The organism is Brevundimonas sp., assembly GCF_035935935.1.
Classification (GTDB): domain Bacteria; phylum Pseudomonadota; class Alphaproteobacteria; order Caulobacterales; family Caulobacteraceae; genus Brevundimonas.
The window spans coordinates 54,793-151,305 of record NZ_DASYWO010000008.1 but is presented as its reverse complement, the minus strand read 5'-3'; the positions used below and the strand labels follow the sequence as shown (position 1 = coordinate 151,305).

Below are 96,513 nucleotides of genomic sequence, written 5' to 3'. Positions count from 1 at the left end.
GTACTTCTTCGCCGTCGCGCCGCCCGACTTCGCCAGCGTCATCGTGATCGCCGCCGTCAGCGTCGTCTTGCCGTGATCCACGTGACCGATCGTGCCGATGTTGCAGTGCGGCTTCGTGCGTTCGAACTTTTCCTTGGCCATGGCCAAAACTCCTGCGGCCCGGAAGGTGGGCGGTTGTCAGCGTTCAAAATCTGGAGCGGGTAGACGGGATCGAACCGACATCCTCAGCTTGGAAGGCTGCTGCACTACCATTGTGCTATACCCGCATTCGCTTCGGAGCGCCTCCAGACGGGTTTCGCGACGCGCGTGGTGGGGGAAGCAGGACTCGAACCTGCGAAGCTTACGCAGGGGATTTACAGTCCCCCCCCTTTGCCGCTCGGGACATTCCCCCAGCGCGCGTCATGAAACCTCATCGGGCGCCCGGCGCTTGTTCGGCGTCGGACGAAAGGCCTCGGCATCCCGCGACGCCTGGTTTAGAGGGGCGCCGGACCCGGAAAACCCTAGGGGCCCCAAATCGGAGCGCGTCTTATAGTGTCGTCGAAACGCGAACGCAACGACCGGAAAAGGGCCTTTTCAGGCCGGCCGAAAGGCCCGCCGCACGGACCTCAGAAGGCCGCCGCCACGGGCCCGGACGCGGGCAGGACGCGCCGCGCGGACGGCGACAGGGCGGCGCGGGGCAGGGTCGATCCCGACCATTTGCTGTGGGGTCGGCATCCGGTTCTGGCGGCGCTGGCGAATCCGGCGCGCAGGGGGATGGGCCGGCTGATCGCGACGCCGGAACGCGCCGCCGAGATCGAGGACGGTGGTCTGGCACCGCACGGCCACCGCGCCGAGGTGATGGACGGCGCCGAGATCGCGCGGATGCTGCCGCCGGGCGCGGTGCACCAGGGATTCGTCTTCAAGGTCGCGCCGCTGGAGGGCGTGCCGCTGTCCGAGCTGGCCGATCCGGCCCAGGGCGTGATCGTCATGCTGGACCAGATCACCGACCCCCAGAACGTCGGCGCGATCTTCCGCTCGGCGCTGGCCTTCGGCGCGCGCGGCGTCGTGGTGCAGGACCGGCATTCGCCGGCGCTGGCGGGCGCGCTGGCCAAGGCCGCCGTGGGCGCCACGGAGCGGTTGCTCCATGCCCGGGTGACCAACCTCAGCCGGGCGCTGGAGACCCTGGCCGAAGCCGGCTGGCGCGCCGTGGGGCTGGACGGGTCGACGGACGTGGATCTGGCCGACGCGCTGGACGGAGGTCCGACGGTGCTGATCATGGGATCCGAAGGCGACGGCATCCGCCGGCTGGTGGCCGAGCACTGCGACGTGCTGGCGCGCATTCCGATGCCTGGCGGGTTCGAGAGTCTGAACGTGTCGAACGCCGCGGCGGTGGCGCTGTATGAGGCGACCCGTCCTCGCCGCGGAACCTGACGCGGCGCCACGGCTTGCCTGACTGCCCTCCCCTGCCCTAGAGGCCGCCCATGGAATTCGCCGAGCTCTTCACCCCCGCCGCCCTGACCGCGCTCGGTCAGGTGCTGATGATCGATCTCGTCCTGGCCGGCGACAACGCCGTGGCCGTGGGGCTGGCCGCCGCGGCCCTGCCGGCGGAGCAGCGCCGCAAGGCCATCCTGATCGGTCTGGCCGCAGCGGTGGTCATGCGCATCGGCTTCGCCCTGATCACCGTGCAGCTGCTGGCGATCGTCGGCCTGCTGCTGGCGGGGGGCTTCCTGCTGCTCTGGGTGTGCTGGAAGATGTGGCGCGAGCTGCGGGAGCAGGCCACGCACGATCAGGCCGAGGCCGAGCACGAGCTGGAGCTGGCCATGCAGATCGAGCACGGCAAGGGCCCGTCGCCCGAGGAGCTGGGCCTGAAGCGCAAGAGCTTCGGCGCCGCGCTGCTGCAGATCATGATCGCCGACGTGACGATGAGTCTGGACAACGTGCTGGCCGTGGCCGGCGCGGCGCATGCGCATCCCTGGATCATGGTCTTCGGCCTGATCCTGTCGATCGCCCTGATGGGCGTGGCGGCGACCTTCATCGCCAAGATGCTGAACCGCCATCGCTGGATCGCTTACGTCGGTCTGGTCATCGTCCTGTACGTCGCCCTGCACATGATCTGGGACGGCTACCGTTCGGTGGTGGTCCGGACGGGCAACCTCGAGGCCTACAACGCCTCGGCGCCCGGCTTCCTCGAGATTCCCGAAAAGGAGGTGGCCAAGCACCTGAAGGGGATGCGCAGCGAGGACAGCGCGCTGCCCGGACCGCCGACGCCGACCCGACCGGGCGACGCGCCGCCGCCGGTCGAGGTCCCGGCGCAGTGATCGAAGGGGGCCCGGAGCGATCCGGGCCCTTTTCCCTATGCGGCGCCGCCGAAGCGGGCGGACCACTCCGCGACCTGGGCGTCCTCGATCTTGGCGAACAGCACGCCCTGATGCGCGACCGGTCGGCCGGCGGGCACGGCGGTCAGCCACGCCTCGTCCGCGGCGGGCCAGGTGAGGTCGGTCGCGCCCACGGAGGTCGCGATCCTCTCCGCCGCGAACGGCAGGATCGGCGCGGCCAGGCGGGCGAACAGGGCGACCAGGTTCAGGCCGGTGCGAACGCCGACGGCGGCGGCGTCGCGGTCGGTCTTCAGCGCGGTCCACGGGGCCGCGACCTGCAGGTACTCGTTGCCGAGAACCCAGGCGGCGCGGACGGCGGCGGCGGCCTTGCGGAACTCCATGGCCTCGAACTGCTCCGTCGCCTCGGCGATCGCGGCGCGCAGGTCAGTCTCGAGCTGCGCCTCGACGGGGCCCGGCTCACCGCCGTCGGGCACCACGCCGTCGAACTTCGACTCCGTGAACTTGACGATGCGGTTGACGAAATTGCCCAGCACGTCGGCCAGATCCTTGTTCACGGCGGCCTGGAACTGCTCCCAGGTGAAGGCGGTGTCGGAGTGCTCGGGACCATAGGCGGTCAGATGCCAGCGCCAGTAGTCCGCCGGCAGCAGTTCCAGCGCCTGGTCCATGAAGACGCCGCGTTTCTGGCTGGTCGAGAACTTGCCGCCATACCAGTTCAGCCAGTTGAAGGCCTTGAGCTGGTCGACCGTCTTCCACGGCTCGCCAGAGCCCAGAATGGTGGCCGGGAAACTGACGGTGTGGAAGGCGACGTTGTCCTTGCCCATGAACTGGACGTAGCGGACGTCGTCCGCGCCCGCGTCCAGCCGCCACCAGGATTTCCAGTCGCCGCCGGTGGCGTCGGCCCACTCCTCGGTGGCGCCCACGTATTCGATGGGGGCGTCGAACCAGACGTAGAACACCTTCCCTTCCATGCCGGGGCGCGGGGCGCCGTCGTGGCCGACCACGGGGACGCCCCACTTCAGGTCGCGGGTGATGCCGCGGTCGATCAGGCCCTCGTCGAGGTGCTTCAGCGCGATGGACTTCGCCAGCGTCTGCCAGCCCGACTTGGAGCCGATCCAGTCGCGGATGGCGCCCTCCAGCTTCGTCTGCAGCAGATAGAGGTGGCGGGTGTCGCGGACCTCGAGATTCCGGCTGCCGGACACCGCCGAATAGGGGTCGATCAGGTCAGTCGGGTCCAGCAGGCGGCCGCAGTTGTCGCACTGGTCCCCGCGGGCCCCCACGTGGCCGCAATGGGGACAGGTCCCCTCGACGTAGCGGTCGGGCAGGAAGCGGGCGTCGTCGACGGAGTAGATCATCCGGTCGACGCGTTCCTCTATGTAGCCGTTGGCCTCCAGAATGTTCGCGAAGTGCTGGGTCAGGCGGCGGTTGGGCGCGTTGGAGCTGCGGCCGAACCAGTCGTAGCTGAGCCCGAAGGCCTCGCCCGCCCGCTTCTGGATCTCGTGCTGCTCGTCGCAGTAGGTCCGCACGTCCTGGCCGGCGGCGGCGGCGGCCAGTTCGGCGGGCGTGCCGTGCTCGTCGGTGGCGCAGATGTAGAGGACGTCGTGCCCCTGCGCCCGCTTGAACCGGCTCCAGACGTCGGCGGGCAGCATCGAGCCCGCCAGGTTCCCCAGATGCTTGATGCCGTTGATGTAGGGCAGCGCCGAGGTGACGAGGATGCGGGCCATGACGTCCGGGGAGATTGGGGGAAGGTGTGGCATATAGAGGGGTGAGGCCAAGCCGTCACCCGCCCCGCCTCAGGAGGTCGAAGATGGCCATCATCCCCACCGTGAAATGCGCGCGGATCGCGACGTCCGTGAAGTTCTACACCGAGATCCTGGACTTTCGGGTCCGGGAGGAATGGTCGGTTCTGACAGACCCCGGGTTCGCCTGGCTGGAGCGGGAGGGGCACGTGATCAATCTTTCCAGTCATGCGGGGGACGGCGTTCCGGGCCAGGCGGTGGTGGTCGAAGTCGCGGACGTCGACGCCCTGTTCGCGGGCTTCCGTGCTCGGGGGCTCGACCCCTCGGGCAAGCCGGATTCGCCGGTGCACCAAGGGCCCTTGAACCAGACCTGGGGGACCCGCGAATTCTACGCCGACGATCCCGACGGCAATGTGCTGCGCTTCACCCAACGCTAGGCCAGCCGCCGGGCGATGCGGACGAAGCGGCCGGTCAGCAGGCTGGCGGAGATCAGACTGGCGACGATCACGGCCCAGACTAGACCGTCGACGCCGAGGCGCGGCGCCAGCCACCAGCCCAGGGGCATCATGATCGCGCCGTAGGCGGTGAAGTGCATGATGGTGGGCCACCAGACGTCGCCGGCGGCGCGGTTGGCCGAGGCGGCCACGACCTGGATGCCGTCGGCCACGAAGAACAGGGTGGCGAGGATCAGGGCCGGGACGGCGATGGCCAGCAGCGCCGGGTCCCGACCGTAGGCCCCGACGACCAGACCGGCGCCGGGCCAGACGATAAGGGCGATCATCAGGGTCACGGCGGAGACCACGCCGACGCCCACCAGCCCCGCCCGCATCACGCCGCGGCCGTCGGAGGCGCCGTACGCGCGTCCCACCAGCACGGCGGTGGCCGAGGACAGGCCCATCGGCACCATGAAGACGATGGCCGAGACGTTGATGACGACGGCCCAGGCGGCGGTCTCGTCGGCGCCGAGCCGGCCGGCGAACAGGGTCATGGCGGCGAAGGCCGACACCTCGATGAAGTAGCTGGAGCCCGCGCCGGCGCCGATCTTCAGCTGATCGCGCGCGGCGGCCGGATCGGGGCGGGGCTTCGAGAATATGCCCAGTGCCTGCGCCTCCGGCAGGCGCAGGATGTAGATCAGGAGGAAGGCGGCCAGCGCCGCGCGGGCGCCGAAGGTGGCCCAGGCGGAGGCGACCGCGCCGTCGACGCCCAGCCCCATCAGGTCCGGCACCAGCAGCAGGTTCAGCGCGAGGTTTACGACATTGGCGACCCAGATGGCGGCCATGCTCATCTTCGGCTTGCCCAGCGCCTCGATGAACAGCTGGGCCGTGGCCGAGAGCAGGTAGAAGGGCAGCGACAGCGAGAACACGATCAGGGCCGGCGAGGCGCCCTCCGCCAGACCGGCCTCCAGCCCCGCGGCGCGCAGGCCGATCGGGCCCAGCAGGATCAGCAGCAGGGCCGAGCCGAGGCCGATCTGCAGGGCGAACACGATCCCCCGGCGCAGCACCGCGCCGACGTCGTGAGGCCGGCCCTCGCCCAGCATGCGGGCGGCCATGACCTGCACGCCCATCATCAGACCGACGGCGGTGGTCAGGACGACGGAGGTCGGGGCCCAGGCCAGCGAATGGAAGGCCAGTTCGCGGCTGGCGAAGTTGCCGACGACGATGGCGTCGGTCAGGCCCATGGTCATGACGCCGAGGCGCGCCATGACGACCGGCCAGGCCAGCCGGGCCAGATCGCGCGTCGCCGTGCGGGTTTCGGGGCTGAGGCCGGTCATGCGCTCACCACGCCCCCAGATCGCGCAGCTCGCGCACCAGATCGTCGGGCAGGTCGGTGACGCCGGCCGAGGTCAGGTCGGCGGGGGCGTCGCGCGGGTCGAGGTAGCGCCAGCCCTGGAAGGGGCGGCGGCCCAGCGGCGCGGTGCGGATCACCTGCGGCTCCAGCAGGATCTCGCAGCGCGACGCCTTGCCCTCGCCGCGTGTGACGATCTCGCGGATGGGCTGGCGACAGGCGACCGTGCCCTTGATCACCCAGTAAAGGGAGCCGCCCTCCTCGACCTCCTGGGCGCGCTTGGGCGTCATGCGGGTGTGCACCACGAGAGGCGCGCCGCCGGCGGCGCGGCGCTCCAGCCAGTCGACGTCGGAGACGCCGACGCACAGTTTGATGAGGTGGAGGGACGACATGGGAGGGCGCATCTGGCCCCGATTTCCTCCGGCGCCAAGGGGCCGGATGCGCTATCGTGCGCCGATGACGGGCAGGCGCGGATTTCTGGCGGGGGCGGCGGGCCTGGCGGTCCTCGGACTGGCCCCGCCGGCGCGCGCGGAGGGCACGATGTACGGACTGATCGGCAAGATGACGGCCCATGCGGGCAGACGGGACGAGCTGACCGCCGTCCTTCTGGAAGGACTGGGCCGCATGCCCGGCTGTCTGAGCTACGTCGTCGCGCACGACCCGGAGGACGCGGACGCCATCTGGGTGACCGAGGTCTGGACCGACGCGGCGTCGCATCAGGCCTCGCTGCAGACGCCGGAGGTCAGGGCGGCGATCCAGAAGGGCCGGCCGCTGATCGCCGACTTCTCCGACGCGGTGACGACGACGCCCGTCGGCGGCGTGGGACTGGGCGCGCCCGCCGGGCACGGCTGAGCGCCCCGCCGCGAGACGGCGAGGTTGGAGGGCGGGCGGAGCGCCGGGCGCGAAGCCCGGAGAAGATAAGTTTTACCGTTTCGGCTTCGCGTGACGCTCCGCGCGCATGGTTTTCCGGAAGCCCGCGTCGGGTGGCGCTGTTCACGCCTTACCGCGGTCGCCTCCGGCGGGCGGCGACGTCCTGCGACGTCTGCCGGATCGGTCCGAGTATCCCCCTCGACCCTTGCCGGATCTCATCTCTTGGTGAGACCCGTCGGCCCCGCCGCCCGAAGGCGGCGAGCCCCGCTCCACACGCTCCCGCCGCCGCAAGGTCGCAGGCCTCACGAGCCCTCCGGTGCGACGGGACGAAAGGAGGGTGGGTCAGGTCCGGAGCGACGTCGACGCCGACGTCGAAGTTTTCGAGGGGGCGCTGATCCCGCTGGAGAAAACGGTGTGGGTCATCGCAGTTCGGCGGCGCCGGCCGACGGAATCCGTCTCTCCTTGCAAGAGAAGGATCAGTCCTTCGCCTTCACCACCGCCAGCACGGCGTCGGCGGCGACCTGGTCGCCTGCGGTCACGTTGATGGCCTCGACCGTGCCGTCGAAGGGGGCGGTCAGGGCGTGTTCCATCTTCATGGCCTCGAGCGCCACGACGGGCTGACCCTTGGTCACCGCGTCGCCGGCCTTGATCGGGACGGAGACGATCTTGCCCGGCATGGGGGCGCGCAGGGCGCCGTCGGAGGCGGCGGCGGAGCCGCTCGCCCCGGAGACCTGGGGCGGCGTGATGCGTACGGCCTGCCCCCGATCGAACAGCACCAGATCGTCGCCGACCATGTTCTGGCCGAACGTGCGGTCGCCGACGAAGACGGAGCCGTGGCCCCAGTTCCCACAGTCGTAGCGGACGGGGACGCGCTTGCCGTTCACTTGGACCAGCCAGGTCGAGTCGTGGGACTGAGCCGAAATAGCGTCGCGCTCGACGCGCTCGCCGTCCATCTCTAGAACCCACAGGCCGCGCGGCTCAGCGTTGAGACGAAACCCGAGCGCTCCGGTGGTCGCGTCCCACGCTCCGTAGTCATTGTGGCGCGGCTCGGAACCCGGTTCGTAATGCTTCTCAGCATAGAGCCCGACAGCCGCGAGCGCGCGTTCCGGGCTGCTTGTCGGCATAAGCCCCTCCCCCTCCGCCGCGATGAAGCCGGTGTCGACGTCGCCGGAGACGAAGCGGGGGTGTTCCAGGCACCGCACGAGGAAGCCGGCGTTGGTGCGGACGGGCCAGACCTCGACCTGGGCGCAGGCGTCGGCGAGGGCCTGGGCCGCGGCCTCGCGGGTGTCCTCATGCACGATCAGCTTGGCGATCATGGGGTCGTAGAATTGGCTGACCTCGCCGCCCTCATAGGCGCCGGTGTCGACGCGGACGGAGCGCGTAGCCGCCCCCTCCACCGCTTCGCGGTCCCCCTCCCCCGCTGCGCGGGGGAGGATGAAATGCTCCAGCTTGCCGATGCTGGGCAGGAAGCCGGTCGCGGGGTCTTCGGCGTAGAGGCGGGCCTCCATGGCCCAGCCTTTGATCGACAGTTCCTCCTGCTTCAGCGGGATCGGTTCGCCCGCGGCGACGCGGAACTGCCATTCGACCAGGTCGACGCCGGTGATGGCTTCGGTGACCGGGTGTTCGACCTGCAGGCGGGTGTTCATCTCCATGAACCAGATGCGGTCGGCGCGCAGGCCGTCGGAAGCGTCGGCGATGAACTCGATGGTGCCGGCGCCGCGGTAGTCGACGGCCTTGGCCGCGCGGACGGCGGCGGCGGTGACGGCGTCGCGCGTCGCGGCGTCCATGCCGGGGGCCGGGGCCTCCTCGATCACCTTCTGGTGGCGGCGTTGCAGGGAGCAGTCGCGTTCGAACAGGTGGACGACCTCGCCCCTGCCGTCGCCGAAGACCTGCACCTCGATGTGGCGCGGGCGGGTGATGTAGCTCTCGATCAGGACGCGCGGGTCGCCGAAGGAGGACTGGCCCTCGCGCTGGGCGGAGGCCAGGCCGTCGGCGAAATCCTCGGCGCGTTCGACCAGCTTCATGCCCTTGCCGCCGCCGCCGGCGACCGCCTTGATCAGGACGGGGAAGCCGATGCGCTGCGCCTCAGCCGTCAGGGTTTCTATGGACTGATCCTCGCCCTGATAGCCGGGGGTGACGGGCACGCCGGCCTCGATCATCAGCTTCTTGGCCGCGTCCTTCAGGCCCATGGCGCGGATGGAGTGGGGCTTGGGGCCGATCCAGATCAGGCCCGCTGCCTCGACCGCCTCTGCGAAGTCGGCGTTTTCCGACAGGAAGCCGTAGCCGGGGTGGATGGCCTCGGCGCCGGTGTCTTTCGCCGCCTGCAGCACCTTGACGGCGTCCAGATAGCTGTCGCGCGCCGGGGCCGGACCGATCAGGACGGCCTGATCCGCCTCGCCCACGTGCAGGGCGTCGGCGTCGGCCTCCGAGTGGACCGCGATGGTGCGGAGGCCCATGCGGCGGGCGGTGCGGAAGACGCGGCAGGCGATCTCGCCGCGGTTGGCGACCAGGACGGACTTGAACATGTCGCGTTCCTAGCGTGGCCGCCGGGAACGCGCCACCGTCACTCCGCCCAGTGGGGCTTGCGCTTGTCGAGGAAGGCGCGGACGCCTTCCTGACCCTCGTCGGAGACGCGGGCGCGGGCGATGCGGCGGGCCGTGTCGTCCATCAGGGAGGAGTCGACATGCTTGCCGGCCACGTGGTGGACCAGACGCTTCGACTCGCCCATCGCGCCGGGCGCGTTGGCGCGCAGGGAGTCGCTCAGCGTGCCGATCATGCCGTCCAGCGCGGCGGCGTCGGGCAGGACCATGTCGATCAGGCCGATGTGGGCCGCGTAGTCGGCGTCGAACACATTGGCGGTGAGGAACAGCTGGCGCGCCTTGCGGGGCCCGACGGCCTCGACGACGTAGGGCGCGATGGTGGCGGGGATCAGGCCCAGCCTGACCTCGCTGAAGGCGAACTTCGCGCCCTTGACCGCCACGGCCATGTCGCAGGCGGCGACCAGGCCCGCGCCCCCGCCCATGGCCGCGCCCTCGACCAGGGCCACGGTCAGGGCCGGGACGTCGTGCAGCGCCTTGAGCATCTTCGCCAGACCCATGGCATCGTCGCGGTTGTCGCCCTCGGACCAGTCCACCGCGTCGCGCATCCATTCGAGGTCTGCGCCGGCGCAGAAGGTTCCGCCCGCGCCGCGCAGGAAGACCACGCGGATTCCGTCGGACCCGTGCAGGGTGACGAAGGCCTCGTGCAGGGCGGCGATGGTGGCGGCGTCGAAGGCGTTCCTCTTCTGCGGCCGGTTGATCGTGACGAAGACGGTCCCGTCGGCGCCGGCGTCGATGCGGACCAGGTCGTCGTTCGCGTCGGGCGCGGCGTCCAGCACCAGCGGATGGGCGATGGCATTGTCGGCGGCGTCTTCGGTGGGGTGGACCATGTTCGTCTCCTGCGGTGCGTCGCCTATAACGCGCGGAGGGCCGAAGGGGACAGGGAAGCTTCGCCATGGCGACGAAGGCCGAGGAACGCGTCCGCAGGACCAGCGTGGCCAGCGTGCACGTGCATTACGTGAACAAGGCCGCGAAGGCGGGGCGCGGGCGGGCGGAGGTGGATCAGGTGATCCGCTGGCTGACGGGCTATTCGCAGGCGCAGCTGGACGCCCTGCTGGCCGACGGGACGACGTTTCAGGATTTCTTCGACCGCGCGCCGGCGATGAACCCGAACCGGGTGCTGATCACCGGCGTGATCTGCGGCCATCGGGTCGAGGAGATCGAAGACCCGTTCATGCAGGAGCTGCGGCGCCTGGACAAACTGGTCGACGAGGTCGGCAAGGGGAAGGCGATGGAGAAGGTGCTGCGGGTGGGGTGATGAGCGGGACGGCGCCATTGTTGCGCCAGGCCAACGACCTTGTCGCTTAGCGAGGACCGGGATGCTCTCGGAGGGCCTCCAGCAGCCGCTCAGCGTCGCGCACGCGCAACTGCAGCACCGCTGGGCGACTGCCGCTGATCACCAGCCGCACGTTGCTGCCATTCCAATCCTGATGCGGCTCGGCTGATACGTACTTGAGCGCCACACGATGTGCGAAGCCCGCAATCGGCACCGGCGCAATCATGAGGAAGGGGAACGTCAGCGTCACGCACAGTTCGCTGCGTGTGACCGCCACAATGAGGCACCTCGAGGCGGGAAGCCACTTGCCGCGCTCCGTGCCGGAGGCGGCTTTGTCCACGTAACGAGCGTCCGCGGGCGCGCGAGGAAGCAAGGGGAATCCCGCTTTCTGCCGACTCAGGATTGCCCACGCGATCCAAGGCGGCCACGTCAGCAGCAAGCCGACGCCCCAGACAATCAAGAATACTCGTTCAGCCGACATGGTCAGTCTCAGGCGGTGGATGCATGCTGTTCATGCCCGTCCTGCCACTGTGCTTCACATCCGGAACACGCCGAAGTCCGTCTCCGGGATGGGCGCATTGAGGCTCGCCGAGATCGCCAGGCCCAGCACGTCGCGCGTCTGGACGGGGTCGATGACGCCGTCGTCCCAGAGGCGGGCGGTGGCGTAGTAGGGGTTTCCCTCGTCCTCGTACTTCTGGCGGATCGGGGACTTGAAGGCCTCGGCGTCCTCGGCCGACCAGGTCTCGGCGTCGCGGTGCACCGTCGCCAGCACCGAGGCGGCCTGTTCGCCGCCCATGACGCTGATGCGGCTGTTGGGCCAGGTGAAGAGGAAGCGAGGAGAATAGGCGCGGCCGCACATGCCGTAGTTGCCGGCGCCGAAGCTGCCGCCGATCAGGACGGTGAACTTCGGCACCTCGGCCGAGGCGACGGCGGTGACCAGCTTGGCGCCGTTCTTGGCGATGCCCTCGGCCTCGTACTTTCCGCCGACCATGAAGCCGGAGATGTTCTGCAGGAAGACCAGCGGGATCTTCCGCTTGCAGGCCAGCTGGATGAAGTGGGCGCCCTTCAGCGCGCTTTCGGAGAACAGCACGCCGTTGTTGGCCAGGATGGCGACCGGATAACCCCAGATGCGGGCGAAGCCGCAGACCAGCGTCGTGCCGTAGTCGCGCTTGAACTCGTCGAAGTCGGAGCCGTCGACGGTGCGGGCGATGACCTCGCGCACGTCATAGGGGGCGCGGACGTCGTCGGGGATGATGCCGTACAGGTCCTCGGCCGACAGGGCCGGCGGGCGCGGCTCGCGCACGTCCAGCGGCACGTCCTTGACCGTGTTCAGATTGGCGACGATCGCCCGCACGATCTCCAGCGCGTGCTCGTCGTTCTCGGCCACGTGGTCGACGACGCCCGAGCGGCGGCCGTGGGTCTCGGCGCCGCCCAGCTCCTCGGCCGAGATGACCTCGCCGGTGGCCGCCTTCACCAGCGGCGGGCCGGCCAGGAAGATGGTGCCCTGGTTGCGGACGATGACCGTCTCGTCGGACATGGCCGGGACGTAGGCGCCGCCGGCGGTGCAGGACCCCATCACGCAGGCGATCTGGGGGATGTCGCGGGCCGACATGCGGGCCTGGTTGAAGAAGATGCGGCCGAAGTGGTCGCGGTCGGGGAAGACCTCGGCCTGGTGCGGCAGGTTGGCGCCGCCGGAGTCGACCAGATAGACGCAGGGCAGACGGTTCTGTTCGGCGATCTCCTGGGCGCGCAGGTGCTTCTTGACCGTCATGGGGAAGTAGGCGCCGCCCTTCACCGTCGGATCGTTGGCGACGATCATGACCTCGCGGCCCGAGACGCGACCGATGCCGCAGATCATGCCGGCGCCGGGGGCCTCGTCCGCATACATGCCGAAGGCGGCCAGCTGGCCAATCTCCAGGAAGGGCGAGCCGGGGTCCAGCAGGCGCTCGACCCGGTCGCGGGGGAGCAGCTTGCCGCGCGAGGTGTGGCGATCCCGCGCCTTGTCCGAGCCGCCGCGGGCGGCCGTGGCCACGCGGGCGCGCAATTCGTCGCGCAGGGCGCGGTTGTGGGCGTCAAGCGCCCTGAAGGCGGGAGAGGACGTGTCGACGGACGAGGTCAGCCTGGGCATGGACCGGGTTTAGGCGGGGCCGCGTCGCCCGCCAAGCCTAGCGCACGAACTCGTAGGTGCAGACGGGGCGGTCGACGATCAGGCTGCCGTCGGGATTGACGACGAACTGGCCAGTCGCGGGGTCGACGCGCGGTTCGAGGTTCCGCTCGTTGCGGTCGCCGAGATAGACGCCCTCCAGAATCAGGCGGCGGTCGCCGTCCAGCCGGGCCGTGCCTTCCACGTCCAGCAGGGGCGGAACGAAGTTGCCGCCCGTCGGCGTCAGGGTGACGGCGCCTGTGCCCGGATCGAAGGCAATCGAGCCCCAGTAGTCGACGTAGCTTTCGAAGGGCTGCCAGGTCGCGCCGAATTTGCCGTCGTCGGTGAACTTCAGTTCCGCCAGCGGCTGGCCGGGGACGTGGCCGGGATCGCATTTTACGCGGTCCTGCCGCCATGTGCCGGTCAGGACGACCTCGTCGCGGCCGACGACGCGAAAGCGGACGCTGCCCGTGTCCTGACGATAGCGGCCAGTCAGGGTGACTTCCGTGCCCGGCGCGGCGTCGGGGGAGATGGTGACCGCGTCCCGGCCCGGCGCGATCGACACGACGGCGGCGGGGGAGGCCTCCAGCGACGACAGGCAGTGCGAGGGCAAAGTCTCCGACGACCACGGCGCGGGCGAGACGGCGGCCCCGACCGTGAGGGGCGCGCCCTGCCGGGCGAGCGCCGGGCTGACCGTGAGCACGAGATAGCCCTGGGTCTGCGTGCACCCGTCGTCGGCGGCCATGGGCATGACGGGCGGCTGCGGAGCCGGCGTGGCGCAGGCCGACAGGGCCACGGCGCCCGTGGCGACGATGCCGATGAACCGCATGGCTTTCCCTCCGTTGTCCTGCGCACCCTACACGCATCGATCCCGGCGCAAGCCTGACCGTTCGTGACCGGGCCGAGGAATCTGCAATAGTGAGGCGCATGAGCCCCGCTCGCCGCGACACGCTGGACGCCGCCCTGCACGACCTGTTCGCGCGCGAGGCGGAGAGCCGGGCCAGCTGGTTCGCCCTGACCGGCGGCGAACGGCTGTTCGGCGAGGGCGACCCGGCGGACACCCTGTATCTGCTGCGCGCCGGGCGACTGGGCGTCTTCGGCGGCGACGGAGAGACGCCGCAGTTCCTGGGCGTGGTTCGGCCCGGAGAGCCGGTGGGCGAGATGGCCATGCTGGCCGGCACCGCCCATACGGCCGAGGTCGTGGCCCTGCGGGATTCCGAAATCCTGGCCCTGCCCCGCGACGCCTTCTTCGACACCGCCCGCAGCCATCCGGACCTGATGGTCGAGCTGTCGCGCCTGATGATCCGCCGGGCGCGGGACCAGAAGAGCGCGGTGGCCGAGCCCAGCGTGTTCGGCTTCATCTCGGCCCGCCCCCGGCCGATCCGGGCCTTCGTCGAGCGTCTGTGCGCCGCGATCGAGATGATGGGCTTCAGCTGCAAGGTCGTGGATCACTCCGCCCTGTCGAGCGTGGCCGAGTGGTTCACGCGGGTGGAGGACGCGCACGACTACGTCCTGTACGTAGCCGAGGCGGACGAGCCGGCGTGGGCGGGCCTGTGCGCGCGGCAGGTGGATCGCCTGTTCGTCGTCGGCGATCCGTTGATGGCGCCGGACGTGTCGAAGATCCCGCATAATCCGCAGCTGGAGGCGCGGCGCCGGACCGACCTGCTGCTGCTGCGCGACGCGCGCATGCCGCGGCCCGCCAACACGCCGGTCTGGCTGAAGGCGGTGAATCCCGGACGCTGGTTCCACGCCCAGGACGGGGACGCCAACGACGCAGAGCGGCTGGCGCGGGTGGTGACGGCGACCTCGGTCGGCCTGGTGCTCTCCGGCGGCGGGGCGCGAGCCTATGCCCACGTCGGCGCGATCGACGCCCTGCGGAAGGCGGGCGTGCCGTTCGACTTCGTCGGCGGCGCCTCGATGGGCGCCATCGTGGCGGCGGGGCCGGCGCTGGGCTGGAGCCAGGCGGAGCTGGAGGCGCGGCTGAAGAAGGCCTTCGTGGACTCCGACCCGCTGTCGGACATCACCTTCCCGATCGTGGCCATGACGCGGTCGCGGAAGGTCGAGCGGCTGCTGGAGGAGGCCTATGGCGACGTCGAGATGTCGAACATGCCCCTGCCCTTCTTCGCGGTGTCGACGAACCTGACGCGCGGCGGGATCGAGGTGCACCGGCAGGGGTCGCTGAAGCGCGCCATGCGGGCCACGATCAGCATTCCCGGGGTGATGCCGCCGGTCGTGCAGGACGGTCAGGTGCTGGTCGACGGCGCGGTGATCGACAACTTCCCCACGGCCGTGATGCGCCAGTTCAACGCCGGGCCGATCGTCGGCGTGGACATGAGCCAGGCCCGCGGCGTCGATCCGCAGGGGCTGAAGAACCCCCCGTCGTGGTGGAAATGGGTGACCACGGGCGCCTGGAAGCGCGGGCCGCCGATCGTCGGCGTCCTGATGCGGGCGGCGACCCTGACCACGGACGCCGAGCTGGAGCACGCGCGGGCGCGGGCCGACCTGCTGATCCAGCCGGAGCCTGAAGGCATGGACATCCGCGACTGGAAGGCGTTCGACGTGGCCGTGAAGGCGGGGCGGCAGGCCACCGAGCAGGTGCTGGCGGAACTGGAGGGGCCGGTCACCCATCTGCGCCGCCCGCGGGTCAGCCCCGACGCGCCACCAGGAACAGACGCGGGAACGGCAGCAGCACCGCGCCGGAGGCTCGTGCCGGGAAGGCGTCGGAAAGCGCCGCGCGCAACCGCGACAGGAAGCCCCGGCTGAGGTCCGGATCGTCGGCCAGCGCCGCGAGATGCGGCCGCAGTCCGGCGCCCATCAGCCACTGGAGAATGGGGTCGGCGCCGTGCAGCACATGCAGATAGGTCGTCGACCAGAGGTCGATCTCGCCGCACGCGGGGGACAGGAGGTCGTGATACGCCTCGGGCGCCAGCATCGGACGGGGTGCGCGGGCCAGGTTTGAGAGACGTGGCGCCCATGGACCGTCGGCGGCGACGTCGGCGACCACCTGATGATGACGCGTGCCGGACTGGATGGGCATCTGCACGGCCAGCACGCCACCTTCGGACAGGAAGCCCGCAAGACGGGGGAACAGGGCCGCGTGGTCGGCCGCCCAGTGCAGCGAGGCGTTGGCGAAGATCAGATCGACGCGACCTTCGGGCGCCCACGTCGAGACGTCGCCCTGCTCCCACATCACGGCTTCGGGCCGGGCGCGGCACACGTCCAGCATCGCGAGATCTCGGTCGAGGCCGTGGACCTGCGCCTCCGACCAGCGGCGCTTCAGCAGGGCGGCGTGACGCCCCGTGCCGCAGCCGAGGTCGTGGATCGTGCGCGGTTCGAAACCGGCAGGCAGTCGGACGAGCAGATCAAGCGCGGCGCGGTCGCGCTCGGCTTCGAAGCGGTCGTACCGGGCGGGATCCCACGGCGGACCTTCGGGGGCGGCGGTCATGCGCTGGTCCCCCGGGGAGGATGGTACCGCCTCTCAGGCTTGAACTGAGGACCTCCGGCTCCACAAACCGGCGCTCTAACCAACTGAGCTAAGGCGGCGCGACATCGCGAGGGGGCGGATGTAGCGGCCTTCCCCCCCGCGATCAAGCGACGATCGTCAGGCGTAGCCGCGCTCGCGGATGTAGGCTTCCAGCTCCGCGATGCGGGTGGAGTCAGACGGGTGGGTGGAGGCGAACTCCGGCGTGGCGGTCTGGCGCTGGGCCGCCATCAGACGCCACAGGGCGACCGATTCCGAGGCGCGGTAACCGGCGCGGACCATGTAGTCGACGCCGAGACGATCGGCCTCCAGCTCGTCGCGGCGCGAGAAGGGCAGCAGCACGCCCAGCTGGGCCCCGAAGCCGCCCAGCGCGCCGACCGCCTGGCCGTAGTCGCCGGCCACGCCCTGCGCGGCCTGGATGCCGATGGAGGTCAGGGCGGTGGAGGAATAGCGCTCGGCCGCGTGCTGGGCGACGACGTGACCGACCTCATGGCCGAGCACGGCGGCCAGCTGGTCGTCGTTGCGGACCAGCGACAGAAGGGAGGTGGTGACGCCGATCTTGCCGGACGGCAGGACGAAGGCGTTGGGCTTGTCCGACACGAAGACGGCGTATTCCCAGCCGCGGCCGGTCAGACCGGCGGCCTGAACGATCTTGCCGCCGACGTTGCGGACGCGGGCGTTCAGCGCGGCGTCGCGGGACACGGGCTGTGTGCGCAGCGTCTGGGCCCAGGCGGCGTCGGCCTGCTGCTGAAGGGCCGAGTCGTCGACGATCAGCAGCTGGTTGCGGCCCAGCGCCTCATTGTAGGCGCAGGCGCCCACGGACAGGGCGGCGGCGCAGGCCGCGAGGGCCATCGGAACGGGACGGAACAGGCGGCGCATGGCGGCTCTCCCAGTGGATTCTGAACCCGGGAGAAACGCGGAACGGCGAAGGTGGTTCGCGCGGACGGCGGGCAAAGAAAAACGCCCCGCGGCGCGAACCGCGGGGCGTTCATCGACGTCAGTCGGATCGGGTCACTGCTCCGCGATGCGGAACGGCACATTGACCACGATCGAGGCGTTCTCCGCTGCGCCGTCGACGGTCCGCGGCGACAGCTGGCCGCGTTCCACGATGCGGACGGCGGCGCGTCCGAAGCCGTATCCCGACGGGCTTTCCGACACGACCTGGCAGTTGGTCGGACGCCCGCTGCTCGGAACCGTGCAGCGAACCGAAGCCTGGCCGCTGGTGCCCGACTGGAGGGCGCGGTCCGGAATGTCCCGCTCGGTCGGGGTCGGACGACGCGACCACTGCGGGTTGGTGATCACCGACGGGCGGGCCGGAGCCGGCGGGGCCGGCGGCGGCGGCGGACCGGGAACGATGACCGGCGGCGCGGTGTATTCGACGCGGTCTTCCTTCTTGGTCGGCTCGATGTTGATCGTCACCGGCGGCGGCGGGGCCTGGGTGTTGAGCACCGGCTCGCGGATCTGCAGCTTCGGCGGCGGAGGCGTGTCCGGCGGCGGAGGCGGCGGAGGCGGCGGCGGAGGCGGCGGAGGAACCGGCTCGATGAGCTCCACCTCGACGGACTCGTCGACGTAGTTGAACTCCTTGAGCTTGAACTTCTGCGCCGCCAGCCAGGCGAACATCAGAGCGTGGAGCGCCAGGATGAAGATGCCGATGCCGATCAGGACCGGCAGGGGCACGCCCAGGAAGCCCTTGGACTTCGGCGGATCCAGCAGCGGATTGCGGCGTGGCGTGACGGGAGTGTCGGTCATGGTGCTGTCCTTGCTCCCCTCACTGCTCGTTCGCGTCTTCGCCCACCAGGGCCACGGAGTAGAATCCGTTGTCCTGCAGCGCGTTCATGACCTGCATGAAGTCGCCGTAGCGGGTCTGCTGGTCGGCGCGGATGAAGATCCGCTCGTCCGCCGGGTTCCGGTTCGGGAGCTGCGTCTGCAGCTCCGTGCCCAGTTCGCCGACGCTGGTCCGGAAGTCGCCGATGTAGACGTTCCCGTTCTCCTGGATGGAGATGTAGACCGGCTTCGGCGGGTTCTGGGCAGGCTTGGCGACGGCCTTGGGCAGCGCGACCTCCACCGACACGGTGGCGAGCGGAGCCGCCACCATGAAGATGATCAGCAGCACCAGCATGATGTCGACGAACGGCGTGACGTTGATCTCGCTGTTCTGTTCGATCTGGTACTTGCCGCCCCCACCGCCTGAAAGTTTGGCGGCCATGCCGATTACGCCCCCTTGTCGAGCTGACGCGAGATGGCGTTCAGCAGTTCAGCCTGGAAGCCGTCCGAGCGGGTGCCGTACGAAGCGATGCGGGTGTTGAAGTAGTTGTAGAAGATAACCGCCGGGATGGCCGCGAACAGACCGATGCCAGTGGCCAGCAGGGCCTCGGCGATGCCGGGGGCGACGACGGCCAGGTTGGTCGTGTTGGTGTTCGCGATGCCGATGAACGAGTTCATGATCCCGTACACGGTGCCGAACAGACCGATGAACGGACCGGTCGAGCCGACCGAGGCGAGGAACTGCTGACCGCCCGACAGGCGCTTCGACAGACCCGACTGGACGGCGGCCACGGCGGCCGAGGCGCGCGTCAGGGCCGAGTCGCGGTGGTCGCCGGCGACGCTGAGGCCGGCCGAACGCGACAGCTCGATCTCCTCGGTTGCCGCGGCGGCCATGTCGGCGAAGGGGTTGCCCTCGAACTCGTCCGAGGTGGCGATGCGGCGCATGTCGGCGATGGTGCGGGCGCCGCGGAACGCTTCGAGGAAGCGGTCGGTCTTGGAGTTCAGCGCGCCGAACTCGAACAGCTTGATAAGCAGCAGGGCCCACGAGAAGACCGAGGCCAGCAGCAGGCCGATCATCACGACCTTAACGACGATGTCGGCTTCCATGAACATGCCGACGACGGTCAGCTTGCCATGTTGTTCGCCGCCGACGGCGCCCGGCTCGGCCGGATCTTCCGCGGTGGTGGTGGCGGCGGCGTCGGTCGCCGGAGCCGTGGTCGGCGGAGCGGCCGGCGTGGCGGTCGCGGCGGCGCCCGTGGCCGGAGCCGGAGCGGCGGGGTCCTGGGCCAGCGCGGGCGTGGCCGCCATGAGGGCGGCGGCGCCGGCCATGGCGAGGAGGATGTTCGTCTTCTTGCTATCGAGCATTTTTCGCCAGTTCCTGCGTTGGTCTGACCCGTGAAAACCAATGAAACCCCGGAAATCCGGCGTTCCGTGAAACCTGAGCGTCGTTCCCCTCGCCTTCGGCCAAGGTTGCAACGCGTCCGACCGTAACCGGTTGCCGTCCGAGCGGGGCTCGATCCGGGCCGGTCAGGGCCAAGCTGCTTTGACGAAGCCATAACAGCCCGTCAAGACCGCGTTCCCGCTTTTCTCCCGGCACGGGAGGACGGCGGTTCAGGCCGAACGGTGGTCGCAGAAAGCGACAATTTCGTGATGGTGAACGGAACCGCGGAGGCGACGACGGGAGGGGTGGTGCCTGGGGGCGGATTCGAACCACCGACACGCGGATTTTCAATCCGCTGCTCTACCAACTGAGCTACCCAGGCCCGGGCGATCCGCGCGGGGAGCGGGGTCTGTAGCGAGGCCCGGCGGGCTTGTCCAGCGCGTGATTTCAGTCCTCCGGCGACTCCGTCGGGGCGGCCTCTTCCACGGGCTCGCCGGGGACGGCGTAGACCCCGCCCAGCCAACGCTGCAGGTCCACGTCGGCGCACCGGCGCGAGCAGAAGGGGCGGTATTTCGGGTCCGCCGGCGCGCGGCGGCAGATGGGGCAGTCGCTCATGATCGGTCCTCGGCGACCATATGGGCGCCGGGGGCGCGGTCCGCATCCGGGCGCAGGACGGCGCGAGGTCCGAGCCGCGCCACCAGCGGAGCCGCGACGGACGCCTCTTCCGGAGACAGGTGCAGCTCCAGCCGCGGGGCGGCCCGGTCCTGGAGAAGGGCGAGTCGAAGCGCCCGCACGCCCGCCAGCGCGCCGCGCAGGGCGGGTCCGTCGCGCCGCAGCGCCTCCTCCACCGGCGTCCGGGACCATGGCAGACTGAGCTGCAGCAGGCCGAACCGGCTGAGGGGCCCGAAGGCGACCTGCGGACCGTCGAAGGCCGCGCGCGCGGCGGCCATGATCCTTTCGCCGTCCTGGGCCCCGCCGATCAGGTCGACGACGACCAGACCGGCCCACCCTTTCAGTCCGATGAGACGGGCGGCCTCGGCCAGTCCCCGGCGATTCGCGCGGTCGCGCGCGGCGCGGGGCGCGTCGGCGGACAGATCCAGATCGACGGCGATCAGGGCGCGGGTGCGCTGAACGACGAGGTCGAGCCCGAGGTCGCCCACCACGACGCGGTCAGACAGGGCCTCCTGCTCGGCCTCCATGACGGCGTGGATCGCGTCCGCCCCTTCGACCGGCGCGACGCCGGGCGCCGCGGCCGCGAGCAGGTCGCGGACGGTCGGGCCGGGCGCCAGAAGGCGCGGAGCCCCCTCCCCCGCGCCCAGGCGACGGAGGGTCGGACCCTTGGCCTCGCGCGGCTCGGCGACCACCTCGAGCTCCAGCCGTTCGCCGACGGCGCCGGCCTTGCCGGGAAGGAAGCCGTGAGGTCCGTCGCAGCCGAGGTCGACGAAGGCGGCGTCAAGGCCGCGTGCGCGCTCGATGACCCGCCCGACGACACGGGCGCCGAGGCGATGCTGCGGCGGCGTGCCCTCGCGGTCGATCAGCAGGTGGATGAAACGGCCTTCGCGGGCGACGCAGCCGCGAGTCTCGCCCGGCGTCTCGTCCAGCCAGGCCTCGACGTCGCTCACGGGCGCGTCCAGCCGACGCCGGTCAGAAGTTGCATCGTCTCATACAGGGGCAGGCCCATCACGGCCGGGTGGCTGCCGACGATGCGACGGACGAAGGCGCCCGCGGGCCCCTGGATGGCATAGCCGCCGGCCTTGCCGCGCCAGTCGCCGGTGGCGAGGTAGCGGACGATCTCGCCGTCGCTCAGCGGCTTGAGGGACACGCGCGTCTCGACCACGCGGGTCGACAGGCGCTCGCCGCGCGCCACGGCGACGCCGGTGAAGACGCGGTGATTGCGGCCCGAAAGCAGACGCAGAAACCGTTCGGCTTCCGCCGCGTCGGCAGGCTTTTCCAGCAGACGGCGACCGACGGCCACCACGGTGTCGGCGGCCAGGACGACGGCCTCGGGCGCGCGGTCGGCGACCACGCGCGCCTTGGAACGCGCCAGCCGTTCGGCCAGTCGGGGCGGCGTCTCTGATTTCTGCGGAGTCTCGTCGACGTCGGCGGGATCGACGCGATCGGGCACGACGCCGATCTGGGCCAGCAGCTCCAGCCGGCGCGGGCTGGCCGAAGCGAGGACCAGCAGGGGGCGCAAGGGCGTGACCCTTACTTGAAGCGGTAGGTGATGCGGCCCTTGGTCAGGTCGTAGGGCGTCATCTCGACCAGCACCTTGTCCCCGGCCAGCACGCGAATGCGGTTCTTGCGCATCTTGCCCGCCGTGTGGGCGATGATCTCGTGGTCATTCCCCTCGAGCAGCACGCGGAACGTGGCATTGGGCAGCAGTTCGCTGACCACGCCGGGAAACTCGAGCAGTTCTTCCTTAGCCATGCGGCCTCTCTCGCCCGGGGTACATGCGGCGCGTCGGGCGGACCGCGCTTCAAGGCGCGGGCGTATGCACGATTACGGCGGGAAAGTCGAGGCGCGGCCCGCGCCTCACGCCCGGCGGAACAGGGCGCACACGAGAGTGAACAGGCGCCGCGCCGTTTCGTGGTCGATCTCGATCTTGCCGTCGAGACGGGCCTTGAGCGCTTCGGCGCCCTCGTTATGCAGACCCCGGCGGCCCATGTCGACGGCCTCGATCTGCTGGGGCGAGGTGCCGCGCAGCGCCTCGTAATAACTGTCGCAGATGCGGGCGTAGTCGCGGATGACCCCTTTCAGCGGGGTCAGGGAAAGGCCGTGGGCGCGGGCGTAGTCCGGCCCCGACACGTCGAGCACCAGCCGGCCGTCCAGGGTCGAAAGCTTCAGGGCGTAGGGTCCGCCGGAGGCCCCGGCCGGGACGAAGTGGTTCTTTTCCACCAGATCGAAGATGGCGACACGACGCTCATGCTCCATTTCGGCGGTGGCCGGCCCGAGGCTGTCGGCGTCGAGATCCACGGAGGCCAGACGGTGATCGGTCACGGCCGGGGCTCCGGCCCTTCGGCGGCGTCGTCCGCCGCCGGATGGGCCGGCAGGGCCTGGGCCTTCCAGCGGGGCGTCAGATCGGCGACGACGGCGTCGAGACACTCGACCTGGACCGACAGGTCGCCTCCGCCCGCGAACATCAGCAGGACCTGTCCGCCCGGCGCCTCGCCGGGCACGAAATGGAGGGCCAGCAGTTCCAGCGCGGCGTCCGGGCCGCGGGGGAGCTGTCGGCTGCGCACCGCCTGCACGTCGCCGAGCTGCAGGGCCGACAGGACCCGCGTGCCGCCGCATTCCCAGCAGAAGCGACTGAGCGTCACCGTCAGTCGGCGGGCGGCTTTTTCCCACACGACGTCGCGTGGCCGCAGGATGGCGTCCTGGAGGGCCGCGGAAATGATCTGCAGGTCATCCTCGTCGTGGGCCAGAAGGCGCAGCGGTTCGGGCGCGGGCGCTTCGGTCATTCGCCCTCCTTCAACCGGGTGATCGTCGCGCCGCAGGCGGTGAGCTTCTCTTCCAGCCGCTCGAAGCCGCGATCCAGATGATAGACGCGGTCGACCACCGTCCTGCCCTCGGCCGCCAGTCCGGCGATCACGAGACTGACGGAGGCGCGCAGGTCGGTGGCCATGACCGGCGCGCCGATCAGATGATCGACGCCCTTCACCACCGCCTCGCCGGCGTGGACGTGGATGTCGGCGCCCAGGCGACTGAGCTCCGGGGCGTGCATGAAGCGGTTCTCGAAGATGGTCTCACGGATGCGGCTTTCGCCCTCGGCCAGGGTCATCAGCGTCATGAACTGGGCCTGCAGGTCGGTGGCGAAGCCGGGATAGACCTCGGTCTCGACGTCCACGGCGCGCAGCCGGACGGCCGGATCGCGCCGGACCCGCACGCCGTCGTCGGTGGGCGTGACCTCGACCCCGGCCTGGATCATCTTGTCCGACAGGGCCGTCATCAGGTCGGCGCGGGCGCGCGTCAGGCGCACGTCGCCGCCCGCCATGGCCGCCGCGACGGCGAAGCTGCCCATCTCGATGCGGTCGGGGATGACCGGCCAGTCCGCGCCGCCCAGCGACGTCACGCCGGTGATGGTCAGGACGTCCGTGTCGACGCCCTCGATCTTCGCGCCCATGGCCGTCAGGCAGCGGGCCAGATCGCCGATCTCGGGCTCCATGGCCGCGCGACGGAGCACCGTCGTGCCCTGCGCCATCACCGCCGCGAGCATGGCGTGCTCCGTGGCCCCGACGGAGACGAACGGAAACTCGATCTCGGCGCCCCGCAGGCCGCCGGGGGCGACGGCGGAGACGTACCCCTCCTCCAGCTGGATGGCCGCGCCCAGACGGCTGAGCGCGTCCAGATGGAGATCGACGGGACGCGCGCCGATGGTGCAGCCGCCCGGCAGCGAGACGCGGGCGTGGCCGGTGCGCGCCAGCAGCGGGCCCAGCACGTTGAAGCTGGCCCGCATCTGGCGGACCAGATCATACGGCGCGAAGGTCGAGGTGATCTCGCGCGCGTGGAACAGGGTCTGCTGGTCCGCGCCGTCGCCGCTCTCGGTGACCTCGACGCCCAGCGCCTGCAGCAGGCGGCCGAGGAATTTGGTGTCGGCCAGACGGGGCATGTTCGTCAGGCGCAGCGGCTGGTCGGTCAGGATCGACGCGGCCATCAGCTTGAGCGCGGAGTTCTTGGCGCCGCTGACCGGAATGCTTCCGTTCAGCCGGGCGCCGCCCTGGATGGCGATGCGGTCCATGTCGATCCTGTCGCGCCGGGATCACGCCCGGCCGGTCGGTCTCTCTAGCGCGAGCGTGGTGCGCCGCGAAAGGGCGGCGGGCGGCCGATCAGGATGAACTTCCGTTGCCGTCGCTTTCAGGCGCCGACCCCGCCGAGACCTTGCGGCGACGAAGGTTGGCGCGCAGGGCCTGGGCGAGGCGGGCTTCGCGCTCCGTGAGGACGGGTTTCGGCGGCGTGGGCGCGGCGCGCGCGTCATCCTGAGACATGGTCGCCAGCCTCGCCGATTACGGATCGCAAATCGACCCAATTGAGGGCTTCCCCCCGCCCGGCCGCTTCGCTATACGGCCGCTTCCTCAGGTTTCCGCCGCCGTAGCTCAGTGGTAGAGCGCATCCTTGGTAAGGCTGAGGTCGGCAGTTCAATCCTGCCCGGCGGCACCACTCTCGAGCCGGCGATCGGACCCGCGCAGGGGCCGGTCGTCGGCGCTGAGCCCTCCTCCCCAATAGGTCGGGTCGTAGCCGCGGCCGTAGTCGTACGGACTGCGACGCTCGCCCTCCGAGTCCATGTAATGCAGCGTCAGGCGGCCGCCGCGGCCCACCGGCGTGGACAGGGAGCCGCCCCAGGACCGGTAGCCGCCGGTTCCCACCGCCACCGAAACCTCGCCGAACGTGCGGCTCTCGTCCCAGACCGGACCGGGCGCGGCGTCGCCGCGGGAAGGACTGCGATCGAGCCACGCCTGGATCTGCGGGTCGATGCGGACCACGGGATCGGGGGGCGGCGGCGGATCCTGGGGACGTCCGGTCGGGTCCAGCAGCAGGGCCAGGGCGGCGATCAGCATCGGGGCGTCTCCGGTTCGCCGGCCAGACTAGCCTCGATTGCGGCCAAGGTCAGGCGACGCCGTCGCCGCGGCCCAAGGGGTCCGGCAGCGGCTGTCCCTCGGGCACGAACGTCAGCGCCACCGAGTTGATGCAGTAGCGGAGGCCGGTGGGAGGCGGGCCGTCGGGGAAGACGTGCCCCTGATGCGAATCGCAGCGGGCGCAGCGGGTCTCGACCCGCACCATGCCGTAGCTGCGGTCCTCGACGGCGCGCACGTGGGCCTCGTCGACCGGCTGGGTGAAGCTGGGCCAGCCGGTGCCGCTTTCAAACTTCGTGCCCGCGCGGAACAGCGGCAGGCCGCATTCGCGGCAGCAGAAGACGCCCGGGCGCTTCTCCCCCAGCAGGACGCCGCAGAAGGGCGCCTCGGTGCCGTGGGCCAGCAGGACGCGCTTCTCCTCGCCGGACAGGTCGGCTTCCAGCGCCACGCGCTGGCCGTCGGAGGGCGGGGTGAGGTCGAAGCCGGAGGCGGACGTGGTCATGACCCTGAAATGGGAAGGGCCGGAAGAGGTTTCACCCCCTCCCGGCCCCGCCGGCGACGCCCGTCGCTCAGGAAAGGCTTAAAACAGCGAGGCGACCCAGGCCTTGACCGCGGCCTCGTCGGCCGGGTTGCCGGTGTAGGCGACGGTCGGCGTGACGGGCTGCAGGTGGCCCCGCGAGCGTCCGGTCCACGCCTTGTGACCGTATTCCAGGTCCGCGTAGTTCGACGGCAGGCGCAGGGTGGTCGGCTCCACGAAGATGGAACCGCCCGAGGTCGGCGTGCCGACGATGCGGACGTTCGGCAGCTGCACCAGGAGGTCCAGCAAATCCAGGCAGGCGCCGGCGCAGCCCTGGTCGACCAGGACGACGACCGGACCCTGAACCGGGTTGGCGGCGCCGGTGTCGGCCGGGGCCGGACGGCCCTGCAGGCTGAAGGTGTCCTGACCGGCCGCCAGGGCGGCGTCGAAGGCGGCCACGACGGCGCGCGTCTCCTCGATCACGGTGGGGTTTTCCGCGGCGAAGGCGGCGTCGCCTTCCATCCGGCCGAGCGTGTCGGCGAACCAGGCGCGGTTGTCGGCGGTGGCGCGGTAGGTGATCGATTCGGCGGCCGGCTGGCGGCTGACGGTGTATTCAGGCGACCAGATGCGGTTGGCGACGCCGTAGGCGCGACGCAGCGAGGTGTATTCGTCTTGGCTGGCGGCGCGCAGATCCAGCACGAAGCCGGTGGGGCCGCGCAGGCTTTCGACCGCGCCCTCGAGCTGGGCGTTGAAGGTGCGCCAGTCGGCCTCGTCGGCCAGGGTGTTGACGCGGATCCAGGGGCGGCCGCCGGCGTCCTCGACGGCCAGGGGCTGGGCGCCCGGCATGAAGACGGTGGCGCGATAGGCGGCCTCCATCGCCGGCGGGCTGACCGGCTGAATCTCGAGCGTGACGTCCCGCGGACGGCCGCGGCCCTGCTGGAACTTGCAGGTCTGGGGCACGCCGCGCGTGAACGGATTGTTGCGGTTCCACAGCAGGTACGGCGCGGAGTAGACGCGGCCGGCCTCGGTGTTCAGGTCGCCTTCCCACAGGTCCAGCTTCTGCTTGGCGAATTCCTCGATCGGAATGCCGTTGCACTCGGTGACGACCGAGCCGACCTGCGGCGCGCGGCGGGTTCCCGGCTGGACGTGGGTGACGACGTACTTGCCGTCGCGCCAGCCGGTGGTCACGCCCGCCCACGAGGTGGCGAAGTAGGGCCCCAGCAGGTCGAAGGTCGGGTCGATGCGGACGCTGGGGTCGCGGAAGCCGTTGGCGTAGTAGCGCATCAGGTAGGCGTGGCTGTCGCCGGAGTTGACGCGGCCGGTGAAGCCCTGGGCCTGGGCCAGACCCCCGTCCAGCCAGGCGCGGAAGGCGTCGCTGGCGACGCCGGGCGTGGTGAGGGCCGGATGGTTCTGGCGGATTTCCTCCTCGGCCCTGGCCAGATCCTGCTGGGCCAGAGCGCGGAAGTCCTGCGCGTGGGCCGCGGCGGCGCTCAGGGTCATGACGAGGGCGGACGCGGCGGTCAGCAGGCGAAGGGACATCGGGAACTCCGGGAAACCGTTCAAGCCGGGGGAAGAAGCGCGGGCGACGTTAAAGCGTCAGCGATCGGGCTTGCCAAGCCCGGACGCCGCTCGGGCGAGCCCGATCCGGTTTACTCGCAGCCGCTCGCGGCCTAATCGGGGCCGGACGATCACAATCATTTCAGCCCAGCGACCGGCGTTTTCAGCCCATGTTCAAGAAGATCCTGATCGCCAACCGCGGCGAGATCGCGGTGCGCATCATCAAGACCTGCCGGAAGATGGGCATCGCGACCGTGCAGGTTTACTCGGAGGCGGACGCCGGCTCGCTGGCGGTGGAGATGGCCGACGAGGCGGTGCTGATCGGGCCGGCGCCGGCGGCGCAGTCCTATCTGCTCGCGGACCGGATCATCGAGGCGGTCAGGGCGACGGGCGCCGAGGCGGTGCATCCCGGCTTCGGCTTCCTGAGCGAGAACGCCGGCTTCGCGCGCCGGCTGCGTGACGAAGGCATCGCCTTCATCGGCCCGAACCCCGAGGCCATCGAGGCCATGGGCGACAAGATCACGTCGAAGAAGTTCGCCGCCGAAGCGGGCGTGTCGACGGTGCCGGGACACATGGGTCTGATCGAGACGCCGGAAGAGGCGGTGAAGATCGCCCGTGAGATCGGCTATCCGGTGATGATCAAGGCGTCGGCCGGCGGGGGCGGCAAGGGCATCCGCGTGGCCGAGGGCGACGCCGACATGGCCGAGGGCTTCGCCGCCGTGAAGGCGGAGGCGATGGCGGCCTTCGGCGACGACCGCGTGTTCCTGGAGAAGTTCATCGTCGATCCGCGGCACATCGAGATCCAGGTGCTGGGCGACAAGCACGGCAACGTCGTCCACCTGTTCGAGCGCGAGTGCTCGATCCAGCGGCGGAACCAGAAGGTGATCGAGGAGGCCCCCTCGCCCCTGCTGGACGACGCCACCCGGATGGCCATGGGGGCGCAGGCCGTGGCCTTGGCAAGGGCCGTGAACTACGACAGCGCGGGCACGGTCGAGTTCGTCGCCGGGCAGGACAAGTCTTTTTATTTCCTCGAGATGAACACGCGTCTTCAGGTCGAACATCCGGTGACGGAGCTGATCACCGGGGTCGATCTGGTGGAGCAGATGATCCGGTCGGCATGGGGCGAGAAACTGGCCTTCGCGCAGAAGGACCTGAGGATCGACGGCTGGGCCATCGAGAGCCGCATCTATGCCGAGGACCCCTATCGCGGCTTCCTGCCGTCGATCGGGCGGCTGGTCCGGTACGAGCAGCCCGAGGAAGGCGAGCGCGACGGTTACGTGGTCCGCAACGATTCCGGCGTCCGGGAGGGCGACGAGATCAGCATGTTCTACGACCCCATGATCGCCAAGCTGTGCGCCTGGGCCCCCACGCGCGAGGGCGCCATCGACGGCATGGCGCGGGCGCTGGAGGACACGCATCTGGCGGGGCTGGGCCACAACGTGCCCTTCCTCGCCGCGGTCATGGAGCAGGAGCGGTTCCGGTCGGGCCAGCTGTCGACCAGCTACATCAAGGACGAGTTCCCGGACGGCTTCCACGGCCTGGCCCCCGACCGCGGCCGCCGGGACGTGATGATCGCCGCCGCCACAGCGATGAACGAGATCCTGGCCGAACAGGCCGGCGATCCGTCCGACCGCACCGACTGGATCGTGCTGATCGACCGCGAAGCGCACGGCGTCTCGCTGGGATACGACGACGAGGAGGCCCTGACGCTGGAGCTGGCGGGCGAGGACCGGTCGCTGCGGCTGTCGGACATCGACTGGCGGCCGGGACTGGGCCAGTTCCGGGCTGTGCTGGACGACGTGCCCTTTACCGCCGAGGTGGCCCGCGTGCCTGACGGCTTCTCGATCCGCTCGGGCGCCGCGCGGGCCCGGGTGCGGGTCCTGACCCCGCGCGTTGCGGAGCTTTACGCCCGCCTGCCGGAGAAGCAGGCGGCGGACACGTCGAAGCTGGTGCTGAGCCCCATGCCGGGTCTGGTCGTCGCGGTGCCCGTCGCCGTCGGTCAGGAGGTCAAGGCCGGCGAGACCGTGGCCATCATCGAGGCCATGAAGATGCAGAACATCCTCAAGGCCGAGCGCGACGGGACCGTGAAGGCGGTCTCGGCCAGGGCCGGCGACCCCGTGGCGGCGGACGACGTGCTGGTGGAGTTCGCCTGACGGGCTTCCCCTTCCCCGCCTTGTCGTGCTGACTGGCGGCGAAGCCTGAAGGAGTCCTCATGCGCCGCATACTCGCCGTCTCCGCCGCCGCCCTGTCGCTGGCGGCCCTGTCCTCGCCCGTGCTGGCGCAGACCGCCGACCGGGGCGCGCGCTGGATGGAGCGGATCGCGGTCATCTCCGGCGACGGGATGGAGGGGCGCGAGGTGGGGACGCCGGGGTATGACCGCGCTGCCGCCTACGTGGTCTCCGAAATGGAGGCGCTTGGGCTGAAGCCCGCGGGGGTGGACGGGACCTGGTACCAGCCGGTCCGGTTCATCGAGCAGACGCTGGACGCGGGCGCCACGAGCCTGAGCCTGACGACGGGAAGTGCGACGAGGACTCTGGCCCTGCCGACGGACGCCGTGGTCTGGCCGGACGGTCCGCTGCCGGCGACGATCGACGCGGAGCTGGTGTTCGTGGGCTATGGCCTTCACATGCCGTCGTCCGGCTACAGCGACCTCGACGGGGTCGATCTGACGGGCAAGATCGCCGTGTTCGTCAACGGCGCGCCGACGGGCATGCCGAGCCTGAGCCTGACGCACGCGCGGGCCCAGCGGACGGCGAACCTGAAGGCCCGGGGCGTCGTCGGGGCGATCACCCTTGTGCCTCCACAGAACAATCCGGCGTTCTGGGGCAACGTCACCGACGCGGCCGCCGAGCCGGGCTTCTTCGCCGAGGACCCGTCGGCGGCCCCCTTCCTGGAGGTGATGCTGCACCCCGATCAGGTCGCCGGCCTGTTCGGCGGCGCGCCGAAGTCGCTGGAGCAGATCACCGCCGACGCGCGCGCCGGGGCGCGACAGACGTCGTTCGCGCTGGACGCGCGGCTGGGCGGCCGGTTCGCGGCCACGGGCACATCGGTGATCTCGCCCAACGTCGTCGGCCTGCTGCCCGGATCGGACCCGGATCTGGCGGACGAGTACGTGGTCATGACCTCGCACCTGGACGGCTATGGCGTGGGCGAGCCGGTCGACGGCGACGGCATCTACAACGGGGCCCTGGACAACGCCTCGGGCGTCGCGGCGCAGCTGGACATCGCCGAGCAGTTGATCGCGGCAAGGCCCCGCCGGTCGGTGCTGTTCGTCATCGTCACGGGCGAGGAGAAGGGGCTGCTGGGGTCGAAGGCCTTCGTCGCCAATCCCACGGTGCCGCGCGAGAGCATTGTCGGAAACCTGAACTACGACATGGCCTTGCCGATCATTCCTCTGACGGGCGTGAACGTGCTGGGGGCGACCGAGAGCACGTTCGGCGACCATGCGAAGGCGGTGAGCGAGGCGATGGGCCTGCCGCTGACGCCCGATCCCTTCCCGGCCGAGAACCGCTTCATCCGCTCGGACCAGTATTCGTTCATCGCCGCCGGCATTCCGGCGGTGGCGTTCAAGTTCGGCTTCGCGGCGAACACTCCGGAGGCCGCGACCATCCGGACGTTCAACGAGACCCACTACCACAAGCCGTCGGACGAGGTGGACACCACGCCGCTGCGGGTGGCGGACGAGATCCGGCTGCACGACTTCATCACGGCGCTGGCGCTTCGCGTCGCCAATGCCGACGAGCGGCCGAGCTGGTATCCGGACAGCATCTTCGGGAAGTGACGGATGACGCTCGCACAGAAGCTTTTTTCGTTTGAAGGCCGCTTGCGGCGGCGCGACTGGTGGCTGCTGAGCATCGGGCTGGCGATCGTAAGCTTCGTGGCCGGCGACGTTCTGAGATACGCGCTCCTGGGACCGAACTATTCCATCGTCACGGGGGGATGGGCGGCTTGGCTGGCGATGGCGGAGCCACGGGCCGGACTGCTGAACCTCGGGGTCAGCTTGCTGCTCATCTGGCCTTGGGCTGCGGTGTACATCAAGCGCGGCCACGACCGGAACCTGGGCGCGGTGGTGGCCATCGCGGTGCTGGTCTGGTCGTTTGGATACGCCGCCGCACTCCAGCTTTTCCCCGTGCCGTCCGAGTCGGACCAGAGCATGGCCCTGACCTTTGCCGGATTGGCGCTGCTGAATCTCACGATCTCGCTCGGGACCCTGGTCGTGTTCGGATTCCTGGACGGCACGCCGGGCCCGAACCGGTTCGGGCCGTCTCCCAAGGCCTGATCCACGCGGCCGTCACGTGCCCGTTCATCAGGCTCGGCGTTTTTAGGCGCGAAGTCGTGTCAGGCCGTTTACAAGCGGCGCCTGCACACATATTGCGACGCATTCTTATTTTCAAACTGGAATGCCCGCCCGTGCGCCTCTTCCCGCTGCTGCTCGCCTCCACCGCCCTGACCCTGATCTGCGCCCTGCCCGCCGCGGCCCAAGAGCAGGAGACGCGCGTCGACGACGTGATCGTCACCGGGTCGCAGGTGGCGATCAGCCCCGCCTATGCCGGCGGGCAGGTGGCGACGGGCGGGCGCGTAGGCCTGTTCGGCGCGCTGGACGTGATGGACACGCCGTTCGCCACGGCGAACTACACCGAGGAGCTGGCACGGAACCAGCAGGCGCGGAGCGTCGGCGACGTGCTGCAGAACGATCCGGTGGTGCGCGTGACCAAGGGCTTCGGCAACTTCCAGGAGCTGTATGTGGTGCGCGGCTTCCCCGTGTACTCGGACGACATGACCTACAACGGTCTGTACGGCGTGCTGCCGCGCCAGTTCGTGGCCGCCGAGCTGCTGGAGCGGGTCGAGGTGTTCCGCGGCGCCACGGCCTTCCTGAACGGCGCGGCGCCGGGCGGGTCGGGCGTGGGGGGCGCGTTCAATCTGGTTCCCAAGCGCGCGGGCGCCGACCTGACGCGCCTGACCGCCGGCGTCGAAGGCGGCGGCGAGCTGTACGGGGCGGCCGACGTGTCTCGCCGCTTCGGCGCAGAGCGGGACTGGGGCCTGCGGCTTAACCTGGTGCGGCGTGACGGCGAGTCGTCGATCGACCGGCAGGAGCGGACTCTGGACGTCGTCGGGCTGGGCGTGGATCGCCGGGGCGCCGGAGCGCGGTTTTCGGCCGATCTGGGCTTCCAGGATCACCGCATCGACGCGCCGCGCCCCACCGTGACGCCGGCCGGCGCCGTGCCGACCCCGCCGGACGCGAACGGCAACTTCGCCCAGCCGTGGACCTACACCGACGAGCGCCAGCTGTTCGGGGCGGCGCGCGGCGAGTTCGATCTGGCCCCCGACGTCACCGCCTGGGCCGCGATCGGTGGACGGGACGGCCGCGAAGCCAACGTGCTGGCCAATCCGACGGCGCAGCCGGACGGCACGCTGTCGGCCTATCGCTTCGACAATTCGCGCGAGGACACGGTGTGGTCGGGCGACGTCGGCGTGCGCGCGGACGTGACCACCGGATCGGTGGAGCACCGTCTGGTGGCCTCGGCCTCGTCGGTCATGTCGAAGTCGCGCAACGCCTATGCCTTCTCGAACTTCGCGGGCTTCGCGTCGAATCTGTACGACCCGGTCGACGTGGCGCCCCCGGCGGCGACCTTCTTCGTCGGCGGCGATCTGGACGCGCCGCTGGTCACGGAGCGGGTGCGGAACTCCTCGTTCGCGGTGGCGGACATGGTCACGCTGATGGAGGGGCGGCTGCTGCTGACGGCGGGCGCGCGCTGGCAGGACATCCGCACGCGCACCTATGACTACAACACCGGCGCCCTGGGCTCGGCCTACGACGGGGACGCGGTCACGCCGGCGTTCGCCGCGGTCTACAAGCCCAACGACTGGATCTCGATCTACGCCAACTATGCCGAAGCGCTGATCCCCGGCCAGATCGCCCCGGCGACCAGCGGCGGCGTGCCGGTGACCAACGCCGGCGAAGTGCTGTCGCCGTTCCGCGGCGAGCAGGCGGAGGTCGGGTTCAAGTACGACGTCGGCCGGTTCGGCGGGACGGTCAGCCTGTTCTCCACCACCCTGCCCAGCGCCTTCGTCGAGGGCGGCGTGTTCGGCACGAACGGCGAGCAGCGCAACCAGGGGCTGGAGGTGACGTGGTTCGGAGAGCCGCGCGACGGCCTGCGCATCCTAGGCGGGTGGACGCTGATCGACGCCGAGCTGCGGCGCACGGCGGGCGGGACACTGGACGGGAACACCGCGATCGGCGTGCCGGAGTTCCAGGCCAACGTGAACGTCGAATGGGACCTGCCGATGGTCGCCGGGCTGACGGTCGAGGGCCGCGTCGTGCACACCGGCACGCAGCAGGTGAACGCGACCAACACCGTCGAGCTGGACAGCTGGACCCGTCTGGACGCCGGCGCGCGCTGGAGCTTCGACGCGGCCGGCAAGCCGCTGACGCTGCGGGCGCGGGTCGAGAACGTGATGGACGAGGACCAGTGGGTCGCGGTCGGCGGCTATCCGGGCGCCAACTACCTGACGCTGGGCGCGCCGCGGACGTTCAGCGTGCAGCTGTCGGCGGAGTTCTGACCGGGATGACGCCGGCGGCGATCCGGGGCTGGGCGTGGGCGCATCGGTGGTCGAGCCTGGTCTCGACCGCCTTTCTGCTGATGCTGTGCGTCACCGGTCTGCCGCTGGTGTTCAGCCACGAGATCAACGACGCCCTGCTGCAGCAGGACTGGGAGCCTGCGGGACGCGAGCGCATCAGCCTGGACGCCGTGCTGGACAGGGCGCTGGCGAACCATCCGGGCGACGTGCCGGCCTTCATGAGCTTCGACGTCGAGCGGCCGGTGGTGAACGTCACCAGCCGGGCGCCGGACGCGCCGGCCGGGACCTATAATTTCCAGCCCATCGACGCGACCAGCGGCGAGGTCGCGCCGCCGGTGGCCGGCCACCCGCTGGTGGAATTCCTGCTGCAGCTGCACACCGACATGTTTCTGGGCCTGCCGGGCATGCTGTTCCTCGGCGGGATGGGCCTGCTGATGGTCATCGCCGTCGCGTCGGGCGTGGTCCTGTACGCGCCCTTCATGCGGCGCATGGAGTTCGGCACGGTGCGGCGTGAGAAGGCGGCGCGGACGCGCTGGCTGGACTGGCACAATCTTCTGGGCATCGTCACGGTGGCGTGGGTGCTGGTGGTGGGCGTGACGGGCATCGTCAACACCCTGGCCGTGCCGATCACGACGCACTGGAAGGACACGGCGCTGATGGCGCTGGTGGACGGCGAGGACACGCGGCCGTTCGATCCGGCCAACCGGGCCTCGCTGGATCAGGCGGTGCGCGACGCGCAGGCCGCCCTGCCCGGCCAGACGCTGCAGTTCGTGGCCTTTCCCGGCACCGATTACACCACCGACCGGCACTATGCCGTCTTCTTCCATGGGGACACGCCGGTGACGGAACATCTGATCACGCCGGCCCTGATCGACGCGCGGACGGGCGAGCTGACGGCGGTGGCGCGGCCGCCGTGGTACGTGTCGACCCTGTCGCTGTCGCAGCCGCTGCACTTCGGCGACTATGGCGGGCTGGGCCTGAAGATCGTCTGGGCCTTGCTGGACGTGGCGACGATAGTGGTGCTGGGCTCCGGTCTGTACCTGTGGTGGCCCCGGCGGAGGAAGCCGGCGTGAGCCCCGCCCGTCACGGCGCGCCGCGCACCTTCCTGTGGCCTGCGGTCATCGCGGGGGTCAGCCTGATCGGCCTTGTCGGGGCGCTGCTGTGGGACGGCGCGTGGGACGGGCTGGGCGCGGCGATGCTGGGCGTGGCGACGCTGGCGCCCGTCGCAGGCGTGTTCGTCAGCCGCCGATCGGCGCCTTGAGCACGACGCGCAGCCCCGGCGAGGCGTCGCGGTAGGTCAGTTCGCCGCCAAGCTGGCCGACCAGGCTCTGGATCATCAGCGAGCCGAAGCCGCCGCCGACCGCGTGGCCGCCCTTGCCCTGATCCTCGACCGTCAGCCGGAAGACGTCGGGATCCTCCTCGAGATTGACGTGGATCGGGCCCGGCCGCCCGTCATACGCGTACTTCTGGGCGTTGATGATCAGCTCGGTCAGGATCAGGCCGACGGTGACGGCCCGGCCGGCGTCCATCATCAGCGGCGCCAGATCCGACGTCATGCGGGCCTGCCAGTCGGCGCCCATGGAGCCGCCGAGATCCTCGATCAGTTCGGCGAAGTAGCGGGCCATAACGACGCTGGCGCCAGTTTCGGCGCGGTACAGTCGGCTGTGCACCATGCTGACGGCACGGACGCGACGGCGGGCCTCGTTGAGCTGCTCGGCGGCCGCCGGGTCGGCATGCCGGGCCTGCAGCCCGAGGAAGGAAGACACCAGCGTCAGGCTGTTCTGAACCCGATGATTCACCTCGCGGACGAGGAAGCCCTGCTGCTCGAGCCGCAGATCCCGCTCGGTCAGCGACGCCTGCAGCGAACGGTTCAGGCTGCGCAGCTGTCCCACGGCGGCCACGTCGAGCAGGGCGTCGCGCAGACGGCCGACGGACTCGATCTGGGCGGGCGTCCAGCGGCGCGATCGGCCGCGCACGGTCTCGGACCAGCCCTCGAAGCTGGCGCGCGGCGTCAGCAGGCCGGAGGGGCCGTCCTTGATCGCCGTCGCCGGATTGCCCGCCCAGCGGACGGTCTCGACGATCTCGGCCCGGAACCAGAGCAGGGTCAGCGGCTGCTCGCCCGGAAGCCGCACGGCCAGCAGCCCGCTGGCCTCGGTGGTCCATTGCGCCGCAGGGGGATGACGCTGCGCCAGCACGTGGGTGGCCAACGGTCGGAGGCTCGGCTGTTCGGAGACCCAGGCGGCCAGTTCGGCCACGGCGGAATCGGCGGGCGTGACCCCGAAGCGGGCGACGCCGTCCGGCCCGACGACGGCGACCCCGTCCGCATCGACCAGGTCGGCCAGATCGCGCCCGTTCGCGGCGAGGCTGTCGGCCAGCGGTCGGTCGGCGGGGATGCGGCCGACCAGCTCGTGCTCGAGCTGCCGGAGGCGCGTGCGCTCCCGGTAGAGCTCGGCGTCGCTCTTGGCCTTGATCTGGCGGGCCAGGGACCGCGCGAGATTGGTCGCGGCCATGCGCTGTTCCAGCGGCAGGATCTGCGGTCGGGAGGAATGACAGGCGACGAGGCCCCACAACTCCCCGTCGACGATGATCGAAACCGAGGCGGACGCGCGGACGCCCATGTTGCGCAGATATTGAAGATGGACCGGTGAGACGCTGCGCAGGCCGCAGTCGCTCATGTCCAGAGGTTCGTCCGCTGCGGGAAGCAGCGGCTGGGGCTCGTAGTGGGAATCCGGGATGACCCGGACAGGATTGCGCACGTAGAGGGCCCGGGCCTGCCGCGGGATGTCGGTCGCCGGAAAGTGGTGGTTGTCGAAACTGTCGACCTCGGGGGATCGGCTTTCGGCGATGACCTGACCCGCGGCGTCGTCGAGGAAGCGGTAGATCATGATGCGATCGTAGCCGGTCAGGCCGCGGAATGTCTGGGCCGCCCGCTCGCATACGTCCCGGACGGTGACGGCGCGCTCGAGGGCGGCGGCGGCCGCATCCAGACGGCTGATCAGCTCCACGCCCAGCTGCGCGCCCTGACTGCTCTGCTCGATCTCCAGCACCAGACCGGCGGCGTTCGGTCGGACGATGACGTCGTAGTCCAGTCCGTTCGCGGCGCGCCAGCGGCCTGCGAAACCCTCCTCGACGCTGGCGACGGCCTTGAGCCTCTGAGCCAGCGTGTCGCCCACGATCTCATTGGCGGTCCGTCCGAGCCATGAGGAACGACCCGTCAGCGCCTCCATCCGTCCCGCCTCGCGGACGACCCGGAGGTGGTCCCGGTCGAGCAGGAACAGCAGGCCGTGGGGCTGGATGGCTTCCGGCACATGGATGGGCTCACGGTCGCAGTCGTTGAGCGCGGCGTGGGCCTCGGGCTCGATGTCGGTCACGGGGCACGGCTCTCTGAGGCAAAGGGGACGAGCGCGGCGCGCGCGCGATCGAAAGCTTCGGCGGCGGCCTCCACGACGGCGTCGAGGTCGGCGCGGCCGTCAGAGACCGCGGCGTCCATATGGTCGAGGAACCGGAGCCACCGCGGTCCCGTGGCGTCGCCGTGAGGATCCAGAAAATCAAGGCCGGTCAGATCGACGCCGTCGCGGATCATGGCCTTGCGCATGACCCGACCGCCCAGCGCCGAACCTTCGGCGACATACGTCCAGCCCAAGGCGACCGAGAGGTCGCCCGTCGCCTCGCCGACCGTGGCGGGGCGGGCGGGCGTCTGAAGAACGTCGAGAGCGGAGGCCAGGGCGGGTTCACGACCGCCCATCATCAGCCCCGCGGCGAAGCGGGCGGTCTTCCGGTCCGCCTCGGCGTGAAAGGCGTGCAGGCCGGCGACGGCGTCGCCGCGCCGCGCCGGGTCGCGAAGGCGCGCCTCGACGTCGGCGTCGACCTCCAGACGGGCGTGCCGGCCTGCCGTGGCGTCGCGCAGGGCCGCATGGACGGGACTGATCTTCACGCGCGGAGGCTAGCAGTCGCACAAGGCCAAGTCACCGCGCCGGCACAATCTGTACGGGACCGAACACCTCCTGGAACGACGTCCTCAGCGCCCCGTCAGCCTCGTCCATCGTGGCCGCCACGCCGAGGTCGACCAGGCTGGTCACGCCGTGCTCGGTGATGCCGCAAGGCACGATGCCGCCGAAATGCGTCAGGTCCGGTTCGACGTTCAGGCTGACGCCGTGGAAGCTGACCCATTTGCGGACCTTCACGCCGATGGCCGCGATCTTGTCCTCACGCGACCAGCCGGGGCCCTTCCTTTCGACCCACACGCCTACGCGGCCATCCCTGACGCCGGCCTCGACCCCGAAGCGGTCCAGGGCGCCGATCAGCCACCGCTCCAGGCCACGCACGAAGGCGCGCACGTCGCGGCCGCGCGCGTTCAGGTCCAGCATGACGTAGGCCACCCGCTGGCCGGGCCCGTGATAGGTGAACTGTCCGCCGCGACCGGTGCGGTGGACGGGGAAGCGGGGGTCGAGGAGGTCCTCTTCCCGCGAGGTCACGCCGGCCGTGTAGAGCGGGGGATGCTCCAGCAGCCAGACGCGCTCCGGGGCGCGCCCCCCGGCGATGGCGGCGACGCGGGCTTCCATTTCCGCGACGGCCTGGGGGTGATCGACGCGTCCCGGCGAGACGACCCATTCCACCGCGGCGCCGTCGGCGCGAAGCAGCCGCGAATCGCCGGAATTTAAGGACTGGGAAAGCATGGCCGCAGCAATGTGGGGCGTCGGAGCGCCATGCAACACCCTGTCGCCGCCAACCAGTACGAGTTCGCGTCCCCCATGAGCCAGATCGAAGCCGTCGACGTGGAGATCTCGGTCGTGCTGGGGCGATCCGTGCTGCCCATGGCCCAGCTGCTGAAGATGGGGCGCGGCGCGGTGATCCCGCTGGACGCCTCCGAGCACGACGAGGTCTGGATTCTGGCCAACAATCATCCCGTCGCCCGTGGCGAGATCTCGATCAGCGAAGACCGGATCTCGATCACGGTGACGCGCGCGGCCGACGTCTACGACTACATGGCCGGCGCCGCCTGACGGATCAGGCGGCGGGCGCCTTCAGCAGCACGCCGTCGATGGGCTGGACGACGCCGTTGGAGGCGACGACCTCCTCGCCCGTCAGCACTCCACGACCGCCGTCTTCCAGCGTCGCCACGATCGTTTCGCCCTCACGCGTGAAGGTGATCAGGCCGTTGTCCAGCGTCCGCATTTCGACCTTGCCGTCCTGGGCCCGGCCGAGCGCCGCCGAGACGTCCGCGCGGGTCACGGACCCGGGCACCATATGCGAGCGCAGCAGGGCGGCGGCCTGGGCTTTCTCCGCGTCGTCGCGGAAGTCGAAGGCGGAGGCGCCGGTGAAGGCGGCGTCCACCGGCGCGAAGACGGTGTACGGGCCTACGCCGTCGAGCACGCGCTCGAGTCCCGAGTTGCCGAGAATGCCTTCGAGCGTGTTCAGCTGGTCGACGGACCTCAGCTCGGCTGCGAGGGTGCGCGAGGACGGGGCGGCGGTTCCTCCGTCGGCCTCGGCCTCGGGCGCCGGATTGCAGGCGGCCAGCGACACGGCGGCCAGAGCGGCGGCGGTCGAGATGCGGATCATGTCCATCCCCCTCAGGTCAGCAGCTGGATGACGGCCTGCACCAGCTGGGTCGTCGGATCGACCTGGTACACATAGCCGTCGTTGTAGCGGTACCAGCTGTCCGCCGTGTCCGCGTATTGGCCCCGGTAGGCGTAAGGCACGTTGTAGACGTCGTAGCCGGCGGGCATGCGCTGACCGACGTTCCACTGCTGGCCGGTCAGCAGGGCGACGACGGAGCTGATGGCCTGGTTCTGCGGATCCACGCCGTACACCACGCCGTCGGCGTAGCGGTAGTCGTAGGGATCGTTCAGGCGCCAGTAGTCAGTGTAGTACTGGGGCGCCGGCGCGTACTGGTACTGCTGCGGCCAGATCGAGCCCAGGCCGAGGGCCCCGCCGAGCACCGGCAGCCAGCCGGCGACGCCGCCGTTGTCCGATATGCGATAGACGTAGCCGTCGTCGTAGCGCCAGCGGCCGTCGTCGCGCGTGCGGCTCCAGTACCAGTCGTCCCAGTCACGGCCGTCGCGGACGACCTGGCGCGCCTGACCGGGAGGCAGACAGCCGTTGTTCTTCTTCGCCAGCCCGGGCGGGCACCCCTGGATGTAGACGTTGCGGGGCGCGTCGCGCAGGACGACCACGGGCACGCCGTCCCGCACCGCGCGGCGGACCTCCCGCTCGTCCCAGCGGCGGTCGTCGTCGCGATCCCTTACGCGCGCCCCGGGCTGGACGCGCACCTCGGCGCGCTCCCAGCGCCGATCGTCGCCCCGGCGGCCGCGATCGTCGTCCCGGCGCTCGGCGCGCTCCTGGCCGCGTCCGCGCCCGCGGTCGTCGCCGTCGCGGTCCGGGCCACGCTCGGCCTGGCCACGCCCAGCGCCGTTTCCGCCGCCCTTGCCGTTGCCGTTGCCGTTCTGTGCGATCGCCGCGGCGGGCATCGCAAGCGCCGCGGCGGCCACGGCGGTGATCATCAGGAAGTCACGCATGTCGATCTCCTTCGAGGGCAACAAACGTATGTCCGGCGGACGACGTTCCCGGGCCTTCCCTTCCGCCCGCCTTTCGGCTATCGCCCCCGCTCCGATGCGAGCGGTCGTGGCGGAATTGGTAGACGCGCAGCGTTGAGGTCGCTGTTCCCTAACCGGAGTGGAAGTTCGAGTCTTCTCGACCGCACCATCGACTTTCTTGAGGACGCACATCGGCTGAGAGCTGATTCATAACGGGAGGACGACGCGTGAGCACCGACGCCATCGCCCTCCCTGCGCCCGACGTCGATCACGAGCCGCTGGACGAGGATTACGTCCTCACGCCCGTCTTCGTGGAGAAGGTGGTCGACGCCGCCGACGACGGCGACGGCCTGCGCCTGCGAGACCTGACCGAGGATCTGCACCCGGCCGACGTGGCCGACCTCATGGGTTTCCTGACGGCCGAGCATCGCGCCGTGGTCGTGCAATGGCTGCCCCCGGAACTGCTGGCCGAGACCCTGCCGGAGCTGGACGACGGCATTCGCGAGGAGGTGCTGGAGCGCGTTCCGCACCTGACGCTGGCAGAGGCGCTGCAGGAGCTGGATTCGGACGACGCGGCGGCGGTCGTCGAGGATCTGGAGGAGGATCAGCGCGAGAAGGTGCTGGCCGCCATGCCCGAGGTCGAGCGGGCGGCCATCGAAAGCTCGCTGGGCTATGCTGAGGATTCGGCGGGCCGCCTGATGCAGCGCGAGGTGATGGCCGCGCCGCAGTTCTGGAACGTCGGCGACACGATCGACCACATCCGCGCCCAGGGCGAGGATCTGCCGGAGCTGTTCTTCGACATCTATGTGGTCGACCCGCTGAACCGTCCGGTCGGCGGCGTGTCGGTGAGCGGCCTGCTGCGCATGCCGCGCGCCACCGCGCTGGCCGACATCATGGAGCCGGTGAATGAGATCACCGTCGACCAGGACCAGGAAGAGGTCGCCTACATCTTCGAGAAGTACCACCTGATCTCGGCCCCCGTGATCGACGCGGCGGGACGGCTGGTGGGCCAGATCACCGTCGACGACATCGTCAACATCATTCAGGAGGAGAACCGCGAGGACATCCTGCGTCTGGCCGGCGTGTCGGACGAGGATCGCGGATCGACGGTGCCGGAGATCGTGCGCGGCCGCGTGCCCTGGCTGGCGATCAATCTGGTGACGGCCTCGCTGGGGGCGGCGGTCATCGCCTTCTTCGGCGGGACGATCGAGCAGATCGTGTCGCTGGCTGCGCTGATGCCGATCGTCTCGGCCATCGGCGGCAATGCGGGGACGCAGGCGCTGACCGTGACGGTGCGCGCGCTGGCGACGCGCGAGCTGAACAGCTCCAACGCCCGCCGCACGTTCCTGCGCGAACTGGCCGTGGGGCTGGCCAACGGGCTGGTGCTGGCGCCGTTGATCGGGGTGGCGGCCGGGTGGTGGTCGGGCGACTGGCGCATCGGCGGCGTGATCGCGGCGGCGATGATCCTGAATCTGGCCATCGCCGCGTCGGTGGGCGTGCTGACCCCGCTGACCCTGTCGAGGATGAAGCAGGATCCGGCGGTGTCCTCGGCGGTGTTCGTCACAGCGACGACGGATTTCTTCGGCTTCCTGATCTTCCTCGGGCTGGCGACGGCGGTGCTGCTCTGATCCGGCCCGGGGCTTGCTCCGTCGCCTTGTGAGCGAAACCCGTCGTCCCGATCTGGAACACCCCGTGTCCGAGCCCGCCGCCAACGCCCGCCGCAAGGTCTCCCGTGAGGGAGTCGTGCTGCTGAAGAGCTTCGAAGGCTTCCGCGCGCGGGCCGAGCGGGACGGCGACGGCTGGGTCATCGGTTATGGCCACCGCAGGTCGGCACGCGAGGGCCTGTCGGTCGGCGAGGCCGACGCCGAGCTGCTGCTGCAATACGATCTGATGCCCGTGGTGCAGGCGCTGAACGCCCTGCCCGTCCACCTGAACACTCACCAGTTCGACGCCCTGGCCAGCTTCGCCTTCTCGGTCGGGCCGGAACGTTTCACGGCGTCCGACGTGCACGCGCGGCTGGCCGAGGGCCGGCTCGACGCCGCGGCCGAGGCCCTGCTGGCCTGGAGCGAGCCGTCACCGGCGGTGGCAGGTCTGCGCCGCCGCGCCGCCGAACGCGCCCTGTTCCTGGCCGATCCTGAGCGACCCGTGGCTCTGGCCGACCTGCTGTCCGCCCCCCTGCCGACGGCGGATCCCGCCGGCGCCGGCGACGCGCGAGCGGCGGCGGTCGCGGCCCTGCTGGGCGAAGCGGACGTCAGTGCGCCGGCCGAGGAGGCCGCCGCGCCCGGATCCGCGCCCGACGTCGTCATGCCGACGTTCGCGCCGGAAGCGCCGCCCGCCGCGGAAGCGCCGCCTCCGACCCCGGCGGCCGAGCGCGTCGCGCCACCGCCCATCGCGCGGTGGAGCCAGGCCTATGGCGTCGCAGTGACGGGACCCCTGCCCGGTTTCGGACCCGCGAGCTCCGCGCCCGCCCCGGCCACGGACATGAAGCCCGCGCCGCTGCCGCCTGCGGATGTGGCGGTCGAGGCGCCGCCCGCCGCGGAGCCGGTCGCGGAAACGTGGCCGCAGCCGGCCGCGTCGCCTTTCCCCACGACCGCGGTCGAGCCGCTGGTTCTGACGCCCGCGCCCGAGAGCGACGGAGCGCCGGTCCGCCCGGTCTGGGGCGACGAGGAACGTCCGGCGCCCGTCGCCGCGCAGGACCCCCTGTTCGTCGACGCACCGTCGCAGACGTCCATCCTGCGCCACGAGGCGGAGCCCGCCGAGCCGCGCCGCTTCGACTGGAGCGAGACGGGCATGTACGTGATCATGGGCGGGCTGGGGCTGGTGTCCTGCGCCGTCTCGGCCGCCGCTTTCCGGGTGGCGGTGGAGGATCCGTCGCCGATGGGCGAGACCACCGCGGTGGCCTGGACGCTGGCCGTCATCGGCGCGGTCTGCGTCGGCGCGGCGTCGTGGCACCTGTGGGTGCGGGTCGCCCGACGGAAGGGCTGACGCCTGTTCTGAAGGGTGCTACGCCGCGCGGCATGAGCATTCCTTTCGCGCCCCAATCCATGGAATTCGGCCTCGGCGAGAACGCCGACGCCATCCGGGAGACCACTGCCCGCTGGGCCGCCGACAGGCTGGCCCCCCGCGCCGCCGAGATCGACGAGAAGAACGAGTTCGCGCGCGACCTGTGGCCCGAGATGGGCGAGCTGGGCCTGCACGGGATAACCGTCGAGGAAGAGTTCGGCGGACTGGGCATGGGCTATCTGGAGCACGTGGTGGCGATGGAGGAGGTGTCGCGCGCCTCGGCCTCGATCGGTCTGAGCTACGGCGCCCACTCCAACCTGTGCGTCAACCAGATCCGCCGCTGGGGCACGCCCGAGCAGAAGGCGAAATATCTGCCAAAGTTGATCTCCGGCGAGCATCTGGGCTCGCTGGCCATGTCGGAGGCCGGTTCCGGATCGGACGTCATGTCGATGCGCACGCGCGCCGAGCGGAAGGGCGACCGCTACGTCCTGAACGGCACCAAGTTCTGGATCACCAACTCCCCGACCGCCGAGACCCTGGTCGTCTACGCCCGGACCGGCGACGGGAACGGCGGGGTCACGGCTTTCCTGATCGAGAAGGCCATGAAGGGATTCAGCGTCTCGAAGAAGCTGGACAAGATGGGCATGCGCGGGTCGGACACGGCGGAGCTGGTGTTCGAGGACTGCGAGGTTCCGGAAGAGAACGTCATGGGCGGCGAGGGGCGCGGCGCGGCCGTGCTGATGAGCGGCCTGGACTATGAGCGCGCGGTTCTGTCGGGCGGGCCGCTGGGGATCATGCAGGCGGCGCTGGACGTGGTCCTGCCCTACGTCCGCGACCGCAAGCAGTTCGGCAAGCCGATCGGCAGCTTCCAGCTGATGCAGGCCAAAGTGGCCGACATGTACGTGGCCCTGAACAGCGCCCGGGCCTACGTCTATGCGGTGGCGCGTGCCTGCGATCAGGGCAAGACGACGCGATACGACGCCGCGGGCGCCATCCTGCTGGCCAGCGAGAACGCCGTGAAGGTGTCGCTGGAGGCGGTCCAGGCGCTGGGCGGGGCGGGCTACACCAGGGAATGGCCGGTCGAGCGGCTGGTCCGCGACGCCAAGCTGTACGACATCGGCGCGGGCACCAACGAGATCCGGCGGTTTCTGATCGGACGCGAGTTGCTGGGGGCGTGATCCGCCCTTTCAGGGTCGACGACCTGCCCGCCGCCCTCGCGCTTCAGGCCGTGGGGTATCCCGAGCATCTGCACGACGGCGAGGCGGCGTTCGCCAGCCGCGTCCGCGTGGCGCCCGACTGGTGCCGGGTCGCGGAGACCGACGGGCGGCTGGACGGGTACCTGCTGAGCCACCCGTGGACCTCCACGGCCCCGCCGGCGCCGGACGTGACGTTGACCGTCGCCGAGGGGCCGGTCTGGTACATCCACGACCTGTCGGTCGCGCCCCACGCTCGCGGAACGGGCGTCGGGCGCGCGCTGCTCGAAGCCTGCCGCAAGGCTCATCCCCGGGCACGGCGGTCGGAGCTTATCGCGGTCGACGGCGCCGGGCCGTTCTGGACGCGGCTGGGGTGGAGCCCGGTCGGCCCGCTGCCGGAGAGCCTCCGCGTCAAGGTCGCGCGCTACGGGGCCGGCGCCGTCTACATGGGACGTGAACTGGACTGACGCGCGCCGACGACCGGCGTTAGTCTGGCCGCATGAGGCAGTGCGAGAGCTCCACCGGCCGGCCCAGGGCGTTTTCCGACGTCATCGAGCGCATCGGCACACGCGAACGCGAACGGCTGGCGCTGGGCGAGGTGGTTGAGGCGTTCGGCGAGCGGGCGTTCGGGGCGGTCATGCTTCTGTTCGCCGTCGTCAACATGCTGCCGTGGCCACCGGGCGGGACCACGCTGACCGGCGTCCCCCTGCTGTTCCTGTCGCTGGAACTGGCGTCGGGCCGGGACGCGATCTGGCTGCCGGAGTGGATGGAGCGGGCATCGGTCTCGCGCGCGACCTTCCGCAAGCTGTCGCGGCGCGTCATGAAGGCGGTGCGGTTCACGGAGGGACTGTCGCGGCCCCGGATGTTCTTTCTGACCGGAGGGTTCGGTCAGGGCCTGATCGGCCTGGCCTGCCTGTTCCTGGCGATCGTGCTGGTGCTGCCGGTGTGGGGCGCCAACCTGTTGCCGGCGGTGGCGATCGGCTTCTTCGCGCTGGGCGTGATGCAGCGGGACGGGCTGGCGGTGCTGGTCGGCTGGCTGCTGACGGCGGCGACGGTGGGGGTGCTGATCGTGGCGTGGCGGCTGATCGTCGCCAGCGCCCGCGTCGGTCTGGACTGGGCGACCGCCCTGTTTTGACCGCCTGTCCATTTCTTAAGTGGCGCGGCGACCGGGGACGCGCCTAGAGACGGACGACCCTGTTCGCCGGCGGCCCCATGAACGACCACTCCAACTCCTTCAGCGCGCGGCCCTTCTCGCAGGTGCTGGTCGACGTGGGCGCGGTGAACGATCCCGTTCTGCCGATGCACGAGCTGGTCGGAACGTTCGGGGAGCGGGGGTTCGGCGCGCTGTTGCTGATCCTGGGCCTGCTCAGCGCGGTGATCGGGGTGATCCCGGGAACGACGACCCTGCTGGGCATCCCGATCCTGATCATCGGCGTGCAGCTGCTGTTTCGCCGCGACGAGCTGTGGCTGCCCGGATGGATCCTGAAGCGCGACATCCCGCGGCCCGCCTTCGCCGAGGCGGCGGCCAAGGTGAAGTCGCGGCTGGAGCGGGTCGAACGGTTCAGCCGGCCGCGCCTGGGCTTCATGAGCGGCGACCTGTCGGAGGCGCTCATCGGCCTGATGTGCGTGATCTGGGCGGCCGTGCTGATGCTGCCGCTGATCGGTTTCAATCTGGTGCCGTCGCTGATCGTCGCCGCGTTCGGGTTCGGCCTGATGCAGAAGGACGGTGTGGTGATGCTGGTCGGCTGGGTGGGGTCGGCCGGTATGGCGACATTCACCTGGATCGTCTGGGAAACCGTCAGCCGCGTCCTGACGGCGACGTGGGAGATGATCGTCCGCGTGTTCTGACGAAAAGGCCGGAGGGCGAACCCTCCGGCCTTCCGATCACGTGGGCGTCAGCCCCGGAACAGCGACAGCACCAGCTGCGGAGTCTGGTTGGCGATGGACAGGGCCTGAACCCCAAGCTGCTGCTTCGTCTGCAGCGCCTGGAGCTTGGCGCTTTCCTTCGCCAGATCGGCGTCCACCAGGTTGCCCACGCCCGACTCCAGCGAGTCCGTCAGCTTGCCGACGAACGTCAGATGGGTGGTCAGGGCCTTGGACTTGGTGCCCAGACGCGCCAGGGCGCCGGACACCGCGTCGATCGAGTTGTTCACCGCGGTCAGGGCGTTGGACGCCTTGGTCAGGGTGTCGATCGCCTGGGTCGTGGCGACGCTGACGATGGCGCCTCCCAGCGACATCACCTCGGCGGCCACCGTGATGGAGGCGTTGCCTTGGGCGTTCGCCAGGGCCCTGAAACCCGTGGCGCCGGTCTTCAGCAGGTTGACCCCGTTGAATTCGGCGTTGTTGGTCACCGTCGCGATCTGGTCGCGAATGGCCTTGAAGTCCTCGTTCAGCGCGGCCCGGGCCGCCGTCTTCAGCGACGCGTCGGTCGCCGCCAGTGCCTTCTCCTTCAGCTGGAGCAAGAGGTCGGAGACCGTCTCGCCCGCCGCCAATGCGACGTCGACCGCGGCCACGCCCCGGTCGAGCGACTGTTTGACCGCCCCCAGGGCGCCGATGTCGGCACGTTGCCCCTGAGCGATGGCCCAGATGGCGCCGTTGTCCTTCACGCTGGCGATCCTCTTGCCGGTGTTGATGCGGCCTTGGGTCGTCGCCAGTTCGGCGTTGGTGGCGTTCAGGTTCTGGAGCGCGATGAGCGCGCCCACGTTGGTGTTGACCGAGTTGCTCATGGTCGGGTCCTTCCATTCTGGTCGGGGGGTCTGGCGGCCTTCTGGCCGCTGAACCGGTTCTGGTTCGCCCGCGCACGACGCAAGACGGATGCCGCCTCAGGACGTTGATTTCATTGAGCATGGAGCCGCGCGACGATGCCGCCCGGCAATTCTTCCCCGGTCAGGAAGGGATCAGGCCGCCTCAGCGGTCGGGGCGAGGCCCTGCATCACCATGCGGTTGATGTCGATCAGCGGCTCGAAATCTTCCTCACCCCGCATCACCGCGGAGGAGTGACGGCTGACGAACAGGCTGATGGAGATGATCTGGGCCTTCAGCGGATTGTTCAGCGAGTTGTCCGGGTCCGAGCAGTCGGTGGCCAGCGTCGACCAGAGGCGCCGGTTCCAGTCCAGCGCGTCGATCCGGGTGGCGATGTCCTCAGCCGGAACCGTCGCGGCGTGCATCAGCGCGCGCGTGACCTGTCCGAACAGCCGGTATTCCAGCTCTCGCGGGGATTCAGCCCGCGTGGCCGCGGTCTTGTACGCCTGCAGCGACATTCGACAGCTGTTCCTCGTAATCCACCAGTTTCCGGGCCGACATCAGGGCCTTGTAGTATTCCCGCGCCATCACGTGTCGCGAGGCGGCGACGCATTCGCTCAGGATTTCCGGGTTGCGCGTGGCGCTCATGAACTCGGTCAGGCGGCGTGCGAACTCGTCGTAGACCTTCGGCGCGGCGGCCTCGTCCAGATACATCATCATGACGGGGAAGTAGACGCGGCTGGCCGGGGTCTTCACGTCCTCGACCTGCATGATGTCCTTCTCGCGCAGCACGCTGGCCTTGTTCTGCAGGATCAGCACGCCGCGGCGGTCGCCGTTCTGGACGACGGCGCCGTTCAGGACGAACTTCTCGCCCGGTTTCAGCGACAGTTTCAGCGGCATGTGCGGCTCTCCCCGGCCCGCGCGGTCTCACGCTAGGCGCGGCGCGGTCCACGCAGGATGAACGGACGTGGTTAACCATGTCTTGTGAAGCGGCAGGGCACCGTGGGCGGACCGCACCTCGATTCCCGCGCGAGCCCGACATGACCGCCCCCACCGCCGTTCAGGACGTCACCGACCAGCCGCTGGTCCATGCGCCCGCGCCCGTGGCGCAGGGCACGGCGGGCGATTCGGCCTCGGCCGAGGCCATCCGGCGGCTGTCGCGCAATCTGGCCGGCGGCGGCGCGCTGAAGAAGCAGAAGCGGCTGATGGAGCTGCTGAAGGCCGCCGTGGCGGCGATGCGCCTGCGCCAGTTCGACGTCGGCGCAAACCGGGCTCTGGAGGCGCTGCGGGTCGACGAGCAGTCGGGTCTGGCGTGGCACGTGCTGGCGATCTGTCAGGAGAAGGCGGGACGGTTCGTCGAGGCCATACAGGCCTATGAGGCGGCGCTGGCCCTGCTGCCCGAGGACCCCGCGATCGCGCACGACCTCAGCCGGCTGGCGCAGCGGCTGGGTCATCTGGAGATCGCCGAAAAGCTGCTGCAGAAATTCCTCGCGGCCGAGCCCGGTCACATCGACGGGACCAACAACCTGGCCTGCGTGCTGCGCGAGCAGAACCGCTACGACGAGGCCGTCGATCTGCTGCGCGGCATGATTCAGGTGGAGCCCGGCAGCGCCCTGCTGTGGAACACCCTGGGCACGGTGCTGAGCGATCAGGGACGGATGGCCGAGAGCTTGCCCTTCTTCGAGGAGGCGCTGCGGCTGGAGCCGGACATGGCCAAGGCGCGGTACAACCGCGCCAACGCCCGCCAGCCGCTGGGCGATCTGGCCGGGGCGCTGGAGGATTTCGAGGCGGGTCTGAAGGGCGCCGAGCCCGGCTATGAGACCGCCATGATGCGCATGGCGCGGGCCATGACCCTGATGGGCGTCGGCCGCATTCCCGAGGGCTTCCACGAATACGAGGTGCGGCTGGATCCGGAGATGCCGGACGCCATGCACGTGGTCACCGGATCACCGCGGCGCGCCGGTGAGCCGCTTGCGGGGCGGTCGATCCTGATCGTCGGCGAACAGGGCCTGGCGGACGAGATGGTTTTCGGCGGCTGCGTCGGCGACGTGATCGAGGCCGTGGGACCGGACGGCGAGGTCCACATCGCCGTCGAGCCGCGGCTGGTGAGCCTTTTCCAGCGCAGCTTTCCGACCGCGAAGGTCGTCGGGCACCGCACCGTGCGCATCAACGGCCGCCTGCACCGCATAGTGCCGGAGGTGGACGAGCGCCCCGACGACGCCAGGCCGATCGACTTCTGGACGCCGATGGCGACCCTGCTGGCGGAGTTCCGCCCGTCGGTCGACAGCTTTCCCGACCGCGCCGGCTATCTGACGCCCGACCCTGAGCGGGTCGCGGGATGGAAGGCGGAACTGCGGGCGCTCAGCCCGGGCCTGAAGGTCGGCCTGCACTGGAAGAGCCTGATCCTGAGCGGATCGCGCGGACGCTACTTCTCCAGCTTCGACCGGTGGCGCCCGGTGCTGGAGACGCCGGGGACGGTGATGGTCAATCTGCAGTGCGGCGACGTGAGCGCCGATCTGGCGCTGGCGGAGGCGGCGGGCGTGCGGATCTGGACCCCGCCGTTCGACCTGAAGGACGACCTGGAGGATCTGGCGGCCATGTCGTGCGCCCTGGACCTGGTGGTCGGACCCGGCATCGCAGGGACGAACATCGCCTCGGCCGTGGGCGCGAACGTTTGGATGCTGACGGCGCCGGACGACTGGCATCTGCTGAACACGGACCGGTACCCCTTCTATCCGCGGACGCGGCTGTTCAAACGCGCGTTCGACGGCTGGCCGGCGTGCATAGCGGAGGTGCGGGCGGCGCTGGACGTCGAAGTGGCGAAGCGCGGCGGGAACGCCGCCTGACGCGACCCGTTGTTCTCCCCGACAGGAGAACGACATGCCGGACATCGACGAACAGGATCAGGCCGAGGTCTTCGACGAGACCCATCTCGACGACGACGGCGAGACGGAGATGTTGCTCGACGAGCTGGATCCCGTGTTCGACGCCACCCAGGCCGACGGCGACGCCGATGAGGACGAGGACGATTCCGACGACCCCGACGTCGACGACGACGATCTGGACGAGGACGATGAGGGCCTGCAGACGCGCGAAAGCCTGGAGGCCGAGGCCGACGCCCTGCTGGCCGAAGGCGAGAGCGAAGGCGACGACGACGGCGAGCCGGACACCGCGCCCGACGAAGTGGAGCTGGTCTACTCAGGCCTGATGGAGGACGAGCGCGGCGCCCAGGCGAGCGCGGCGCACTGGGAGTCGCGGCGACTGGCGGACGACGACATCGCCGACCTGGGCTATGCGCCCGACGATCAACCCGTTCAGGAGATGCCCCGATGAGCGACGCGCGCCCCGAGGACCACAAGAAGCCCGATCAGCTGAAGCCGCACCTGAAGGATGCCGAGGACCGTCAGGAGGCGCTGATCGACGAAGGCATCGAGGAGACCTTCCCCGCAAGTGATCCGGTGAGCCCCAAGCGCATCACCTGAACGCTGTTAACCTCCCGCGTTACGGGCTAGTCCTGATCCCGCATCAGGGAGAGCCCGCCGCATGGCCGAACGCCGCCGTTTCGAAGGCACGTCCAACTACGTCGCGACAGACGACCTGCGGATGGCGGTCGACGCCGCCGTCGCGCTGGAGCGGCCGCTGCTCATCAAGGGCGAGCCCGGCACCGGCAAGACGGTGCTGGCGTACGAGATCGCCGGCGCGCTGGACGCGCCGCTGATCACCTGGCACGTCAAGTCGACGACCAAGGCGCACAACGGCCTGTATGAATACGACGCCGTCAGCCGCCTGCGCGACAGCCAGCTGGGGGAGGCGCGCGTCCACGACGTCCGCAACTATCTCAGGAAGGGCAAGCTGTGGGAGGCCTTCACCTCCCCCGTACGGCCGGTGCTCTTGATCGACGAGATCGACAAGGCGGACATCGAGTTCCCGAACGACCTGCTGCAGGAACTCGACCGGATGGAGTTCTACGTGCAGGAGACGGACGAGACGATCCGCGCCGAGGTCCGGCCCATCGTCATCATCACGTCGAACAACGAAAAGGAGCTGCCGGACGCTTTCCTGCGCCGCTGCTTCTTCCACTACATCCGCTTCCCGGACGCCGCGACGATGGAGGCGATCGTCGAGGTGCACTTCCCCGGCATCAAGAAGCGGCTGGTGGCCGAGGCGCTGAAGACCTTCTACGAGATCCGCGAGACGCCGGGCCTGAAGAAGAAGCCGTCGACCTCGGAACTGCTGGACTGGCTGAAGCTGCTGCTGGTGGACGACGTGGCGCCCGAGACCCTGCGGGAAAAGACGCCCGGCAAGCTGATCCCGCCGCTGCACGGCGCCCTGCTGAAGAACGAGCAGGACGTGCACCTGTTCGAACGCCTGGCCTTTCTGGCCCGAGGCGAGGGGCGCCGTCCGGGCGCCTGAGCGACACGGCGATTACCCCGATTTCACTGGATATGCCGCGCGATCGGCGCAGGATGCGCTCAAAGGAAGACTTCATCATGCGCCTTCGCACCCCCCTGCTTCCCCTGCTCGCCGTGGCCGTCTTCGGCGTGGCCGCCTGCGACGGGCAGCGCTCGGTCAGCATCTCGACCGGCGATTCCGGGGACAAGCCGCGCGGCGTGCTGAAGGTGGTCGAAACGCTGCAGTGTCCGGAGGTCCAGGGCGAACTGACGCGCAAGGGCGCGGCCACGGACGGCGGCACGACCTGCTGGTACGTCGGGCCGCGCGGCTCTTCGGTGCAGCTTCGCCTGATCCGGCTGGACGGCGACCCGACGTCCGTTCTGGAGGGTCTTGAAAGCGAGCTGCGTCGCGACATCTCGGGCGGCCCCACCGGCGAGGGCCCGCAGGTCGCGGTGAACGCCGACGGCGACCGCGCCTCCGTCCGCCTGCCGGGCGTCAGTGTGGACGCCGAAGGCGAAAACGCCGACGTCCGGATCGGCGGCTTCCGCATCGAGGCGAAAAACGATTCCCCGGGCGCGACGGCCGGTGCGGCGGCGTCCGCGTCGGACGACAGCGTCAGCGTGCGCGCCGACGAAGGCGGGGCCGAGGTCCGCGTGCGCGCCCAGGGCGACGCGACGCGCGCCAAGTGGATCCTGACGGACGGCGACGACGCCGCGACCGGCTGGAGACTGGTCGGCTATGAGGCCCGCGGGCCACAAGGCGGACCGCTTGTGGCCGCGCTGGTGCGCTCCAAGAACGACGACAAGGAAGCGGCCTTCGAGGACGCCGAGGCGCTGGTGTCGCTGAACGTCGGGGATTGATCCGCGCGCCGCATTGCGTCACCTGACCCGCCGACGTCAGGAGCCGCCTTGCCCACCCGCGCCCCCGCCAATCCGAAGTCCGTCCCCAGACCGCCGCGCAAGCCGCAGGCCCGCGCCTGGCAGCGCATGCTGTCCGGCCGCCGGCTGGACCTGCTGGACCCCTCGCCCTTCGACATCGAGATCGAGGACATCGCCCACGGCCTGGCGCGCGTGGCGCGCTGGAACGGCCAGACGATCGGCGAGCACGCTTTCTCCGTGGCGCAGCACAGCGTGGTGGTGGAGGAGATCGTCGCGCACATCCGCCCCGGCATCGCGCCGAAATGGCGGCTGGCCGCCCTGCTGCACGACGCCTCCGAATACGTGATCGGCGACATGATCTCGCCGTTCAAGGCGGCGCTGGGCGTCAGCTACAAGGATTTCGAGGCGCGTCTGGAGCACGCCATTCACATCCGCTTCGGCCTGCCGGCGAAGAACCCGGTCGAGATCAAGAAGCTGATCAAGGAAGCGGACAAGGCGTGCGCCTTCTTCGAGGCGACCCAGCTGGCGGGCTTTTCAGAGGAGGAGGCGCTGGGCTTCTTCGGCGCCCCGCCGCCGGCATACGACCTGCACATCACCCCGCTGAGCGCGCCAGAGGCGCAGGCGCGCTACGTCGAACGCTACCGCACCCTGGCGGAGGCCATGGGAACGGTCGCGGGCGCGGACGCCTGGCACACGGAGTGAGCATGGCGGGTCAGGGCGTGCGCATCGGCCTGTCCGCCGTGATCATGGCGATCCGCGACGGGCGGGCCTGCGTGCTGACCACCAGCGCGGACGACGGGCCGGCCGCCCTGCCCTTCGGACCGTTCGATCCCGTCCACGACCGCACGTTCGAGCGGGCCCTGCGCGATTTCGTGACGGCGCAGACGGGCTTCCGGCTCGGCTTTGTGGAACAGCTCTACACCTTCGGCGACGCCGGGCGCGACAGCCCGCGGGCGACGCCCGGTCCGACGGGCGCGCGCGAGGTCTCGATCGGCTATCTGGCCCTGACGTCCGAGGCGGCCGACCCGCCGGGCAGCGACGCGCGCTGGACGCCCGTGCTGGACTTCTTCCCGTGGGAGGACCGTCGCGGCGGACCGCCGGCCGCACAGGAGGCGATCGACGCGGCGCTGGCCGCATGGGCCGGATCCGATCCCGTTCGCCGCAGCCGGGCGGGATCGCTGTTCGCCGGGGGCGAGGCGCGCTGGGCCGAAGGGCGCGTTCTGGAGCGTTATGAGCTGCTGTATGAGGCAGGCGTCGTGGCCGAAGCCGCCCGCGACGCCGACCGTCCGCCGCCCACCACGGCGCCGGGCCGGGCCATGGCGTCGGATCACCGCCGCATCCTGGCCACCGGTCTGGGACGTCTGCGGTCCAAGCTGCGCTATCGACCGGTGCTGTTCGACCTGATGCCCGACGCCTTCACCCTGTCTCAGCTGCAGGCGGCGGCCGAGGCCGTCGCGGGCGTCGCCCTGCACAAGCAGAACTTCCGCCGCGGCGTGGAGCGCACGGGCCTGGTCGCCGCGACCGGGGCCGCCTCGACGGGAACCGGCGGGCGTCCCGCGGCCCTGTTCCGCGCCACGGGCCTGACCCCCGCCGACGGCCAGGCGCCCGGCCTGCCGCTGCCGACCCTGCGCTGACGAAAACGGCCTTGCGGCCCGGCGCGGCGCCGACTAGAGAAGCCGTCCTTCAACCGAAGCTTCGGCGCCGCGGAGAGGTGGCAGAGTGGTTGAATGTACCGCACTCGAAATGCGGCGTGCCTTTACGGGTACCGGGGGTTCGAATCCCCCCCTCTCCGCCACCGTCATTCCCGTTAGCCGGCTCCGCCAGCGGCTCTGACGCGGTCCGGGCATTCGGGGGCAATCGCTACCTGATGGGTCGCATTCCGCCCGCCCCCGGGACCGGGCGCACCGGGTGCCGGGCGTCGGGGCGGCGCGTCGTTCGCGCCCTCACAGATCTGGGTGGATCCCGCCAGCGGGAGACGATCGGGGCGGCGCGCCTGAAAACCTCGGAACCGACCCTCACTTCCCGGGTTCAGCTTCTCTGAAATGAGGGTTTTTCATGTTGGTGAAGGACTACAAGGGCCGTGGCCGCCGTGCGCATGTGCGCGCCGACGACCGCCAGGGCAGCTGGCTGTTCCGCCTGTTCATGGCGTGGTTCCGACGGGACGCATGACGTACTGAACGCCCGCGCCCGAGCCGGCGTCATGTCGCGCCGGGCGTCGACCTGAGGGTCACGCTGCGGTCCTGCCTGAAGGGTCGGCGTCGACGGGGTGAGGCGCATCCAGCAGCGCCTCCAGCGCGTATGCGCCGAGCCGGGGGGAGAAGTGGGTGTGGTCGTTCCAGTGCCTCCGCTCCTGCCAGGATCCCGGGCCGTCGGGGCCGCCCGGCGGATGGTTGGCCAGATCGACGAACAGGATGCGGCAGCCCTCCGGCGCCGCGGCACGGTCGGCGAAGACGCGCGCCAGGCGACGGGCGTGGCGGTCGAAGAGGTCCGACTGCGCCGCCGTCAGCGCCGTCGCCGGCGAGCTGGGCAAGGCATAGAAAACCACCTCATGGCGAACGCCGGCGCGGGCGCAGGTCGCATCCGCGAGGTCCGCGATGCGCAGCAGCTCGCGCTCGTCGCGCTTCAGGGCCTCGCTGGAGAGGTCGAGGAGCGCTGTGGCCTGACGAGCCAGCAGGTCGGCCGCGGGCCAGTCCGGAGCGCGGGCGGACCCGATGCACGCAACGTAGGCGGGGGCGGTCCCGCGCGACGACAGGCTGTGCGCGATCGTCCGGACGCCGTCGAGCGTGGTCCGCGGCGAGAGGGCCGCCGACACGGCGGCGCGCAGGGGGTCCCCCACGACCGGCGGGGTCGTCGTCGGCATTCCCACCTCGAAGTAGACGCCGACGGGGTCCCGCCTGCCGGCGAGGATCAGTTTCAGCGCCTGTCGATACTCCGGCGTCGCCCACGCCGCACCGGCCACCTTCAGGACGTCCGGCCGGCCGCAGGTGTCGAAGCCGAAAGACGTCCTGGAGGCGCCGACGAGGAAGCGCGTGGCCCCGGTTTCCCTCAGCGCGCGCGTGTGGAAGGCGGGATTGCCCCCTGCCCTGCCGCGGGCGAGCACCGCCTGGGGCGGGCTGCGGTTGAAGGCGTATCGCCCGGATTGCCCGAACTCTCCCGTCGGATCCGTCAGCACGTTGAAGGCGACCACGATCGAAACCGGCGTCAGCATGGCGAGCAGACCGGTCCAGTAGGCCCGACCGAGGGACGGCGGAGGATCAGAACTGGGCATATATGAAACCGTCGGCTCCGTGCGGCCGGGTCAGGCCGACCACGGCCGCGAAGAGCAGTAAGGTCGTCGTCGCCCCCCACGCCGCGGACGGGCGCCAGGCGATTCCTCCGGCTCCGGGCGGCGGCGGGACCACCCGCATGATCTGCATGCTGTTGGGCAGCGCAAGGGCCACCCCCGTGGCGATGGACATCACCGCCAAGGTGGGCAGGGCGGAGAGGCGGGCGTGCGGATAGAGGCCGGGCCAGGCCTGCGAAGCGTCACCCGCCGCGACGTCGTGGAGGCGCGTCGTCACGGCGGTCCACAGCTCGGCCATGCCGCCCGTGTCGACCAACGCCGGCAGGATCTGCGCCAAGGCGCCTTCGCCGCGCGTCCGCAGCATCAGGGCGAAGATGGACACGCCGACCAGAAGCAGGAGCTGGCCTCCGACGCGCCGCGCGGCCCGCGTGGCCCGGTTCGCCGTGCGGGGCTTCTTCGCCGACGCCTGTCGAAACATCTGCAGAGCGATCAGCAGGACGGCGACCGCCAGACCCTGCAGAAGCGGAACGATGGCCACGGTGTGCCATGCGGCGACGGCCAGATACGACAGCAGGGTCGCGACGGCCCAGGCCGCGGAATAGCGCACCTCCATGGGCTGGAGAGGAAGTCTCCGCGCCAGCCTGAAGACGGGCTCGAACACATAGTCCCGGACGAAGGCCATCAGGCTCATGTGCCACCGCATCACATACTGACCGGGAGTCGCCGACTTCAGCGGCGAGTTGAAATTGACCGGGAGCAGCAGCCCCAGGCAAAGCCCCGCCCCGATGGCGATGTCGGAATAGGCCGAGAAGTCGAAATACAGCTGCAGCATGTAGCCCCAGGCCGCCGTCCACGCCTCCAGAGGCGAGACCGCGCCGAGGGCGGCCCCCGTCACGATGGGGTCGACGATCCGGCCGACGGGATCCGCCAGCCAGAGCTTCTTGTTGAACCCCAGCAGCACCAGAGCCGCGCCCCGCGCCACGTCCGCCGGGGCCGGCGCCCGCTCGCCGAGGCGGGCGTACTGGGGGGCCGTGCGACGCCAGGCGCCGATGGGGCCAGCCGTCAGCTGGGCGAAGAAACTGCCCCATGCGGCGTGATGGACGAACCCCATCATGGGAACCTCCCGCCGTCGCGCGTCGACCAGAAAGGTGATCTGCTGCAGGGTGTAGAAGGCCAGGCCCAAGGGCAGCACGACCGCCGCCGCGCCCGGGGCGCCGTCGGCCCACTCCTGAGCCAGCTTGAAGGTCGCCAGCGTCCCCACGTTGACCAGGATCGCGCACGCCAGGAGAAATTTGTGGCCCGCCGACGCCGGGTCAAGGGCGCGGAGCCGTCTCACCACGAGGTAGTTGCCCACGAGCGAGCCCGCCAGGAACGCCAGCGACCACGGACCTGCCGAGAGGCAGAAGACGGCCGCCACGAGCACCAGCAGATGCGGCGTCAGCGCGGGCGCGACCCGGCGCACCACCAGAAAGGCGGCGACGACCGCCGGCAGCCAGACCAGCAGAAATTCCAGGCTCAGGACGGAGATGGCTGCGCTCCAGCCCGCGTGGCGAGGTCCATCATGCCGTCTTCTCGATCAGCACGTCCTCGAGCAGCACGCCGTCGAGGCCGGTCGTGGACAGCACCGCCATGGCGTCCTGCACGCTGTGGACGATCGGCTTGCCCATCACGTTGAAGCTGGTGTTGAGCACGATCGGCACGCCGGTCTCGGCCTCGAAGGCGCTCAGCAGGTCGCGCATCCACGGGTCCGCAAGGCCGTCCACGGTCTGCAGCCTGCCCGTTCCGTCGGCGTGCACGACGGCCGGCACCGAGTCCCGGACCGAAGGCTTCCACGGCAGGGTGAAGCTCATGTAGGGGGACGGCTGAGGCCGGTCGAACCACTCGCCGACCCGGTCCGCGGGCACCACCGGGGCGAAGGGGCGATACGGCTCGCGTCCCTTCACGGACCTGTTCAGTCGATCCTTCATGTCGGCTCCGCGCGGGTCGGCGAGGATGGATCGCCCCCCCAGCGCGCGGGGCCCGTACTCCGCCGCTCCGCGCATGACCCCGATGATTTTGCCGGCCGCCAGCCGGCGCGCCAGGGCGGCGGGCCCTTCCGCACCTGCGCAGGCGGTCACTGACGCGTGACCGCAGGTCGCCGCGGCCCGCGCCACCTCCCTCGGGTCCACCCGTGAGCCCAGAAACGGCGAGGCCTGCGCGGGAGGCGCCGCGCCGGTCTCCGCGTCCTGCATCCATGACAGCAGGGCGGCCCCCACGGCGTTGCCGTCGTCTGCAGGGGCACTGGGCACGTGAACCCGCTCAAGCCCGAAGCGGCTCAGGACCGTGCCGTTGTAGGATGAGTTCAGCGCGCAGCCGCCGCCCAGCACGAGATTGCGGTCCTCGGGGCCAAGACATGCGGCCAGCATCCGGTCGACCAGCCGGCCGTACGCCGCCTGACCGCTGGCCGCCAGCACGGCCCCGCGGTCGACGTCCTGATCGGCCGTCCGCATGAACGGCGCCGCGTGCGACCTGGCGGCGTCGAGTACGCCCGGCTCCGGCAGCCGCGGCCGACCGTCCTCGATCTCCAGCATGGTCTCCAGCGCGTCGACGAGGGCCGGATCCGGCGTGCCGAACGCCGCCAGCCCCATGACCTTCCACTCCTCGCCCGCCCGCCAGTCGAACCCGCATGCGCCGGTCAGCCAGGCGTACCAGGTGCCCAGGCTTCCCGGCCCCCATGACCGCCACAGGCGCTCCAGCCGGCCATTGCGCAGCCGGAACAGGCTGGCGGCGCCCACCTCGCCCTCGCCGTCGATGATCAGGCAGACGCCATCCCTAAACGGCGCGCTGACGCAGGCGGCGGCCGCGTGGCAGAGATGGTGGTCGAAGCGGCGAACCTCGGGCATCGCGGTCGTCAGTCCGAGACGCAGCAGCGAGGCCCCCGCCTCCGCCTGGGCGTGCGCCTGCAGGCCGCGCAACCACAGGCCGTCGGAGCCCGGAAGCAGCGCGTTCGACACGGCAACCGGCAGATCGGCCTTCACCCGCGCCCAGCTGGACGCGACCACCAGTTCATCGGCGGCGGGGTCGAAGCCGGCCGCGGCCAGGGCAGACGACAGATGACCGAAATGGTCCGGAGCCGCGCCCCACGCCCGCTTGTCCTGCAGGTGACGCTCCGTGGCTTCGGCAAACCGGATGCGGCCTTCCGCGTCGACCAGCGCCAGCGCGGGGTCGTGGCCGGAGGTCGACAGCCCCAGATGCCAGCGGCTCATCGGGCGCGGATCAGCGCGAACACCGCGTCCGCGACCTCATCCAGCGTCTGGAATTCGAACATCAGGGACGGCTCGACCTCGATCCCGAACGCGTCCTCGACGTGTCCCGAGATCAGGACGGCGTCGATCGACTCCAGTCCGGTGTCCACCAGCACCGTCGAGCCGGAGATCTGCTCCGGCGGCGTCCGGGTGCGCTTGCTGATGTGGTCGCGAAGGAAGGCGGCGACGTCGGCTTTGGTGGAGGCGGTCATACGCAACGGCTTTCGGGCAAAGGTCGGAGGCGGCAAGGCAGGGCCGTCAGAATGACGGTCTGCGAGTTGTCGGCGTATCGCGGCGCCGGGTCGAGCAGGGTCAGATCGGGGTGGCGGGCGAACAGGGCCGGCAGGGCCTTGCGGATCATCATCCGCGACAGGGCGGCGCCGGTGCATCGATGCAGGCCGTGGCCGAACGCCAAATGTCCGGCGCCCAGGTCTCGGTTGATGGCCGAAAGTCTCAATCGCATCGTGTCGCCGGCCGCGAACCTCAGTCCCTCCACCTCGCCGTCGCAGTGAGCGATCCGGTAGATGAAGCGGGGCGAAGCCGCCTGCGGCACGATGTGCGCGTCGAGTCGCGCCGCGATCGCCGCGGGCTCGATCAGTTCGCTTCGCCTTTCCCGCGGTTCGCCCGCCAACCGCTCCACGGCGTTGGCCAACGTGTGCGCGACGTTGAAGCTTGCGCCGTACATGATCAGGACGACGGCCTTCCGATCCTCGGCATCGAGGTCCTCCGGGTCGCCGTGAGCCAGATGTTCGAGCAGCGACGCGGGGCGGTCGACGTGGACCGGGATGTCCGACGGATCGAAAAGCGACAGCAGTCCGTCGAACACCTCCTGCGCGCTCACGATCGCGCGCAGTGAGCGCAGGGGTTCCAGCACGACCTGCAGGCGGGACGCGAGGGCGTCGAACGACGCCGGATCGCGCGGATGGATGCCCAGCACGGCCCCGCACACCGTCCGGAACAGCGGCTCGCAATAGTCGCGAACCAGATCCGGAGCCTCGACGCGTTCGAGCCGATCCAGCGCGCTCGCGACGGCGTCGTCCACGAACCCGCCCCATGCAGCCACCCGGTTGCTCCCCAGAACCTCGAAGGCCGAGAGGCGGATGCGGGCGTGCCGGGGGCCGGACAGGAAGAAGGGGGCGTTGCGCGCGATGCGGATCACGGTCGACAAGTCGTGTCCGCTCGCCTCCTGCAGGGCGGTGAGGTGTCGGGCCATGTCGGGCGGCCCGAAGCGGACGTCGTCGGTGGCGATGGCGCGCGCCACGACGGGATCGACCACGTCCCACTGTCGCATCGTCGCGCGGCGGGCGGCAGGCCGCAGCCGGCACGGCAAGGCCACCGGAGCCTGAACCATCTGGGTCCGCTCGATCCTCGCCTCTGCTTCGACCACGCGCAGATCAGGAAACCGCCGGGCGAGAGCGGGCAAGGCGCGCGAGATCAGCAGGCGCGCGAATGCGGCGCCGGGGCACTTGTGCACGCCGTCGCCAAACGAGAACGACTGACCCGTCCGGACGTCGGCATGGGGACAGAGCGAGGCGTTGACCGCCGGCACGTCGATCATCGCCAGATCGCCTGGCGCGATCGGCTCGCCCTGCAGGCTCGTGGCCTCCTGCGCCAGCCGATACAGGCGCAGGGTCGAGGGCCAGTCCCGCAACACGCGCTCCAGCTCCGCCCCGGCCCAGCCTTCGGCGCCGACGTCGGCCCACCGGGGCGCCCCGTCCTTCAGCAGCCCCCACAGGGCGAAGGCGAGGGTCTCCGCGGCCGTGTGCGCCGCGACGCAAAGGGAGACCAGCAGCGTGGCGGGGTCGACGCCCGGCGGCAGGTCCGCCGCGAAGAGCGCCGCGGCCAAAGGGGGCGGCAGATCCTCGCTCGACGGCCCATCCGGGTCCGGAACGCGCTGCCGCAAGCGTTCGTAGGCCGCCTGCACGGCGACCAGCTCCCGCAGACGCAGAAGCGGCTCGGTGAACCGACGCGCATGCTCGACGTCGGTGAAGAAGGCAGCCTCGTCGTCCTCGATCCGCAGACCGAAGACGTCGCGGACGCAGGCGGCGAACAGCGGGCGCGAGAAATCCCTGACCAGATCGGGCTGCGCGGCCGCCTCCAGCCCATCCATCATGGCCGCGACGTGCGCGTCCACCACCGGTCGCCAGCGGTCGACGCCGCCTGCGCTGAGAAAGGACGCCATGGCGCGACGGGTCAGCAGGTGATCGCGGCCCGACTGGTAGACGAGCGAGCACCGCGCCGCGCCTTCCAGACCCGAAAGGTCCGCCCCGCCCTCGCGGCCGAGCGCCTGGATGTGCGGCAGGATCGCCGCGACGCCCCACGCCCTGTCGCGAAAGACGGCCGCGGCCGTTTCGGCGTCGTCGACGGTGACGAGGCCGCGACCGGGGCGGGCGCCGGCGGTCCTGCGCCGCATCGGCTCAAAGGCGGAGGTCACGGTCGTCACGCTGCGGGCGCCATCGATTGAACCGGATGCGATCGAGCCGCCAGCCGGCGCTGCACCTTGCCGCTGCTGGTGCGCGGCAGGCTGCCGGGCGCCAGAAACCTCACCTCGACGAGGTCAAGGGACCAGGCGCCCATCACGGCCCGCCGGATGCGGTCCCGCGTCGCCGCCTCGTCCGTCAGCCTGGCACGGCGCTTCATTTCGATGAGCAGGACCGCCCGGCCGCTGACGAGGTCGTCGGCCATGAAGGCGGCCGCGGCCATCTCGTTGAGCGCGGGATCCTGTCGCGCGGCGAGCGACTCGACGTCGGGGGCCGGGATCTTTCGTCCATTGGCGAAAAGCACGTCCTTCAGGCGACCCGTCACATAGAGATCCGCCTCGCGCCGCACGCCCAGATCCCCGGTCCGCAGCCAGGACGCGCCGCTTTCGTCGCCCGGAAGGCGCGCGTGGAACAGCCGGTCCGTCGCACCCGCGTCGCCGAGGTAACCGTCGGCCTTTGACGGGCCGCTCAACCAGATCTCGCCCGGGGCCCCGTCCGGCAGGGGCGCTCCGGTGTCCGGGTCGACGATGCGGATCAGGTCGCTCATCTCGCCGGCGATGCGGCAGGGCTCAACCCGCTCGCAGCCCGGCGGCGCGTCCGGGCGACGTTCGTCGGGCCTGCCTTGTCCGCCGCAGGCCATCAGCGCGTACTCCGCCAGCCCGTAGCTGGCGTGAACCGCATGCGGGGCCAGTCCGTTCGCCGCGAAGCGGGTCCTGAAAGCCGCCATCAGCTCCGCGGCGACCGGCTCCGCCCCGCAAAACGCGTCCGACCAGCACGACAGGTCCAGCCCCTCGCTCTGCTCGGGCGTCACTTCGTTCAGCACGTGCGCGAAGGCGAAGGCCGGGCCTCCGCTGTCCGTGATCCGCCGCTCCGAAATCATCCGCAGCCAGCGCACGGGGCGCTGGATCATGTGCAGGGGATCCATGAGGAAGGTCACGCCGCCGTTGAGCATCGGATACAGGATCGACATCAGGCCCATGTCGTGGAAGTGCGGCAGCCAGCTGCCCATCCGGCCATCAGGTCCCTGGCCCCATGTGCGCGACACGAGCGCGGCGTTCGCCAGCAGCGCGTCGCCGGACAGCATGACGCCGCGCGGGGCGCGGGTGGATCCGGAGGTGTACTGAAGCACGGCCGGCCGCGACGCGTCGGCCGCCGGCGACGCGAGAAGCGGGGGGCGGGCCGGCAGCTCCGACGCCTCCATGACCGGGACACGCGCCCGCTGCCCGGCCGTCGCCGTCTCCACGGCCCCCCTGGTCGCGGAGGCGCACAGGATGGCGACGGGCCTGCAGTCCTCCACCATGGCGTTGAAGCGGGAGGTCTGGGCCGGCCCCCGGGGCGGGGCCATCGGCGCGACGGTCAGCCCCGCGTAGATGCAGGCGAACAGCGTTTCCAAAAACTCCGTCCCGCACGGCATCACCACCGCCAGAGGCCCGGCCGCCGGGTCAAAAGCGGCCAGCAGGGACGCCGCCCGGGCCCGGGCGGCGGCATCAAGGCAGCCGCCCGTGAGGTCATGGTCGCGGCGGCCGCTTTCGGTCCCGCATATGGTCACGACGGCCGTGTCCGACCGCGCAAGCAGTCGCTCTTTCAGCGTGATCGCCAACATGTCGGAAGCAACTGACCCCGTGCGCACGCGACTCAACGAGGCGCCCATGCGGCGCTGATGGTTACCGATGTTCTGCAAGCAATCAAACAGCTGCTGCAATCTCCGAAACAACACAAACTCCTGCGCGCCGAAATCCGCCCGGCGTCACCGTCCCGCGCCAAAGCGTGCCGTCCCCGGCCGGGAAAGTCCGACGGTTGAGAAAAAACCGGAGCTCGTGGACCACGCTCAGGTCGCGGCGGCCCCCAGCGCCTTCCTGAACCTTGCTCCGGGCGCGAAGCGGCGCGGAGTCGCCGAAAGGCCGCCAGCGCCTATCCCGTCACCTTCTCGCGATATGGAGGAATGTGAACCGCGATACCGCGGTGGTGAGCAGCTTAAAGATCAGGAATAACGTGTTTCTCACTTGTGGGGACGTGAAGTCAGCACGAATGAGCATTTCTCCATGGCCGCGTCCGATCCAATCACCAAAATAGGTTCCTTAGACTCGATCCGGCCACTTACTTTCTTGATCGCACCAAACTACCCGCTAACAGCTACCCCCTATCATCTCATGTAGTTTGAGGTTGATTGGGGGCTAGATCAGCTCGCCAGCGAAGCTTATAGCGAGTCAGCTCCTGCGACCGATCCTGGCGCATATCGGTGTTAGTTGACGCTCTCTGCCGTCCGTGTGCCCATGTAGGCTGACGCGGGATTGGAGGGGGCTCTTGTCGCACGATCGTCGAACCACGCTTGGCCGGCTTCTGGCGGGAGGCGCGCTTCTGGCGCTTCTACCTCGAAGTGCGTTCGCCGCTGATCCAGTCGTCTACACCTATGACGCCTTGGGCCGGCTCACGTCGGCCACCTATCCGAACGGCGTGACGATCACCTACACGTACGACGCCGCCGGCAACCGCACGCAGGTGTGGGCAGGCTCGGGACCGCCGCCACCCCCTCCCCCGCCACCTCCGCCGCCGCCTGCGCCGCTGGCCGTCGCGATCACCGCGACCACTTGGCAGAGCGGTCCCAACGGCGAGGATCCGCCCATCGTCGCGTCAGCGAGCGGCGGGGTCCCGCCCTATGCCTACCTGTGGCAGCGCGTCTCCGGGAACCAGGCCACTCAAGCCACGCATCCGAGCTCGACCGCCAGCGGCTGGGTCTTCACGGGCAACCCCGGCTTTCCCTGGATCAAGGCTTCGACCTGGCGCTGCCGCGTGACGGACGCGGCTTCGACGATCGCCTATTCGGCCAACATCACGGTGTCGATCGATGTCAGCTGACGCCATCACTCGCTTTGTTGCGGTTGCGGGAGCTGTCGCCATCACTTGCAGCGCCGCGTCAGCAGCATGAGCCCAGACGGCGGCGGGGCCGCAGCCACCTGAAAACTACACCGTTGACGCCAACAACGTCGACGTCGTCCGGGGCTTTCACGTAACCTCGGTCACCGATGTCGCTATTGGATCCGAGACTTCGGGTCTGTCCTACACGCGCACGATCTCAGGCTCATCAGAACGAAGCACGTTCGATGGCTTGATTACGGTGGAGTTCATCGGCGAGCCCTCACCCGGAGTCTTCGAGTGGTTGTACACCGTGGGCATCGGACCCGAGAGCAGCCTCTTCAGGTCGTCGGGCTCAACGCTCATGAGCGCAGAGGAAGGCGACGGATCTACGCTCGAGTATGTCTCGCCATCCTCGTATGTGCACACGGCCAGAGACGGCACGGTTCGGACTTTCTCGACGAGCATGGCGTACCCGCCAGCGGGACCTCCCGGCATTTCTCCGCCGGCAGGCGATGGGGGACGCATTGTTCAGTTGGTCAAGCCAAACGGCGAGCAGTGGGACTGGTACTATCGCTCGGCTGCCTACGGCACCAACCTGCCTGTTTACCGCATCCAGTCGGTCACCAGCACCCTCGGCTACCAAATCAAATTTGAGTACGCCTATAACGCTACGCCAACGTCTGACGCAGAGCTCCTCGCGTTCCGGACCCTCGCCAAGACCATCGGCATCAACAACGCCGTGGACTGGTGCGATCCGACCGCCGATACGTGCGGCAATCTCTCGCAATCATGGCCGCAGGTCCAGTATGCTGCCGTTCCGGGCGGTTACTCTGTAACAAATCTACTCAATGAGACCACAAAATACATATTCAGCGGCGGCGGTCTAGCAATACTCGACTTCCCAGAGCCGGGCCGATCTGACATTACGCTGACGTACACATATTTTGACGAGGAGCCGCGGGTAGAAACATACTCGGACGGCAGAGGCACTTGGCTCTACCAATACAGCCACCCATCTCCCGCCTTTCGGTGGGTTACCGTCACAGACCCGAACTCGGCCCAGACACAGTATAGAACTCGGATTCGATTTGGCCCCGCGCCGGGGCCGATGGGCGCTACAAACGGATGCAGCGCCTCGGCGCGATAATCGACGCCACAGGGGGAACGACCCTTCTCCGCTACGACACGGAGGAACGGCTCAACGAGATCACGTATCCTGAAGGCAATAAGATCATTTACCACCGCGGCGGACGCGGCAACATCGAGCGGATTCAGCGAACCGCCAAACCGTCTGCGCCGGCCGCAGACATCAACACCTACTGGACCTACGCCTCTACATGCACGGCGGCCAACCGACGGGTCTGCAATCAGCCTCTTACGTCAACTGACGAAAGGGGTGCGGTCACCGACTATACTTACGACTCTGCACACGGCGGCTTGCTGACGGCGACCCGCCCGGCTGCGGCGCCTGGGCAGGACAGACCGCAGACGCGTTACGCCTATCAGTCGCTCCAGGCGTGGCGACGCACCAGCGCGTCCACCACGCAGGTCGCCGCGCCTGCGGTGACGCTGCCGGTTCAGGTCTCGAGCTGCGCCTCGGGCACGGCATCCACCTGCGTGGGCACCGCGCAGGAGGTGAGGACCACGACCAGCTACCAGGTCGGGAGCGCTACCCAAGGCTCGAACCTCCTGCCGGTCTCGGTCGCGTCAGGCGCAGGCGACGGTTCTCTGCTGGCCACCACCTCCACGACGTGGAACGCCAAAGGCGATCAGCTCACCGTGGACGGCCCCCTTCCCGGGACGGCCGACACCACCTGGTACGCTTACGACGCGCTGCGCCGGCAGGTCGGGGTGATCGGACCGGATCCGGACGGCGCTGGTCCCCTGCCCTTTCCGGCGACCCGGACGCGCTTCAACGCCGACGGCCAGGCGACGGAGGTCGAGCAAGGTTCGGCCACGGGGCAGTCCGACGCCGCGTTTGCGGCCATGACGGTGCTGAGTGAGATCGTCACCGCCTACGATGCGCAAGGACGCAAGGCGAAGGACGTCCAGGTTCTGGGCACCGGCACGATCGGAGTCACGCAGTATGCCTTTGACGACGAGGGCCGCCTGCTCTGCACGGCCCAGAGGATGGACCCGACGGCCTTTTCGGCGCTGCCTGCATCCGCCTGCACCCTGCCCACGTCGCCCGGCGCGTTCGGAGAGGATCGGATCACGCGCAACGCCTACGACGCCGCGGACAGGCTGGTGACCGTGACCTCCGCCCTCGGAACGTCCGCCGAGCAGGTGTCGCGCCGCCAGAACTGGACGCCGAACGGCCAGGTGAACTGGGTCGAGGACGCCAACGGCAATCGTTCGACCTACGTTTATGACGGCTTCGACCGCATCGGCCAGCTGCAGTTCCCCGCCGCCGCCGTCGGCGCCCATGCGTCCAACGCCGGCGACTACGAGCAGTACGGCTACGACGCCGCGGGCAACGTCACGTCGCGTCGGCTGCGCGATGGGCAGACGATCACCTACGCCTTCGACGCCCTGAACCGAGAGACCACCAAGACCGTGCCGGGTCTCGGCACGGCGGACGACGTGTTCACGACCTACGACCTTCTGGACCGGCGGCTGACCGCGACCTTCGTCGCCTCCGGCTCGACCTCGGACGGCGTCGCCTGGACGTGGGATGCGCTCGGTCGCCCCCTAACGGAGACGGCCTATGGCCGTACCCTGACGTCGTCCTACGATCTGGCGGGACGACGGACGGCGCTGGTGTTTGCCGGCGACGGTCTGTCTTACGACTGGGACCTGGCGAACCGCATGACGCTGGTCTGGCGTATTTCGCAGGCGCCGGTGGGCTCGGACCTGTTCGGGGCCTTTCAGTACGACGCCCTGGGGCGGCGCGTCGCGCTCACCCGCGGCAACGCGGTGACGACGAGTTGGGCCTACGTCGCGAACAGCCGCGACTGGTCGATGACGCACGACCTATTGGGCGGGCCCGTGGGCGACGTGTCCTACGCCTTTGTCGTCAATCCGGCCGGTCAGGCGGTCAGCCGCGACGTGTCGAACGCCGCCTGGCAGTTCGCCATGCCAACGCAGTCGGCCACGCCCTATGTCCGCGACGGTCTGAACCAGTACGATTCCGTCGCCGGGACGGCGTTCACCCACGATGCCCGAGGCAATCTGACGTCGGACGGCGTGCGGGCCTACGGCTACGACGTCGAGAACCGCTTGGTGTCGGTATATCAGGGGGGCGTCCTCCAGCTGGACGTGGCCTACGACCCCCTCGGCCGCATCAAGCGGACCAGCGCGCCGGCCGGCGTCGTGCAATACCTCTGGGACGGCGACCGGCTGGCCGCCGAGTACGACGGCTCGAACGTCCTGACCGCCCGCTATGCCCATGGCCCCGGCCCGGACGAGCCGCTGGCCGAATGGCGGACCATTCCCCGCGCCTGGTACCTTGCGGATCATCAGGGCTCGATCGCCGCCGAAACGGATGGCTACGGCGTCTTCGTCGGCGGCCCTTACACCTACGATCCCTATGGCCGTCCCGATGCCGCGCACGGCTTCGCCGGGCCGCGGTTCCGCTACACCGGCCAGACCGCGCTCGTGGCCACGGTGCCGCTTTGGCACTATAAGGCGCGCGCCTACGACCCTAGCATCGGCCGGTTCCTGCAAACGGACCCCATCGGCTACGAGGATAGTCTGAACCTATACCAATACGTCGGAAACGACCCGTTCAATGCCGCGGATCCGACGGGGATGCTTAAGTCGGGCGGGATCGGGGTGGACGCGTGGAGCGTCGGCGAGGACAGATCGATCCAAGATCCAGATCTTCTTGAGCCCTTCCGGGCCGCGGGCAAATGGATTCAAGACGAATGGCGGGAGGACCCGATCGGCCTAGCGGTTGATGTAGGTCTGATAGCTTTTGACATCGCAACGATCCCTTCTGGGGAAGCGATTGCAGCAATTACCGCTCGGCGCGCCGTGAGATTGGCTACGGAAGAAGCTTCGGGGATTGTATATCTTCGCGTTAATCCGCAATCTGGAAGGTGTTACGTGGGAAGATGTAACAATCAGGCAAATTATGAGAGACGTCAGCGTGATCATAACCGTCAAGGCGGGGTGGAATACGAGTTCACCATTATCGACAGGGCGGAGCCGGGCATGCCACTCCGGCAAGCTGAGCAACGGGCAATCGACGGCCGCGGAGGTCCAAGTCGGCCAGGTCGCCCCGCAGCTCTAGAGAACCGCCGAAACGAAATAGCCCCTTCCCGCCTTCCTCAACATTTTTTACCACCTCGTACTGGGCCGAGATTATGGTAGACCTACAATGAAGCAAAAATTGAACCCTGTCGAGCGGGGCGACCTCATCGGAATTCCTGTCAGCGATGACCTTTACTCTATTGCTCAAGTTCAGCATCCAGGAATAGTTTTTTATATTGTTTTGTATGAAGTTTACAGAACGAACTTAAATATAAACACTGAAGATCTTAAGAGCCCCGTCATGGGTGCTTGGACTACCGATGGGGAGCTGCACAGGAAGAGGTGGATTGGTCCACAGCGCGCGCCCCTGAAAGCGCCACTCCGTCCTATATACAGAGTGAACGTTCACGGAGTACCGATGATTGAGGACGTCGCTGGCAGACCAATCAGAAAATTTGATGAAATAAAAGATGCTAAGGTTCCGTATCGCACCAGCAGATCACCTACATTGGTGGAATCTTTTATGCGATCGATATACACATCGAGCAAACTGCCCCCAACTGGACATGATATGCTGTTATCAAATGGAGTGTTCGTTTAATTGCGTCGCGAGCACGACAGCTGGGTTGTACGGTTCGCGATGAGCGGCGGCTGACGCTGTGCAGCCTGCAAGTTTCGCAACGCAGGCGGCCGCTGTTGGCCCCGGCAAACGTCGCCACTTGCCCCATAACGCCTGTCCCGCAAAGAACGCCCCTCTCAACTGAGTTCGGTCAGCAGCCGCGCGAGATCCCGGGGGTCGTATGGCTTTTCGTACCGGGCATGGTCCGCAAAGCGGTCGGGCACGGTGGCGGCGCCATAGCCGGTGGCGAAGACGAAGGGCACGCCGCGGGCCTTGAGCGCGTCGGCGACGGTGAAGCCGGGGCCGCCGCCCAGATTGATGTCGAGAACCGCCAGATCGATCGGAGCGGCGTCCAGTTCCCGCAGCGCCGCGTCGGCGTCGCGGCAGGGCCCCACGATCACCGCCCCCTCGCGCGTCAGGACGTCGGCCACGTCGTCGGCCTGGAAGAACTCGTCTTCCACGATCAGCACGCGTCGGTTCCGAAGGTCAGGCATGTCAGTCCGTCGATCCGGCGACCTCGGCCCCGGCGGCCGCGAAAGGCCCCGCAAGCGTCCGTCGCCAATTGAATTCGAACTCACGGCAAAGCCGCGCGTTCCGCTTAACCTGCTTAAGTTCAGCGCGGCCCCGCGTCTGTCCAGATGCCCGCATGACGGGCGAAAAAAATGAGTCGGCCCACGTGGCGACCTATCTCATCCGCAAGCTGGAACGGTACGCGCGCCTGTCGCCGTCGGAGAAGGCCGCCCTGCAGCGGCTGGGCGCCCTGGGCGTGCGCAGCCTGCGCCCGCGCGAGGACGTGGTCCGGGAAGGCGACCGGCCCCGCGTGGTCAACATCGTGCTGGACGGCTTCGCCTGCCGCTACAAGACGCTGGAGGACGGCCGCCGCCAGATCGTGGGCTTCTTCATGCCCGGCGACATCTGCGACCCGCGCGTCTTCATCCTGAAACAGATGGACCACTCCATCGCCAGCGTCGGTCCGCTGACCATCGCCGAGGTCGGCGGCGAGGCCATGATCGCCGTGACGTCGGAATCCCCCCGGATAGCCCAGGCCATGTGGTGGGCGACCATGGTCGAGGAGGCGATCGCGCGGGAATGGATCCTGAACGTCGGCCAGCGTTCGGCCGTGGAGCGGATGGCCCACCTGCTGTGCGAGCTGTTCCTGCGTCTTCGCGCCGTGGGCCTGACGGACGGCCAATCCTGCGACCTGCCCATGACGCAGGTGGATCTGGCAGACGCCACGGGCCTGTCGTCCGTGCACGTCAACCGGACCGTTCAGGACCTGCGCGCGTCGGGGTTGATCGTCTGGAAGGGCAAACGCCTGACGATTCCGAACCTTCGTGCGTTGCAGAATGTGGGCATGTTCAATCCCAACTATCTGCATCTGGACAATGAAGGCGACATCTACGACGCCAATGACTGGTGAGGCGCGGTGACCGACGTGCCCGAACCGCCGCACAACGACTTCCGGGCCGACCAGCCGGGCACGGCGGACCGCACGGCGGCCGAGGGCGCGATCGAACGGCTGAGGCTGGAAGGCGGCGTCTTCGTGGAGGCGGTGCGCGCCACGCGCATGCCCATGGCGATCACCGATCCGGCCCTGCCCGGCAATCCCATCGTCTTCGCCAACGACGCCTTCCTGGCGCTGTCCGGCTATTCGATGGACGAAGTGCTGGGCCAGCAGCCGCATTTCATGAACGGCGCGGGAACCGACCCGGAGGACGCCCGTCGGTTCCGCGAGGCGCTGGAGCAGGATCGCGACGTGGTGCTGGAGAGCGCGCAGTACCGGAAGGACGGATCCCGCTTTCTCGCCTCCGTGCTCCTGAGCGCCTTCAAGGGCCCCGATGGGGGCACGCTCCATCAGTTCCTCTCGTACCAGGACATGACCGCGCGAGAGACGGCGGAGGCCAGGCTCGCCGAGGCGGTCCTGCGTGAAGCCGCCGCGGCCGATCGGGAGGCGCAGCTGCGCTTTCTCGTCGGAGTGCAGGCGATGTGGGAGGCCGACGCCCACGGCGTCGTCGTCACCGACAGTCCCAGCTGGCGCGCCTACACCGGACAGACGCGGGATGACTGGCTGGGCTACGGCTGGCTGAACGCCGTCCATCCGGACGACCGCGCCTATGCCGAGCGACAATGGCGTGAGGCCGTCGCAGCCCGCGAGATCGTGGACGCCGAGTTTCGGCTCTCGGCGCCGAGCGGAGGCTGGCGGTGGACGAACGTCCGCGCCGTCCCGGTGTTCGATGCGGACGGAAACGTCAGCAAATGGGCCAGCACGAATCTGGACATCGACGCGCGCAAGCGCGCGGAGATCGCCCTGCGCGAGAGTGAGGAACGGCTGAGTCTCGCCGTAGAGGTCGGCGGACTGGCGACCTGGGACTGGGATCTGGCCACAGGGAACGTGACCTGGAACGATCGGCACTTTCTGGCGCAGGGGTACGAGGTCGGAGAGGTGCCGCCCAGTTTCGAGGCGTGGCTGGCCCGGGTCCATCCCGACGATCGCGAGACGGCGGTCGGCCTCACCGAGGCGGCGCGCGACCATGGGGGCGTCTACGCGCATGAATTTCGCATGCTGCTGCCCGACGGGACCGTGCGCTGGGCGTCTGCGCGAGGCCACTTCTTCCGCGACGCGACGGGTGTGCCCTACCGGATGATCGGCGTGATGGAAGACGTCACCGAGCGGCGCCGGTCGGAGGCGCATCAGCGGATGCTGCTGGAGGAACTGCAGCACCGGGTCCGCAACACCCTTTCCGTCGTCCGGTCGATCGCCCGCAGGACGGCCGCGACCTCCGAGACGGTCGAGGGTCTGGCCGCCCACCTCGACGGGCGGCTCACCGCCTTCTCGCGCACCCAGGCGGCGGTGACGCGCGATCCGACCTCGGGAGTGGATCTGGCCGAGATCGTCTCGGCGGAACTGGAGGCCCATGCCGCGCGGGAAGGCCACGCCGTGACGCTTGAAGGTCCGCCCGTCACGTTGAAGCCCAAGGCGGCCGAAGTGTTCGGTCTGGCCGTTCACGAACTGGCCACCAACGCGGTCAAATACGGCGTGCTGGGCGCCGAAGGGGGACGATTGGCGGTCAGCTGGTCGGCGACGGAAGACATGCTGACGTTCGCCTGGGACGAACGATCGTCGGCCGAGACGGCGCCCCCGTCCCGGCGCGGCGTCGGGACGGAGCTCCTGGAGAACCTCGTGGCCTACGAACTGGCGGCGAAGACCTCGCTCGACTTCCGGAGGGACGGCGTGCGCTACCAGGCCGTGATCCCGCTGGACCGGCTGACGCGCTAGCCGTCGAGGCGTCGCGCGGCGAGCGCGTCCTGCGAACAGGCGCAAGCCTTCCGGGCCAGGGTCTCGTCGCTCAGGACGGTGATCCGCCCACGGCTGTAGCGGATCGCGCCCGCTTTCTTGAAGGACGAGGCGACCGCGGTGATCGTGGTCCGCTGCACGCCCAGCATGTCCGCCAGATGTTCTTGCGACAGATCCAGTTCGGAGCGCCCGGACTGCTCCTGCAGACGAAGCAGAAGGCCGGCCAGACGCCCCTCCTGATGATGGGCCCGGCCGCACAGGGCCGCGTTCTGCAGCTCGGTGATCCGATCCGCCCGCCGGCGGGCGAGCGCCTCCTCCAGCGCGGGGGAGCGCTCGGCCGCCGCCTCGAACAGGCGGGCGTCCAACGCATGGGCCATGCCGCTGATCCGCACGATCCAGCGTGCTCCGGCGCGGATCGTGGGTTCGATCATGCCGTCCCTCCCCACCAGCTCCACGTCCACGCCATGCCCGTCCCCGTCCGACAGGCTCAAACCGACGACCGCCGAGGACGGAAAGATCATCGAGCCCGCGGGCCGCAAGTCCTCGCCGGCGACAAGCTGAACTGTTCTCAGGTCCGCAGATACTTCACTCCAGCGGTCCTCGAGGAGGCCAAGCAGGCTGTTTCCGAACAGCGGCGACGGGGAGAGAGGGAAGCGCTGGCGAGGTTGTTGTGCAGGTTCAAAGGTCATCCCGGTCATATGGCGGGGAACGACGTTCGCGATCATTCACTTGGGTTAGCCCAAGGTGAGTTTCGACAAACGAATGCTCAAAGCGTTGCCGTGACCGGTCGCGCGCCGCGACGTCTCAGCCCACGCCGTGACCGCGTGAGATCAGCCGGGCCCCCCGCCCCGCGTGAACCAGGCCCATGTCCAGTTAACGTAGACGGTCGCGCGGCTGCGGAAGTCGATCAGCAGCATCAGGTGGACCAGCGACCACGTCAGCCACGCCGGGACCCCCTTCAGCCGACGCCCGCCCAGCAGGGCCACCGCGCGCGACCGGCCTATCACCGCCATCGTCCCCCAGTCGCGATAGCGGAACGGCACGGGATCGGGCCGACCGGCGATGCGGCGGGCGATCAGGCGTCCGACCCAGCGACCTTGCTGTCTGGCCACGGGCGCCAAGGCCGGCAACGGGCCGCCCTCGTGGGCATGGTGGGACACGTCGCCGACGACGAACACCTCCGGCAGGCCCGGCGCGGAACAGTCCGGCCCCACCACGACGCCGCCGTTCCGGGCCTGGGGCACGCCCAGCCACCGCGCGGCGGGGCGCGCCTGCACGCCGGCGCACCAGAAGGTCAGAGCGGCCTCGATGCGCTCTCCGCCGACCTGCACCCACCCGTCGCCGATCGTCTCGACGGCGGTCCCGGGGCGCACCTCCACGCCCAGATCCGACAGCGCGCGGCAGGCATAGTCCGACAGGTGCTGCGGAAAGGCCGACAGCACCCGGGGGCCTTCCTCGAACAGGAGGACCCGCGACCGCGTCGGGTCGATGCGCCGGAAGTCGCAGCGCAGGGTCGTCCGGACCATCTCCGCCACCGTGCCGGCGATCTCGACCCCCGTGGGGCCGCCGCCGACGACGACGAAGGTGGTCAGGCGGCGGACGGCGTCTTCGTCCGGGGCCAACTCGGCCTGCTCGAAGGCGGTCAGCAGCTTCTCACGGACCGTCAGCGCATCGGACAGCGTCTTGAGCACGTGGACGTGCTGCGCGAGCTCGGGCCTGCCGAAAAAGCTGTAGTCGGCGCCGGTCGCCAGGATCAGCCAGTCGTAGGGCAGGGTCGCGTCGCCGGCGAGCCGGACCAGCCGCGCCTCCGTGTCCACGCGCGTCACCTCGGCCATCAGCATGGTCGTGTTGCGCTGGGGACGCAGCAGGGGCCGCACGGCGGTGGCGACGTCCGCGGGGGATAGCACCGCCGTCGCCACCTGGTACAGCAGCGGCTGGAACAGATGGTGATTGGTGCGGTCGATCAGAAAGATCTCGGCCTCGGCCCTCCTCAAGGCCCTGGCCGCCGCCAGACCGCCGAAGCCGGCGCCGACGATCACGACGCGTGGACGCCGGCCCTGCGAGGAGTCCATCACGCAGGGGGCGCTTCGGCGCCGCGGGCGCGCGACCACACCAGGCGGTCGCCGCACCAGACGGTGACCGCGCGCCGGCTGGGCATCCTCAGCAGGTCCCCGGCCGCACGGGCGCGCGCCTCGCCGTCGCCGGCGAAGGCGTGCCGTTCCCGGGCCGGAAACTCCGAGCCGCTGAAGAAGAAGCGGAACTCGTAGACCACCTCAGGTCGCGGCCGCCGCCACGCCTCCCTGAACCTGCGCCGGGCGCGAGGCCGCGCCCAGTCGCCGGAAGGTGGCCAGCGCCTGCCCCGTCACCTGGTCCATGTTGTAGTAGCGGTAGGTGGCCAGACGTCCCACGAACGTCACGTCCGGCCGCGCCGCGGCCATGGCCTCGTACGTCTTGAACAGCTCCTGGTTTTCCGCCCGCGGGATCGGATAGTAAGGGTCGCCCTCGGACGCCGGGTATTCGTAGGTGATGCTGGTCTTCGGGTGCGCCTGGCCGGTCAGATGCTTGTATTCGGTGATCCGCGTGTGCGGCGTCGCCTCGTCCGGATAGTTGACCGTGGCGACCGGCTGGAACCGCTCCTGATCCAGCGTCTCGTGCCGGAACGTCAGCGAGCGGTACGGCAGCTTGCCGTGCCGATGATCGAAGAACTCGTCGATGGGACCGGTGAAGACCAGCCGCTCGTGATCCACGTCGTCGACCACGTCGCGGTACTCCACGCCCGTCTCGACCCGGATGTTGGGATGATCGAGCATGTTCTCGAACATGCGGGTGTAGCCGTGCAGCGGCATGGCCTGAAAGGCGTCGGTGAAGTAGCGGTCGTCGGTGTTGCTGCGAGTGGGCACCCGCGCGGTGACGGACCTGTCCAGCTCGGACGGGTCCAGTCCCCACTGCTTGCGGGTGTAGCCGCGGAAGAACGTCTCGTAGAGCTCGCGGCCGATGGCGTTCACCACCACATCCTCTGAAGTGCGGATGCGCTCGACCGGCTCCGCGCGCGAGGCCAGCCAGGCCTCGGCCTGCTCGTCCGACCGCAGGTCCAGGCCGTAGAGGGCGTTCAAGGTGGTGCGGTTGATCGGCATCGGCACCAGCTTTTCGCCCACTTGCGCCAGCACCCGATGCTCGTAGGGGCGCCAGTCGGTGAAGCGCGACAGGTAGTCGAAGATCTCGGCCGAGTTGGTGTGGAAGATGTGCGGGCCGTACTGGTGGATCAGCAGGCCCGCCGCATCCAGCCGGTCGAAGGCGTTTCCCGCAATGTGCGGGCGGCGGTCGACCACCATCACCTTGCGTCCGCTCGAGGCCAGGCGCTCGGCCGTGACGGAGCCCGCGAACCCCGCGCCGACCACCAGCGCGTCGTAGTGGGGCGTGCGGTTCGACGGTTTGATCGCGGGGGCCGGCTGACGCAGCAAGCCACCCGCCCGCCGCGTCACCGAGGCGTCGATCAGCGCCGACAGGCGCAGCTGCGTCTGGTCCCACGACAGGGTGGCCAGCGCGTCGTCCACCTCGTCGAGCCAGGCGCGATCCTCGCCCTGGGCGAGAGCCAGCGCCTGCTCGCAGGCGGCGACGAACGACTCGGCCGTGTCGGCGATCAGGACGGCGTCCAGCTCGCCGTAGTGACGCACGACGTCGCGGATCGGCGTGGACACCACGGGCCGACCGCCCGACAGATACTCCGGCGTCTTCGTCGGGCTGATGAAGCGCGTCGACTCGTTGATGGCGAACGGCATCAGGGCGACGTCCCAGTTGGCCAGAAGGCCGGGCAACTGGTCGTAGGCGGCCTGGCCCGGCCACAGGATGTTGTCCCGCTGCGGCAGCGAGGCGGGATCGATCTTGACCACCGGACCGACGATCTCGAAGTCCCACTGCGGCCGGGCAGCCGCGACCGCGTCGATCAGTTCGAGGTCCATCCGCTCGTCGATCACGCCGTAGAAGCCGAAGCGCGGCCGGTCGCCCCTGATCGCCTTCGGCAGCACGCGCGCCTGGCCGAAGTGGCCACGATCCACGCTGGACGGGAACGGGTGGATGTTCGGATGCAGGTCGCGCTTGGCCTCATAGAGGCTGTGCCCGCCTGTGAAGACGACGTCGGCCGCGGCCAGCAGCTCGCGTTCCAGGCTCACCAACTCCGGCGGAGCGAACCGGAACGCCGACAGCTCGTCCATGCAATCGTAGACGACGGCGGCCGCGTCGAGGTGCTGCGCGACCGGCAGCATCATCGGGGTGTAGTACCAGACCACCGGTCGTTCGATCGCATGGGCGGCGATGGCCTCGTCCAGCAGTTGCCGCAGGACGGCATGTCGGCACGCCCCCTCCAGACCTTCCGGAAGTCGCGGCGTGGCGATGACGACGCCGCTTTCGGCGCAGGTCCGCATGTCCAGACCCATGGCCGCCCCTCGCTCAGCGGGCAAAGGCTCCTCGAACACCAGCACCGTGCGCGTCGCGGCAAACCGCGACAGCAAATGCTGCGGCCGCTGGAAGACGAAGTCCCACCGCAGGTGCGACAGGCAGACGATGGGATCGGTTCGCTCCTTCAGCTTGCCCAGGGCGATGACTTCGGCGCCGGCGATGGAGGAGATGACTTGGGCCATGAGCAACTTTCGGAAGAGGGGTGCCGCAGGCCAACGGAACCCGACCAAATTGGTTGCATGTTACTGTTTTTACGTCGTTTTCTGACTTTTCAATGTCGGGCGTCCGACATTTGGTCCGCGTCGGGCCATGCGCGGTGAACCAACCGGTCCGGCCGTTCCCACCAGGCGGCGGCAGCGTCCGCCGTCACGTCCCCCCGTGCCAGCCGCGCGACGCACCCGGCGAGGTCGGTCGCAAGGGGCCGCCCGAGCGAGACGTCGAAGGCGCCCGGTTCGTAGGCGCCCGCCCAGCGCGTCAGCAGGCTGTCCCAGTCATGACTGCCCAGCAGGGCCCAGACGGTGACCGCGCGCACGTCCACACCGCTTTCCCGCGCCGCGGTCGCCGCCTGCCAGCAGTCCGCAAGCCACCGCATCTGTTCGTCCACGGAACATCCGAGATGACATTCCGTCACGGCGATCGGCAGGCGATAGCGCCGCCCCAACCGGTCGAACGACCGGCGCCAGCCCGGGCCGTAGTCCGACATCACGCGCACGGCCTCGACGTCGGCGTAGGCGAGGCGGTCGTTTCCACCCCGCACCTGCTCCGGATAGCGGTCGACGCGGTGATCGAGAAACCGGTCGCTGGTGACATAGTGGTTGAGGCCCAGCACGTCCGGCGGACAGGGCGACTCGGCGATCGCGTCCAGACGTGCGCCGAAGCCCAGGCGCTCCAGCCGCAGCCACAAGGGGTGACCGGGGGTGACGCGGCCCGTCAGGAGATCCCACGTCATCAGCCGCCGGTCGTTCTCGAATCGCGCCTGGTCCGCGCACGGCTCCGTCGACCAGGTGCGGCCGAAGTCCTCGGTCTGGATCAGGCGCGCGCGCGGATTGACGGCACGGATCTCTCGCATGGCCAGCCTGACCCCATCGATCTGGTTCAGCAGGGCGGTCCAGAACGACGGCTCGTCGCGGGCATGCGGATACCAATGCCCGTACAGGGCCGAAAAACGCGCCGTGGTCAGGGGCTCGTTCACGGGAGTCCAGTCCTCGATCCACGGGTAGCGGGCGGCGGTTTCGGCCGCGTGCCTTGCGAGACCGGGCGCGAAACCCGGGTCCAGGAGGTTCGTCCACGCCGGTCCGGAGCCGTGGTGGATGAGGCCTGCGATCGGGCGCATGCCCAGCTGGCGGATGTGCGTCAGTCGTGCGTCGGCCCAAGCCCAGTCCCAGTGGCCGGGTTCGATCTCCGTCCGCTCCCAGAGGAGCGGGTAGCGCAACGCCTTGAGCCCGAGCTCGGCGAAGCGGTCCAGATCCTCGATGCGGTCGTGGTGCCCGGACAGGCGCGACTGGTCCAGCCAGCGGTCGCCGACCCGGACGACGGTGCATTCATGCCCGCCCCACAGCTCCGGCGCGTTCACGCCACCGCCTTCAGACCGCCCAGCAGGCGGCGTCCGAACGCCGGCGCCCGACGCCAGGCCACGGCGCTTCCGACGATGGTTTCCAGATCGCTGCAGGCCGCGGTCCAGCCGAGGGCGTCGCGGGCCCGACCCGGATCGGCCACCAGACTGGCGGGATCGCCCGCGCGACGCGCTCCGAAGGTGTGGGGGACGGCGCGACCGACCGCGCGGCCCACCGCCTCCACGATCTCCAGAACGGAGGCCCCCCTGCCCGTGCCCAGGTTCGCCGCCAGGAAACCTTGCGGGCCGCACTCCGCGCTCAGGGCCAGCACATGGGCACGGGCGAGATCGCACACGTGGACGTAGTCGCGCACGCAGGAGCCGTCCAGCGTCGGAAAATCCGTGCCGAAGACCGTCAGCGCCGGCCCCAGCCCGAGCGCGGCCTCGACGGCCAGCGGGATCAGGTGGCTTTCAGGCTCGTGAGCCTCGCCGATTTCGCCGTCGGGATCGGCCCCGCAGGCGTTGAAGTAGCGCAGCGCCACCGCCTTCAGGCCATAGGCGCGCGCCGAGGCCGCGATCAGCCGCTCGGCCGCCAGCTTGCTGTCGCCGTACGGATTGATCGGCAGCGTCGGCAACGTCTCCCGCAAGGGCGCCAGCGAGCCGACGTCGGGCTGTCCGTAGACCGCCGCGGTCGAGGAGAAGACCAGACGCTCGACCCCCGCAGCACGCATCGCGTCCAGGATCGTCGCCATGCCGCCCAGGTTCACGTCCCAGAACGCCGCCGGCTCCGTCATGGACCGCCCCACCTCGATCAAGCCGGCGAAGTTGATGACGGCGTCGATCCGGTGGGTGCGCATGCACCGTTCGAGCGCGGCACGGTCCCGGACGTCGCCGACCACCAGCGGGCCCCATCGCACCGCCTCCGCGTGACCGTTGCTCAGATCGTCGAAGACCACGGGCACGTGTCCGGCCGCCGCCAACGCCTTGGCCGTGTGCGATCCGATGTAGCCGGCCCCGCCGGTCACCAGCACCCGCCTGGATCCGCTCATGTTTGCACTCCTGTCGAACAGGATTGGCCAACCCCCTGAAACGACGCCCGTTCCTATGTCGTGCAGCCGACCCTAAAGGACATTCGGGAACCCATGACCCCCGTGTCGCCTTGAAGCGTGGCCTGGCGATCGAGGCGGAAGCGGCGGGAGCGCGATGTTCGACCGATTGCAGGACGACGCAGGGATCGACGTCGCGCTCGAGAACCTGCTCAAGGCACTCGGAGACGGCGGGTACCGCTTTGTCACTCCGACGCCGGCGACTCACCGGCTGGTGGCAGCGCGACGTTCCGAGGCGGCGCCCGGCGATCTGCGGGACGTCTTCGGCTGGCGACGCCCGTTCCGCGAGGCCGATCTGGACGCGAACCTTTGGCGGCTCCTGGCGCAGGCAGGGGCACTGGAGGCCGTCGACGAGGGGCGCGTCCGCTCACGGGTGCGCGTCAGCAGCCTGGACGATCGCCTCTACCTCCACTCGGCCAGCGGGTCCGGCCCCGACGAGGTGTTTCTCGGGCCCGACAGCTACCGGTTCGCGCGTCTGCTTCGCACGGCGGCGAAGGATGTCCCCCGGCGCGGGCGCTTCATGGACGTCGGAACGGGAGCCGGCGTCGGCGCCCTGACCCTGGCCGGCATGCATCCGGGCGCCGAGGTCGTCGCCGGCGACGTGAACCCGGGCGCGCTGCGGCTGGTGCGGATCAACGCCCGCGCGGCAGGCCTGCGGGTGCAGGCGGCGCTCGGCCCCGGTTTGACCGCCGTCCAGGGGGATTTCGACCTGATCGTCGCCAACCCGCCCTACATCGCCGGCTCCGGGGGCCGGACCTATCGGGACGGCGGCGACGATCTGGGCACCCGGCTGGCGCTGGAATGGATGCGCGAAGCCGTCGACCGGCTGCGCCCCGGGGGACGGATCGTGCTCTATACCGGCAGTCCGATCGTCGATGGGCGCGATTCCGTGCAGGATGCGATGGCCGAACTCGCCGGACGCATAGGCGGGACGCTGGCGTACGAGGAACTGGATCCGGACGTGTTCGGCGGCACGTTGAAGCGCGAGGCCTATGCGGAGGTCGAACGCATCGCCGCGATCGGCGCGGTGCTTCAGGCGCCGTCCTGAGCCTCAGCCCACCCGGCGCACGTCGTCTCCGACCGAGCCCACAAAGGCACCCGCGCCTTCCTGCGCCCATGCGCGCTTCATCCCGTCGGTGTTGAACCGGGCCACCGCAGGGCCCTCGCGCGACAGGGCGATGACCCCGCCGTCGCCGCCCAGTTCCAGCGCGCGGCGCAGCACGGCGTCGGTCGCCGTTTCCAGCCTTGCTCCCCCGTATCGGACGCGGGCGGCGAGATCGTGCGCGGCCGCCGCCCGAATGAACGCCTCGCCCACCCCGGTGCAGGAGACCGCGACCAGATCGTCCGCCCACGTGCCGGCCCCGATCAGTGGGGAGTCGCCCACCCGGCCCGGCGAGGCGCCGTAGGTTCCGCCGGTCGACGTGGCCGCCGCGAGCCGCCCTTTCCCGTCGCGCGCGACGGCGCCGACCGTGCCATGGCCCTCGTCGAGGTCGCCGTCGCGGAATCCTTCGGGCGTGGTCAGCCATGTTTCCAGATCGAGGATCGGCTCAAGGCCTTGCTGGCCCGCGAACAGCGTGGCGCCCTGTCCGACGAGGAGCACGTGCGAGGTCGCGTCCATGACCCGCCGGGCGGCCGTGACCGGGCTGGCGACGCCCTGAAGCGCCGCGACCGCCCCCGCGCGATGCGTCGCGCCGTCCATGATGGCGGCGTCCAGCTCGACGTCTCCCAGGCGGTTGGGTGCGGACCCGCGGCCGGCGACGAACAGGCCCGAAGCCTCCATCGCCGCGACCGCGCGTTCGACGACGTCCAGCGCCGGAGCGCCGTCCGACAACTGGTCGGAAGCGGCCCGCACGAGTTCGGCCAGACAGGCCTCGGCCCGCGCATAGGATCTCCCGGCGTGGACCCCCGCGCCGCCGTGCAGGGCGACCGCCCAGCCCGCGCTCACGCCGAGCGGGCTTCCATCTGCGGACCCCACAGATGGTCGCGATAGGCGTCGAAGCAGGCGGCGCCCGCCATCATGCGGATGACCGCGCCTTCGGCCAGACTGCGGATGGTTTCGGGATGGTCCTGCGCCAGGGGCGTCAGCACCTCGTCGTTCCACGTCCGCGAATGCTCGACGTCCAGCGTCGCATGCAGGGCGTAGTATTTGCGCTCGGGGCCGACGCCCAGCCGCTTCAGACCCGCCGCCACATGGCCGGCGCGCCAGGGCGCCGTGAGCTCCACGACGCCGAGCGCGCCCAGCGCGTGGTAGGCGTAGCGGCGGGTCGTGGAGAAGGCGACCAGCACGTTTCCGAGCGCCAGCGACGGCCACACCGTCCCCTCGATCGTGGGGGTCAGCCGCAGATGGTCTGCCAGCTTGCCCAGCATCGGTCCGTGCATGCCGCCCATGTTGCCGCGACCCATCTCGTCCCAGTAGTTGCGGGCCAGCTCCAGTTTGGGCCGGTCGGGCATCTTGACCTGCGCCATGGCGACCAGATCGTCGAACCCGGCCTCCCCCGCGACCTCCTGCTGCAGGAACCAGCGCATCTGTCCCAGGTCGGCCTCTTCGGCCAGCCACGGAAACAGCGGGTCGTTCTCGCCGGGGCCGGCGCCCTGCAGGGCCTCGAACCAGTCGACGAAGCGGGCCGGATCCTCCGGCAGATCGGCCAGCCAGGGCTGCGCTTCCGCGCGCAGGCGCTCGACCCAGGCGCCTTCGATCAAGATCATCTCGGCGTCTTCCTGCGCGTCCGTCGCCCAGTCGGCGTGCGGAACGGCCGGTTGCAGGCGCCGGTGATTCCAGCGCGACAGCCGCTGCTGGAAGGCCGAAGGATTGGCGCGTTCGGGACGCAGCGGCGTGGGCGTGTCGACGTTTCGCATGGCGGGTTCCGATCGGAAGGTCAGGCCGCGAATACGCATCCGGGATGAACTGGTTCCCACTCCGCAATCCGACATTATATCCGGCGAAATCAGATGCTTGCGGGCCTTACTGTGTCGCTTTCCGACATAGGAACCGGGGCCGCGGCCGTGAGTTCACCGGCCTCTGAGGAGGACTCGATGAACCACGCCGGATTCAAATGGAGCCTGCGGCCGGAAGGCGATCGCTGGCGCTGGGCCGCACTCGGTCGGGACGAGGGGATCGTGGTCGCCGAGGGGTTCGCGAAATCGCGCGCAGAAGGCGCCGCCTGTCTGGCGCGGTTCATGTCCCAGAGCGTGCTGGGCGATCAGGCGGTCTGGAGCCGGTGATGGACGCCAGGTCGGGTCTGCGCGTGCTGGAAAAGGCGGTCTATCGCGGACCCCACCTGTACAGCCACCGCCGCATGGTGCGCATTCAGCTGGACCTCGGCGAGCTCGAGGCGTGGCCTACGGATCGCCTGCCGGGCTTCGCCGAGGCGTTGACGGACCTTCTGCCGGGCCTCGGCCGTCACCATTGTTCGCTGGGGCGGCCGGGCGGCTTCGTGGAACGCCTGAAGGAAGGCACGTGGCTGGGCCATGTGATCGAGCACGTCGCCCTGGAGCTGCAGTCGATGGCGGGCGCCCGGGTCACGCGCGGCAAGACCCGCTCCGTGAAGGGGCGCCCGCGCGTCTACGACGTCATGTACGCCTATGAGGACGCGGACGCCGCGCTGCTGGCGGGCCGTCTGGCCATCGAGACGGTGCAGGCTCTTCTTCCCGCGGATCTGAGGGGCGTGGACGGCCTCGACCGCCTCGCGCCGGCTGCCGCCGGCGACGGGATCGGGGCCGCGGTCGAGGCGGTCCGCGTCGCCTTGCGCCGCGCCGCCTTCGGGCCGTCCACGGCGGCCCTGGTCGAGGCCGCGCGGCGTCGCGGCATCCCGGTGGAGCGACTGAACGCGCACAGCCTCATACAGCTGGGCTGGGGCGCGCGTCAGCGCCGTCTGCGCGCCACCGTGACCGACCGTACGGGACTGGTCGCGGCCGAAAGCGCGGGCGACAAGGCCGAGACCAAGGCCTTGCTGGCCGCCCTGGGCATCCCCGTCGCGCGCGGCGAGGTCGTGACGACGGCGGATCAGGCGGTCGCCGCCACGAAACGACTGCGGAAACCGTGGGTGCTCAAGCCGCTGGACGGCAATCACGGGCGTGGGGTCTCCACGGGCCTGGAGGCGGAAGCGGCCGTCCGTGTGGCCTTCGATCTGGCGGCCCCGCACGGCCGCAGGATCGTGGTCGAGGAGCATCTGCCTGGTCGCGACCACCGCGTTCTGGTGGTCGACGGAAAGGTCGTCGCGGTGGCCGAGCGCGTCCCGCCGCGAGTCACCGGCGACGGCGGGCGGACCGTCCGCGAGCTGGTCGAGGAGCTGAACCGCGACCCCCGGCGCGGCGTGGGACACGAGGCGGTCATGACCCGCGTCCGCCTGGACGCCGCGACCGCGGAAGTGCTCGCGCGGCAGGGCCTGGACCTCGATTCCGTCCCGTCGGCGGGCGTGGCCGTCTTCCTGCGCACCAACGGCAACCTGTCGTCCGGCGGCGTCGCGATCGACAGGACGGACGAGATCCATCCCGACAACGCGGCGATCGCGCGCCGCGCCGCGTTGGCCGTGGGGCTGGACGTGGCGGGCGTCGACCTGATGGCGCCCGACATCACGAAATCGATCCGCGAGACCGGCGGCGGCGTGGTGGAAGTCAACGCCGCACCCGGCCTGCGCATGCATCTGGCCCCGTCGGAGGGGCGGCCGCGGGACGTGGCCAAGCCGATCATCGACATGATGTATCCGCCCGGATCGCGCGCCCGCATTCCGGTGCTGGCGATCACCGGCACCAACGGCAAGTCGACCGTCGGCCGCATGGTGGCGCACATCTTCCGCGAGGAGGGAAAGGTCGTCGGCCTGACGAACACCAGCGGCGTCTACGTCGGCGACGAGCGGGTGGCGACGGGCGACTCCAGCGGCCCGAGGAGCGCACGTATGGTTCTGCGCGACCCCACGGTCGACGTCGCCGTGCTGGAGTGCGCCCGCGGCGGCATCCTGCGGGAGGGGCTGGCCTTCGACCGATGCGACGTGGGGGCCGTGTTGAACGTGGCGCCGGATCACCTGGGGCTGAAGGGCATCGACACGCTGGAGGACCTGGCGCGCGTGAAGTCGGTCGTCACGGAAAGCGTGTCGCGGCGTGGGGTGTCCGTGCTGAACGCGGACGATCCGCAGACCATTCGCATGGCCCGCCACGCCGGCGGTCGCGTGTGCTGGTTCTCCATGCGTGGCGGCCGCGACGCGCCCGGCTTCGTGCTGAAGCACGTGGCGGAGGGCGGGATGGCGGTGCTGCACGATCCGGCGGACGGCATGATCTCGCTGCACGACCGGGGCGAGCGTCACACCCTCTGCCCCGCGGACGCCATCCCCGCGACGTGGAACGGCCTGGCGGCCTTCAACGTCCAGAACGCCATGGCGGCCATCGCCATGGCCGTCGCCGCCGGTGCGGCGCCCGCCCGTGCGGCCGAGGCCCTGGCGAGTTTCACATCCGACTTCGCGCAGAATCCGGGCCGCATGAACATGCACGACGCGCACGGCTTTCGCGTCGTGCTGGACTACGCCCACAATCCGGAGGCGCTGCGGGCGCTGGGCGAGATGATCCGCCGCGCCACGCCCGCGGGCGCCCGCAGCATCGCCATGGTCAGCATCCCCGGCGACCGACGCGAGGAGGAGATCCGCGCCATGGGCGAGATCGGCGCCGAACATTTCGACGAACTGGTCTTCCGCGAGACCCCCGACAATCGGGGCCGCCCCGCCGGGGAGGTCATTCGTCTGATGAAGGCGGGCGCCGTTTCCGCGGGCGGCGACCCGTCGCGCATCCACTGCGTCAGGGAGGAGGACGACGCCGCGCGCCTGGCGCTGGATCTCGCGCGGCCCGGGGACGTCGTCGTGCTGATGCCGACGCGGGTGGAACAGGTGTGGCGGCTGGTGCTGGACCATCGTCCGAAGGGCGCGTTCCGCGACCCGCGCGAACCGCTGCTGGAGCCGGCGCATGGATGACCCTCGCGGAGCCCTGATCATCGTCGGGGGGCATGAGGACAAGGAGGGCGACTGCGTCATCCTGAAGGAGATCGCGAGCCGAGTGGCGGGAGGGAGGCTGGTGCTCGCCACCGTCGCTTCCGAGGAGCCGGAGGAGTATTTCGAGGCCTATTCCACAGCGTTCGCGCGCCTGGGCGTCACCGATCTGGTCCAGTTGTACGTCCGCGAGCGCTGCGACGGCGGCGATCAGGACGTGCTCTCGAAACTGGACGGCGCCGCCGGCGTGTTCTTCACGGGCGGCGACCAGCTGCGGATCTCCAGCCAGATCGGCGACACGCCGGTGGAACGGCGCATCCTTGATCTCCATCGTTCCGGGGCATTCATCGCCGGAACTTCGGCCGGCGCCTCGGTCATGAGCGAGACCATGCTGGTCAAGGGACCCAGCGCGGAGTCCTACCGCATCGGCGAACTGCACATGGCGCCCGGCCTGGGCCTGATGAAGGACGTCATCATCGACCAGCATTTCGCGGAACGCGGTCGCTACGGCAGGCTTCTCGGCGCGGTCGCCCACAATCCGCGACTGCTGGGCGTCGGCATCGACGAAAACACCGCGCTGGTTGTCGAGGGGGATGCCGGCACGGTCATCGGGGCCGGCGCCGTTTACGTCGTCGACGGCGAGGCGGCCTCGCATTCCAACATCGCCGAGGCCAGCGCCGAAGAGGCTCTGTCGATGTTCGACGTCCGCATGCATGTGCTCGCCAGAGGGGACCGGTTCGATTTCCGCCAGCGACGACCCGCCAGCGCTGCATCAGGCTGACCCCCCCGGGAGATCTTCCATGTCGGCCTGGTTCGGTTGATCGCCCGACCGCTCGCCGCCCGGCTTGACGCCGAAGCTGCTCCTGAACGGCTTCTGGACGGGAATCACGCCTCCCCCGCCCGCGTCTGCGGAGAGGTCATGACGAGCCTGATGGAGATGACGGGTTCGTCGGAGCTCCAAGGCTTGCCAGCCCCTCGCAGCCGCCTGCTTCGAGACGGCAGGCAGGTCGTGGCTGGAGACGTGTTCGCGTTAGTCTGACGGCGCCGCCGCCCGCTTATCACCGCCGCCTCAGCGCCGTGGTCGTGGCGTCGGGGTTGAGGCGCAGGCCGCGACGGCCGGCGAAGATCAGCACTTCCTGTCCTCTCACCGCCCAACGCTCCAGCGTCTCCCGATAGGGCGCGGCACGCCACGCCTGCGGTCGGGAAGGATCGCACTCCACGATCAGGCGGCCCGCGTCCGAGTGCATCAGGAAGCCGCAGACGGAGGGCTTCCAGCCTTCATTCAAGGCGTCGGTCAAAAGCCAGGTGCAGTTGAAGGCGCGGCAGGAGGCGGGCCGGGCGTCATAGGCGTCGCATCCCACCGTCCGGCGGAAGTGGCCGCACCATCTGCCCGCCGGCTTGGCGAGCTCGGTCACGCCCATCAGCTTGCAGCACAGGCCGCAGTCGCCGCAGTCCTTCACGGCCGCGCTTGCATCATTTGCGAGTCGCTCGCAGAGTGAGAACCGTTCGCAAGCGGAGGCGCCTCATGATATTGCTGCTCCCGGCCTCCGAGCTGATCGCGCGCCTGAGGGCGGAGCGCGAGAAGCGGGCGACGCGGCCCAAGCCGACGCCGCCCGCCCGTCACTGACCTACTCCGCCGCGGCCGCCGCACGCGGCCAGGCGTTGTTGGCGACGTCGGCGTCGGCGGTCTGCTGCATCGGATCGACCATGACAGAGGTCACCGTTTTCGTCGTCGCGTGCTGCCACGTGACCGTGCGGTTGTTGGTCCGCCAGATCTCGGCCGGAATCTTCACCGTCTCGGTCGTGCCGTCCGAGTAGGTGAACTGGACGATGATCGGCATGACCACGCCGCCGACGTTCGAGAAGGTCAGGCGATACAGCTTGCCGTCATAGGCGCGGGCGCGGGCGATCAGGTCGTCGAACTGGCCGTTCTTGGACGCGGCCCAGACGCGGCGTTGCTCGTCCGTGACCGGGAACTCCGCCGAGCCCTGATCCGACGGGGCGTCAAGGGCGGGGATGCGCTCGACCAGCGGCACGCGGCCCTCGGCGCGATCCGCAAGCACGGTGACCGACGGCGGCTCGGGCGCCGGCGGCGCGGCCGGCCCCTGCTGCTGCTGACCGCCGCCCGCGTTCGGCTGGGCCATGGTGGCGACGACGACGTCGTCGAGCGAAATGTCGACGTGATCCGTCGAATAGAACCAGCCGCGCCAGAACCAGTCGAGGTCCATGCCCGACACCTCTTCCATGGTGCGGAAGAAGTCGTAGGGCGTGGCGCGCTTGAACTTCCAGCGACGGCCGTACTCGGCGAAGGCGCGGTCGAACAGCTCGCGGCCCATGACCGTCTCACGCAGCACGGTCAGGGCTACGCCCGGCTTCACATAGCCCTCATAGCCGTAGTTGGTCAGGCTCTGGGCGTTGGTCATCAGCGGCTGCTGGTTCTCGGACAGCATGTGCCGGATGATGCCGCCGCGAGGCTCCCCGGAGGCGTCGAAGTCGGCGTCCCACAGCTTGGAAGCCTGGAACTCAACGAAGGTGTTGATGCCCTCGTCCATCCAGACCCACTGTCGCTCGTCGGAGTTGACCACCATCGGGAACCAGATGTGGCCGATCTCGTGGATGATGACGCCGGCCAGCGCATACTTCACGTCGTCGACGCGCTGGGGCGTGCCGTCGGCGGCGCGAATCGGACGCGCGCCGTTGAAGGTGATCATCGGATATTCCATCCCGCCGACCGGCCCGTTGACCGATTGGGCCGTGGGATAGGGATAGGGGAAGGTCGCCTCGCCATACACTTCGAGCGCATGCGCCACGGCGCGGGTCGAAACCTGATCCCACAGCGGGCGCGCCTCCCCCGGATAGAAGGACATGGCCATGACGACCGGCATGTCGGGATCGCCGTTGGGCACGCCCATGGCGTCCCACACGAACTTGCGCGAGCTGGCCCAGGCGAAGTCGCGCACGTTCTCGGCGCGGAAGGTCCAGGTGCGCGTGCCGTCGACCGAGCCCAGCTCGGCGGCCGCGGCCTCGGCCGGGTTGACGATGTAGACGGGGTCGGCGGCCGTACGGGCCGCGGCCATGCGGCGGCGCTGTTCGGCGGTCAGGACGTTGTCGTTGCGCAGCACGCCCGAGGCGGCCACCACGTGATCCGCCGGCACGGTGATGGAGACGTCGTAGTCGCCGAACTCGAGCGGGAACTCCGACCCGAGATAGGGCAGCTGGTGCCAGCCCTCATAGTCGGAGAAGGCCGCCAGACGCGGGAACCACTGGGCCAGCTGGAAGATGCAGTCCGACTGGCCGTCGGAGGCGCGGAAGCATTCATAGCCCGAGCGGCCGCCGGTCAGGTCGCCGTCGCCGATGGCGAGGGTGTAGCCCATGTTGAACGTGACGCTCTGGCCCGGCTTGAGCGGCGCCGGCAGGTCGATCCGCATCAGGGCGTCGTTGACGAGGAAGGGCAGCGGCCGGCCCCGCGCGTCGGTGACCGCCAGGTTGCTGAAGCCGCCTTCCCAGTCCTGGGCGGCCAGAACCTGGACGACGTCGAACATGCCGAACGTGCCCTCGTCGTTCGACGTGGAGGTGACCCGGTCCATCGAGTTCCGCTTGAAGCCGTTCTGGTCCAGCAGCAGCCAGAGGTAGGTCAGCTCGTGCGGCGAGTTGTTGTGGTAGGTCACGCGCTGGCTGCCGGTCAGGCTGCGGCCGGCCTCGTCCAGACGCACGTCGATGACGTAGTCGACCTTCTGCTGCCAGTAGGCCGGCCCCGGCTGGCCGGTGGCGGCGCGATAGACGTTCGGCGTCGGCCAGTCCTCGCCCTCGAACTGACGGAAGGCGTCCTCGTATTCGCCCTTCGACTGGTCGGCGGCGCCGACGCTGACCTGGGCCTGGGCGGCCGAGGCGAGAAGCGCCAGGCCGGACGCGGCCACCATCAACAGTTTCAGCCGCATCGTCGTGCTCCGTTCGGGAAAATCGTCGAAATCGCGGCGGACCTTAGCGGCCGGCGGAAGGGGCGCAAGGCGATTTCAGCGAACGCTCACCTCCTGATCATGGCGTTCCTCGCCAGGGCCTGCAGACCCGCCTTCCGTCAGCAGGAGAGATCGCAATGTCCGCACGAGCCGTCGCCAATCATGGTCGAAATACGGCCAAGCTGTTGGAGGATTGCCGAAATTTAAGCGGCGAAGCGCGCCCGCGCGCCGTATGTCCGCCCACGACAAGATCATCATCGAACGCGTCTCTCTCAAAGGCCGAACCCATGTCTTCCCGCAAGCTTCTGGCGTCCACCGCGCTCGTGCTGATGCTCGCCCTGCCCGCGGGCGCCGCTTTCGCGCAGGACCGCCCGCAGAATCCGCGCAGCGAGGAAGAGGCCGAGCGCGCCGAGCAGGACACCGAGGTCGAGGAAGTCGTGGTGCAGGGCGTGCGGCCCGACATCCTGACCCAGGCCGACCGCATGAGCTACAACGTCGGAAATGATCTGCAGGCCCAGTCGGGCTCCGTCGCCGACGTGCTGCGCAACGTGCCGGGCGTCGAGGTGGATCTGCAAGGCAACGTCAGCCTGCGCGGCGACGGGAACGTGACCATCCTGATCGACGGGCGGCCGTCCGCGATGTTCAGCGGCGGAAGCCGGGCCGACGCGCTGCAGGCCATGTCGGGCGGCACGCTGGAACGCGTCGAGGTGATCACCAATCCGTCCGCGGCCTTCAGCCCGGAGGGCTCGGGCGGCGTCATCAACCTGGTGACAAAGAAGACGACCCAGGCCACGCAGTCCGGGACCCTGCGCCTCGGTTACGGCGGCGACGACCGCTACAATGTCTCGGTCAGCGGCAGCCGCCGCGACGGCGCCCTGACCCTGGCCGGCGACGTGGGCTACCGGGTTCAGGCGAACGAGCAGGAATCCAGCCGCACCCGCTTCCGCCCCGGTCCGACGCCGGCGGACGAGCGCGTGGAGGTGAACGAGGGCCTGAACGAAGGCCGGTTCGAGGCCATGAACGCCCGCGTCAGCGCGGACTACGACCTGAACGACCGCGACCGCGTCAGCGGCGAACTGGGGTGGCGCGACTTCAGCGTCAACGGCGAAGGCGTGGACACCTTCACCCGCCGCTCCGGCACGGGCGTGCTGCTGGACGCCTATTCGCGCGACGGCACGGCCGAGTTCGGCAACGAGGGCGTGAACGCCCGCACCTCGTTCCGCCGCAAATACGGTGAGCAGCACGAGCTGGTCGTCGATCTCGAGTACGGCTCGAACGACAACGAGCGCCTGACCGAGGCCTTCACGGACGTGACGGCCGGCGGCGGGTCGGATTCGGCGGAGAGGATCGGCGGCAGCACCACGTCGGACGAGTGGGGCGCCAAGGTCGACTACACCCGACCCATGGGCGAACGCCGCATCCTGAAGGTCGGCTATGAGCTGGACGTCGAGGAGAACGAGTTCGACAACTTCGGATTCCGCGGCCCGACCTTCGCCAGCCTGGCGCCGGTCGCCGGCCTGAACAGCCTGTTCCGCTACGACGAGACCATTCACGCCGCTTACGGCACCTATGACCGCCCGTTCGGCGACTGGGACGTGCAGGTCGGCCTGCGCCTGGAGCAGGTCGAGTTCGAACTGGATCAGGTCACGCAGAACGTGCAGGTCGAGCGCGACTATTTCCGCGCCTATCCGACCCTGAACTTCGGCTATCAGCTGACCGAGAGCCAGCGCCTGCGTGGCGGATACAGCCGCCGGATCGCGCGCCCGTCTCCGCAGGACCTGAACCCGTTCACGGTCTACATCGACCCGCAGAACCTGCGTCGCGGCAATCCGGATCTGGAGCCGGAGATCACCGACAGCTTCGAGCTGGGCTGGCAGATGCGCGCGGGCCGCACCTTCTACTCGGCCACCGCCTTCTATCGCGACAGCTCCGGCGGCGTGACCGACGTGGTGCAGGATCTCGGCAACGGGGTGGTGCTGACCACCCGCGAGAACCTGGGCGAGGCGCAGCGCATGGGCGTGGAGTTCATCGCCAACGGCCAGCTGCCCCATGGCCTGAGCTACAACGTGTCGGGCACGGTGTTCCGCAACGACATCTTCGTGCCGGGCGTGGCCGGCGCCGACCGCAGCGGCACGAGCTCCAGCGTGCGCGCCTCGATCAACTGGCAGCCCACGCCGGACGACTTCTTCCAGGTCAACGGCTTCTACAACGGAGAGCAGCTGCAGGCGCAGGGCTATCGCGAGGCGTTCGGCATCCTGAACCTGGGCTATCGCCGCAAGTTGACGGACGATCTGAGCCTGACGCTGACCGGCGTGAACGTGCTGGACAGCGCCGAACAGAAGATCGTCGTCGACACGCCGGCGTTCAGCGACCGCGTGACCGTGCGCTTCCAGGAGCCGGCCTTCTTCGTCGGTCTGACGTGGAACTTCGGCGGCGGCCCGCGTCGTCAGGAGCCCGCGTTCGACTTCAACACCGGATCGGGAGGCCCGGGCTGATCCGGGCGGGAGCGAGTGGTACGTCCTCTCGGGCTCGAACCGAGGACCCTCTGATTAAAAGTCAGATGCTCTAACCAACTGAGCTAAGGACGCACGCACATCGCATCGAACGGCCGGGGTTCGCCCCGGTTCGCCGTGCGGCGCGTTCTTTGAGTCATTCGCCGCGCCGGGTCAAGGGCGAGGCTCACTGCGAGGCGGCGGCCCAGGCGAGGGCGAGTTCGACCGCCGTCCCCGCGTCGCCGCACGCGGCGCCCGGCGAGCCGGAGTCCAGCGCCGCCGCGCAGGCCGAGACGATGCGGATATCGTGCAGGTTCATGTCGTAACGCGGGACGTAAATCAGGTTCACCCGCGACGGCTGTCCGTTGAACGCCGGCGTGTACTGGCTGATCGGCATGGTCCCGCGCTGCGCCATGGCCCGCGCGCGCCACAGGTCGGCGCCGGCGGGGTCAGCGGCCACTCCGTGAAGCCCGTACTGGAGCACGACCGCCCAGGCGTGCTGGGCCCGCGCGTCGCCGGCCTCGGCACGCGCGCGCAACCCGCCGACGTCGTCGCCCGTCGCGACGCGCAACGTTTCCAGCGCCGCCTCGGTCTGGGCGTCCCTGAGCGGGGCGCAGCCCGAAACGGCGAGAGCGGCGCCGACGGCGGCCGCGACGATGATCCTGCGCATGCGTCCTGTTCCCTGAAGCCCTGATCCGAAGCTGGCACGCCGGATGGGTCGGCGTCCACGGAGGCCTTCCGTCCCGACGCGGCCTCGCCTACCCCTTGGACATGGGACCGCTTTCCGACCTGCGCATCATCGAATTCGACGGCCTGGGACCGGTGACGTTCGCCGGCATGCTGCTGGCCGACATGGGCGCGCAGGTGATCCGCCTGACGCGCGCCGCGACGGCGGGAGCCGCGGTGTTCGAGGAGGTGGGCGGCGCGGTCCTGCACCGGGGCCGGGCGGCGGTGGCCGTCGACCTGAAGTCGCCGCATGATCGCGACCGCGTGCTGGACCTGCTGGCGGGCGCCGACGCGCTGATCGAAGGCTTCCGCCCGGCCGTGATGGAGCGGCTGGGGCTCGGGCCGGTCGAGGTGGCCGCGAGGGCGCCTGCGCTGGTTTATGGGCGTGTGACGGGCTGGGGCCAGTGGGGCCCGATGGCCGATCAGGTCGGCCATGACATCAACTATCTTGCGCTGTCCGGCGTCCTGCATGCGCTGGGTGAGCCCGACCGCCCTCCCCGCCCGCCGCTGAACCTGATCGGAGACTATGCCGCCGGGGCGCAGGGACTGGTCATCGGTCTGCTGGCGGGCGTGCTGGAGGCGCGCAGGACCGGCGTCGGGCGGGTCGTCGATTCCGCCATGACGGACGGGGCCGCGCAGCTGGCGGGGCTGTTCGCCGGGCTGACGGCGCGCGGGCTGTGGAGCGAGACGCGGGGCGCCAATCTGCTGGACGGAGGCGCGCCGTTTTATCGCTGCTACGCCTGCCGCGACGGCCGGTTTGTGGCGGTCGGGGCGCTGGAGCCGCGATTCTATGCGGCGCTGCTCGCCGGCCTGGGCATCCCGGCCGAAGAAGCTCCGCAGCACGATCCCGCCGGCTGGCCCCGACTCCACGACCGGTTCGCGGCCGTGTTCGCCAGCGCAGACCGGGACGACTGGGCGACGCGCTTCGCCGGGACGGAGGCCTGCGTCACCCCGGTTCTGACGCCGACGGAGGCGCGCATCCATCCCCACAACGTCGCCCGGGAAACGTTCGACGACCGCGGGTTCCCGGCGCCCGCGCCGGTGTTCGACGGTCGGCGCGCCGGACCGCGACCTGCGGACACCCTCAGTCTGGAAGACGCCGCGGCGGCCTGGCGAGGCTAGGCGGCGACGCGGGCGTCCGCGCTTTCGCGACAGGCCTCGGCCAGTGCGGCGATCAGCAGCGCCGGCTCGATCGGCTTGGTCAGATACCGCTCCACGCCGGCGTCGGCCCAGGCGGCGCGGTGAACGTCGAGCGCGTTGGCGGTCAGGGCGATGACCGGGGTGCGCGCATTGGCGCCGCCCAAGCGGATCGCGCGGGTCGCCTGCAGTCCGTCCATCACCGGCATCTGCATGTCCATCAGGATGGCGTCGAAGCGTTCCACCGCCGCGGCGTCGACCGCCTCGGCCCCGTTCTCGACGCTGACAAGCCGGCAGCCGTGCGGTTCCAGCAGAAGGGCGAGGATGCGCCGGTTCACCTCATGGTCGTCGGCGGCGAGGATCACGCGCCCTTTCAGAACGGGTCCCTCGTCGACGCGGGCGTCCTGCGTCACGGCGGGCCTGCCGACCGCAGCCACCGGGAGGATCAGGGTGAAGGTCGAGCCCACGCCCTCCTCGCTGTCGACCTCCAGCAAACCGCCCATCAACTCCGCCAGCCGGCGGCAGATGGCGAGGCCCAGCCCGGTTCCGCCATAGCGCCGGGTGGTGCCGGCCTCGACCTGCTCGAAGCTGTTGAAGACGCCGGCCAGCTTCGCCTTGGGAATGCCGATGCCCGTGTCCTCGACCGCCACGCTGAGCGTCGAGGCCGGCCCGGCCCATGCGACGCGCACGTGGATTTCCCCGTCCCGGGTGAACTTCACGGCGTTGGACAGCAGGTTGAACAGGATCTGCTGGAAGCGAAGCGGATCGGTCCGGACGCATTCCGGCACGTCGTCAGCGACCGTGACGCGCAGACGGACGCCCTCCGCCTGCGCCCGGGCCGACCAGATGCGGGAGACGGCGGAGATGCGCTCGCGGACGTCCATCTCGGCGTCCTCAAGCTCCATCTTGCCGGCCTCGATCTTCGAGAAGTCGAGCACGTCGTTGAGCAGCCCCATCAGCACGTCGCCGGCGTCGGCCAGCATGTCGACGTGTTCGCGCTGGCGCGCGTCCAGTCGCGTGCGCCGCAGCAGCGTCGCCGCGGAAAGGACGGCATTCATGGGCGTGCGGATCTCGTGGCTGATGGTGGCCAGAAAGTCCGACTTGGCGGCGCTGGCCACCTGGGCCCGGCCGCGTTCCGCCTGGGCGACGGCGTTCGCTTCCCGCAGTGAGCGCGTCGTGGCCGAGGTCTGGCGGACCGCCGCGACCAGGTGAGCGACGTAGAGCAGGCAGGCGATGCCGACGAGAAGCACCGTCCAGTTGCGCTCAAGGATCGCGCTGACCAGCGGCAGGCCGAGGAAATACAGGCCGTGCGGCACGACCGCGGCGATCAGCAGCGACCTCTTGTGGTGCATGTGCAGGCTGACGTGCAGCAGGGCGCCGGCGATCTGGACCATGGCGAACTGCTGGCCCAGCGTCCCGCCCTCGAACCAGAGATAGGCCGCGATCGCCGAGTACACCGTGGTGGTCAGCGCGGCGGACGCCAGACAGGCCGCCTTGTGCGCGCCCTCCGGTTCCGCCGCCCCCTCGCGCGCCAGCGGACGGAACACGGCCCAGTCGATCGCCTGGGTCAGGGCCACGGCGCCGAACCACCAAAGCGGCCACGTCGACTGCTCGATGGCCCATGCCGTGCCGCCGATGAAGGCCGCCAGGGCAATGCGCGTCGGCAGCTCCCGGCGCCGGACGCGGGCCACGAAGGCGAAACCAGAACCGGACATGCACGCCCTCCCTCAGCGTCAACTTTCGCTCGGAAAGTGCAAAGGAAGGGTTGCCCGGAGACGGCGTGACGCGTCCGGGGAACCTCGCTATGGAACGGTCAAGCCTGCCGGGCGTTGGCCCGTCTGAATCCATGCCTGGGGGAGCCGACCATGAAACGAATTCTGACCCTTGCGGCCATGGGCGCCGCGCTGGCCGTCGCCGCCTGCGACCGTCCGGAGCCGACCGACGAAGGTCTGGAGCCCAGCCCTCCGATCGAGGTCGCGCCGCCCCCGGCCGAGACGCCGCCGCCCGCCGAGACCGCGCCGACACCGACGCCGCCGACAGACACCACCGCCCTGCCCGACGACAAGCGCACGTCCGAAGAGACGGTGCAGCCGGAAAGCGAAACCCTCTTCTACTGACGACCCCGCGGCGCTCAGGCGCCCCGCTGGAACAGGCGCGCGTTTGACATCCCTTTTGCAGAGACTCGGCCTGGGTCTGGCGGCCTGGGCCGCCGGCGCCGCCGTGGCTTGGGCCGACCCCACGGCCGACATCCGCGGCGAGATGCCGGACGAACTGCGCGCACAACTGGTGCGCGCCGTCGGCGAGTCCGAAGGCCCGCCCTCGAACCGGTTCGAGGCGCGGCGGCGCGCCCGGTCGGCCGCCGAGAACGCGACCGCCCTGCTGCGTTCGGAGGGGTACTATCAGGCCACGGTTCAGGACGACGTCGAAGGCGAGGAGACGCCGGTAGCCGTCGTCGTCGTGGTGCTGGGGCCGCGCTTCCTGCTGGCCACCCCCACCGTGACCTGGACCGACGAGGTGCCCTCTCCGGAGATCGATCAGGCGGCGCGCGGCGAGCTGGACCTGACGGCGGGCGAACCGGGTCGGGCGATCGACGTCATCGGCGCCGAAGGCCGACTGGTCGCGGCCCTGAGCCGCCGCGGCCACGCCGACGCCCGCGCTACGCCGCGCAGGGTGGTGGTCGATCATGCCACCCAGACTGTGGAACCGGAGTATCGCATCGACGCCGGACCGCTGGTGCGGCTGAACGGCGTGCGGCTGGAAACCCGTGGCCGCACCAATCCCGACTGGGTCGATTATC

Annotated in this window: 90 protein-coding genes and 8 tRNA genes (1 of these 98 only partly in view); 42 read left to right on the top strand and 56 right to left on the bottom strand. The window is 69.8% G+C overall.

Going from position 1 to position 96,513, the window contains the following annotated elements; all coding sequences use genetic code 11:
- From VGR32_RS09105 to VGR32_RS09095, 3 genes are all read right to left on the bottom strand, one after another.
- Positions 1-141, bottom strand: a 141-nt coding sequence (locus VGR32_RS09105) for a GTP-binding protein (RefSeq protein WP_293523924.1), incomplete at its 3' end; no start/stop codon positions are given.
- Between the two features lie 51 nt (positions 142-192).
- Positions 193-266 (bottom strand) — tRNA-Gly (locus VGR32_RS09100).
- 41 nt (positions 267-307) lie between these two features.
- A tRNA-Tyr gene (locus tag VGR32_RS09095) sits at positions 308-391 on the bottom strand.
- A gap of 140 nt (positions 392-531) precedes the next feature.
- On the opposite strand from VGR32_RS09095, the gene rlmB reads away from it, so the two are divergent.
- Positions 532-1,410, top strand: a complete 879-nt coding sequence (gene rlmB, locus VGR32_RS09090; protein ID WP_414642903.1) for a 23S rRNA (guanosine(2251)-2'-O)-methyltransferase RlmB — start codon at positions 532-534, stop codon at positions 1,408-1,410.
- Positions 1,411-1,460: 50 nt separating this feature from the next.
- On the top strand, positions 1,461-2,297 hold the full coding sequence (locus VGR32_RS09085) for a TerC family protein (RefSeq protein ID WP_327449897.1): 837 nt from the start codon (positions 1,461-1,463) through the stop codon (positions 2,295-2,297).
- A gap of 35 nt (positions 2,298-2,332) precedes the next feature.
- Here VGR32_RS09085 and metG read toward each other — a convergent pair whose 3' ends face one another.
- Entirely contained in the window at positions 2,333-4,036 is a 1,704-nt protein-coding gene (metG, locus tag VGR32_RS09080; protein ID WP_327449896.1) for a methionine--tRNA ligase, read from the bottom strand.
- An 83-nt stretch (positions 4,037-4,119) separates the two neighbouring features.
- Between metG and VGR32_RS09075 the strand changes: the two genes are divergently transcribed.
- Positions 4,120-4,488, top strand: coding sequence for a glyoxalase superfamily protein (locus VGR32_RS09075; protein WP_327449895.1), 369 nt, complete (start codon positions 4,120-4,122; stop codon positions 4,486-4,488).
- Here the strand turns inward: VGR32_RS09075 and VGR32_RS09070 are convergent.
- Positions 4,485-5,822 (bottom strand): MATE family efflux transporter, encoded by a 1,338-nt coding sequence (locus tag VGR32_RS09070; RefSeq protein ID WP_327449894.1) that lies wholly within the window; start codon positions 5,820-5,822, stop codon positions 4,485-4,487. The genes VGR32_RS09075 and VGR32_RS09070 overlap by 4 nt on opposite strands.
- Before the next feature lie 4 nt (positions 5,823-5,826).
- Complete coding sequence (locus VGR32_RS09065; RefSeq protein ID WP_327449893.1) at positions 5,827-6,228, bottom strand: DUF1489 domain-containing protein; 402 nt, start codon at positions 6,226-6,228, stop codon at positions 5,827-5,829.
- Positions 6,229-6,292: 64 nt separating this feature from the next.
- Here VGR32_RS09065 and VGR32_RS09060 point away from each other — a divergent pair, with 64 nt between their 5' ends.
- The gene (locus VGR32_RS09060) at positions 6,293-6,688 is read left to right on the top strand and encodes a putative quinol monooxygenase (RefSeq protein ID WP_327449892.1); all 396 of its coding nucleotides are present in this window, start codon (positions 6,293-6,295) and stop codon (positions 6,686-6,688) included.
- A gap of 494 nt (positions 6,689-7,182) precedes the next feature.
- Here VGR32_RS09060 and VGR32_RS09055 read toward each other — a convergent pair whose 3' ends face one another.
- Together VGR32_RS09055 and VGR32_RS09050 are read right to left on the bottom strand one after the other, a co-directional pair.
- Positions 7,183-9,231, bottom strand: a complete 2,049-nt coding sequence (locus VGR32_RS09055) for an acetyl/propionyl/methylcrotonyl-CoA carboxylase subunit alpha (protein WP_327449891.1) — start codon at positions 9,229-9,231, stop codon at positions 7,183-7,185.
- Between the two features lie 38 nt (positions 9,232-9,269).
- Positions 9,270-10,133: an enoyl-CoA hydratase-related protein gene (locus tag VGR32_RS09050; RefSeq protein ID WP_327449890.1), complete on the bottom strand. Its 864-nt coding sequence runs from the start codon at positions 10,131-10,133 to the stop codon at positions 9,270-9,272.
- A gap of 65 nt (positions 10,134-10,198) precedes the next feature.
- On the opposite strand from VGR32_RS09050, the gene VGR32_RS09045 reads away from it, so the two are divergent.
- On the top strand, positions 10,199-10,561 hold the full coding sequence (locus VGR32_RS09045) for a DUF2200 domain-containing protein (protein ID WP_327449889.1): 363 nt from the start codon (positions 10,199-10,201) through the stop codon (positions 10,559-10,561).
- A 46-nt stretch (positions 10,562-10,607) separates the two neighbouring features.
- Here the strand turns inward: VGR32_RS09045 and VGR32_RS09040 are convergent, their stop codons facing one another.
- The 3 genes from VGR32_RS09040 to VGR32_RS09030 all read right to left on the bottom strand — a co-directional run bounded on the left by VGR32_RS09040 (position 10,608) and on the right by VGR32_RS09030 (position 13,551).
- Positions 10,608-10,919, bottom strand: a complete 312-nt coding sequence (locus tag VGR32_RS09040; protein WP_327449888.1) for a hypothetical protein — start codon at positions 10,917-10,919, stop codon at positions 10,608-10,610.
- Positions 10,920-11,114: 195 nt separating this feature from the next.
- A complete protein-coding gene (locus tag VGR32_RS09035; protein WP_327449887.1) occupies positions 11,115-12,707 on the bottom strand; it encodes a carboxyl transferase domain-containing protein in 1,593 nt (530 codons plus the stop codon).
- 37 nt (positions 12,708-12,744) lie between these two features.
- Positions 12,745-13,551, bottom strand: a complete 807-nt coding sequence (locus VGR32_RS09030; protein ID WP_327449886.1) for a hypothetical protein — start codon at positions 13,549-13,551, stop codon at positions 12,745-12,747.
- Positions 13,552-13,649: 98 nt separating this feature from the next.
- On the opposite strand from VGR32_RS09030, the gene VGR32_RS09025 reads away from it, so the two are divergent.
- The gene (locus VGR32_RS09025) at positions 13,650-15,485 is read left to right on the top strand and encodes a patatin-like phospholipase family protein (protein WP_327449885.1); all 1,836 of its coding nucleotides are present in this window, start codon (positions 13,650-13,652) and stop codon (positions 15,483-15,485) included.
- On the opposite strand, the gene VGR32_RS09020 is transcribed toward VGR32_RS09025, so the two are convergent.
- The 14 genes from VGR32_RS09020 to murA form a co-directional block, all read right to left on the bottom strand.
- A complete protein-coding gene (locus tag VGR32_RS09020) occupies positions 15,367-16,167 on the bottom strand; it encodes a methyltransferase domain-containing protein (protein WP_327449884.1) in 801 nt (266 codons plus the stop codon). The two genes, VGR32_RS09025 and VGR32_RS09020, sit on opposite strands and share 119 nt — an antisense overlap.
- 21 nt (positions 16,168-16,188) lie before the next feature.
- Positions 16,189-16,265, bottom strand: a tRNA-His gene (locus VGR32_RS09015).
- Positions 16,266-16,323: 58 nt separating this feature from the next.
- Positions 16,324-17,082 (bottom strand): M48 family metallopeptidase, encoded by a 759-nt coding sequence (locus VGR32_RS09010; protein WP_327449883.1) that lies wholly within the window; start codon positions 17,080-17,082, stop codon positions 16,324-16,326.
- Positions 17,083-17,214: 132 nt separating this feature from the next.
- A complete protein-coding gene (locus VGR32_RS09005) occupies positions 17,215-17,952 on the bottom strand; it encodes an energy transducer TonB (protein ID WP_327449882.1) in 738 nt (245 codons plus the stop codon).
- Between the two features lie 19 nt (positions 17,953-17,971).
- Positions 17,972-18,409: a biopolymer transporter ExbD gene (locus VGR32_RS09000; protein WP_327449881.1), complete on the bottom strand. Its 438-nt coding sequence runs from the start codon at positions 18,407-18,409 to the stop codon at positions 17,972-17,974.
- A 5-nt stretch (positions 18,410-18,414) separates the two neighbouring features.
- Entirely contained in the window at positions 18,415-19,332 is a 918-nt protein-coding gene (gene exbB / locus VGR32_RS08995; protein ID WP_327449880.1) for a tonB-system energizer ExbB, read from the bottom strand.
- A gap of 322 nt (positions 19,333-19,654) precedes the next feature.
- A tRNA-Phe gene (locus VGR32_RS08990) sits at positions 19,655-19,730 on the bottom strand.
- Positions 19,731-19,795: 65 nt separating this feature from the next.
- Positions 19,796-19,966: a DNA gyrase inhibitor YacG gene (locus tag VGR32_RS08985; protein ID WP_327449902.1), complete on the bottom strand. Its 171-nt coding sequence runs from the start codon at positions 19,964-19,966 to the stop codon at positions 19,796-19,798.
- The gene (locus VGR32_RS08980) at positions 19,960-20,970 is read right to left on the bottom strand and encodes an RNA-binding protein (RefSeq protein WP_327449879.1); all 1,011 of its coding nucleotides are present in this window, start codon (positions 20,968-20,970) and stop codon (positions 19,960-19,962) included. The genes VGR32_RS08985 and VGR32_RS08980 overlap by 7 nt, the downstream gene beginning before the upstream one ends.
- The gene (locus tag VGR32_RS08975; protein ID WP_327449878.1) at positions 20,967-21,542 is read right to left on the bottom strand and encodes a Maf family protein; all 576 of its coding nucleotides are present in this window, start codon (positions 21,540-21,542) and stop codon (positions 20,967-20,969) included. The genes VGR32_RS08980 and VGR32_RS08975 overlap by 4 nt, the downstream gene beginning before the upstream one ends.
- Positions 21,543-21,553: 11 nt before the next feature.
- A complete protein-coding gene (gene infA / locus VGR32_RS08970; RefSeq protein WP_013269122.1) occupies positions 21,554-21,775 on the bottom strand; it encodes a translation initiation factor IF-1 in 222 nt (73 codons plus the stop codon).
- Positions 21,776-21,880: 105 nt separating this feature from the next.
- Positions 21,881-22,345, bottom strand: a complete 465-nt coding sequence (locus VGR32_RS08965; protein ID WP_327449877.1) for a UPF0262 family protein — start codon at positions 22,343-22,345, stop codon at positions 21,881-21,883.
- The gene (locus tag VGR32_RS08960; protein WP_327449876.1) at positions 22,342-22,806 is read right to left on the bottom strand and encodes a DUF2948 family protein; all 465 of its coding nucleotides are present in this window, start codon (positions 22,804-22,806) and stop codon (positions 22,342-22,344) included. Before VGR32_RS08960 ends, VGR32_RS08965 begins: the two co-directional genes overlap by 4 nt.
- Positions 22,803-24,083, bottom strand: coding sequence for a UDP-N-acetylglucosamine 1-carboxyvinyltransferase (gene murA, locus VGR32_RS08955; RefSeq protein ID WP_327449875.1), 1,281 nt, complete (start codon positions 24,081-24,083; stop codon positions 22,803-22,805). The genes VGR32_RS08960 and murA overlap by 4 nt, the downstream gene beginning before the upstream one ends.
- Positions 24,084-24,427: 344 nt before the next feature.
- Here murA and VGR32_RS08950 point away from each other — a divergent pair.
- Positions 24,428-24,502 (top strand) — tRNA-Thr (locus VGR32_RS08950).
- Here VGR32_RS08950 and VGR32_RS08945 read toward each other — a convergent pair.
- The 3 genes from VGR32_RS08945 to VGR32_RS08935 all read right to left on the bottom strand — a co-directional run bounded on the left by VGR32_RS08945 (position 24,481) and on the right by VGR32_RS08935 (position 26,971).
- Positions 24,481-24,900: a hypothetical protein gene (locus VGR32_RS08945; RefSeq protein ID WP_327449874.1), complete on the bottom strand. Its 420-nt coding sequence runs from the start codon at positions 24,898-24,900 to the stop codon at positions 24,481-24,483. The two genes, VGR32_RS08950 and VGR32_RS08945, sit on opposite strands and share 22 nt — an antisense overlap.
- Before the next feature lie 49 nt (positions 24,901-24,949).
- Positions 24,950-25,417, bottom strand: a complete 468-nt coding sequence (msrB, locus tag VGR32_RS08940; protein ID WP_327449873.1) for a peptide-methionine (R)-S-oxide reductase MsrB — start codon at positions 25,415-25,417, stop codon at positions 24,950-24,952.
- Between the two features lie 78 nt (positions 25,418-25,495).
- Positions 25,496-26,971 (bottom strand): hypothetical protein, encoded by a 1,476-nt coding sequence (locus VGR32_RS08935; RefSeq protein ID WP_327449872.1) that lies wholly within the window; start codon positions 26,969-26,971, stop codon positions 25,496-25,498.
- A 188-nt stretch (positions 26,972-27,159) separates the two neighbouring features.
- Here VGR32_RS08935 and VGR32_RS08930 point away from each other — a divergent pair, with 188 nt between their 5' ends.
- The 6 genes from VGR32_RS08930 to VGR32_RS08905 all read left to right on the top strand — a co-directional run bounded on the left by VGR32_RS08930 (position 27,160) and on the right by VGR32_RS08905 (position 34,829).
- The gene (locus VGR32_RS08930; RefSeq protein ID WP_327449871.1) at positions 27,160-29,142 is read left to right on the top strand and encodes an acetyl/propionyl/methylcrotonyl-CoA carboxylase subunit alpha; all 1,983 of its coding nucleotides are present in this window, start codon (positions 27,160-27,162) and stop codon (positions 29,140-29,142) included.
- 59 nt (positions 29,143-29,201) lie between these two features.
- Entirely contained in the window at positions 29,202-30,770 is a 1,569-nt protein-coding gene (locus tag VGR32_RS08925; protein ID WP_327449870.1) for a M28 family peptidase, read from the top strand.
- A gap of 3 nt (positions 30,771-30,773) precedes the next feature.
- A complete protein-coding gene (locus VGR32_RS08920; RefSeq protein WP_327449869.1) occupies positions 30,774-31,268 on the top strand; it encodes a DUF805 domain-containing protein in 495 nt (164 codons plus the stop codon).
- 131 nt (positions 31,269-31,399) lie between these two features.
- A complete protein-coding gene (locus VGR32_RS08915; protein WP_327449868.1) occupies positions 31,400-33,550 on the top strand; it encodes a TonB-dependent receptor in 2,151 nt (716 codons plus the stop codon).
- A gap of 5 nt (positions 33,551-33,555) precedes the next feature.
- Positions 33,556-34,641, top strand: a complete 1,086-nt coding sequence (locus VGR32_RS08910; RefSeq protein ID WP_327449867.1) for a PepSY domain-containing protein — start codon at positions 33,556-33,558, stop codon at positions 34,639-34,641.
- A complete protein-coding gene (locus VGR32_RS08905; protein ID WP_327449866.1) occupies positions 34,638-34,829 on the top strand; it encodes a hypothetical protein in 192 nt (63 codons plus the stop codon). The genes VGR32_RS08910 and VGR32_RS08905 overlap by 4 nt, the downstream gene beginning before the upstream one ends.
- On the opposite strand, the gene VGR32_RS08900 is transcribed toward VGR32_RS08905, so the two are convergent.
- Genes VGR32_RS08900 through lipB form a run of 3 tightly spaced genes read right to left on the bottom strand, consistent with a single transcriptional unit; the run spans position 34,807 to position 38,244 of the window.
- Positions 34,807-36,939 carry a histidine kinase dimerization/phosphoacceptor domain -containing protein gene (locus tag VGR32_RS08900; protein ID WP_327449865.1) on the bottom strand — a complete coding sequence of 711 codons (2,133 nt, stop codon included), beginning with the start codon at positions 36,937-36,939 and terminating at the stop codon, positions 34,807-34,809. The genes VGR32_RS08905 and VGR32_RS08900 overlap by 23 nt on opposite strands.
- Entirely contained in the window at positions 36,936-37,502 is a 567-nt protein-coding gene (locus VGR32_RS08895; RefSeq protein WP_327449864.1) for a biliverdin-producing heme oxygenase, read from the bottom strand. The genes VGR32_RS08900 and VGR32_RS08895 overlap by 4 nt, the downstream gene beginning before the upstream one ends.
- A gap of 31 nt (positions 37,503-37,533) precedes the next feature.
- Positions 37,534-38,244 carry a lipoyl(octanoyl) transferase LipB gene (lipB, locus tag VGR32_RS08890; protein ID WP_327449863.1) on the bottom strand — a complete coding sequence of 237 codons (711 nt, stop codon included), beginning with the start codon at positions 38,242-38,244 and terminating at the stop codon, positions 37,534-37,536.
- Between the two features lie 30 nt (positions 38,245-38,274).
- Between lipB and VGR32_RS08885 the strand changes: the two genes are divergently transcribed.
- Entirely contained in the window at positions 38,275-38,571 is a 297-nt protein-coding gene (locus VGR32_RS08885; RefSeq protein WP_206426888.1) for a FliM/FliN family flagellar motor switch protein, read from the top strand.
- 4 nt (positions 38,572-38,575) lie between these two features.
- On the opposite strand, the gene VGR32_RS08880 is transcribed toward VGR32_RS08885, so the two are convergent.
- The gene (locus VGR32_RS08880) at positions 38,576-39,133 is read right to left on the bottom strand and encodes a fasciclin domain-containing protein (RefSeq protein WP_327449862.1); all 558 of its coding nucleotides are present in this window, start codon (positions 39,131-39,133) and stop codon (positions 38,576-38,578) included.
- Positions 39,134-39,138: 5 nt separating this feature from the next.
- Positions 39,139-40,083, bottom strand: a complete 945-nt coding sequence (locus VGR32_RS08875; RefSeq protein WP_327449861.1) for a hypothetical protein — start codon at positions 40,081-40,083, stop codon at positions 39,139-39,141.
- A gap of 100 nt (positions 40,084-40,183) precedes the next feature.
- Between VGR32_RS08875 and VGR32_RS08870 the strand changes: the two genes are divergently transcribed.
- The 7 genes from VGR32_RS08870 (at position 40,184) to VGR32_RS08840 (ending at position 46,145) form a co-directional block, all read left to right on the top strand.
- Positions 40,184-40,270: transfer RNA gene (locus VGR32_RS08870), tRNA-Leu, on the top strand.
- A 58-nt stretch (positions 40,271-40,328) separates the two neighbouring features.
- Entirely contained in the window at positions 40,329-41,729 is a 1,401-nt protein-coding gene (gene mgtE / locus VGR32_RS08865) for a magnesium transporter (RefSeq protein ID WP_327449860.1), read from the top strand.
- A 64-nt stretch (positions 41,730-41,793) separates the two neighbouring features.
- Entirely contained in the window at positions 41,794-43,086 is a 1,293-nt protein-coding gene (locus tag VGR32_RS08860) for a glycoside hydrolase family protein (protein WP_327449859.1), read from the top strand.
- A 32-nt stretch (positions 43,087-43,118) separates the two neighbouring features.
- Positions 43,119-44,282: an isovaleryl-CoA dehydrogenase gene (locus VGR32_RS08855; protein WP_327449858.1), complete on the top strand. Its 1,164-nt coding sequence runs from the start codon at positions 43,119-43,121 to the stop codon at positions 44,280-44,282.
- The gene (locus tag VGR32_RS08850) at positions 44,279-44,764 is read left to right on the top strand and encodes a GNAT family N-acetyltransferase (RefSeq protein WP_327449857.1); all 486 of its coding nucleotides are present in this window, start codon (positions 44,279-44,281) and stop codon (positions 44,762-44,764) included. The genes VGR32_RS08855 and VGR32_RS08850 overlap by 4 nt, the downstream gene beginning before the upstream one ends.
- Before the next feature lie 32 nt (positions 44,765-44,796).
- Positions 44,797-45,432, top strand: coding sequence for an exopolysaccharide biosynthesis protein (locus VGR32_RS08845; protein ID WP_327449856.1), 636 nt, complete (start codon positions 44,797-44,799; stop codon positions 45,430-45,432).
- A 77-nt stretch (positions 45,433-45,509) separates the two neighbouring features.
- The gene (locus VGR32_RS08840; protein WP_327449855.1) at positions 45,510-46,145 is read left to right on the top strand and encodes an exopolysaccharide biosynthesis protein; all 636 of its coding nucleotides are present in this window, start codon (positions 45,510-45,512) and stop codon (positions 46,143-46,145) included.
- A gap of 47 nt (positions 46,146-46,192) precedes the next feature.
- Here the strand turns inward: VGR32_RS08840 and VGR32_RS08835 are convergent, their stop codons facing one another.
- From VGR32_RS08835 to flbT, 3 genes are all read right to left on the bottom strand, one after another.
- A complete protein-coding gene (locus tag VGR32_RS08835; protein ID WP_327449854.1) occupies positions 46,193-47,023 on the bottom strand; it encodes a flagellin in 831 nt (276 codons plus the stop codon).
- A 171-nt stretch (positions 47,024-47,194) separates the two neighbouring features.
- Complete coding sequence (gene flaF / locus VGR32_RS08830) at positions 47,195-47,557, bottom strand: flagellar biosynthesis regulator FlaF (protein WP_327449853.1); 363 nt, start codon at positions 47,555-47,557, stop codon at positions 47,195-47,197.
- Entirely contained in the window at positions 47,517-47,939 is a 423-nt protein-coding gene (gene flbT / locus VGR32_RS08825; protein WP_327449852.1) for a flagellar biosynthesis repressor FlbT, read from the bottom strand. Before flbT ends, flaF begins: the two co-directional genes overlap by 41 nt.
- A 140-nt stretch (positions 47,940-48,079) precedes the next feature.
- Between flbT and VGR32_RS08820 the strand changes: the two genes are divergently transcribed.
- From VGR32_RS08820 to VGR32_RS08785, 8 genes are all read left to right on the top strand, one after another.
- Complete coding sequence (locus VGR32_RS08820; protein ID WP_327449851.1) at positions 48,080-49,885, top strand: tetratricopeptide repeat protein; 1,806 nt, start codon at positions 48,080-48,082, stop codon at positions 49,883-49,885.
- 34 nt (positions 49,886-49,919) lie between these two features.
- Positions 49,920-50,372, top strand: a complete 453-nt coding sequence (locus tag VGR32_RS08815) for a hypothetical protein (protein ID WP_327449850.1) — start codon at positions 49,920-49,922, stop codon at positions 50,370-50,372.
- Positions 50,369-50,521, top strand: a complete 153-nt coding sequence (locus VGR32_RS08810) for a hypothetical protein (RefSeq protein ID WP_327449849.1) — start codon at positions 50,369-50,371, stop codon at positions 50,519-50,521. Before VGR32_RS08815 ends, VGR32_RS08810 begins: the two co-directional genes overlap by 4 nt.
- 61 nt (positions 50,522-50,582) lie before the next feature.
- Positions 50,583-51,452, top strand: a complete 870-nt coding sequence (locus tag VGR32_RS08805) for a MoxR family ATPase (RefSeq protein ID WP_327449848.1) — start codon at positions 50,583-50,585, stop codon at positions 51,450-51,452.
- A gap of 77 nt (positions 51,453-51,529) precedes the next feature.
- The gene (locus VGR32_RS08800) at positions 51,530-52,291 is read left to right on the top strand and encodes a methyltransferase type 11 (RefSeq protein WP_327449847.1); all 762 of its coding nucleotides are present in this window, start codon (positions 51,530-51,532) and stop codon (positions 52,289-52,291) included.
- A gap of 126 nt (positions 52,292-52,417) precedes the next feature.
- The gene (locus VGR32_RS08795; RefSeq protein WP_327449901.1) at positions 52,418-53,011 is read left to right on the top strand and encodes an HD family hydrolase; all 594 of its coding nucleotides are present in this window, start codon (positions 52,418-52,420) and stop codon (positions 53,009-53,011) included.
- Positions 53,012-53,013: 2 nt separating this feature from the next.
- Positions 53,014-53,943, top strand: a complete 930-nt coding sequence (locus VGR32_RS08790; protein WP_327449846.1) for an NUDIX hydrolase — start codon at positions 53,014-53,016, stop codon at positions 53,941-53,943.
- A 71-nt stretch (positions 53,944-54,014) separates the two neighbouring features.
- A tRNA-Ser gene (locus VGR32_RS08785) sits at positions 54,015-54,104 on the top strand.
- Between the two features lie 432 nt (positions 54,105-54,536).
- Here VGR32_RS08785 and VGR32_RS08780 read toward each other — a convergent pair.
- The 6 genes from VGR32_RS08780 to VGR32_RS08755 form a co-directional block, all read right to left on the bottom strand.
- Positions 54,537-55,577, bottom strand: a complete 1,041-nt coding sequence (locus tag VGR32_RS08780; RefSeq protein ID WP_327449845.1) for a hypothetical protein — start codon at positions 55,575-55,577, stop codon at positions 54,537-54,539.
- Entirely contained in the window at positions 55,564-57,054 is a 1,491-nt protein-coding gene (locus VGR32_RS08775; RefSeq protein WP_327449844.1) for an MBOAT family O-acyltransferase, read from the bottom strand. Before VGR32_RS08775 ends, VGR32_RS08780 begins: the two co-directional genes overlap by 14 nt.
- 97 nt (positions 57,055-57,151) lie before the next feature.
- Complete coding sequence (locus VGR32_RS08770; protein ID WP_327449843.1) at positions 57,152-58,837, bottom strand: carbamoyltransferase family protein; 1,686 nt, start codon at positions 58,835-58,837, stop codon at positions 57,152-57,154.
- Positions 58,834-59,088 (bottom strand): acyl carrier protein, encoded by a 255-nt coding sequence (locus VGR32_RS08765; protein ID WP_327449842.1) that lies wholly within the window; start codon positions 59,086-59,088, stop codon positions 58,834-58,836. Before VGR32_RS08765 ends, VGR32_RS08770 begins: the two co-directional genes overlap by 4 nt.
- Positions 59,085-61,310, bottom strand: coding sequence for a cytochrome P450 (locus VGR32_RS08760; protein WP_327449841.1), 2,226 nt, complete (start codon positions 61,308-61,310; stop codon positions 59,085-59,087). Before VGR32_RS08760 ends, VGR32_RS08765 begins: the two co-directional genes overlap by 4 nt.
- A 5-nt stretch (positions 61,311-61,315) precedes the next feature.
- Positions 61,316-62,959 carry an AMP-binding protein gene (locus VGR32_RS08755; protein ID WP_327449840.1) on the bottom strand — a complete coding sequence of 548 codons (1,644 nt, stop codon included), beginning with the start codon at positions 62,957-62,959 and terminating at the stop codon, positions 61,316-61,318.
- A 701-nt stretch (positions 62,960-63,660) separates the two neighbouring features.
- Here VGR32_RS08755 and VGR32_RS08750 point away from each other — a divergent pair.
- The 3 genes from VGR32_RS08750 to VGR32_RS08740 all read left to right on the top strand — a co-directional run bounded on the left by VGR32_RS08750 (position 63,661) and on the right by VGR32_RS08740 (position 68,526).
- Positions 63,661-64,212 carry an RHS repeat domain-containing protein gene (locus VGR32_RS08750; protein ID WP_327449839.1) on the top strand — a complete coding sequence of 184 codons (552 nt, stop codon included), beginning with the start codon at positions 63,661-63,663 and terminating at the stop codon, positions 64,210-64,212.
- Between the two features lie 250 nt (positions 64,213-64,462).
- A complete protein-coding gene (locus VGR32_RS08745) occupies positions 64,463-65,359 on the top strand; it encodes a hypothetical protein (protein ID WP_327449838.1) in 897 nt (298 codons plus the stop codon).
- A complete protein-coding gene (locus tag VGR32_RS08740) occupies positions 65,338-68,526 on the top strand; it encodes an RHS repeat-associated core domain-containing protein (protein WP_327449837.1) in 3,189 nt (1,062 codons plus the stop codon). The genes VGR32_RS08745 and VGR32_RS08740 overlap by 22 nt, the downstream gene beginning before the upstream one ends.
- Positions 68,527-69,162: 636 nt before the next feature.
- On the opposite strand, the gene VGR32_RS08735 is transcribed toward VGR32_RS08740, so the two are convergent.
- The gene (locus tag VGR32_RS08735; protein ID WP_327449836.1) at positions 69,163-69,519 is read right to left on the bottom strand and encodes a response regulator; all 357 of its coding nucleotides are present in this window, start codon (positions 69,517-69,519) and stop codon (positions 69,163-69,165) included.
- Between the two features lie 182 nt (positions 69,520-69,701).
- Between VGR32_RS08735 and VGR32_RS08730 the strand changes: the two genes are divergently transcribed.
- Complete coding sequence (locus tag VGR32_RS08730; RefSeq protein ID WP_327449835.1) at positions 69,702-70,445, top strand: Crp/Fnr family transcriptional regulator; 744 nt, start codon at positions 69,702-69,704, stop codon at positions 70,443-70,445.
- Positions 70,446-70,451: 6 nt separating this feature from the next.
- Positions 70,452-72,302: a PAS domain-containing protein gene (locus VGR32_RS08725; protein WP_327449834.1), complete on the top strand. Its 1,851-nt coding sequence runs from the start codon at positions 70,452-70,454 to the stop codon at positions 72,300-72,302.
- Here VGR32_RS08725 and VGR32_RS08720 read toward each other — a convergent pair.
- The 6 genes from VGR32_RS08720 to galE all read right to left on the bottom strand — a co-directional run bounded on the left by VGR32_RS08720 (position 72,299) and on the right by galE (position 79,376).
- Positions 72,299-73,045 carry a Crp/Fnr family transcriptional regulator gene (locus VGR32_RS08720; protein ID WP_327449833.1) on the bottom strand — a complete coding sequence of 249 codons (747 nt, stop codon included), beginning with the start codon at positions 73,043-73,045 and terminating at the stop codon, positions 72,299-72,301. The two genes, VGR32_RS08725 and VGR32_RS08720, sit on opposite strands and share 4 nt — an antisense overlap.
- A 105-nt stretch (positions 73,046-73,150) precedes the next feature.
- Positions 73,151-74,392 carry an NAD(P)/FAD-dependent oxidoreductase gene (locus VGR32_RS08715; protein WP_327449832.1) on the bottom strand — a complete coding sequence of 414 codons (1,242 nt, stop codon included), beginning with the start codon at positions 74,390-74,392 and terminating at the stop codon, positions 73,151-73,153.
- Positions 74,392-74,592: a hypothetical protein gene (locus VGR32_RS08710; protein ID WP_327449831.1), complete on the bottom strand. Its 201-nt coding sequence runs from the start codon at positions 74,590-74,592 to the stop codon at positions 74,392-74,394. Before VGR32_RS08710 ends, VGR32_RS08715 begins: the two co-directional genes overlap by 1 nt.
- A 1-nt stretch (position 74,593) precedes the next feature.
- Positions 74,594-76,957: a UDP-galactopyranose mutase gene (glf, locus tag VGR32_RS08705; RefSeq protein ID WP_327449830.1), complete on the bottom strand. Its 2,364-nt coding sequence runs from the start codon at positions 76,955-76,957 to the stop codon at positions 74,594-74,596.
- An 89-nt stretch (positions 76,958-77,046) separates the two neighbouring features.
- Positions 77,047-78,348 (bottom strand): hypothetical protein, encoded by a 1,302-nt coding sequence (locus tag VGR32_RS08700; RefSeq protein ID WP_327449829.1) that lies wholly within the window; start codon positions 78,346-78,348, stop codon positions 77,047-77,049.
- Positions 78,345-79,376, bottom strand: a complete 1,032-nt coding sequence (galE, locus tag VGR32_RS08695) for a UDP-glucose 4-epimerase GalE (protein ID WP_327449828.1) — start codon at positions 79,374-79,376, stop codon at positions 78,345-78,347. Before galE ends, VGR32_RS08700 begins: the two co-directional genes overlap by 4 nt.
- Positions 79,377-79,530: 154 nt before the next feature.
- Between galE and VGR32_RS08690 the strand changes: the two genes are divergently transcribed.
- Positions 79,531-80,481 carry a class I SAM-dependent methyltransferase gene (locus VGR32_RS08690; protein ID WP_327449827.1) on the top strand — a complete coding sequence of 317 codons (951 nt, stop codon included), beginning with the start codon at positions 79,531-79,533 and terminating at the stop codon, positions 80,479-80,481.
- A gap of 3 nt (positions 80,482-80,484) precedes the next feature.
- Here VGR32_RS08690 and VGR32_RS08685 read toward each other — a convergent pair whose 3' ends face one another.
- Together VGR32_RS08685 and VGR32_RS08680 are read right to left on the bottom strand one after the other, a co-directional pair.
- Positions 80,485-81,378, bottom strand: a complete 894-nt coding sequence (locus VGR32_RS08685; RefSeq protein ID WP_327449826.1) for an isoaspartyl peptidase/L-asparaginase family protein — start codon at positions 81,376-81,378, stop codon at positions 80,485-80,487.
- Positions 81,375-82,289 carry an iron-containing redox enzyme family protein gene (locus VGR32_RS08680; RefSeq protein WP_327449825.1) on the bottom strand — a complete coding sequence of 305 codons (915 nt, stop codon included), beginning with the start codon at positions 82,287-82,289 and terminating at the stop codon, positions 81,375-81,377. Before VGR32_RS08680 ends, VGR32_RS08685 begins: the two co-directional genes overlap by 4 nt.
- 177 nt (positions 82,290-82,466) lie before the next feature.
- Between VGR32_RS08680 and VGR32_RS08675 the strand changes: the two genes are divergently transcribed.
- From VGR32_RS08675 to VGR32_RS08665, 3 genes are read left to right on the top strand one after another with little or no spacing between them, the layout of a single operon-like run.
- Entirely contained in the window at positions 82,467-82,655 is a 189-nt protein-coding gene (locus tag VGR32_RS08675) for a hypothetical protein (RefSeq protein WP_327449824.1), read from the top strand.
- On the top strand, positions 82,655-85,390 hold the full coding sequence (gene cphA / locus VGR32_RS08670) for a cyanophycin synthetase (protein ID WP_327449823.1): 2,736 nt from the start codon (positions 82,655-82,657) through the stop codon (positions 85,388-85,390). Before VGR32_RS08675 ends, cphA begins: the two co-directional genes overlap by 1 nt.
- The gene (locus tag VGR32_RS08665) at positions 85,383-86,186 is read left to right on the top strand and encodes a cyanophycinase (RefSeq protein WP_327449822.1); all 804 of its coding nucleotides are present in this window, start codon (positions 85,383-85,385) and stop codon (positions 86,184-86,186) included. The genes cphA and VGR32_RS08665 overlap by 8 nt, the downstream gene beginning before the upstream one ends.
- Before the next feature lie 277 nt (positions 86,187-86,463).
- Here VGR32_RS08665 and VGR32_RS08660 read toward each other — a convergent pair whose 3' ends face one another.
- Complete coding sequence (locus VGR32_RS08660; protein ID WP_327449821.1) at positions 86,464-86,865, bottom strand: YkgJ family cysteine cluster protein; 402 nt, start codon at positions 86,863-86,865, stop codon at positions 86,464-86,466.
- A gap of 168 nt (positions 86,866-87,033) precedes the next feature.
- Positions 87,034-89,343 (bottom strand): M1 family metallopeptidase, encoded by a 2,310-nt coding sequence (locus tag VGR32_RS08655; RefSeq protein ID WP_327449820.1) that lies wholly within the window; start codon positions 89,341-89,343, stop codon positions 87,034-87,036.
- A 305-nt stretch (positions 89,344-89,648) separates the two neighbouring features.
- On the opposite strand from VGR32_RS08655, the gene VGR32_RS08650 reads away from it, so the two are divergent.
- Positions 89,649-91,856 carry a TonB-dependent receptor domain-containing protein gene (locus tag VGR32_RS08650; protein ID WP_327449819.1) on the top strand — a complete coding sequence of 736 codons (2,208 nt, stop codon included), beginning with the start codon at positions 89,649-89,651 and terminating at the stop codon, positions 91,854-91,856.
- Between the two features lie 16 nt (positions 91,857-91,872).
- On the opposite strand, the gene VGR32_RS08645 is transcribed toward VGR32_RS08650, so the two are convergent.
- Both VGR32_RS08645 and VGR32_RS08640 read right to left on the bottom strand, forming a co-directional pair.
- Positions 91,873-91,949 (bottom strand) — tRNA-Lys (locus VGR32_RS08645).
- 91 nt (positions 91,950-92,040) lie between these two features.
- The gene (locus tag VGR32_RS08640) at positions 92,041-92,523 is read right to left on the bottom strand and encodes a hypothetical protein (RefSeq protein WP_327449818.1); all 483 of its coding nucleotides are present in this window, start codon (positions 92,521-92,523) and stop codon (positions 92,041-92,043) included.
- Between the two features lie 101 nt (positions 92,524-92,624).
- On the opposite strand from VGR32_RS08640, the gene VGR32_RS08635 reads away from it, so the two are divergent.
- Positions 92,625-93,701 carry a CaiB/BaiF CoA-transferase family protein gene (locus VGR32_RS08635; protein WP_327449817.1) on the top strand — a complete coding sequence of 359 codons (1,077 nt, stop codon included), beginning with the start codon at positions 92,625-92,627 and terminating at the stop codon, positions 93,699-93,701.
- Here the strand turns inward: VGR32_RS08635 and VGR32_RS08630 are convergent.
- Positions 93,698-95,431, bottom strand: a complete 1,734-nt coding sequence (locus VGR32_RS08630) for an ATP-binding protein (protein WP_327449816.1) — start codon at positions 95,429-95,431, stop codon at positions 93,698-93,700. The genes VGR32_RS08635 and VGR32_RS08630 overlap by 4 nt on opposite strands.
- A gap of 150 nt (positions 95,432-95,581) precedes the next feature.
- Between VGR32_RS08630 and VGR32_RS08625 the strand changes: the two genes are divergently transcribed.
- Both VGR32_RS08625 and VGR32_RS08620 read left to right on the top strand, forming a co-directional pair.
- A complete protein-coding gene (locus VGR32_RS08625) occupies positions 95,582-95,833 on the top strand; it encodes a hypothetical protein (protein WP_327449815.1) in 252 nt (83 codons plus the stop codon).
- 55 nt (positions 95,834-95,888) lie between these two features.
- On the top strand, positions 95,889-96,513 hold the 5' end (the start) of the coding sequence (locus VGR32_RS08620; protein WP_327449814.1) for an autotransporter assembly complex family protein. It continues 1,154 nt past the right edge of the window; the window shows 625 of its 1,779 coding nt (coding positions 1-625); it begins with the start codon at positions 95,889-95,891; its stop codon lies off the right edge, out of view.

Bases quoted from the DNA above. Each gene is read 5' to 3' on its own strand.
- murA (WP_327449875.1), bottom strand. From the start codon at position 24,083: ATGGACCGCATCGCCATCCAGGGCGGCGCCCGGCTGAACGGAAGCATT.
- VGR32_RS08935 (WP_327449872.1), bottom strand. From the start codon at position 26,971: ATGTCCCTTCGCCTGCTGACCGCCGCGTCCGCCCTCGTCATGACCCTG.
- VGR32_RS08765 (WP_327449842.1), bottom strand. From the start codon at position 59,088: ATGACCGCCTCCACCAAAGCCGACGTCGCCGCCTTCCTTCGCGACCAC.
- flaF (WP_327449853.1), bottom strand. From the start codon at position 47,557: ATGTCGCTGCAGGCGTACAAGACCGCGGCCACGCGGGCTGAATCCCCG.
- VGR32_RS09020 (WP_327449884.1), bottom strand. From the start codon at position 16,167: ATGACCGCCGCCCCCGAAGGTCCGCCGTGGGATCCCGCCCGGTACGAC.
- exbB (WP_327449880.1), bottom strand. From the start codon at position 19,332: ATGCTCGATAGCAAGAAGACGAACATCCTCCTCGCCATGGCCGGCGCC.
- VGR32_RS08790 (WP_327449846.1), top strand. From the start codon at position 53,014: ATGGCGGGTCAGGGCGTGCGCATCGGCCTGTCCGCCGTGATCATGGCG.
- VGR32_RS08885 (WP_206426888.1), top strand. From the start codon at position 38,275: ATGCAACACCCTGTCGCCGCCAACCAGTACGAGTTCGCGTCCCCCATG.
- metG (WP_327449896.1), bottom strand. From the start codon at position 4,036: ATGGCCCGCATCCTCGTCACCTCGGCGCTGCCCTACATCAACGGCATC.
- VGR32_RS09035 (WP_327449887.1), bottom strand. From the start codon at position 12,707: ATGCCCAGGCTGACCTCGTCCGTCGACACGTCCTCTCCCGCCTTCAGG.
- VGR32_RS08840 (WP_327449855.1), top strand. From the start codon at position 45,510: ATGAACGACCACTCCAACTCCTTCAGCGCGCGGCCCTTCTCGCAGGTG.
- VGR32_RS08855 (WP_327449858.1), top strand. From the start codon at position 43,119: ATGAGCATTCCTTTCGCGCCCCAATCCATGGAATTCGGCCTCGGCGAG.
- glf (WP_327449830.1), bottom strand. From the start codon at position 76,957: ATGGCCCAAGTCATCTCCTCCATCGCCGGCGCCGAAGTCATCGCCCTG.
- lipB (WP_327449863.1), bottom strand. From the start codon at position 38,244: ATGCTTTCCCAGTCCTTAAATTCCGGCGATTCGCGGCTGCTTCGCGCC.
- VGR32_RS09025 (WP_327449885.1), top strand. From the start codon at position 13,650: ATGAGCCCCGCTCGCCGCGACACGCTGGACGCCGCCCTGCACGACCTG.
- VGR32_RS08845 (WP_327449856.1), top strand. From the start codon at position 44,797: ATGAGGCAGTGCGAGAGCTCCACCGGCCGGCCCAGGGCGTTTTCCGAC.
- VGR32_RS08675 (WP_327449824.1), top strand. From the start codon at position 82,467: ATGAACCACGCCGGATTCAAATGGAGCCTGCGGCCGGAAGGCGATCGC.
- VGR32_RS08820 (WP_327449851.1), top strand. From the start codon at position 48,080: ATGACCGCCCCCACCGCCGTTCAGGACGTCACCGACCAGCCGCTGGTC.
- cphA (WP_327449823.1), top strand. From the start codon at position 82,655: ATGGACGCCAGGTCGGGTCTGCGCGTGCTGGAAAAGGCGGTCTATCGC.
- VGR32_RS09055 (WP_327449891.1), bottom strand. From the start codon at position 9,231: ATGTTCAAGTCCGTCCTGGTCGCCAACCGCGGCGAGATCGCCTGCCGC.
- msrB (WP_327449873.1), bottom strand. From the start codon at position 25,417: ATGACCACGTCCGCCTCCGGCTTCGACCTCACCCCGCCCTCCGACGGC.
- VGR32_RS08720 (WP_327449833.1), bottom strand. From the start codon at position 73,045: ATGATCGCGAACGTCGTTCCCCGCCATATGACCGGGATGACCTTTGAA.
- VGR32_RS08925 (WP_327449870.1), top strand. From the start codon at position 29,202: ATGCGCCGCATACTCGCCGTCTCCGCCGCCGCCCTGTCGCTGGCGGCC.
- VGR32_RS08930 (WP_327449871.1), top strand. From the start codon at position 27,160: ATGTTCAAGAAGATCCTGATCGCCAACCGCGGCGAGATCGCGGTGCGC.
- galE (WP_327449828.1), bottom strand. From the start codon at position 79,376: ATGAGCGGATCCAGGCGGGTGCTGGTGACCGGCGGGGCCGGCTACATC.
- VGR32_RS08805 (WP_327449848.1), top strand. From the start codon at position 50,583: ATGGCCGAACGCCGCCGTTTCGAAGGCACGTCCAACTACGTCGCGACA.
- VGR32_RS09065 (WP_327449893.1), bottom strand. From the start codon at position 6,228: ATGTCGTCCCTCCACCTCATCAAACTGTGCGTCGGCGTCTCCGACGTC.
- VGR32_RS08740 (WP_327449837.1), top strand. From the start codon at position 65,338: ATGCAGCGCCTCGGCGCGATAATCGACGCCACAGGGGGAACGACCCTT.
- VGR32_RS08770 (WP_327449843.1), bottom strand. From the start codon at position 58,837: ATGAGCCGCTGGCATCTGGGGCTGTCGACCTCCGGCCACGACCCCGCG.
- VGR32_RS08815 (WP_327449850.1), top strand. From the start codon at position 49,920: ATGCCGGACATCGACGAACAGGATCAGGCCGAGGTCTTCGACGAGACC.
- VGR32_RS08795 (WP_327449901.1), top strand. From the start codon at position 52,418: ATGCTGTCCGGCCGCCGGCTGGACCTGCTGGACCCCTCGCCCTTCGAC.
- VGR32_RS08690 (WP_327449827.1), top strand. From the start codon at position 79,531: ATGTTCGACCGATTGCAGGACGACGCAGGGATCGACGTCGCGCTCGAG.
- VGR32_RS09075 (WP_327449895.1), top strand. From the start codon at position 4,120: ATGGCCATCATCCCCACCGTGAAATGCGCGCGGATCGCGACGTCCGTG.
- VGR32_RS09030 (WP_327449886.1), bottom strand. From the start codon at position 13,551: ATGCGGTTCATCGGCATCGTCGCCACGGGCGCCGTGGCCCTGTCGGCC.
- VGR32_RS09085 (WP_327449897.1), top strand. From the start codon at position 1,461: ATGGAATTCGCCGAGCTCTTCACCCCCGCCGCCCTGACCGCGCTCGGT.
- VGR32_RS08665 (WP_327449822.1), top strand. From the start codon at position 85,383: ATGGATGACCCTCGCGGAGCCCTGATCATCGTCGGGGGGCATGAGGAC.
- VGR32_RS08910 (WP_327449867.1), top strand. From the start codon at position 33,556: ATGACGCCGGCGGCGATCCGGGGCTGGGCGTGGGCGCATCGGTGGTCG.
- VGR32_RS08920 (WP_327449869.1), top strand. From the start codon at position 30,774: ATGACGCTCGCACAGAAGCTTTTTTCGTTTGAAGGCCGCTTGCGGCGG.
- VGR32_RS08625 (WP_327449815.1), top strand. From the start codon at position 95,582: ATGAAACGAATTCTGACCCTTGCGGCCATGGGCGCCGCGCTGGCCGTC.
- VGR32_RS09070 (WP_327449894.1), bottom strand. From the start codon at position 5,822: ATGACCGGCCTCAGCCCCGAAACCCGCACGGCGACGCGCGATCTGGCC.
- VGR32_RS09045 (WP_327449889.1), top strand. From the start codon at position 10,199: ATGGCGACGAAGGCCGAGGAACGCGTCCGCAGGACCAGCGTGGCCAGC.
- VGR32_RS09050 (WP_327449890.1), bottom strand. From the start codon at position 10,133: ATGGTCCACCCCACCGAAGACGCCGCCGACAATGCCATCGCCCATCCG.
- VGR32_RS08780 (WP_327449845.1), bottom strand. From the start codon at position 55,577: ATGCCCAGTTCTGATCCTCCGCCGTCCCTCGGTCGGGCCTACTGGACC.
- VGR32_RS08640 (WP_327449818.1), bottom strand. From the start codon at position 92,523: ATGCGCAGGATCATCGTCGCGGCCGCCGTCGGCGCCGCTCTCGCCGTT.
- VGR32_RS08880 (WP_327449862.1), bottom strand. From the start codon at position 39,133: ATGGACATGATCCGCATCTCGACCGCCGCCGCTCTGGCCGCCGTGTCG.
- VGR32_RS08800 (WP_327449847.1), top strand. From the start codon at position 51,530: ATGCGCCTTCGCACCCCCCTGCTTCCCCTGCTCGCCGTGGCCGTCTTC.
- VGR32_RS08755 (WP_327449840.1), bottom strand. From the start codon at position 62,959: ATGTTGGCGATCACGCTGAAAGAGCGACTGCTTGCGCGGTCGGACACG.
- VGR32_RS08655 (WP_327449820.1), bottom strand. From the start codon at position 89,343: ATGCGGCTGAAACTGTTGATGGTGGCCGCGTCCGGCCTGGCGCTTCTC.
- VGR32_RS08735 (WP_327449836.1), bottom strand. From the start codon at position 69,519: ATGCCTGACCTTCGGAACCGACGCGTGCTGATCGTGGAAGACGAGTTC.
- VGR32_RS09060 (WP_327449892.1), top strand. From the start codon at position 6,293: ATGACGGGCAGGCGCGGATTTCTGGCGGGGGCGGCGGGCCTGGCGGTC.
- VGR32_RS09005 (WP_327449882.1), bottom strand. From the start codon at position 17,952: ATGACCGACACTCCCGTCACGCCACGCCGCAATCCGCTGCTGGATCCG.
- flbT (WP_327449852.1), bottom strand. From the start codon at position 47,939: ATGCCGCTGAAACTGTCGCTGAAACCGGGCGAGAAGTTCGTCCTGAAC.
- VGR32_RS08945 (WP_327449874.1), bottom strand. From the start codon at position 24,900: ATGCTGATCGCCGCCCTGGCCCTGCTGCTGGACCCGACCGGACGTCCC.
- VGR32_RS08835 (WP_327449854.1), bottom strand. From the start codon at position 47,023: ATGAGCAACTCGGTCAACACCAACGTGGGCGCGCTCATCGCGCTCCAG.
- VGR32_RS09010 (WP_327449883.1), bottom strand. From the start codon at position 17,082: ATGCGCCGCCTGTTCCGTCCCGTTCCGATGGCCCTCGCGGCCTGCGCC.
- VGR32_RS08960 (WP_327449876.1), bottom strand. From the start codon at position 22,806: ATGACCGAAGCGCCCGCGCCCGAACCGCTGCGCCTTCTGGCCCACGAC.
- VGR32_RS08650 (WP_327449819.1), top strand. From the start codon at position 89,649: ATGTCTTCCCGCAAGCTTCTGGCGTCCACCGCGCTCGTGCTGATGCTC.
- VGR32_RS08680 (WP_327449825.1), bottom strand. From the start codon at position 82,289: ATGCGAAACGTCGACACGCCCACGCCGCTGCGTCCCGAACGCGCCAAT.
- VGR32_RS08810 (WP_327449849.1), top strand. From the start codon at position 50,369: ATGAGCGACGCGCGCCCCGAGGACCACAAGAAGCCCGATCAGCTGAAG.
- VGR32_RS09000 (WP_327449881.1), bottom strand. From the start codon at position 18,409: ATGGCCGCCAAACTTTCAGGCGGTGGGGGCGGCAAGTACCAGATCGAA.
- VGR32_RS08630 (WP_327449816.1), bottom strand. From the start codon at position 95,431: ATGTCCGGTTCTGGTTTCGCCTTCGTGGCCCGCGTCCGGCGCCGGGAG.
- infA (WP_013269122.1), bottom strand. From the start codon at position 21,775: ATGGCTAAGGAAGAACTGCTCGAGTTTCCCGGCGTGGTCAGCGAACTG.
- VGR32_RS08875 (WP_327449861.1), bottom strand. From the start codon at position 40,083: ATGCGTGACTTCCTGATGATCACCGCCGTGGCCGCCGCGGCGCTTGCG.
- VGR32_RS08635 (WP_327449817.1), top strand. From the start codon at position 92,625: ATGGGACCGCTTTCCGACCTGCGCATCATCGAATTCGACGGCCTGGGA.
- VGR32_RS08715 (WP_327449832.1), bottom strand. From the start codon at position 74,392: ATGGACTCCTCGCAGGGCCGGCGTCCACGCGTCGTGATCGTCGGCGCC.